We start from the raw sequence: 115343 nt of genomic DNA, 5'->3' as shown, positions 1-115343 counted from the left end.
AAGTATAGGGCACCAAAACTCAACAGGATGTAGGCAACATATAACAGAACGAGGAAGACATATAATGTGTTGTTGTTCCTGGAGAAGGCTATTGCATATATTTTCAAGGTTTTCCGGTTACCCGCTTTTGATGAATAGGCGGAACCCAAATTCATATGCAGTATTTTCCCTAAATCCGGACTGTTTTCCTTAGTTGCTGATATATGGTGTTGATCTTCCCACCAGTCGGGGTGCTGAAATTGATCAATGGGGATATGGTACACCTGTGCATGGTTTGAAATGTTCAGGTTTGCATTGAAGAGTCTTTCGTCAATGCTGTCCACTTCATCATCCACCAATGGTGGAGTATACAGGGAAATACCTATTCTGTCGACATTTTCCCCCAACACCTTTACATCCAATTGATTGTACTTTCTCACATCGATATATCCATCTTCCGTCGGGATGATGTCCAATCCAACATAAGGGCTTTGGAAACCGTCCTTAAGCACAAAATCCAGTTTTATAATGGAGTCGGAAACCTCATAGCCCGTTACCTGTGAATTTCCCCCATTGGGTTCATCCGTATAGTGCTCAATGGAATAATTCCCTGTATTGGGAAAGATGACCTTCTCCCCTATACTGGAAAAATAAACCAATATGCCGATAAGGGCGGCCGTTACCAATGCCAACGGCCAAATGAAATATTTGGACCTGAATATGTTAACGGCTTTGTTTTCCAAATTCCATGAATTGATTTGTTGTTTTTAATGATACTAAAATAAATCATTAATTAAAAAACACACCCTATTCCGGTAGGACACTTTTTTGGTAGGCATCGATTTTGGACGCAAAATACACACTTAACTCTCTGACCAATAACAGGTTTTAAAGTTCCTTGACCACTTTTTCCTAATTTTTTACGGTTATGATTCTTTCAATTCCATAAAACATCCCTTCACATGGGCCTTTTCCGTATTTAAACTTTTAGCAATTTAGGTGGGTTCAAATGAGAAATCGACACCAGAAACCATGCATTTTTAAAGGATTTAAAGGCAATTATGGATTATATTTACAAGGTAAATCAACCTAAAAACAATGAACCGACGTCTGACCGTTTTCCTGTTCCAAAACATCTTTTTCCCTTTGGCCTTAATTGCCCAAGCCCCCGTTCCTTCTTTTGGATACGAGGTATCGGTGCCAAACCCTGATAGCCACGCCTACCATGTTTCCCTAGAGCTAAGGAACTGGCCAACGGATACGGTGGACTTACGGTTGCCCAATTGGATGCCGGGCTATTACCAAATGATGGATTATTACAAGGGCGTACGGAATTTCGAAGTTCTTTCCGGGCAAGCTTTGGACGACTCCAAGCCAATGACATGGACACTGAGTGGTGTGAAGGGACAGAAAATACAAGTGGCATACGATATTTTCACGGATCGCACCTTTGTGGCAAACAGCTATGTGGATGCGGATAGGGCCTATATCATCCCTGTCAACTCCTTTTTGTATGTGGATGGTTATATGAACGTCCCGATAACGGTCACAGTAAAAAAATCGAACGGATGGAGCGATGTGGCCACGGGACTAGAACTTGTATCCGAGAACGCCCAAGAAGCCGTTTTCAAGTCCACTGATTTTGATTCGTTCCTCGATTCCCCACTTTTGATGGGCAATTTAAAGAAGCTCCCTGATTTTGAGGTCAATGGTATCAACCATAGGTTCTGGGGTTATAAGATGGGTGAATTCGATGAGGGAAAGTTGGTAAAAGACCTACAATCCGCAATAAAAGTGGCTTCCGGAATCATCGATCACATTCCTTACAATGAGTATACCTTTATCGGAATTGGTCCCGGACGCGGCGGAATCGAGCATTTGAACAGTTCCACCGTAAGCTTCAATGGCGACCAGTTGCAATCACCTCAGGGGTATCTGGGCATGATAAACTTTTTGTCCCATGAATATTTTCACCACTACAATGTAAAACGCATAAGACCTTTCGAACTTGGTCCATTCGATTATCAAAATGGAAGCAAGACCACCCAATTATGGATCAGTGAGGGACTTACCTCATACTATGCCCGTATCATGGTACGCCGTGCTGGAATCTCCTCGGAATCCGATTTCCTTAAAGGGGTCGCCTCTGGCATCACACAGTTTGAGAACAACCCGGGAAAGGAATACCAATCCCTTATCGAGTCCAGTTTTGAAACCTGGCACGAAGGACCTTTTGGCAAAAGTGGCAAAGACCCCAATAAAAGCATTTCCTATTATGTAAAAGGGCCCGTTGTCGGTCTTTTGATGGACTTTGGAATCAGGGAGGCCACCAATAATGAAAAATCCCTGGATGATGTAATGCGCGAATTATACCATAAATACTACTTGGGATTGGGAAGAGGGTTTACTGATGCCGAGTTCAGGACTGTATGTACCGATATGGCCGGAACCCCTTTGACCGAACTGTTTCAATACATATACACCCCGAAACCCTTGGATTATGACACTTATTTGGGATATGCGGGCTTGAAATTGGTCAAGGAGCAGCAAACCAGATCCTTTAAAGATCGTGATGGAAACCCCATTGAAAAATCGATGGATGCTTACTCCCTTGTGCCCATTGAGAATCCCTCTGCTTCCCAAAAGGCCATTTTGGATTCTTGGATAGGGAGATAGGCCAGCGATTCCATACAGTGTGGTACCTGAGCAACAACATAGATTAAAAAAAGGCGCAGCTTAAATATACCTGATCGCTGCGCCAATTTCCAATTAAACAAACTAAACTAACTACTGTTTTATACCAATCGTAGCCAATATGATTTACCAGTGTTATGGGTCCAAAGGCTGGTAGGGATTTTGATGCTGGGAAACCGGTCTCCCCTTGAATTCCAAAGTCGATGGCGACAGCCTATTGTGGCATTGCATGGGCTGGTACCCGAGTTCATCGGCACATCGTTGCTTAAAAGTCTCACTTTCCACATAAGTGCTATGTGATGGATTGGTAACCACCAAGCTCTTCTTCTCCAAAGGAATCCCATAGTCCATCATCAGACGTGTGGCATTTCGCATATTGGTCGTGGTATGCCTTGCATAGGGCTCTATTATGATGCGTTCCTCAGGCACACCATATTCCTCCATCAGTTCCTTTTTCATTTCCACGGCCTCACAATAAGGTGTCATATAAGGATGTACATGACCGCCCGATACGATGATAAACGGTGCTTTTTTGGCTCGATATTCCTTCATGGCCAACTGTAGGTTTATCTTTCCGGCAATGGAGAGCCTGTCCCTATAGTTTTCGGGACCGCCTCCCAACACCAAGATGGAAGCGTAGTCATAAGCTTCAAAATCAATGGTCTTGATAGCCTGTTTTGCTTTGGCATTCTCATTTTCTTCCAAAGGATCGTAGCGCACGGCCTCGTCCTTATGATTGGCATACAACAGTGATAGAGCCATCTTGAGACTGGGACCGTAGAACACCTCCGTATCAATGTCTTGAACGACTTGCCACCGTAACACGGAAACCGCATATTGATAGCGTCTTGATTTCACATCAAAGGATACCGAATCAATCTTTGGGTACAATGTTTTTTTTCCTGTGCCATATACTTCCAGTACAGTATCCAGTCCCTTAGCACATAGTTCCCAGGCTTTGGACAGGAATTCATCATCGGGATACTTTTCAAAATCAGCATAGTTATTGGATTTTCTCAGCTGTTGTATCAATCCCGTGAACGCTGGATTTGTCTTGGACATCCTTGCCAGACGTTTTCCGATGGATGCTATCGCTTTTTCATTCAACAGGAAAGGGGCCATGACCTCTTCCAAATCCATGTTCTCCGCTTGCAGTCCACTGTTTTGAAACTTATTCAAATACGACTTCAATTCAGTTTCTTCCCTTAAAAGGTGCAACACGGTGGTGTCCTTGGCAAAGGCCGTGAACAGATGATAGTTTTTATCCTGTAAGCGCTGAAGACTTTGGTTGGGGTGTAATGTCTTTTGAGCATGTACCGTGCCTGCGATTGCATGGGTAAGTACATACAGAAAAAGAAGTGTTTTTTTCATGTTCATATGATAAAAAGGGTAGCCCCACATGGAAGCTACCCTTGTTGTTATATCAATTATATATCAATATCCATCGTTCTGGGTCACAAGTCCTTCTTCCACGCTATCGATATACTCTTGTGGAATGGGCCAGTACTCGTTTTTTCCTTCAGTAAAGGCCGCATTGGTCAAGTGGCTCCTTCTGGTTTTTTCAACCTCTAGGTAATCGTCGATAACCTCTTTGGCAATGCCCCATCGCACCAGGTTAAAGAAGCGGTGTCCTTCCATGGCCAACTCCAATCGTGTCTCCAATCGAACCAGTTCCATGGCCTCTTGGGGATCTGTCCAAGGCCCCTCATAAGTGGCGATGTTATAATTGGCTGCATCGGCCGAACCATCAAGGGTCTGCACATACTGTGAGTTTGCGGCACGTTCCCTGATTTGGTTCACTAAACCACGGGCCTCTTCCAAGTTACCCAACTCCACAGCAGCTTCCGCTCTCCACAACAATACTTCCGCATAGCGGATGATGTAATAGTTCAACGCATCCACATAGGGCCAAATGGTAACATGGTACGGGGAATTGGCGGACAGGATTCTCTTTTTGGGACCAAAGGGTCCGTAAGTGGCCAAATCCCTCGCCCAATTGGCTTCGTAAATGATATCCAAATCCTTATATGGAATTCCCGGACGACCGATGGTAATATCCAACCTTGGGTCCACATTGTCCGTTTCGGTAACATCCACATTGTCCTGTACGGGAAGACCGTCAGCATTCGTTTTAAAGGCATTGACCAAGTTCTGTGATGGACGGTGGAAACCGTACTGGGAATAGTAAGGCCCACCAGGTGCGGTCAAACGGTCGCCGATGCTCCCATTGTAGTTATCCGCTTGGCCATCATTTACTGAGTACTGAACCGCAAAGATCACTTCCGGACCGTTGTCGTTCTCTGGCAAAAAGACGGATTGGAAATCATCCATCAAATCATAGTTTCCTCCCATGACCAAAGTGGTAGCATCAAATGCATCCTGCCATTTTTCCTGGAACAAGTAGGTCTTGGCCAAATAGGCCATGGCCGCAAGTCGAGTTGGTCGACCTTGTTCTTCCTGTGTTGCAGGAAGAACATCATAGGCCGCTTGAAAATCGCTCTCAATCCTGCTCCACAGTTCCTCAGAGGTAAACTCGGTATTGGAACGCGCATAATCGTTCACGGTTTCGGCAGCATCATCGATGTACGGGATTTGATTGTAGATTTTCTTCAGCTCAAAATAATAATGTCCCCTAAGAAACCTCAGCTCCGCATTGCGCTGTGTCTTGAGGTCAGCATCAAAATCTTCGGAAAGGGACAAAAGTTTCATGGCCTCATTGGTTCGTTTTACGCCTTCATAGAGTGCCATCCATTTACGTTCCACATCGTAGGTTGTGGGTGTGGTGTTGTAAAGCTCCATCTGGTGAATCTGGTTCTGGTCACCGGTACCTCCCCCACCTTTATAGCAGTCATCAGATACCACATCACCAAAACTCCAGTTGGATGCGGGTGAATTGTAGGCATTACTGGCTCCATCTATTTGACCATTGAGCACACTGTATGCTGAAATTATGGCTTTTTCCACATTGTCGGCCCGTGTCATTTCCTCGGGGGATACTTCCCCGTAGGTCACCTCTTCCAGGTAGTCATCGGAACAGGATCCCACTAGGGTAAGTATTGTGGCCGATCCCATCAAGAATAGTTTTGAACTTATTTTAGCTATATTTTTCATGCTTTTTTTAAAGTTTAAGGTTACATCCAATTACAAAGGTCCTGCTAGGGGGATAGAGTCCCCTATCGATCCCGATATCCAGGTTTCGGTTGCTTCCGGAATAGTTCTGCAATCCCACTTGAGGGTTCATACCGCTATAGTCGGTGATGGTAAACAGGTTACTGGCCTGTGCATAGACCCTTAGACTGACACCTCCTAGCAATTCCGGTTCAAAATTGTACCCCAATTGCATATTGGTCAATCGGACGTAGGAACCGTTCTCCACATAATATGAGGATGGTCTGATGTTGTTGTTGGGATCATCAAGGGACAAACGCGGAATGCTGGACCCTGTATTGGTTTCTGACCATGCATTCAAGAGTACATCTTCCTTATTGTATGCCGCCTGATTGAAAAAGTGGTTTTTGTACTTCGTGAAGTTATAGGTGTCATTCCCGAAACTTCCGTTGAAAAACAATCCCAGGTCAAAATTCTTATAGTTGAACTGTAGGTTAAGCCCCACCATAAGGTCAGGGTGCGGGGAACCGATAAAGGTTCTATCATCGGCATCCACGTCTCCATCCCCATCCACATCCTTGAACCTGATATCGCCCGGGCTGGCGTTGGGCTGCAATCCATAGCTATCAATTTCTGCTTGGCTTTGGAAGAGTCCCTCTGCCACGTGTCCATAAAAAGAGGCTATGGGCTGCCCCACGGCACTTCTGGAAATCTCTTGGTCAAAGTTGACACTGTGCAACGATGAGCTTGGTATGCCCAAGTAATCCGAGGTATTCAATTCGGTGAGTTCATTTTTGGAACCTGTCAGGTTCAATCCGATTTGATACCCCAGCTCTCCTACTTGATCTACGTAGTTGATATCCAATTCAAAACCGGTGTTCTTCATTTTACCGTCGTTTACCCATTGTCCATCATTGGTACCTCCATAGGTCAAGGGCACGGTATTGTACACCAAGATATCATCTGTCTTTTTGATATAGTAGTCCGCGCTAATGTTCAAACGGTCCTGCAACAATCCCAAATCCATACCGAAGGAGGTTTGGGTCGTGGTCTCCCATTTCAAGTCCGCATTGGGGATTCGGGACTGTGTAAGTCCGATGTAAACGGATTCCTGCGCCCCATCGATAGCGTAATTGGAGTTGGCGTTGTTGTTTCTGTAACTGTCCACAGTAGCGTAATTGGAAATCTGTTGGTTACCTGTCTGTCCCCAGCTTCCGCGCAATAAAAGTGATGAGACCGCGCCATCAGGATTGAAGAAGTCCTCCCTATCCATACGCCATCCCAAAGAGAAGGCTGGGAAAGTACCCCAACGATTGTCCTTGTTGAACCTTGAACTACCATCACGTCTCAGCGTAGCGGTTACCAAATACCGTTCATCAAAGTTATAGTTCAATCGTCCAAAGTACGAGTTCAAAGACCATCCTGAAGCATTGCCCGAATTAAGCATGTTCTCCGTACCAAAGCCCAAGTATCTGAAGTTCTCGTCCTCGTACAAAAATTCACTCACCGATGCATTGAAGCCTTCGGCATAATATTCAATGGCTTCCTGTCCCACCAAAACATCAACATTGTGATCACCGAACCTTTTTTTATAGTTTAGCGTATTGGTAAAGGAAAACTGATAATTAAAGTCATTTGAGGTAGACAATGAATTGGTCAGATTAGTGGCAAGAATCTCATCGTAGGTCGGCGAAAAACTTCTGATGTTGTAATTCTGGTAATCCAGACCGAAAGAGGTCTTGAAGGTAAAGTCTGAAATGTAAAGATTGGCATACACATTGCCTAAGGCCTGAATCCTCTTTTGCTTGTTGTCCTTACCTCTGTACAATCTACCCAAAGGGTTTCCGGTGTCATTGATGGGGTTGCCTGCGTACTCACCGTTTATGTCCTTTACCGGAACAATGGAAGGGAACTGCATGGCATCCAAAACAACACTCCCCAATGCCCTATTGGTCTGAACGGATACTTGCTCCTTATAGTTTGCCGTGAAGTTCTCACCAATGGTTAAAAAGTCTCCAATATTATAGGAGGAATTGAAACGGGCCGAATATCTTTCAAACCCAGTGAACTTAATAAGTCCCTCTTGTTTGAAATACCCAAGGGAGAACATATGCTGTCCTTTGGAGTTTCCTTTGGAAAGGGAAAGATTGTAGGACTGTACGGCCGCGGTCTGCATGATTTCGTCAACCCAATCCACATCGGCACTTGGAATGGTCTGGTCGGCATCCAACCATTGTGGTACCACAGGTTGCGCTCCATCCCCATAAATATCATGGGATGGCGTACCCCCATCATTAATGGTCGCCTGCCATAATAGATCGCCATACTCTTGGGCATTGAGCATCGTGGGTAGATTATAGCTCGACTGCAGCCCCGCATAACTATCAAAGGAAACCGTATAGCCACCCTCGGTATCCGAACCTTTCTTTGTGGTTATGATGACCACACCATTGGCCGCCCTTGAACCGTAAATGGAAGCTGAAGCGGCATCCTTCAATACCTGGATTGTTTCAATGTCGGTGGGATTGACCCCATTGAGTCCATTGGATGCGGGAACCCCATCGATGATCACCAAGGGATCGTTACTGTTGATGGTACTGAATCCCCTTACACGTATGGAAGTACCACCTCCAGGGGAATTATCGCTCATGACCTGTACGCCGGGCAAACGGCCATCCAGCATTTCCACGACATTGGCCTTGGGTTGGGTATTGATGTCTTCCGGGGCTATGGATGAAATGGAACCTGTAATGTTCTTTCTTGATTCGGTGCCATACCCAACGACCACGATTTCCTCCAATTGGGAAGCACTTTCCAAAAGGGTCACCGTCACGTTATCCGTCCCAGCTATGTTCACATCTTGCCGCTTATAACCGATATAGGTTACGGACAACACCGTGAAATTGGATGGGATGTCCAGGCTGAAGTTTCCGTCAAAATCGGAAACAGCACCATAATCGGTACCTTCCACAAAGACATTGGCCCCGGGAATGGGGTTGCCGCCCTCATCGATGACTGATCCGGAAATGGTTCGTTGTTCTTGGATGAACTTTACCAAAATGCCTTGTTCGGTTACCCTGAAGTCAACATTGGCCATGTTCTTTAGCGAATCCAGTACTGTATCCAGATTCTCCTTGTTGACATCCAAGCTGATACGCTGCTGTAGGTATTCATTGTTTGCCGCGTAGATGAATCGTTTTCCCGTTTGTTTTTCAATAAGTTCAAAAACCTTTTCCAGGGAAACACTTTTGAGGTTCAGGTTGATGACTTCAAAATTCTGGGAGTTTACCATCATTGTGGTTGTGATGGGAACTTCCCCACCCCTTACCAGTAGGGGCAAGCACAGCAATAGTGCTAAAAAGTTTACTTTTTTCATTTGTTAAAGCGTAGTTTAATTATTGGTTCTCAGTTGTTTTTTTAAAAATTTCACATCATTTCAGTAGAGGGGTCTTTTCATACAGTATCGTTTGTAGGGTTAATATTGTCTGTTCTTTACCACCATGTTCCTAATGGTTTTAAGGGCAATGGCCATATGGTTCTCAACCGTTTTGATGGACACCCCAAGGATTTCCGATATCTCTTTGTACTTGAGTTCGTCCAGCCTGCTCATTTCAAATATTTGACGGGATCTTTTAGGTATGCACTCCAACACTTCCTTGATTCTTTGGGCATACAATTCTCGCTGCTCTTGATCGATGATATCCTGTTCCACACTGGGACTGGACAATTGCTGATCCTCCAGGTTCTGATCCAAGGATTGGTTGATTCCTCGATGCGCCACTGTTTCCAGCATTTTGTTCTTTACCACCACAAAGAGATAGGGCCTTGGATTTCTAACCTCCACGATTCGCTCTTTGGAATCCCATAACTGGATAAACACATCGGAAACCTTTTCCTCCACAATGTCCAGATTGGGTTCAAAGGTCAACCCAAAACGGCACAGGCTTTCGTAATAGCGTTCAAAGACGGCTTCCAAGGCACCTTTGTCCCTCTTCTTGATCCGTTGGAACAATTCCAGATCGCTCATCCGATCAAATTCTTTATGCGCTTTGAAAGTTTTAGTCTTCATGGTTGGGGGTTATTGAAAATTCACGGGGAGACAAAGGGACTATTTTCACATCCGCAATGAACTCCATGGTCTCGATAAAGCGATCCAGATCCTGGTCTTCGAAAGCGCCACTGATTTTTTTATTGGCCGTCAAACTATCGGCAATGACAAATTCCGTCCCATAAAATTGGTTGATCGGGCCCAGGGCCTCTCTCAGCGTCAGATTGTCCAACAAAAGGATATTGTCCTTCCAGGCCGTGGTCTTGGAAACATCAAAATTTCGTTTGACCACCTCACCTGTGGCAATGTTCCACACCAATTCCTCTTTGGGATCCAACCGTATTCTATCTCCTGAATCCTTTAAGGTGACCTGTACCTCGCCACTTTCCAGAGAAACCGCTTTTTTGTCCCCTCTTTCATTGATATTGAACTTGGTACCCAGCACCTGTACGGTAAATCCATCAGACTTGACCCGAAAGGGGCGCCCCTCATCCTTTTTGATATCGAAATAGGCTTCGCCACTGATCCAGACCTCTCGATCTTCCTCGGAAAATGTTTCTGGGTATTTGAGTTCTGAACCGGAATTTACCGTTACCTGAGAACCATCCGGTAAGTTTACTTGGGTACGCTCCCCTTCTGCCGTGATGATATGGTTGGTATACCGTGAATCACTGCTGGGATAGCCCATATATAGGAAAAGCCCCACCAATAATACGGCAGCTATTGGAAGCAACAGTTTATAGCTGTCCTTAAAGAAGTTCGGTTTTTCTTTTTCCGCTGATACTCCCTTGAAAATGCGTTTTGCATTTTTCTCTTTTTGTAAGGGCAGTGAAGGGCTGGGATAGCAATCCCATATCCGTTTATAGTCCTCGTGTTTTTCTCGAAGACTATCTTCGAGCATCAGGCTTATTTCGAACATGGACCGCTCCTGGTCCGTATCCAAATTGCCCGACAGCTTTCGTGCACATTTGATATCCTCTTTGGATATTTTCATATGGTGTTCTTTACCTGTAGGAGGGCCAAAAGGTAGAATTACCCCTAGATCGGAATGTGACCAAAATGCAAAAAGTGAATTAAGTAAAAGTTAACCGAATCAGGCCGTCCCCTAGATCCGCAATGTTATCTTTCTGATTCAGTGCGTCTATGGTTATGAAACATGGCATTGAAAAGGTAATGGAGTAAGTTTTCCAGTTCAAAAAAAGTACTTCCGTCGCAGTGGTCTTCTCTTGGTTTTTAGGATTACTGCCCACCTAGAAACAACTCAATAACCGTTTCTATTTTCAATGAATCCAGTGGCATGTCTTTCAATTCACCAAGAATGAAGCCATTACATGCTGGGATTGGGTGGAGTCATCTATTTTTGTAACAGTCCATAATGAATTGGATTTCATCACTTATTTCATCCTTGATGGATAGGGCATCACTCAATAAATACATTCCGAGTTGTCGGATTTCACATAATACGATTTATAATTTTTGGCTTTTTTGTCAGTACAGCCACACAAATCCAATACTTCTATGGATTTGAAATCGATGGGGGCTGTCTCGGCCTGAATTGAAATATAACCTTCCTTTATGGGTTTGCCCTCTTCATATGCGCTATCAAGATACCCCTCGACCATACCCCCACCAATGGTTGGCTTACTGTATTCCATCACTACTTTGTCGTCCAGGATATGCTGCATCAAGGAATCGCCCAGAACCAAAGCCTCAATGGTTACCCAACCATTACCATGATAGGTCTTTGAAGTGGATGTGACGCAATGGTCCATGATCAATGAATCCTTGATGACCACATTGGTCCCCGGGGTACAGAGGTTCCCATTGGTCCGCTCATGTTCTCCATCGCCCCCGAGCAATTGCATTTCCAAGGAAATGGGAAAATCCTGATCAATCCCCATGGTCTTTGGGTCTTGACTATGAAGCATCAGACCATTGTTCCGGATGGCCCATGCTGGTCCACCGGTCATTTGCTTCCCAACAAAACGGTAGGTTGCTTTCAACCTGTAATGGGAAAACTTCTTTTTATGGAACAAATGGCCAAAGCCACCGTTGAAGCTGTCCTTCTCCTGGTACCTTACACTCAAAAGACTGTCCTGGAACACAAAGGAAGCATTGTGGTTTTCCCCTAAGGGATAGCCCGTGAACTTAGGGGTCCAGTCCTGGTAATTGGATCCATCAAAAAGTGAAATCCATTCTTCCCTATACGGGTCATTCCCCTTAGGGGCACAATTTGAGAAGAAAATAAGGCCCATGATCAAAGGGATACATATCAATGGTTTGACAAAAGTAGAGGTATGGATTGTTGTTGGTTTCATAATAAGGTTAGTTTGTTTTTTGAATTTTCCCGTCCACAGCTATGCAGATGGAACACCAATGCCCAATTTATCCTTTATTTTTTATTCAAAGGAGATTCTCACAACTCTTTTTGGTGTCATTTTTGGATACAGGTGTATTCAATTTTACAAAAAAGGTCAAACCTTATTATATATTGGAAGTTTTGTTGGTTATTTACTGATAAAAAAGTAAGTATTTTGTAATTTTGCCTATACTTATACAAGATTTCCCACAAACCTTTTAACAAGATGTAATACAGTTGGTTACAGGGAAATTTTAAGCTCACTTTCGCTGAACTCCTTTTGTTGGTTCAAATCAAAAAAGAAAAGTGGTCAAAGTGACTTTTTTATTTATACTATTTTGATACAAAGACAAATACTTTCAAATCGACTTAAATCCGACGTAACAGTCACATCTCCAGGAAGAATCAACATGATAGGTGAGCATACCGATTACAACGGCGGTTATGTACTTCCTGCCGCCATTGACAAGACCATTACTTTGAAACTGGGAAAGAACGATTCCGAAAAAAGCTGTAAGGTATATAGTATGGAATATGCCGATATGTTTGAATTTGAATTGGACTGCATCGAACGGACCCATACCGGATGGAAAAACTATGTTCTCGGGGTTCTTCATGAAATGTTGCAGCGTACCGGTAAGCTAAGGGGTTTTGACTGTACCATAGAAAGCCACATCCCCATTGGATCGGGAATGAGTTCCTCGGCCGCACTTGAATGTGGGCTTGCTTTTGGATTGAACGAATTGTTCGACCTCGGTCTGAGCAAATGGGAGATCATCAAACTCTCCCAAAAAGCGGAACATGATTTCGTGGGTACCAAATGTGGTATCATGGACCAATTTGCATCGGTCATGGGAAAGATGAACCATGTGATGTTATTGGATTGCATGACCTTGGATTTTGATTATATCCCAATGGATCTGGCCCCTTACAGGATCTTGTTGTTGAACACCAACGTAGCCCATAATTTGGCGTCCAGCGAATACAATGACCGTAGGGCCCAATGCGAGAAAGGTCTGGCCATCCTCCAGGAACACTTTGGACGGGACATCAGTTTGAGGGACGTTACTCCATCGATGCTAGTTCAGTGTAAGGAAACCATGGGCAAGACCATTTATAATAGGTGCCGTTATGTAATCGAAGAGAACTCAAGAGTACTTCGAGCGGTCAAGGCCTTAAAGGAAAAGGACATTGTACAATTCGGTAGTTTATTGTACGAAACACATCTGGGGTTAAGCCAAAAATATGAGGTGAGTTGTCCAGAACTTGATTTTTTGGTCGATTTTTCAAAAGAAAGAAAGGAAGTGCTCGGGGCACGAATGATGGGGGGAGGATTTGGCGGTTGTACCCTCAACATCATACATGAGGATGCCATAACGGATTTTACCGAAGATATTGGCAAAGCCTACGAAAGTACATTTTCCAGAAAGCTCGATTACTATCAAACCTTGCCCAGTAAAGGCACAGTGGCCTTGAAGGACAAGACTGATTGATAAGTCGGAGCCAAGCTATTATCCTATCGCTCTTAAAAGGCTGGCTTAGTGTTCCAATGGGAGGCTATCGGTTCAATTTATAAGCTTTGACTTCTTTCCCTGAGATACCCATCAACAACTGTTTACCCATTTGGACGGTACTTCTGACATCCCCTTTGATCTGCAGACCGGACAAGGATTGTGGAACATAGGTAAAGTTCCCTTGACCATCCCCTGTAAGAAGCATTCCATAATTGGCATCGAACTTTCCCAAACGGAGCTTAAAAAACTGATTGTTTCCCAACAGTAAGGCATCGAGATGACCATCTTGATCAAAATCATCCACCACGGTTATATACACACAGGAGTATTGGACCTGCTCCGGTAAATCGACCACAGTGTATCCGCCATCAGGGGAACTCAATACCAAAGAGGTCCGCATATGATCAGCGGTCAGTATCTTGGCCTCTTCCAACTCTTCCGGTTCGAAGATATCCTCCATGGTGGCATCGGCAAAACTCTCATAAGTGGTAAATTTAGAGCGCAGATAGGCCAACTGCCCCAAAAGTTCGTTTCTGGTAACATACGGATATTTCTTTCCTTGGATGTAAAAGTTGAGGATGGGATCCACTGAGCCATTTCGATCAAAATCGGCATAGTACAGTTCTGCGGGTTCCTTAATGGAGGCTTTGAGCTGTGAATTCGTTCCAAGGTTGCCCACGATGAAATCGGGCCTACCATCCTCGTTGAAATCGCCCATATCAATGGAATTCCACAATCCTCTGTATGTCTTTTCCAAAAATGATGTTGTTTCGTTCTTCAGCACACCCGACCTATTCATGAAAAACATGATGGGCATCCACTCCCCGACCACAACCAAATCCTCGATCTCATCACGATTCAGGTCCACCCAAATAGCATCTGATACCATGCCCACTGCTTGAAGTTCCGGGGCCAGTCTCTGTGTGGCATCCACAAAATGTCCAGCACCGTCATTTTCCAAGATATAGCTTCTTGGGGTTTCCGGGTATCTTCCGGGCACTACCCTGCCCCCCACGAAAACATCCAGGTCCCCATCACCATCGATATCGGAGACCTCAACAGTTTCGCCATTAGCGTACATTTGGGGCAGACCATCGGCACTTTTGAAAAAATCCCCCTTACCATTGCCCAAGTACAAGCGGTCCTGCAACAAGGGGTCAGCGGCTTGGAAATCATGGTATCCCCCACTGGCCACATACATATCCAGGTGACCATCACGGTTAGCATCAAACACTTGAACAGCACTGTCATGATAGGCAGCATCTTGGGAAAGGGCAGGTACGGAACGTTCCTTGAATTCACCATTGCGCTGTTGTAAATACAAGCGCCCTTTTTCCCCTTTGGCACCTCCTGCGAAAAGATCCTCGATGGAGTCGTTGTTGAAATCCCCCTTGACCATGCACGGGACATTATGGGAAAATTGCGAGACAAGCAATGATTGGCGCTTAAAGTCATTGATGGTCGATGGTTCGTCAACATGATCCACTGGAGCGTCCATCTCACTGAAAAGGGTTGTTGGACTGGAAAGATCCCCACTGCTTTTACGGGCATTCCCTTCATTGAGAACCATCAATTCGTCCACAGGGACTTGAGCTATCGTTTCCTTCTTCCCCCTGTTCCAATGTACCACTATGGAATCAATGGTCTGGTTCTGACCCAATCCAAAATGCAGGACCGGGGAAACGGTGGACAAATATCCTCTGGTGGGCATTTGGAACAAGGTTTGTTTCGAATCACTTTGGTGTACCGTCACCTTGGCTCCTATCCCTTGGGTATTTCCCTGCTCTCCCTCCAGTTTTACCTGTAAGAAATGGGCGTTCTTCCGCTGTACATCGTTTCGGTAGATGGAAGCGGGCTTATTGATGTTGTTGATCACCAGGTCCAAATCCCCGTCATTGTCCAGATCGGCATAGGCGGCCCCATTGCTATTGGCAGGTTCGTCCAACCCATATTGTTCGGTACTGTTGGTATAGCTGTTCTTCCCTGTATGGGTAAAGAGGTAATTACTGAGTTTGGAGGAAGGCATTTCCTTGATAAGCTCCAATACATCCTTGCGCTCAAACCGTCCTTTTGATTTTATTTGACTGTCCATGTAATCTATGAAGTCCAAATTGGTGTAATCGCGTAAATATCCATTGGTCACAAAGAGGTCTTTCCAACCATCATTGTCGTAATCGGCCCAAAGGGCCGCCCAACTCCAATCGGTATTGGATATCCCCGCCAATTGGCCAATTTCACTAAAGCTTCCATTACCGTTGTTCACCTGCAACATATTGCGCATATATTGGTAGTGGAAACCACTGCGAACGTTCAGGTCGAATTTGTCATAATTATCAGGGGAGAGCAATAACTTCTGTCTGCGGTTGTCCTCGGGTAACATATCCAGGGTAAAAATGTCCTGAAGGCCATCATTGTTGATATCCGCTATATCATTGCCCATGGAAAAATGACTGGTATGCCCCAACTGTTGCCTTAGTTCATTGACAAAGGTCCCATCTTTTTGATTGATATAGAGATAATCCGGTACAGCATAATCATTGGAAACATAAAAGTCCGACCAACCATCATTATTGAAATCCCCAATGCCGATTCCCAGACCATAGGTCAGAGCGGAACCACTGATACCTGCCTTGACGGTTATATCCTCAAAACGCCCTTTGTCCTGACGGTACAACCTGATGCCCTGCAAGGGATCATCGATTTCCAGAAACTTTTTGGTATTGGCCACGTTGAGTACCGGCAAGGATTTCGGGTTGTGGTTGAGCAGGACCATATCAAGGTCTCCATCACGGTCATAATCGAAAAAATAACCTTGATTGCTGAATGCACTGCTGTCCAATCCGTATGTTTCGGCCCGTTCCTCAAAGACAGGTGTCCCATCGGGATTGTTCCCCATGTTGATGAACAATTGGTTGGTTCTTTTTTCGGGGGGCAATGCACCGGAATAACAGAGATACAAGTCCATACGGCCATCACCATTGACATCGGCGGCCGTAATACCGGTTTTCCAAGGCCCTGTTCTTCCCCCTACCTTAGCCTCCTGGGTTATGTCCTTGAATTTCATACCACCCAGATTAAGGTAGCATTTGTTCTCCCCCACATTGGAGCTAAAGTACAAATCCATCAATCCATCATTGTTGAGGTCAGCTGTTGCCACGCCACCTCCATTATATAGGTATTCGTACATCAAAACATTCAGGTTTGGGCCTTCCTCAATGGTATTTTGGAAATATACCCCTGAAGTACTCGGGGAAATGGATTGGAAGAGCTTGGGGCCTTCTTCTGTCTTTGATGCCGTGGCATCTTTCCCTGCCTTTTCGTTACAGCCGACAAAAAGGAGGATGAGCAACAATAAACATAGTGGACAATACCTCATTGGATTTGTTTTTGTAAAGAAGTCCTTAAAAAAAAGAGTCCTACCAATCGGGGGCAGGACTCGATAAAAATTAAAACTAACAAACTATAACCGATCGAACAAATTCAAAAACCATATAATCAATATCCAGGGTTTTGAACCAATAGTTCATTACGGTTTATTTCGTCCCTGCTAATGGGCATAAAGTACATTTTATCTTCCCAAGTACGGGTTTCGTTCTCTGTATTGTCCACCACATTGTATGTGTAATCGTAGACTTCGGGATCATATCGATAGGGCACATGTGGTGTGGCCCCTGTTTTCAAGGTGGCCGTTACCTTAATGACCTTAATACCCCTACCGAGGGTTTCTGGAGCTATCAACCATCTACGGGCATCAAAATAACGATGCTCCTCGTAGGCAAGCTCTATTCTACGTTCGTTTCGGTAGAGTTCCACAAGTTCACTGCCGGTTGCCGATATGGCTGGCATTCCCGCCCTATACCTTATCCTGTTCAACCATAGGAGCGCTTCTGCCTCATCATCGGTTTCCAAACAGGCCTCCACATAGTTCAATGCGATCTCCGTATAACGGATAAAGGGCCATGGCACCAATTGGGCATTTGATATATTATCGGGCAAAGATGGATCTGGGTCTATAAACTTCCTTACATAATAACCTGACCTTGAGCCATTCCAATTCTCGATGGACGAACTTCTGGTGTCGACTCCTGGAATCGTTCCTCCAGATCCATCATCGTATGTTCCGGTCTGAATCTGATCGTAAGGATCTATGGAAACCACATCACTTGGTCGAGGCTTCCAATCTGCACCATCATAAAGTATAGTGGCATAGAATCTTGGGTCACGATCGGTGTATGGTGCCGAAGCGTGGTCTGGGTTGTCCCAGTCAAATTTGGAACCATCCATCATTTCATAGTCATCCACCAACTGTTGGATCGGGGTATTGCCCGCCCAGTTGTGGTACCCATTGGGACCATTGTTGATTCCTTGGTGTATCCCTCCCAGTGGCCAATCGTTTTCCACCGTGTACAGTGCACTGTGGGTCCGTTCGAAAAGTATATCGGAATGGGCAGCTGCATCTGCGGCCCCACTTCCTCCACCCATGGAGAGGGCTATATAATTCGCCTCTCCTTCTTCGGGGCTCACAGGTGTTGTCAAATCCAATTTATAGCCTGTTGTAGCATCCAACAATGCTTTTGAGGCCGTTTTTGCGGCATTCCATCTGGAAGTTCTGTCACCTGCGGTGTAGGCTACCAATCCTAGATCGGAATAACTCCCGTGCGCGGAAGATTGGGATGATACTGTAGGACCATCTCTTAGGTCACTGGCAGCATAGAGCAATACCCTTGACTTCAAGCCCATTGCACTGAGGTTCGATGCCCTCCCGGGGGTCTCTCCCTTACCTTCCAACAATGTAATTGCCTGATCGAGATCACTTATGATGAAGTTGATGCATTCTTCATAAGTGCTACGTGCCACCGAATAATCATCATCCAGTCCGTAAGGTTGGTCTATGATCGGGGCACCTCCATAGAACCTAACCACTTGGTGGTAATAATAGGCCCTGAGAAAGTAGGATTCCCCCAACAATCTATCCCTTAAATCCCCATTGTCAAAAGTTGCCTCTGGGAGTTCCGCTATGGCGATGTTCGCTTGTCTGATAGCTGAAAAGAGCTCGTCCCATTGTGGGATAATGTTCGTATTTCCCGTTCCTGTTGGAGAGAGTGTTCCTTCTGTGATCACGTTGATACCCCTTCCCGAATGGGTGAACATGGCCTCATCCGTCAAGGAGGCAAGGCCTTCTTCCTCAAATCCCCCGTAATTCAGATGGGAATATACTCCATAGACAAATGCCTCCGAAAGTGCTCCATCCGCCCAGGTCGCATCCGAGGATACCTTATCCAAAGGTTTGGTCTCCAGATAATCTTCCGAACAGGATATGGGTACAATGGCCATTACAGCCATCAATAGAATATAATGTTTGATATTTTTCATAACAATTAAATTAAAATTTTACTGTAAATCCAGTGTTTATAACCCTAGCTTGTGGATAAAACTGCCCACTGTTCACCGTGGATTCCGGGTCATAAATATCATTTTTCGCCCATGTAAGCACATTATTGGCACTTACATATATGCTAAAGCCTGAAAGTCCAAATGGAGCCAGTAGCTTGTCTGGGAAATTATAGGCCAATTGTATGTTCTTGAGCCTAATGTAATCCTTACTGAAGAGATAGTACGTATTGTTTCCATAACTTCCTCCTGTATAGTAAGTATCCCCTCTTGTCGCCAATCGTGGGTGGACACTACTTGGGTTGTTTATGCTCCAGCGGTTATCATAGGAATACTGTAAATAATTACCGATGTCACCGGATTCTGTCTGAATCGGAAGTGAAGCGCCCGTGGCCCCTTGAAAAAGCACTGCCAATTTAAAGTTCTTGTATTCTGCGTTGAAGGTGGCACCAAAGTTGAATTTGGGCACAATGTTCTCCTCCAATCTTACCTGATCATCGCCATTGATGATCCCATTTCCATCGATATCCTTGAATTTCATATCACCCGGTCTTAGATTGGGTGTTACCTCACTATAGTCCAAAGTGTTGGAAGCTATATCCGCCTCATCCCTGAACACACCATCGTATTCATAGACAAAATAGGCTCCGATAGGTTTACCCTCTTGGCGTTGATATTCCGGGGCTCCTGGAATCTCATCCATAAAGACCACTTCATTCTTGGCATAGCCACCATTGATTCCCACGTCCCATTTGATGCCATCTTCATGACCTCCATAGTAGTTCACGGCAAATTCAAAACCTTTGTTGGCCACTTCCCCTGCGTTCACTGGGGGAAGTTTATCGGATATACCGGATGAACCTGGTGTGGAACCCGTTTCGCGAATCAGGATTTGATCCCTCTTATTATAGAAATATTCCAAACTAACGCTCAAGGAATTATCAAAAAGATAGGTGTCCAAACCTGCATTGAAGTTATTGGCCCGCTCCCAAGTAAAGTTGGGGTTGGCCAGCAATGCCTCTTCCAGAGTGTTCGCCACCGCCCCGTTTATGGGGAACTGATTTGGCGAATAGGTTGACAAATACGCGTATTCCTGCAACGATCCATCAAAGAACACTTGGTCGTTACCCATTTGTCCATAGGATCCTCTCAACTTAAGATAATTAATCGCTTCGACATTAAACCAATCCTCATTGGAAACGTTCCAACCCACCAAGAATCCTGGGAAGAAACCGAACCTGTCATCACCTGGAAAAATATAGGATCCATCATACCTCCATATGAATTCGGCCAGATACTTTTGCTTGTAATCATACTGGACACGGCCATAATAGCCCAAACGGGTTCTATTGAAAGCCCTACCATCAACCTCCTGACCATCGGAACCTCCAAAGAAAAGTTGGTCGATCGAAGAGGAAATGAAATTTCTACTAAAAGCTGAAAAGAATTCATTTTGAAAACGCTCGCGTGTCACGCCGGCCATTACATTGACGGAATGAACATCATTGAAAACACGGTCATAGTTGAGCAAGGCCGTCAGGTTGGTATTGAGGTTATTGGCCGATGACTGTGTCAATCGTGGATCGGTAAAACTAGATCGTACGTTTGCTGTAAGTATGGGCTCCCCCGTATTGATATAGGTTTCCCTATCCAAGGAATACAATTCCCATGGTACTTGCCAAAGTTTCCTTCTTATCTGGCTTTGGTCGATTCCTGCCAATAATGTCAGCTTCAAGCCCTCTACCCATGGCTGTGTGATATCCACCGAGCCAGTAAACTGCAGGTAATCGGTAGGCTGGCTATCATAGCCAGTGGCATTGGTGGTAATAACCACTGGTTGCTGTCCGTTTTCGATATCGGGACCCGGTTCTCCCGTAGGCCAAATAGCGGGGTCTGTCGGACGTCCCCTCATCAACATACGGAAAATGGCACCTGACCCTTCCGTGGGGTAACGCCGATCTTCCTTACGGTAGGCAAAACCCAATTTTGTCTGAATGTAATCTGTTACCTTGATATCGGAATTAATCCTGAAATTGTACTGTTGGTAACGAGTGGATGAGTTCTTATAGTAAGCATCCTGATCAAAATAACCAATGGAAGAAAAGTACTTTACATTCTCTCCCCCTCCCCTTATGGAAAGGTTGTGCCTACTTTGCATGGACCAATCCTTGAATGTTGAATCAAACCAATCTGTATTGGGGTATAGCCAAGGGTCGGAAGCCTGGGCATAGCCCTGTACCGCCTGTGGGGAAAATGATGCGTTCACGGTCTCGTCAGTTGAAGGAATGGTATAACTGCCCGAATTACCAAATGCATTCCAAGCGTCCCCCCATTCCCCAACTGGGATATTACTATTGAAAATAGTGACCTCGTTCATAATGTTGGCATACTCCACAGCACCGGCCATATCAGGCACCTTGGTGGGTTGGGACATACCAAAATCGGCGGTATAGGTCACTTCAGGCTTACCTGCCCTACCTTGTTTTGTCGTAACGATTATGGCTCCATTGGCCGCCCTTGCACCATAAATGGCCGCGGAAGCATCCTTAAGCACCGAGATATTTTCGATATCGTTTCCATTCAATCGTCCAATTCCCCCATCACGATCGGGAATTCCGTCGATCACGATCAAGGGACTGCTGTTCCCCAAGGTATTGGTACCCCTGATACTTATACTGGCGGCATCGCTTCCCGGCTCGCCGCTTGTCTGGATCACCACCAGTCCGGGCAATCGCCCAGAAAGTGAATTGGACACACTGATTGTTGGCGAGGTTTCCAGTACCTCACCTTTAACAGCTGCGACCGCTCCCGTTACCGTTGCTTTTTTCTGGGTACCGTACCCTACGACCACAACTTCATCCAAAGAAGCCAAATCCTCCTGCATCTCCAGGTTCAAGGTGGTTTGGTTGTTCACGGCCACCACTACGGGTTTAAATCCTATAGAGCTAAATCTCAAGGAGGTGGAACCCTGGATTCCAGAAATCGTGTAATTCCCATCAAAATCCGTTATGGTACCCTTTGTTGAGTCGTTCATGTCAACAATCGTGACACCTGGCAGGGGTTGGCCATCCGAAGTGGCCGTTACCGTTCCAGTTACAGTGATACCTTGTGCCTGGGCAGTTGAGAATAATACAACTGCAAAAAACAGGACAAAGGCCAAGAAGATGCGAGGTTTACCCACATACCCCCTGTTCAATGACAAATGGTTGTTCATAAAATGAGTGTTAGTTATTAGTTATGCGCTTATACAAGTAGCCCATTGGCACATAAATCCAGAAAAATTTAAAAAATCTATGATACTCTGTGCTACTGTTGCTAAATTAGTGTTAAATTTGGAATATCAAAAAATTTGTAAGTGTTTTTTTGACAATTCAGTAATTTAGACCAGTTGTCGTTGCGTATTTATCATATGGTAAAAAAGAGCGAGGGCACTATTGCGGGGGAACGGGGTATTTACAAAGTATCTCACACAGTGGACACCCAAATTAAATAGTGATCAAAACATGTTATTGATAAATAGGATTTTGGAGTTACAGGACAGTCATTTACTGTCCAAACATGAGATATTGGTGCAAAGCGTGATAGAGGGCATCGGCGAGGGGGACCTTCTTATCGGGGACAAGCTGCCATCGATCAACAAAATGGTCCATGACGTGGGATATGCCCGAAAGACCATAGTAAGAGCCTACGAAGAGCTGAAGGACAGGGGACTAGTGGAGTCAAAGAACAAGCAAGGTTACTTTGTCATCAGCCAAGAAACCGGGGTCGTACTCAGGGTGGCACTGTTGTTGTTCGCCTTTCAAAGTTTCCAAGAGGATTTCTACAACACCCTGAGAAAGGAGCTTGGAAAAAATTTTCAAGTCGATGTGTTCTTCCACCACAACAACATCTCCATGTTCGAGACCATGATCACCAACATCAGGGGCAAATATGGAATGTATGTGGTAGCCCCGATACAGGACGACTCGATAAAGCCACTATTACAGACCATAGCTCCCAACAAATTGCTATTGGTGGACCGGTATCTCGATCTGGGACCGGAATATTCGTTCATTGCACAGGAGTTTGAAAATGCCACATACAACGCCCTTGAAAGCCTATTGCCCGAGATAAGGCAATATGGGAGAACGGTGCTCTTCTTCGATTCCAAAAACGATTACTCCCCATTGGGCATAAGGAACGCCTATGAAAGGTTTCTGGAAGACCATGGGATGGAAGGCACTATCGAAGAGCAATACACCTCGGAAACACTCGAAAAAAACACCCTTTATTTTATCAAGAACGATTCAATCCTTTGGAAATTCCTGAAGGACTGCTCCAAAGGACATTGCGTGTTGGGAAAGGACATCGGTATCCTGTCCTATGATGACAATGTTCTAAAGGAAATAATCATGGGGGGCATTACCACCATATCCACGGATTTCAAGGAAATGGGCAAAATGGCCGCAAAATATGTCATGGACGGACATGGCGTAAGATCCATTATGCCAACCAACCTAATCAGACGTAATTCCCTCTAATACAAAAAAATGAACAAGCTCAACGGAAAGATGATGAACAAACTGACAATCATATTAATTACCTTGCTGCCCAACTGCATCCTCATCGGTCAGGACAAGATGCCTGAATGGGAAAACCCAGCAATCATTTCAATCAATACGGAGGAACCCCATGCTTCCTTTTATCATTACAACAGCAACTCATTGGAGACCCGACAGGAGGCACTTCCCAATTACAAATCCCTGAATGGGGTCTGGAAATTTCATTGGTCGGCCAAACCCTCGGATAGACCAAAGGGTTTTTATACCGAGGACCATAATGTATCGGATTGGGACGATATCCAAGTTCCTTCCGACTGGCAAATGAAGGGGTATGGATACCCCATTTACACCAATATCGAGTACCCTTTCCCAAAAAACGCACCATTTATCCCCCATGACAATAACCCGGTAGGGAGCTATAAGAGAAAGTTCAACATAGACAAGGATTGGGACGGTAAGCAGGTCCTCATCCATTTTGGAGGTGTCAATTCGGCATTTTACCTATGGATCAACGGACAGAGGGTGGGGTATAGCGAAGGTTCCAAGACACCAGCCGAATTCAATGTCACACCCTATATCAGACATGGGGAAAACGACATTGCCGTGGAGGTCTACCGTTGGTGCGACGGTTCGTATTTGGAGGATCAGGATTTCTGGCGACTGAGCGGTATTGAACGGGACATTACCCTCTATGCCACCAATCCCCTGGGATTTCAGAATATCATCTCCCGAGCCACCTTGGACCATGAGACCTATGCCAAGGGAGAGCTTGAAATCGAAGCTTGGGTAAATACCACTGAGAAATCGACGGATTTAACCCTAGAGGCCACATTACTTGATGGAGTTAGGGAAATCGCCACCTTTGAAAAGACATTTAACACAAGCAAAGGCAGCGTGGATACACTGATCCTGAAAAAAGCAAATCTCGGCATTACCCCATGGTCCTCGGAAAACCCAAAACTGTACCAGCTTGAAATCCGGCTCAAGGACCCTAGCGGCCATCAGTTGGACGGGACCCTATTGAACATTGGTTTCCGTACCAGTGAGATAAAAAACGGACAATTACTGGTCAATGGCCAGCCCATCCTGCTCAAGGGGGTAAATAGACATGAACACGACCCCATCAATGGGCATGTCGTGAGCAAGGAGTCCATGATAAAGGACATCGAAAATTTTAAAAAATACAACATCAATGCCGTCCGTACCTCACATTATCCCAATGACCCACTGTGGTACCAATTATGTGATAAATACGGCATCTATGTCATAGATGAAGCGAACATCGAATCACATGGCTACGGCTATAACAAAGGGGAAACCTTGGCGCAAGACCCACAGTTTGAGAAAATGCACCTGAACCGCATCCAACGAATGGTAAAACGGGACATCAACCACCCCTCCATCATCATATGGTCCATGGGCAATGAAGCCGGGAGCGGAAACAGTTTTGTGACCTCCTACAATTGGGTACATGAATTCGACCCCAATCGACCGGTACACTATGAAAGGGCGGGAAGGGCCAATGACAGCATTCATTACCAAGGAAGGATTACCGACATCATCAGCTGGATGTACCATGACCAAAACGATCTGGATAAAAGGTATTTTGAACTGGATGACCAAAGGCCTTTGGATGAGCAGCGTCCCTTCATCTGGTGTGAATATGGCCATGCCATGGGAAACAGTACGGGAAACTTCAAGGATTATTGGGACTGGGTCCGAAGTCGACCAAGGGCCCAAGGTGGCTTTATTTGGGATTGGATGGACCAAGGTTTGGAACAGATAACACCGGATGGGGAAAAGTACTATGCGTATGGCGGGGATTTTGAACCCAAGGAAGTCCATACCGATGAGAACTTCTGTGCCAATGGACTCATGGCATCCGACATGACCCCACATCCCGGTCTTTTTGAAGTGAAAAAGGTCTATCAGAACATAGGGTTTGCCCAACTTGATGGCGATACCTACGAAATCTTCAACGAGCACTTTTTCACATCGACCGCAACCTATGACTTCAAGGCTGTTTTGATTGAAAATGGGATTGAAGTAGCCTCCAAGATACTTGCCCTTTCCCCTATCGGTCCACAACAAAAACACAGGACATCCATAGACTTTGATTACGATATGGACCCTGGAAAAGAATATTACCTCAATGTGTTGGGCGTCCTGAACCAAGACACCCCTTTGTTGGACAAAGGCGAAGTCCTGGCCTCGGAACAGTTTAAACTACAGGATGGTAGCGTAAGGTTCCATGCCCTCAATGAACCACATAAAATAAAAAGTACCATGAAACAAGGATCTTACACTCTATCTGTTGGGGATTACAGGTATGAATTCAGCGATAGGGGATTTGGCCTGGATGCCATAAAAAAGGAGGGCACAAACCTATTGCTCGAACCGGCAAAAATGACCTTTTGGCGGGCTCCCACGGACAATGATTTCGGTGCGTGGAACTCTTGGGATGCCCCCAAGGATGTGGATTACTTCAGCTATAGAAATGCCGCGGACAAAAAGGAACTCGTCTCATTAGACCATAAAAAAAACAAAGATGGATCCCATACCCTGACCTACCAGTTCCACTACGATGAGCTTCAGGCAACAAACACCATTACATATACCGTCGGCACAAGTGGTGGCCTGACGGTGTCGAGCAGATTGACGGCCGAACATCCTGAAAACCATAAATACATGCCCCGCTATGGAATGATCTTCGTGTTGGACGGCCAATACCAAAATACAGTGTATTACGGCAGGGGACCATGGGAAAATTACACCGATCGAAAAACAGCTTCATTTGTGGGGCTATACAAATCCAAGGTTTCGGATTTTTACGTGCCCTATATAAGGCCCCAGGAAAACGGAAATAGGACCGACGTCCGCCATGTATCGTTTACCAATGAATTGGGGAATGGCCTGAAATTCGTTGCAAAAAACGCCCCCTTTTCCTTTTCGGCACATCACAACCCGATGTCCGATTTTGATTCCGGGACCAATGCCAAGGCTCAACGGCACACCAGTGATATACAACCTAGGGAAGCCATATACCTCCATGTGGATTATGGCCAAACAGGCGTTGGTGGGGATAATAGCTGGAGCATGGACGGATTGGCCAACGACGCCTATAAACTGGATGTTTACAAAGCATCCTTCACTTTTGACATATACCCAAGCCATGTCTTGGAAACCACATCCACAAAACGGGATTGACACAAACAAAACGATAAAAACCAATGATGAAACGAAGACATTTTTTAAAGGACAATTTAATGCTCTCCGGAGCTTTGAGCCTAGGGATACCAAGCGTGTTTGCACACCATACCAATAAGAAAGACCACATGTTCGATTCCCCTCCCACCTTTAACCTCAAGTACGCCCCACACTTGGGGATGTTCAAGGAATCCGCGGGGGAAGACCCCATTGACCAACTCAATTTCATGGCGGATATGGGTTTTACGGCCTTTGAGGACAACAATATGAAGCAACGTCCCGTGGAATTACAGAAAAAGATGGCCGGCACCATGGAAAAAAGAGGTATCTCCATGGGGGTTTTTGTGGCCCATGAAATTTCCTGGGCCAAACCCAATCTTACCAATGGCGATAAGGCGTTGCGTGAAAAATTCCTAAAGGAGATAGAGGAATCCATTGCTGTTGCCAAACGAGTGAACGCCAAATGGATGACCGTGGTGCCAGGCCATGTGGACCTTAGATTGCGCAAAGGGTATCAAACGGCCCATGTGGTGGAATCACTGAAACGCGCAAGTGCACTATTGGAACCCCATGGATTGACGATGGTATTGGAGCCGTTGAACTTCAGGAACCACCCTGGGCTATTCCTTACCGATAGTCCCCAAGCCTATGAAATTTGCAAGGCGGTCGACAGTCCATCCTGTAAAATACTTTTTGACATATACCACCAACAGATCCAGGAAGGCAACCTCATACCAAACATAGATGCCGCTTGGGAAGAGATTGCCTATTTCCAGGTAGGCGACAATCCAGGAAGGAATGAACCCACCACGGGCGAGATAAATTATTTGAATGTATTCAAACATATCCATTCCAAGGGATACCAGGGTATCGTGGGAATGGAACATGGCAATTCCAAAAAGGGCAAAGCAGGCGAGAAAGCTGTAATCGATGCCTACAAAACCAGTGACTCCTTTTGATCTTTAATATGACGAACATGAGAAAAATTGGAATCATCCATGCTCTTTTGGGCACCATCGTGATGGGATATGGGCAAGAAAAGGCATCCGACTATACCCAAGGACTTCCAGGAGTTGATGTTGAACTGGAAATGGTGGCCCTACCCGCTGGTTCATTCCTGATGGGAAGCCCAAGTGATGAGTTGGGAAGAAAAGCCGACGAAGGACCTGTCCGGAACATCGATATGGAAAGGTTTTGGATGTCCAAGTATGAAATAAGCTGGGGCCTGTACAACCTTTTTGTTGAAAGGGCCTTGGACGACATTGAAAATGACAACCGGGCCCAAGAGGTAAATCTGTCGACCGATGCCATATCGGGGGCCACCACCCCCTATGTGGATATGAGCTTGGGCATGGGACGGGACAAAGACTACCCTGCAGTGAACATTACCCAAAGGGCGGCATCCAAATTCTGTGAGTGGCTCTCCGCGGTTACGGGGCATTATTACCGTTTACCGACGGAAGCGGAATGGGAATACGCCGCACGTGCGGGAAGTTCGGGCCCATACCATTTTGGGTCGGAGGTATCACGACTCAAGGACCATGCATGGTTCGACGAAAACAGCGAAGGGACCTACCATAAGGTGGGAATGAAACAACCAAACCCCTGGGGACTTTACGACATCCACGGCAATGTTGCCGAATGGACCTTGGACCAATACCATGAAGATGGGTACAAAGAAGCCAGACTTCCTTTCGAACCTGTGGTACATGAATATCCGATCGCTATCAGGGGTGGTTCCTTCAGGGATGGGCCATTGGAACTGCGAAGTGCCTCTAGACTGGCCTCCAATCCCATCTGGAAAGAAAGGGATCCGCAGTTTCCCAAAAGTAAATGGTGGTTTACCGATGCAGGATTCGTGGGTTTCCGGATCGTTCGCCCAATGACGCCTCCCACACCTGAAAACTATTATGATTATTGGATAAAAGACTAATACTGAAATTTTAAAATCACAACACAATGAAAGACCAATCGAATACCAAGTCAAGAAGGAAGTTCATCAAAAACACCTCTTTGGCCTCTGGTGCATTACTGATGCCGAACCTGGGATCCAACCCCATGGCACATATCTTCAACGAGAAAAAACTGAAAATCGCCTTGGTGGGATGCGGCGGACGTGGGACCGGTGCCGCAAACCAGGCTCTTGAAGCCGATGACCATGTGGAATTGGTCGCCATGGCCGACCTGTTCGAAGATCAATTGAACTCGAGCTATGGCCATTTGTACGAAAAGTACAAGGACACCGGCAAAATCAATGTAAAGGAAAAACATAAATATGTTGGTTTTGATGGCTATCGAAAGGCCATTGACCAAGCCGATGTCGTAATCCTTACCACCCCACCGGGATTCAGGCCCTACCATTTCACATACGCCATTGAGAACGACAAACACGTTTTCATGGAAAAGCCTGTGGCAACCGATGCCCCAGGCATCCGCAAAGTGCTTGAAACAGCGAAGTTGGCCGAGCAGAAGAAACTGAACGTGGTGGTCGGGCTCCAACGACATTACCAAGAAAATTACATCAAGGTCAATTCGCTCATCCAAAATGGCAGCTTGGGAAAAATCGTCTCGGGGCAGGTCTATTGGAACAGTGCGGGTGTATGGGTACGCCCACGGAAACCCGGACAGTCCGAGCTTGAATATCAGATGAGGAACTGGTACTACTTTAATTGGATCTGTGGGGACCATATACTGGAACAGCACATCCATAATATCGATGTGGCCAACTGGTACATCGGGGAATATCCCGTTTCCGCCCAAGGTATGGGAGGACGGATGGTCCGAAAAGGGCCCGACCACGGTGAGATCTTTGACCACCATTTCGTCGAGTTCACCTATCCAAGTGGTGCAGTGATATCCAGTCAATGCCGCCATCAACCCAACACGATGTACAGGGTCGGAGAGGCCTTTCAATTGACCAACGGAAGAGTGGACACCAACGATGCAGGGGTGGCGAAAATCCACGATCTATCCGGGAATGAGATCCAAACCGTGAGCAATTCCATGGGGCACAACCCCTATCAAGAGGAACACAATGCGCTTTTTGCCTCCATTCGTAACAAAGGGGTCATCAACGATGCCTTTAATGGGGCCAAGAGCACAATGACAGCGATAATGGGCCGGATGGCGACCTATAGTGGAAAGGTCATTGACTGGGACCAGGCCCTGGCATCCGATCTTCAGCTGATGCCCGAAGAGGTCAACTGGGATTCACCGACACCGACAAGCCCAGATGCCAATGGCAACTACCCTGTACCGATACCGGGGCAGACCAAGGTTCTTTAGGGTTGGGCCCAATGGTTCCTGAACCCATTTAACCAGCGCATAGAATCACATTGCAAAAGGGCGCATCCTCATCCATGGATGCCAACAAAAAGCCGGAAAACATTGATTTTCCGGCTTTCCTTTTTTCGCTTTATTCCTTTTCTCCTCGATTCGTAAGGACAAAAGGAGCCAGTTGGCTTATTGAATAGGTGTTCCTCTTAATTTTTCAAAGGCCTCATACGTTCTATCCACCTTTTCCTTAGGAGTGGTCTCGAACTCTTTGTCAGTTACTTTGTAATACGTCTGCAAACTATCCAATTTTTTGTGCATCAAGGTTATGATATCTTTATATTCTTCATCGTTGATGGCATTGTGCAATTCCTTTGGGTCCTTCTCCAAATCGTAGAACTCCCATTCATCAATATCATCATAAAAGTGGATGAGCTTGTACCTATCCGTTCGAACCCCGTACTGCCGCTTGACCATATGAAATGCTGGAAAGTCGTAATAATGATAATATACCGCATCCTTAAAATCATCTTGGGTGCCTTCCAAGAGACCTCTGAACGATTCCCCTTGCATATGGGCGGCATATTGCTGTCCTCCTGCCAAATCCAAAAAAGTCGGGGCAAAATCCAAGTTCTGCACTAAAGCGTCTATAGTGGTTCCGGGTTCGATTACACCAGGCAATTGCATCAACAATGGCATTTTCATCGATTCCTCGTACATGAATCGTTTATCGAACCAACCGTGCTCACCCAAATAGAAACCTTGGTCGGAGGTATAGACCACCAAGGTGTTCTCGTCCAAACCTGTCTCCTCTAAATAATCCAAAATACGTCCAATCCCCTCATCAACGGATTTGACGGTGGCCAAATATTCATGCAGATACCGCTGTCCCTTCCATTCAGCCAATTCCTTTCCATGTAGATCAGCTTTGTAAAAGGCATTGTTCTTTGGTAGATAGGCCTCATCCCAAACCCTTCGTTGTTCTGGGGTCATACGTTCAAAATCGGTGGTCCAAGGATTATGGGCCAAATCCGTACTACCATATCCATCGCTCATTTTTAGATCGTGCCCTTCATACATATCCTCGTAAATGGTCTGTTGTTGTTCTGCAGCCGCAGTTTGATTCTCAAATTCCGGAAAATAGGTGTCGGGCAATGGAAAAGTGATGGAATCGTAAACGTTCAAATGACGCAAAGCTGGCATCCAATTTCGGTGTGGAGCTTTATGGTGCACCATCAAATAGAAAGGTTTATGACCATCTTCTCGTTGTTGCAACCACTCCAAACTTTTATCGGTGATCAAGTCCGTGGCATATCCTTCGACCACAGTGGTATCTTCGCCTCGAATGAATTCAGGGTTGTAATAATTACCTTGATCATTGAGAATGTCCCAATAATCGAACCCCGTGGGTTCTCCGTGCAAATGCCATTTACCGACAATAGCAGTCTCGTACCCTAGCTTTTTCAAGTGTTTAGGCAAAGTTGGCTGACTGTTGTCAAACCGTTCGCCGTTCATCCGAAACCCATTGATATGGCTATGCTTTCCTGTTAAAATCACGGCTCTACTGGGGCCGCAAATGGAGTTGGTGCAAAAGTTATTCTGAAAAATGGCACCATTCTTGGCAATCCTATCAATATTCGGGGTCGGAGCCAACTTGCCCAATTCATGAGTATAAGCACTGATTGCCTGAAATGCATGGTCATCCGACATAATAAAGATAATGTTTGGAGGACCTTGAGCAACTTCTTCTTTAGACTTCTCTTTTTGCTTACAAGAAACGATTAAGAGCAATACAAGAAGCGTTAATCCAATGCGCATAGTATAATATTTTATTTCAGGGTGAAGGTTTCGGACAACTCGGCATCCGAATTGGTCCCAACATATACTTCAAAGTCACCAGGTTCCGAAACGAATTCGAGTTGTGCATTGTAGAATTTTAAATCGTCTGCCGAAAGGGTAATCGTAACCTCCTTGCTCTCCCCTTTCTTCAACATGACTTTCTGAAAACCTTTCAATTGACGTTTTGGGGGTGTAATGCTTCTGACCACATCCCGCAGGTACAATTGAACCACTTCTTCACCATCATAATTCCCCGTATTGGTAAGGGTTACCGTGGCGGATACTGTTTCACCCTGATTGAACTCCTTCTTGTCCAATTTAAGATTTGAATACTCAAAAGTGGTATAGCTCAACCCATAACCAAATGGCAATAAAGGTGCGTTTGGCGCATCCAAGTAATTCGACCTGAATTTTTGGAACTCCCCGCTTTCAGGAGCAGGTCTACCTGTAACTTTTGCACTGTGATACACTGGGATCTGCCCCACGTTCACAGGCCATGTAGCTGTTAATTTTCCTGATGGGTTGTAATCGCCAAAAACAACATCGGCAATGGCATTTCCTGCTTCCACACCTGGGTGCCATACTTGCAAGATGGACACGGGCATATCAAATTCATCAGGAATGGTCAAGGGTCTACCGCTCATCAAGACCAAGGCCACAGGTTTGCCTGTTGCCACCAATGCCCTGATCAATTTCTTTTGACTCTCCGGTATGGAAATATCGGTACGACTGGAGGATTCTCCGCTCATTTCTGTGGCTTCGCCGACGACTGCCACTACAACATCAGAAGTTTTGGCCAAATCCACCGCTTCTTGGAGCATGGTTTCCGGGGAACGCTCGTCGATTAGGATTCGTTCTCCCAAAGAATTCACATTCTTGGCAAAATCGGCATCATCAGAAATATTGGCTCCTCTTGCATATTGTATTGTTGCTCCAGAAGCCACATTGTTAAACCCTTCCAAAATTGTCACTGCCAGATTAAAATCCCCTGTGGGCGCCCAAGTTCCGAGCATATTTTCCCTGCTATCCGCCAATGGACCGACCAAGGCGATCTTACCTTCCTTGGCCAACGGAAGTATATTGTTATGGTTTTTGAGCAACACGAAGGAACGGGTCGCCAATTTCCGCGACAACGCCCTATTTCCGTCCGTTAAAATATCCTTTTCAGGGCGTTTGGAGTCCAAGTATTTGTAGGGATCATCAAAAAGTCCAGAAATATATTTGGCTTCCAATACCCTTCGGCAAGCATTGGTAATATCTGCTTCGGTAACTTTGCCTTCCTCCAAGGATTTCCTCAATGTGGTCAGAAAGCCTTCGCCCACCATATCCATATCCAATCCTGCTTTCAAAGCTAAGGCCGAAACTGCTTGAAGATCTCCCAATCCGTGAGGAATCATTTCGTTGAGCGATGTATAATCGGATACCACGAAACCATCAAACCCCCATTGGTCACGAAGCACATCGGTCAACAACCATTTGTTTCCTGTTGCAGGTACACCATCCACATCGTTAAAAGAGCTCATCACACTGGCGGCGCCAGCATCAATAGCCGCTTTGTACGGTTGCATGTATTGGTTGAACATTTTGATTTTGCTCATATCCACCGAGTGGTAATCACGGCCTGCCTCAGCCGCCCCGTATAGCGCAAAATGTTTCACACAGGCCAACATGGTATGTGCCGCGGCCAAATCATCGCCTTGATATCCTTTCACCATGGCTTCGGCAACTTTGGAACCAAGGTATGGGTCCTCTCCGGCCCCTTCGGCAATTCGCCCCCAACGTGGGTCACGAGCAATATCGACCATTGGAGAAAAATTCCAGTTGATACCATCTGCCGTAGCCTCCCTGGCTGCCATTTGTGCAGCTTGTTCCACCATGTCCATATCCCAACTGGACGAAAGGCCCAGCGGAATGGGATAAGTGGTCTTGTACCCATGGATGACATCGGAACCAATGAGCAAAGGAATGCCCAATCGACTTGCTTCTACCGCCAATTCCTGGGCTTTTCTTACCCTATCGGGACCGGCAACACCAAAAAGTCCGCCTACTTGCCCTTCTTTGATCTTGGTTCCTACATTTTCACTCACTACCTCACCCGTTGCCACCCCGCCTCCGGGCGTCAACAGATTTAATTGACCAATTTTTTCATCAATGGTCATTTTTTGCAGCAATTCCTCTACTTCTGGAATTTGCTGCTGGGCATTGGCACTTCCCAAAACGAGGGCCAAAATGGCGAAGAGTGATTTTCTATAGTTCATGATCAGGTTGTTTTCTGTATGCTTTTTATTCTGATGTTTCCTGTGCTGTTTTTTTAGTGTGTGCGAACAACCAAGGCAACAAATCGGGTTCTGCGAATGCTGGGTCCCAGCTATTGTGATTGGCAAAATCGTACATCGTGAACTTTGGATGTACCCCTGCTTTCAACAAGGCCGAGACCATTTCCACGGATTTCAATGGATGTACTACATTGTCTCGGGCTCCATGGAACACCCATAATGGCGTGTTTTTGGCGTAAACTGAAACAGATCCCGGCTCTCCACCACCACAGATGGGTACGGCGGCCGCAAACGTGTTCGGTTTTCTACTCAATAATTCAAATGTTCCCATGCCTCCCATGGAAAGTCCCATCAAATAGACTTGATCGTCCTTGGTATAAGGTTCCGCTATGGTGGTCTCGAGCAAATCCATTACCATTTCCAACGGTTTTGTTGGTCCTTCGCTGTAGGTAAAGTCCAAATTGATGGGATAGGAACTTCTATCCACATCCACACTGGCCCAATAACTTTCCCTAGGGCATTGCGGGAAAATAACAACTGCAGGATATCGTTCTTGTAAATAATCGGTAGCGAACAGTTTGCCACCATTCCATAGTTGTTTTTCGTTGTCGTTTCCACGCTCTCCTGCCCCATGAAGAAAAAGTACTACGGGATAGTTTCCGTCCTCTTTAAAATTCTTGGGATACATAATACGATATCGCAAGGTATCGTTCCCATCAATAAGCATTTTGGCTTCGTATTTTGATTGCCATTGTGCAGCGACCAAATTACAAGCCAAGAACAAAAGAAAAAATGATAATTGTTTTGTCATATTAAAATCCAAGTTTGGTCAAACCAGCTTGAACATCTTCGTTACCCATAAACAAGTTCCAAAGCAAACCAGTCCGATAGTTTTCAATCATGATGATCTGCGGTCCCTGGTCTATGGCCAGATATGCTTCTGCTACCCAATCGTATTCTGGGCTGAAGGCATCGTAAAACCCTGCCGGGCCCAACAAATCATCTCTATTTCTATAAAAGTAATGCATTGCATCCAAAGATTCTTCGGGCGCGTAGGGAATAGAACTGATAGCTGCAGTGGGAGATATGACCCCGGTATCGTTGCTGGGACTATGGGCGTTGTATCCGATGCTTCCATCGTTGTTTCGGGAGTAACTCGCCGTTAATCCCCAACAATCTTCACCATAATCTTGATAAAAATCGGGATTGTCCACGCAGTATTCGTAATTGATCATGGTATGGTTGACATTTACATCCCAGTAATCCACATAATCATCGGAAAGATTTCGAGGGTCCAGCCCTAAATAGGAATAGTGTGCCCAGAACAGGGGTCCACCAAACTGTTCAGAGCCATTGTGCCTAACCAAAAGCGGATAACCGTATTGCGTGTTTGCCGATTGGATTCCTCCACCCGAGGCCCAGCCATTGGAATATACTTCTTTTTCTATACCAAATTCCGGCGAGGCCGCGGCCATCACATACGTAATCAATACCTCATTATAGCCCTTTAGTTGAAGGTTGATATCGAAACCATGATTTGGGCTCCAATGCCAGTACAACACATTTTGGTTTTGGGTATACCAATCCCACTCCACTCCTTTCCAAAGCTCATCTGCCTGTTGGGCCAAAGCCTGCTCAGCATCAGAACCATTTTTAAAGTATTCTTTGATGCAAATAAGTCCTTGTGCCAAAAAAGCGGTTTCCACCAAATCCCCTCCATCATCCAAATCACTAAAGGGAATCACAGCCCCTGTGGAACCATTGATCCAATGCGACCATGCTCCGTGAAAGCGATCGGCATTTTCCAAGAAATCCAAGAGGGTCGTCAACCGTTCGAACCCTTCGGTTCTGGAGATATATCCTCTTTCCATTCCGACCAAAATGGCCATGAGGCCAAATCCCGTGCCTCCGGCAGTTACAACGCCTTCACTATTGCCTGGGTCGTTCGGGTGATATCTTTCCCTTGCCCCACCGGAATCGGCATCGGCAAAATCCCAAAAGTATTTAAAGGTGGTTGCCTGGGTCAGGTCCAATAATTCCTCATCCGTAATTGTTGGTTCCTCATCGTCATCATCATCGGAGCCATTACCGGGAAGTTCCGGTGTTGTGGGTACGTAAGTGTAATCGTCCCCTCCCCCGCAGGATGTAATCAGTGCGGCAAAGAAAACTGGATATAATACTTTTTTAATCATTTGTAAGTTCCATGTTCGGGCTTTCAAAACCCAATTTCATCAAGCCATTTTGTACTTCTTCATTGTCCATGAACAATTTCCAGAATAGGCCACTTCGGTAATTTTCTATCATTACAGGAATTGGTCCTTGGTCAATGGCCAAATACCGTGGCAAATACCAATCATCCTCCAAACTAAAGGCATCGTATGGTCCGTATTTACCTATTAAGCTATCCTGTTCGTTATACATGAACCGTAAAAACTGTTTGCTCTCTTCGGGAGTGTAGGGCATTGAGGAAAGTGCAGCTGTTGGGGATATTACGCCCAAATCTTCTCCTGGGCGGTGTCCGGCATAGCCTTTTATGGAGTAGCTGGAGGTCAAGCCCCAACAATCTTCTCCATAGCCTTCATAATCCTTTGGATTGTCCACAGCATATTTATAATGAATCATTGCATGGTTCTGGTTCAGTTTCCAATAATTACCGAACTGATCTTTTAGCCCTTTTGGGTTCAAACCCAAATAGGAATAATGTGCCCAGAACAGGGGTCCTACGGGTGCATCGCTATGCTCATAATGGTTTAGTTCCGTTTCCAGACCGTAGTAGGTGGTGTCCTTTGCAATCTGTCCGTCCAAGGCCCATCCTTTTTCATAAACCGATTTGTCTATGGAGTGTGTTGGGGATGCCGCCGCCAGAATGTACATAATCAAGGCCTCGTTGTAGCCTCCTACGGGAAAGTTCATTTCCCATTGGTATTCGGGACTCCAATGCCAATACAGTACATCTTCGCCATTTTTGGTGTACCAATCCCATTCTACGCCTTCCCAGAGCTCTTGGATTTTTTCCGCCAATTGCTGTTCACGCTCATTTCCATCTTTAAAATAGGCTTGGACCGTTAACAACCCTTGGACCAAAAAGGCCGTCTCCACTAAATCCCCTCCGTTGTCCTTTTTACTGAACGGGGTCACTTTTCCCGATGGTAACAACCAATGCGGCCATGCTCCATGGAAACGATCTGCTTTTTCCAAAAAGTCCACAATACGCTCGTAGCGCTCCAAAGCTTCCTCGCGGGAGATAAAATCCCTTTCCACTCCTACTAAAATGGCCATAAGGCCAAATCCAGAACCTCCTGTGGTTATAATATCCTTGTCGTGGTTAGGATAAATTCCATCCAAATGGATACGCTCTCTGGCCAATCCTGAAACTGGTTCCGCCCCATCCCAAAAATAGTTGAAGGTTTGGTACTGCACGGAGTCCAATAGAGCCTTGTCGGCATTGGCCAAGCTATCCGTATTTATTTCCGATGTTTTTTTTGCCTCTTCCTTAGTTTTTTGGCCATTGCACCCTATAAGTAGCGCGGCAATGGCCAATGGCAACATAATTAACCTCATATAAACTAAACTAACTAACTCAAATATTGTGAAGTGTTCATTAAAAACACCTTAATTGTTCATGATTTCTTGAATCTCCTCTTGGGTCAATGTCCTATCAAATAAGTATAGGTCATCGATATAACTTAAATCGGACAGGTGGTTCCAACCAATAAAGTTAGGTGCTCCTGAACCTATTGATAGGATGGAACAGTTTTCCCAGCTTATGGTCTTTCCATCCATATCGCCGGTATTGACCACCGGCTCGCCGTTCAAGTATATAAGTGTTTGGGTTTCCGTTACCGTAAACGCCACGTGTACCCACTCATCTACAGTGGCATCGATAACATCCCCATCGTTCCAGACGTCTCCAGCATCGGTACCCAAATGTAATTTGATACGCTGCTCATCGGCGGTACCTTCCCTAATAAGCCTAAAGCCTGCAGAAAGGTCGTTGTCCGTACCGTTCATTGGTGGACTTACCGTTAAAATACCAGCTCTGTCCGGGTCAGCATTGACCTTGTACCAAAAAGCTCCACTGAATTGATTGTTGAATAATCCATCAATCGGGAAAGTGAGATACGAATCCGTAGCACCAGCATAGGCATCGCTGCCTACAGCGCTTTCGCCTGCAAAACCGGGAGCACCTACAACGGTAGCCTCTGCACCAGAGTTATCATCTACATTGGACCCTTCAAAAGGCATATACAATGTGGAACCATAGTTCTGTGGCGTAACCTCTCCGCCGTAAACTTCAGCCACTTCTTCAGGAGAAAGCGATTTGCTATAGAATCTCAGGTCATCGATAATACTGTTGTCGGAAGCATGCCCCCAATAGTCAAAGGTCGGTCCACCTGCACCAATGGTAAAGGTATCACAGCCCGTCCAATCGATCGGTGCCGACATGGCGGACGACAGAACTTCTGCTCCATTGAAATAGATAACATTTTCACTATTTGATATCGTAAAAGTGATATGGACCCATTCGCCTGCATTTACATCGATTACATCACCATCATTCCAACTTTCTCCGGCTCCTGTTCCAACGTTGAGTTTGATGCGCTGTTCGTCTGCACTTCCTTCCCGGAACAATCGGAATCCTTGGAAGCGATCGGCGGCATCATCACCTATGGTGATAATACCCGCCCTATCTGGGCTAGCATCGACTTTGTACCAGAAGGAACCACTGAACTCGGAAGTCATCAATCCTTCTGCTGGATAATTGATATAGGAATCCGCAGCCCCTAAATAAGCCTGATCTCCTACTTGACTTTCATCGGTAAAGCTTGGTGAACCTACTTGGGTTGCCGCTTTACTTCCTATCAAATCAATATAATCCCCATCAAAAGGCATGTAGAAAGATTCTCCATCATATTGAGGAATGTATGGATTGGCGGCATTCATCATGATTTGAACATCGCTCTGCGTCAACGCCTTATCAAAAATTCGGAGTTCGTCCATTGGACTGGCATCGTAGCCATGGTCCCAATAATCAAAGGTTGGACCTCCAGCACCAATATGCAGTTCTTCACACCCCGTCCAATCAATAGGTGCGGGTAAATCTGCGCTCAACATTTCAACCCCATTGAAGTAAATGGTACTCTGGGTCTGGGATATGGAAACTGCAACGTGAACCCACTCACCGGCGGTCACATCAATAACTCCACCATCATTCCAGCTTTCTGCTGCACCAGTACCTACATTTAATTTGATTCGCTGTTCATCGGCATTACCTTCTCGGAACAAACGGAATCCTTGGTTTCTGTCATCAGCATCGTCGCCCACTACCAAAATTCCCGCTCTATCCGGTGTTGGATTTACTTTGTACCAAAATGCTGCACTAAATTCACTGTTTTTCAAACCATCCATGGGGAAAGTGAGGTATGAATCTGCTGCTCCTTGGAAGGCATCGGCTCCCAAAAAGGCATCACCAGCAAAACCTGGATTACCGACTTCTCCGGCTTCTTGGAAACTGATAAAGTCCATATAATCTGCATTGAAGGGCATGTAAAGAACTTCCCCATCAAATTGTGCGCTATAGGGCGCCAGTTTGGCAAAGTTGACCTCCTCGGTCGTAGTTTTGCCCTCGATATCCGTTGCAGCTACGGTAACTGTGTGATCGCCGTTCCCCAATCCTTCGTAAGTCACTTCCTCCAATACAATCCTGTAATCCTTAAAGGAGTTGAACGTGGCTATTTGCGACCCATCCATGGATACAGCAACATTCGATACTTCTATATCATCAGTGACCTCAAAAGTGATATCAATTGAAGTTTCTTCTTCAAAAGGCATCAATTCCACTCCTTCGGTTGGGTAAGTTATCGTAACCTGGGGCGCTGTTTCATCCACCCCGGCATCCACTGCCGTGATGGGATCGATACCCTCGTTACATGAAACCACCAGTAGCCCCAGCAGCATCAATATGGATTTAACTATATGTTTCATCTTTGTAGTTTATTTAGTTAGTGTTAGTCATCGCTACTACCGCCACCCAAGGTTGGGAGTGCATCCACTTGTGCTTGTGGATATGGCAATAGTTCTTTGTCTGCAGTAAAGGTTCGTCCGTCATAGCTCAGTTCGGAATAATTGTCCAAGCGAATCATGTCGTAATAGCGGATTCCCCATTCCATGCCCAATTCGGCAAACTTCTCGTCCATCACATCATCAGAGGAAACTCCAGATATGGATGGCATTCCAGCTCTGCTGCGAACAAGGTTTACCGCCTGGTCTGCCGTCATTCCGGAACCACTGGCTCCACGAGTCAGCGCTTCGGCATACATCAACAGTATTTCTGCGTAGCGCATTACAATCATGTTCTTGCCTCCACCATAGTTATTTCGCTGATCTGTAAGTTGAACGGATGGCAAATAGTGTTTACCACTGGCAAACAATGCTCTAGCGTAGTCATTGATCACATCACCTTCTCGTGTAGTATTGTTAACGAATGAAGGAAGCGTTGCATAATTCGGGTCTGCTTGTAATTCTGTAATTCCCCGGTCCGTCCAAAGTACACTGGTTTCCAAACGTACGGATTCGTCTCTATCCAACATGAACTTGATGAACTTCATGCTTGGCTCATAAAAGCCCCAACCGTCAGAGGCATTCTCCCTGGCCGGTGTCCATCCTTGTGGACCAAACGGAGCGTATAAGTGATAAAAGGTATCTCCCGTACTTGAACCATAATCGGAAAACTGCAGTTCGAACAAACTCTCGTCGCTTAACTCCCCTGGTTTTTTGAACAGACTGTAAAAGTCCGGGTACAATGAGAATTTATTGGAGTTGATGATCTCAGCACAGGCATCCGCCATGCCTTGATAATCCTCCATTTCCATGTGGGCCATCGCTTTGAGTGCATATGCAGTGTAGCGAGTAACTCCGCCTGGGATATCGGTCCTTTCGTTTGGTCTCAAATTGGGCAACAATGGAATGGCTTCATCCATTTGATCGGAGATATATTGCATGATTTCCTGCTTGGTAGCGGTCCCATTGGCTATCTCGGCATCAGGTTGGGTGGATTCAATGATGAACACATCGCTCCAAACCCTAGCCAGGTTAAAATGCAACCATGCCCTCATTACCTTGATTTCAGCAATGTATTGGTCCGCTGTTGCCTTTCCGCTTTCATCTGCGAAATCCTTGAAATTCTCGATCAATTCAATCTCGGTATTCAGTTGTACAATGTCTCCATAGTGTACGTTCCACAAAGAGTTGTACATCCAGTATCCTTGGGCGTATACATAATTATCGGTATCAGCAAAGGGTTGTTGGTCGCCCAAACCACCTGCATTTACATCATCGCCACGAACGGAAAGCAGCAATGGCTCTTCCCATCCCCTTGTGGCAATCACATAGTAGGAACCGATCAATGCCTGAACCATATCCTCGGTCGCCGAATAATCCAGGTCATCAGCATTGAGCTGTCCTTCGATATCTTCAAACTTGTCTGAGCATGATTGGATAGCCAGTATCGCAACCAGGACAAATACTATTCGATATAATAGGTTACTATTCTTCATCTCAATTTTCTTTTATAGTTTAACATTAACACCTATGGTGTAAATCGATGGAACAGGATATGTCTGACGATCCACTCCATCAGAAACTTCTGGATTAAATCCATTGTAGCTGAAAACGGTCAACGGTCTTTCTGCAGTCAATGTGAATTTAAAGTCAGGCATATTGCCTTTGAGTTTATCACCTCGAAGTGTGTAAGCCAGCTGAATGTTCTGTATTCTGAAGAAATCACCATCCTCCACCCAAAAATTACTCAATCTTTGGTTCCAGCTATCTCGTAGTCCTGCCGATGAAGGATACGTATTGCTCGTACCTTCTCCATGCCAACGGTTCTTGGCCAGATCGGCATCCATATTGGTGTCGTTGGTAAAGATGACCTCACCTCGTTTTCTGTTCAATATCTTGTTGCCCGTTTGCCCATAAAAGTTCATGGAAAAACCGAAGTCTTTATAATTCAATCCAATGTTACCACCATAAGTGAACTTGGGAAGGAAAGACCCCAACACCATTCTGTCTTGATCCGTAATGGCCCCATCTCCATCCCTATCATTGAATATGAGATATCCAGGTTGAATATTCTGACCTTCTGCAATAGCACTTTGCGCAACGGGATCGGCATCGATCTGTGCTTGGTTTTGATAAACTCCTGTGGTCTCGTAACCGTAAAACGCATAGAGTGGCTCCCCTACCATAGTTCGCTGTCTGAACTCCGCAGAACCTGAATCAATATAACCACTTTCGTCCTCGATCTCTATGGCCTCATTTTTTACAGTAGTAAAGTTGGCTCCGACCGTATAGGTAAAGTCAGGCGAAATTTCATCGCTCCAGTTCAAGGCCACCTCAATACCAGAGTTACGTATTACCCCTGAGTTTCTCGACACTGTTTGGTTGGCGATTGGGATATACACGGGCATAATGGCATCCTTGGTGTCCCTGATATAGTAATCGGACTCCACAGACAAGCGATTGTTCAAAATATTCATGTTGAATCCAAAGTCCAACTCTTCCACCACTTCCCATGTAAGATCGGTAAAAGTACTGGTTGCGGTAATCCCTGTATAAGGAACATCCCCTAAATCCACAGTTTGATTGGAAATGGTATTTGCCCCGGAGCTTGCCGGCACGTTATCGTTACCCAAACGTCCCCAAGCAGCTCTTAGTTTCAAAAAGTCAAAGAAACCTAAATTTTCCATAAAGGGTTCTTGCGATACGACCCAACCGGCACCAATGGATGGGAAATAACCCCATTGTTCTTTGGTAAATTTGGAAGACCTATCAGCCCTAAATGTCCCCGATAAAAGGTATCTATTTTTAAAGTTATAGGATACCCTTCCAAAATAAGATTGTCCGTAAATCCTACGATTGTTTTCCTCCACATTATTATTAAATGACAAGGGATCAGCAAAATTTAGATACCAAGAGGTTTCATAATTGATACCTGCTATGTCACTACCTGTTGCCTGAAACTGATTGGAGGCTTCATCCCTAAAGGACGTCCCTGCCATTATGGTTACATTGTGATCTTCGGCATAGGTATCCGTATAGGTAAGCAAGTTGTCCCATATTTGGTTGTAGTAGTTGTTCTGACGACGATTAATGGAAGATATCCGCTGATCTCCAAAGCCCATATTGTACGGTAGGTTCACGTAGCGCTCTTCCAAAGCAGAAAAGTCAATATTATAGGTTGTCTTGAAAGTCAGTTTATCCTTGATAATATCTGTTTCCAAGTAAATGTTGGCCAATAGCTTACGAATCTTCAACCTGTTATCGTTGTAATCCATATCTGGAAAAGGGTTCTGGGTTCCCCTGTATCCAAGCGCTTGTGCATTGGCATAGCGCGTTGGTGTCGCCTCTGTATTCAAATCATCAAAAACAGGAAGAATGGGAACAGCAAAATATGCTTTGAACCAAGCTGAGTTTTCCGGTGTTTGCTGTGTGGCGTTACTAAATACGGTATTTACCCCCATTCTAAGGTTATCCATAACGTCCACATCCAGTTTTGAACGGATATTGAATCGTTCATAGTCGTTTTTCATATCCAACAGACCTTCTTGTGAGAAGTAGTTGGTTCCCAAGGAATACGACACATTGTCGGTTCCCCCGGTAACACTTATACTGTGGTTTTGGATAAGTCCATCACGGATGATCTCATCGTACCAATCCGTGTTTACATCAGGTACGTTGGGATTGATTCTACTTCTTCCGTAACGCTGCATTGCGTCGAGGATAAACTGAACGTCAGCATCTGAACCAGATTCAACCGCCATGGTCACGAATTGTTCGGCATTGGCCATCTGTAAAACATTCTGGGCCCGTTGCACCCCTGTATATCCATTATATTCAATGGTGGGTTTTCTGTTTTTACTACCTGACTTGGTCTCAATGATTACTACACCGTTCGCAGCCCTTACCCCATAAATTGCGGAGGAAGATGCATCCTTCAACACGTTCATCGACTTAATGTCGTTGGGGTTCAAAAAGTCAATGTTACTGTAGAACATTCCATCCACCACATACAAAAGACTGGTTGCATCCGAATACGTACCTAGACCACGAATCCTAACAGTCGGTGATGCTCCTGGAGACCCCGGTGTCACAATTTGGACACCAGCAACCTTACCTTGTAAAGCTTGAACTGGGTTTGCAGATGGGGTCTTTTCAATCTGCTCGGCATCAACCGTGACAATGGACCCTGTTAAATCCGCCTTCTTCTGTGTACCATAACCAACAACCACTACCTCATCCAAGGCTTGGGTATCTTCCTGCATGGTAAGATCAACCGTAGTCCTACTATTAATAGGTACGGTTTGCGTTGTAAATCCGACGTAACTGAACATCAAGGTTCCGTCACTCGGAACGTTTTCCAAACGATAGTTTCCATCAAAATCCGTTTGGGTTCCTGTAGTAGTGCCCTGAAGCACTACGCTTGCCCCCGGCAACGGTTGTCCTAGATCATCCAAGACCGTTCCCGAAATCGTTATATTGTTTTGTGCCAAAAGTACAGCCTGAAACAACAAAAACGAGATTAGCAAAAGTTTGCTTTTAATTTTCATAATTGTGCAAAAATAGAGTTAGATTTTTACTAAATTAATAAAGACCAAGGGGTTTAAGAGCTAGGTGGGATACATAAAAAATACATCATCAAAGCAATCGCTGAAAGCCCTTATTTCGCAACGTTTGCAGTAGTCTACACTTGTTTTGATGTAAAAATAATTAACATAGTGATGTAGTATTGATGTAGTGTCAAAATAAGCTTTAGACACTCTTTAACCCCCTTTTCTCCTTCTTAAAAGGTAATCAGGAAATTGGAAAGATTTTCGGAACTGTCCATATCCAGTTTCTTGCGAAGTCGGTATCGATGTATTTCCACCCCCCTGATGGTTATCCCCATGAGCGGGGCTATTTCCTTGGTGGAGAGGTTCATCTTTAGATAAGCGCACAACTTTAAATCCTTTGGGGTCAAAGAGGGATAGGATTTGAGCAATCTTTCAAAGAAATCTTCGTGCAGTTCTTTAAAGTTGACTTCAAAACGCTTCCAATCTTCCGTATCCTCAATGGAATTGTTGAGTTTTTTAACAAATGACCGGTAGCGCTGGGAATTGGAGAATTTATCCTTGTTCATGACCAACATGTTCTTCAGTTCGAGGATCATTTCGTTTTTCCTGGCAATGTTCAAGGTGGTACTGGCCAGTTCATTTTGCTTGAGCCTGACTTCCTTGGCCAATTCCTCTTTTTCGAGTTTTGCCATGCGCTCTTGCTGCTCGTGCCTCATGCGTTCTTCCAATTCCCTATGCTTTCTATCCAGTTTCTTTCTATTGAACCTTCGCACCAAATAAACGGCCAACAAGGCCAAGGCCGCATAGATAAACAAACTCCACCAAGAAAAATACCACGGTGGTGCTATTTGAAAGTTCAGGGTATTGAAATCAGAGACCGTGTTTCCCATTCCCACAGTGGCAACTTTGAGGGTGTATGATCCATAGGGCAGGTTTTGAAAATTGATGAAGCCGTTTTCCGAGTATTGGGAATATTCTTTGGGTCCCTCCAACTCGTAATAGTAATTGGGCGATATATACTCTGGGGAAGCTATCTCTACGGTAATGGACTGGGAATACCGGAATGGGATTTCCAAGGCACCCTGCCTTACCGATCGTTTTACTTTTTGATTCTGCACTACCACAAAGTCGGGTATCGGAATCTCTTGCGCTTCGGAAATACTTTTCAAGCCTGCATCATTGATCTTGGCAAAACCGTCCGTTAATGTGATATAGGATATGCTATCGTTAACCTTGACCACATTCTGCGAGTCAGGGGCCAAACGCTCTCGCATTGGTAGATCGGTTATCATAAGGCTATCCCCCCTCAAGTTGGTATGAATAATGGCTTTTTGTTCCTCATCATCCACAAACCAAAAGTACCTTTCATCAAAGAACAACAATTCCTTGTTGCGATAGTCCTTGAACTCTTCAAAGGCTTCGATTCGATCCCCTATAGGATTATAGCTATACCAATTACCCTCACTGTTCAACACGATTTTATTCTTGATGTTGTAGAGTTGTACATTGTATTCACTCGGAGCACCTTCATGTTCAAATGATTGGATTTCATCCAGTTTATCGTACGTTCCTGATTCAAAATGAATTCTGGAAAACCCTTTGTATGGATGCGCAACCCAAAGCATGTCAGGAGTTTCAAAGCACAATTGCTTCACGGGCGCCCCAAACCCTTCAATTCGTTTTACATCCCATGCACCATTGTCCAACTTTTGGAATTTGACCAGTCCATTGTAGGTTCCTTGGACATAAGTTGATTTTTGGTCGGGAATCTTTATGATTTGATAACCTCCTGCCACTGGACTCAAAAGCTCAAAATTGTCCTTGTTGACTTTATAGGTGCCCGTATTGTGGCCACAAAGGAGATCATCCTCAATGACTTCCAAATCCCATACGTGACCTTGCGACCCTTCCACAAACCTCAGTTCATTGCCCTCAAAATAGAACACCCCGGTATTGCTTCCCAAAAACAAAGTATTATTGAACCAGGCAATATCATAAACCATTCCCAAAGTTCCTGTATAATCCGTATAGTAGGATATTGGATTGTTAAGTCGAACGCGCGCGATTCCGTTGTCCAGACCCAACCATAACTGATTGTTGACGAATAATGAAGAAAGCACTGTATTATTTTGAAGTCCGGACTCCCTGTTCAGTATTCGGTAGCTTTTTGAAGCCGGGTCATAGAGATACATCCCATTTTTTATGGTTCCAAATCCCAATAGTCCTTGCCCCAAAACAGTTATCTTGTTCAATTGATGTTCCTTTAATGCGTTGTTCACTGGTGCAGACCATGGCGAAAGCGTTTGCCCATCATACAAAAAACAACCATGCAGTTTAGTGCCTATCAATAGAACACCATCAAAAATGGCCATATCATTGACGGTTTTTCCCAAAAGCAGGTCTTGATCCGGTAAACGGACCAAGTCTTGGTCTTTTACTTCAAATAAACCCACTGAACCTCCTGCAACAATCAAACGATCTTGGAACTCTATAAAATCGGAGACCACATCGGGCGGATCCACTACAACGATCTCATCATCGGCATAAGCATATATCGCAGAAAAAGACCGGAATAAAACCTTCCCGTCTTTTGATGGAAAAATCTCCCAGAATTCTTCACTGGTAAAGGTGTGGTCTTTGATTAAATGGGTTAGAGAGGTATAGCCCAACTCCCCAAACTCGTTTTTGGTCCAATACCCAAATTCTTCATAAGATCCCGTATAAATTCTATTACCTATACTCTCCACAGAACGGATAATGGTATTGTTGGGCAACTTGTTCAGGGTCCACTTCTCCCCGTTATAGTGAAGCAAACCTTTATTATTGGCCACAAAAAGTTCTCCGCTCGCATTAACGGAAGCATCCCAGTTTTTACTGCCCCCATTATAGTCCAGCAATTGATAGTTTTGTATTGGAGGTGCCAATTGCTGCCCCATTACCGATAAAAAGGTAAAGTAACAAACAAAGGAAAATAGCCTAAGTAACATACCGTATTGTTTGGGTCACAAAGATCTTTCGATTCATTGAATATACAAAACCCCGGTTAAAATGTAGTTTACTTTGGCCCAGTCACAAGTTATTAGGGTTCGAGGTTGCCGTTATACTCAAGAAATTATTCTCTGACGAACGAAAAAATGCATTTTAATATAATTTTTAGAGTCTCATTTGTTTATTCAATCTTTAAGCAATCATCAGGTTAGTGATTGATTACTTGCATTTTACGAGGTAAAAATGGTATTCAAATCACTTTGTATTGCCTACGATTTTATCCTCATACATGGCATCCAATCCCATTTGAACGCAAGTTGCGGCCATAGCACCTGTTTTAGCGTTGGATACGGGCAATGTATTGTTTACGATATTGTCCCTGAAGTCAATCAAGGCCTGCTTACTAGGGTCCTCATGGTCAAACTTCAAGGGTATGCCCCTTCCTTCGTCCCAGTTCAAGGTGGCCCCAGAAACGCCATCCACCTCTCCAATCTCTTTTTGATAACTTTCCTCAGGATAGTACCAAGCCTTGACATAATCCAGGATATAGGTTCCCTTGTCCCCCATTACCTTGACCTTGTAATCGCCCATGGCATTACTGGTAAGACAGGTAAATGATGCCCTTACCCCTTTAGGATAACTGTATATAAGATGGATGTTGTCATAAGTTTCCCTGCCATCTTTCCAATAATCAATGCCTCCTATGCCCATGACCTTTTCGGGCATGGCTCCCATGACCCAATTGGCAAAATCCAACTGATGTGAACAAAGTTCGGCCAAAAGCCCCCCTGAAAACTCCCGGTACATGCGCCAGTTGATCATACGCTCCCATTTTGGGTCCGGGACAGGGCGGCGCCAATTGCCGTTTCGGTTCCATTGGCATTCAAAAGCCGTTATTTTGCCTATTTTACCGTTTTTGATCTCATCAACCACATGGGAGTACAAACGGGAGCTATGGTATTGGTGCCCTGCTTGGAATATACCATCGGATGTGTCGGCCGTCGCCACCAATTCTTCTATCCCCTCATATCCCTTTGCCATGGTCTTTTCACCATACACATGTTTCCCCGCCCTTAGGGCATCAACGACGATTTTGGAGTGTGTGCTGAACGGTGTCGCCACCAAAACGGCATCCACATCCCTGTCCTCCAACATCTTTTTATAATCGGAATAGCCTTTGGCCTTTCCTTTTACTTTTGAAAGTCCCGAACTGAGCCTGAATGGGATGATATCACAACAGGCCACTACCCGCATATTGGGAATCCGGTTGATAAAGGGAATGAGTCCGCCTCCTCGGTCCCCTGTTCCTATGACCCCGATATTAATGGTCTCGTTTGCACTGGGAATGCCGTACCCGAGTACCGTTGGGGCATATAGGGCTGCGGAACCGACCAGACCGCCTTTTACTATAAAGTCGCGTCGCTTCATGTGCTCTTAAAGTTTTGGTTCCCATCCAGGTTCGTACGTTCGTTTCCAAAGCTCCATGGCTTCCCGATCGAATATGCTACCCGTATTTGCATCCACATTGAAGCCTTTATCGATTCGATAGGCTATGTTGGCGTAGTGTGTCAACATTTGAGAGATGGCCCCCACTTCGATATGTGATGTCAAAGCTTCCTTCCCCCTAATGGCGTCAAAGAAATTCACTGCATGTCTTGTTGACAAATCGCCACCGCCACCAAGAGCGGTACCTCCTTCGTTGCCTCCGGATTTATTTTCCTTGATCAGTTCCCCCTTAAGGTCATACAGTTCATATCCGTCACGATCCACCATTACCGAACCTTCGGAGCCGTAAATAAGGGTACCTCTACCCCGACCATATTTGGAGTAACCGTTCCTACTGCTCCCATCCCATTGAATGGTCTTGTCATCGGCAAACGCATAGGTAGCCTCCATGGTGTCGTACATTTCCCATCCGTCATCCACAAACTGGTGTTTCCCAGCGATCACATCCACATATTCCGGATATTTCACATCCAGCGCCCATCGGGCTATATCCAATTCATGCGTTGCATTGTTGCCCATTTCAGCAGTTCCATAATCCCAACCGTACCAATGCCAGTTATAGTCCCAAGTATCATGGGCATAGGCTTTTCTTGGAGCAGGGCCTTGGAACAGTTCCCAGTCCAAGCCCTCTGGCGGTGCAGTCTTCACAGGTACCGGAACCTCCCCCCTTCCGTTGGTATAGAAGGCTATCGCTTTATAGGCCTTGCCGATGATGCCGTTGTGGATATCGTTGATGATTTCGATGCTCTGAGGGGACGACCGTTGCTGATTCCCCATTTGGACCACCTTATCATACTTTTTTTGGAATGCGACCACAATTTCATTTTCATGAGGGTTATGGCTGCATGGTTTTTCAAGGTAGACGTGTTTTCCCGCCTCCATGGCCATACAGGCACCCGGTGTATGCCAATGGTCGGGCGTGGCCATAAAGACCGCATCCACATCCTTGTCCTCCAAGATTTTTCTGATATCCTTTTCCTGTTTGGGTTTATATGCTATTTGTTCAGACACATTTTGTGCTGCCCTTTCCAATTGGCTGTCCCGAACATCACATAGATAGTCCAGACGCACATTGTGCTGTTTCGCCGCAATGGAAGGGATATAAGCACCATAGCGCCTTCCCAAACCCTGAATGGCAACATGAATCCTGTCATTTGCCCCTAAAATATTGTTGTAACTCTTGGCCGTCATGGCATTGATACCACCAGGTAGTCCCATGCCAATGGCTGCGACCGTTGTTTTCTTTATAAAGTCTCTTCGCGCTCCCATAAATCCTTATTTAATCCAATGGTTTTATTTTGATGTTCTTAAAACTTACATGGTCCCCATGGTCCTGTAACAATATATGACCCCTATCGGCCTCCCCGAAATCGGGCCATTTCACATACTTACTCTCGGAGACCAGCTTGCGGTACGCTTCACTTTTTCTCTTGTACTCCAAAACCTTAGTACCATTGAGCCAATGCTCTACATGATTGTCCCTTGAAACGATACGGGCCGTGTTCCATTCCCCAATAGGGTTGATAGGCTTGTTGACATCGGCTTGGATAAGGTCATATAAGGAAGCTACCGTACGGCTGCCCTCATGGTTCCCTAGTTTTGCATCGGGATGCCTTTCATCATCCAAAATTTGATATTCGAGACCTATCGAAGATCCAGGTCCCTTGTTCAGGTCAGTGTCCACATAGTATTTTATACCACTATTGGCTCCTTCTGTCAATTTGAAATCCACTTTGAGCTCAAAATCACCATACAAATCAGTGGTCACAATATCTCCGCCAGCCGCAGACTCCTCGCCCCCAGAAGAAAGAACGGTCAATACACCGTCCTTGATCTCCCAGCCTTTATCCGGAAATTCATCCAGACGGGCACCGCGCCACCCTACGGTGGTCTCGCCATCCCATAACAATTGCCATCCATTTTTTTCCTCATCAATGGTCAGCTGGTTCTTGGTCTCAACCGGGTCCAGGGGCATTTCTTTATTGTATTTTGAAAGACTGTCGGTCAAAATCCTAACATTCTTCCAAGCGATTTCTGTTCCCGCCTTCTGGTCCTTGCCTATGCTGTGCACTTGAAGCGCGATAAAACCACTTGCGGTCTTGTCGTCTATCAAATGGGCTGCGGGCACACCATTGATCCATGTTTGAATCGTATCCCCGATGGCCTCGATGCGATAGTGGTTCCAATCATTTTGTTTGAAGGCCTTTTGTGCTTCAGGATTACCCTCCAAGGTAACGAGCCACCCCCTTCGACCTTCATCATAGATTCCAGCGCTCCATGCCCGGTCCGATGGATCTATCTCTATCTGATAGCCGTGCACCCTTCCATTTTGATAATGCGGAAAGCTATTGCTCCGTATCTGGATCCCCGAGTTCATGGTTGAATCCACTTTGTAATCCAGCTCCAAAATGAAATCATCGTACATTTTATCCGTGGTCAAAAAGGAATTGGGTGTATCATGGACCGTAGATCCCACGATGGCATCCCCTTTTGCCTCATAATTGGCTTCTCCGCCTTTTTGGTTCCATCCGTTGAGGGTTCCATCGGTCAAGTCGACCCATGGTGCATCGTCTTTGGGAGCATCGGCACATGCCCAACACAGTAGTAATGCCAAGGCCCCTAGTTTCAGTTTGTTCATTTTATGTATCATGAGTTAAAAATTATATTTTACAATTCGTTTATAGGCCAAAAATACTTGGTAGCCATAAAGTCAATTCTGGAATATAGGTAATCAGAAAAAGCGCCAATATCATGGCCACGAACAAGGGTAACAGTGGTCTTATCACTTTTTCAATGGATGTTTTTGCCACACCCACCCCAACAAAGAGCACCGAACCCACTGGAGGTGTGCACAGTCCTATGCAAAGGTTCAAGATCATGATGATGCCAAAATGCACCGGGTCTATCCCCAATTTTGTCACGATGGGCAAAAATATCGGGGTAAATATGAGAACGGCCGGGGTAATGTCCATAAAGATGCCCACTATCAACAATATCAAATTTATGATGAGCAATAGGGCGATTTTGTTATCGGTAATGGACAAAAGTCCCGAACTGATATCTTGTGGGATATGCTCAAAGGAAAGCGCCCAGGACATGCTCATGGAGGCCGCTATCAAAAGCATGACGACCGCTGTGGTAGCCGAGGCATTCAAAAATATTTTGGGGAGCTTTTCAATGGTTATCTGCTTGTAGACAAAGCCCAACAATAAACTATAGAGCACGGCGATGGCAGAAGCTTCAGTAGCGGTAAATATGCCCGCTACGATGCCCCCAATGACCAAGACCAATAGGAACAGGCTTGGGACTGCATCAACAAAAGTCTTGAAGACTTGCTTAAAGGAACTTCGCTGTCCGGTGCCATATCCTTTCTTTTTGGCCCAAAACATGGCTACCGCCATCAAGAGCAGCCCAGTAATCAATCCAGGAATGTACCCTGCCAAGAAAAGTGCGGCAATGGATGCCCCTCCACTTGCCAAGGAATATACGATCAAAATGTTACTTGGTGGAATCACCAATCCTGTCGTGGCCGAAGTAATGTTGACCGATACGGCAAACCCCTTGTCATAGCCTTCCTTTTCCATTTCCGGACCGAGGATGCTCCCCATGGCAGAGGCCGAGGCCATGGCCGATCCTGCAATGGCCCCCATGAACATCGCAGATATGATATTGATCAGGGCGAGTCCCCCGGGCAATGCTCCCACCAAGGTCTTGGCAAAAGCTATCAAACGGTGGGCAATCCCCCCATGGTTCATCAGTTCCCCCGACAATATGAAAAATGGAATCGCCAACAGGGCGAAACTATCCAAGCCCGTGGCCATTCGCTGGGATATCGTGGCAAATGCGGGCAACATGGGCATACTTACCAGCAGGGTCAACATGGATGAAATGGCTATGCTCCACGCCACTGGAGTACCAATGGCCAAAAGGCCCACAAAACTGATGATCAAAACGAGTAAGGGTATATATTCCATAAGGTTCAATCCGTTAGTATTTCGACGACTTTATTATAGACCACGATCAGCCCGCTCAAGGGAATCACGATATACACATAGGCCAAGGGCAACCCCAATGCAGGGGAAAGCTGTTTGAGTTCGTATGTGGTATACACCAACCATCCGCCACCTGTCACCATTGCCGCCAGACAGAACAGGATGATAAAACCGGATACCACTCTTTTCATTGATCTTTGGCTTTTGACATTGGCTCGTTTGGCCAGTACATCTATGGCCACATGACCGTTTTTCCCCGAAACGTAGGCCGCTCCCAACAACCCCAACCAAATCATGAGGAAGCGGGCAAGTTCATCGGTAAATGGACTTGGTTCGCCCAAGACATACCTACTGAATACCTGCCAAAGCACGTTCAGCACCATAAGTCCCATCAGTACCACCAGCAAACGGGCCAAAATATTCTCCAATATGCTCTTGAACCCAATCAATTTGCCAATGTTTTTATTTGCTGTATCATGCTGTTCAATGCTTCGTCGTCTTCATATGTGCGATACATTTCCCTTGTCATTTCGATAAACGGTTCCTTATCCGGATATGAAATCCTTACGCCTTTCTCCTGAATTTTTTCCAAAGCTTCGGCCTCCGATTCCGCCCACAATTTCCGCTGATGCTCCAGTGATTTTTTCACCGCTTCACTTATCCAACTCTTTTCCTGCTCTGAAAGCATATCCCAAAATTGAGTACCGACGATCAAGACGTCCGGGGAAAAGGTATGCTCATCCAATGAATAATAGGGACAAACCTCATAGTGCTTGGAAAGATAAAAACTGGGAAGATTGTTCTCCGCTCCGTCCACCACGCCCTGTTGTAGGGATGTGTAGAGCTCCCCCCATGAAATGGGCGTTGGGGAACCTCCGAGGCTTTTGACCATATCCATTGCGGTAATACTTTCCATGACCCGAATCTTGAGCCCCTTTAAATCGTCTGGAGCGGTTACAGGTGCATGCTCGGTATAAAAGCTTCTAAACCCAGCATCGTAATAGCCCAGACCTTTCAATCGAAATTGTTCGGCATTGTCCAACAATGATTGTCCAATAGGACCATCAAGCACCTCAAAAGCATGTTCACGACTCTCAAAAAGATAAGGAAGTCCCAAAATTCTGGTCTTTGGTGCAAAATTCTCTAGGGTGGCAACCGATACTTTGGTCATATCAATACTGCCCAATTGAATCAACTCCAAGATTTCGCGTTCGGTGCCCAATTGTTGATTGGGATAGATCTCGATACGAAGTTTGCCCTGAGAGACACTGTCAAGATCTTCCCCCATTTTCACCATGGCCCTGTGCACGGAGTGGTTGATATCCAGACCGTGTGCCAATCTTATGGTCCTGATGCCTCCGGCCTCTTCGCAACCAAGTGCGAAGAACAACGTGCACAACAAAAGAAAGGCAACGAACTGTTTCATTATTTTTCCCTTCTGATTTTCTCTATCAATTGTAGCGTATCGGCCACTTTTTTCTGAAGCCCTTCAAAATCCTTTCGCTCTAGAACCTCTTTGGAAATCAATTTTGAACCCATGCCCACACAGCTTACCCCTGCCTCGAACCAAGCCCTTAGGTTTGCCTCTTCCGTACTGACCCCTCCCGTGGGCATCACACTTGTCCATGGTTGGGGTCCTTTAATTGCTTTTACAAAACCTGGACCGTAGGTGGACCCGGGGAAAAGCTTGATGAGTTCACAGCCCAATTCTTCCGCCCTATTGATTTCGGTCAACGTACCGCAGCCCGGAGACCAAAGTACTTTCCTGCGATTACAGACCACGGCGATGTCTTCCCTTAAAGAGGGCGTTACCACAAAGTTCGCCCCCATTTGTATATACAATGATGCTGCAGCTGCATCCGTAATGGACCCGACGCCCATAATCATACCTGGAAGTTGTTCCAATGCATATTTGTTCAGCTCCGAGAACACTTCAAAGGCAAAATCGCCACGTGCAGTGAACTCCAACAACCGGGCCCCACCATCATAACATGCGTTGAGCACTTTCTTCCCTATTTCTATATCGGAATGATAGAACAACGGGACCATACCCGTCTCCTGTATCTTACCCATTACTTCCAACCTTGAATATCTTGCCATTTTGCTTTTTTTTATCGTGACACTCTTCCGGAGGCATCGCCTCCCATTAACTTTTCAACTTCTGCAACGGTGGCCAAATTGGCATCCCCTTTTATGGTATGCTTCAAACAGGAGGCCGCTACGGCAAAGTCCAAGGCTTTTTGGTCCTCCCCTGGCCAGTTCATTAAGCCATAGATAAGTCCTCCCATAAAAGAGTCTCCCCCACCTACACGGTCCACGATGTGCGTGATCTGGTATTCCCGGGAGGTGTACATGGTACTTCCATCGTACAGTACACCCGCCCATGTGTTGTGCGAGGCCGACAAGGAGCCACGTAGGGTCGTGATGACCTTTTTGGCATTTGGAAATCTTTTCATCATCTGTTGGCAAACCGATAGAAAAGCATCTGCCTTAACATGTTCTCCCTGCGTGGTAATATCCAGTCCCTCTGGTTTGATACCAAAGTGTTTTTCCGCGTCCTCTTCGTTGCCCAAAACAATATCACAATAGAAAGTAAGTTCTGACATGATCTCCTCTCGCTTGGCATCATCGCAGTATTTCCAAAGCTTGGCACGGTAGTTCAGGTCCGTGGATACAGTAACACCGTGTTCTTTTGCGCTTTTTACCGCTTCGATACAGGCATCTGCCGCTCCTTGGGAGATGGCCGGCGTGATCCCCGTCCAGTGGAACCATTCCACATCCTTGAAGACACTGTCCCAATCCACCATCCCGGGACCTATCTCTGCCATGGCGGAATGTGCCCGATCGTAGACCACTTTGCTCCCACGGCTGACCGCACCGGTCTCCAAAAAATAGATACCCAAGCGGTCCCCGCCATAAATGATATTGTCAGTGCCGACACCACGCTTTCGCATTTCCATCAGGGCACATTCCCCGATATCGTTCTTTGGCAAACGTGTCACAAAGTCCACAGGCACCCCGTAATTGGCAAGGGATACCGCCACATTGGACTCTCCTCCCCCATAGACCACATCAAAACTGTTGGCCTGCGAGAACCGCAGGAAACCCGGAGGCGCCAACCGCAACATAATCTCACCGAAGGTCACTACTTTTTTCATTCCTTTATTTTTGTTTTTAGTCATATCCCAAGTTAAAATAGTCCTTGGCATTTCCATAACAAATGTCCTGTACCAAACCACCTATATATACAAGGTCATTCGGCAAAAGGCCTTTTTTAATGTCATTCCCCAATATATTGCACAACAGTCTCCTGAAGTATTCGTGCCTTGGAAAGGACAGGAAGCTCCGGGAATCCGTGAGCATTCCCACAAAGCAACTGAGCAATCCCATATTGGATATTGTGTCCAGTTGTTTTTCCATACCGTCCAGTTGGTCATTGTACCACCATCCCGAACCCATTTGCATTTTACCTCGCACACTGCCATCATTAAAGTTACCAACCATTGTGGCAAAAACCTCATTAAGGGCGGGATTAAGATTATAAAGGATTGTCTTGCCAAGCTGTCCCGTATTTTCAAGGGTGTTCAAAAACTTGGCAAGGTTTATGGCCTGTGGAAAATCGCCGATTGAATCAAAGCCAGTGTCAGGGCCTAGCTGAGCCAATTTTCTTTTGTTTGTATTACGGAGTGCGCCCAAATGGAATTGCTGCACCCATCCCAGTTCATGGTATTCACGGCAAAGATGGACCAAGGTCTCAAACTTAAAATATTGTATTTCCTCGATTTCCAAAGAATGACCGTTCATCAGCTTCCCAAAGATGGTCTCAATATCATAACTGTTCATCTCAAAATGATACAACAGTTCCAAGCCATGATCGGAAAGGCGACATCCTTGTTCATGAAAAAATGCCATTCGCTGTTTTAGGGCCGTGACCAAATCCTGATAGGTGGTTATTTGGGTCCCGGACACCTCGCTCAACTTTTCCAAATATGTTCGGTAGGCACTGTTGTCCTCTACAGCATATATTTTATCCGGTCTGAAAGTCGGTAGCATTTTTGTCGAAGTGTTCTTATGCGCTGCGCTGCGATGATGTTGCAAATCATCGATGGGATCGTCCGTGGTGCAGATGACCTCAACGTTAAATTGTTGCAATAGCCCTAATGCACTATGGCTCTTCTCTTGTAAGCGTTCTTCTGTATCCCGAAAAATGCGTTCTGCATTTTTCCCGGTAAGCAAATCATCAATGTCAAAATATCGCTGCAACTCCAGATGAGTCCAATGATACAAGGGATTTCTAAGTGTGAAGGGGACAGTCTCCGCCCATTTTTGAAACTTTTCCTTATCCGATGCATTCCCCGTGATATAGGTTTCGTCAATGCCACAAGCCCGCATTGCCCTCCATTTATAGTGGTCATCCGTCAACCAGGCCTCAGTGAGGTTCTTGAACTGGTGTTCATTGGCAACATGTCCGGGCGACAAGTGGTTGTGGTAATCGATGATGGGCATTTCCTTGGCATAACCATGGTACAATTCCTCCGCTTGCTGGGTCTCCAATAAAAAGTTTTCTTTTATAAAGGTCATTGCAGCAAGGTTTTTTCCATACCGTACATGAGTCCCCTTAATTCAGCGAGGCCTCGAAGACGTCCTATTGCTGAATATCCCGGGTTGGTTTTCTTACGGATATCGTCCAACATTTGATGTCCATGGTCTGGTCGCATCGGCATGCGTCGGTTCTTGGTGTTTTTTTGGTTGCGAACAAGCTGCTCTTTTAGCAATTCGTACATTACTCCATACATATCCACATCACCATCCAAATGGTCCGCTTCAAAAAAGTTACCGAGTGTATCCCTTTTTGTACTTCTCAGGTGTACAAAATTGATTTTTTCTGACAACCGACCGGCCATACCTACCAAATCATTGTCCTCCCTTACTCCATAGGAGCCTGTGCAAAAACACAGTCCATTATGGCGACTGTCGTAGGCCGCAAGCAATTTATTGGCGTCCTCTTCCGTACTTACCACTCTTGGGAGACCTAGGATAGGGTATGGGGGGTCATCGGGATGGATTGCCAAAAAAACACCTGACTTTTCCGCGATTGGGCCGATTTCCTTGATAAAATCGTACAGATTGCTTCTAAGCTCCTCTTCACCAATGTCACGGTACATGTTCAAAGCTTCCTGAAACTGTTCCACCGTGTAGCCTTCCTCTGCCCCCGGCAGACCGGCAATGATATTTTGGGCCAAACGCTTCTTGGCTTCGTCATCCATGCTTTCGAATGCTGTTTTGCCCATTTCAATGGTTTCCTTGGCATAGTGGTCTAAGGCTTCTTCACGGTTCAGAATGAATAGTTCAAAAGCTGCAAATTCAATAGCATCAAAACGAAGTGCATGGGAACCATCTGGCATTTCATAGGAAAGATCGGTCCGGGTCCAATCCAGGATGGGCATAAAATTATAACATACCGTGTCAATTCCACATTGACCAAGGTTTTCAATACTCTGTTTGTAATTTGCGATGTATTCCTTATACTTTCCTGTACGCTTTTTAATGTCCTCGTGAACGGGTATGCTCTCCACCACCGACCAGGTAAGACCAATGGCCTCCACTTCTTTTTTTCTTTTGTTGATTTCCGATATGGGCCACACATCACCATTTGGAATGTGGTGCAATGCGGTTACAATACCGGTTGCTCCCGCTTGCCTGATATCGGCAAGGGAAACAGGGTCTTTTGGTCCGTACCATCGCCATGTCTGTTCTAAACCCATTGATATTTAATTATCATCATTTCTATTTTCTTTACACGCCGCTAAAAGCACTGAAGCCTCCATCGATCGGAACTACAATGCCGGTAACGAATTTTGACTGTTCGCTGCTCAGCCACAGGGTCGTTCCCACCAAATCCTCCGGTTCACCAAAACGGCCCATAGGGGTCTGTTCAATTATCGTAGCCCCTCTAGAGGTCAGACCGCCGTCAGGCTCGGTCAATAAACTCCTGTTTTGATCGGTCAGAAAAAAACCAGGGGCCAAGGCATTGACCCGGATATCCACTTTGGAAAAATGGACAGCAAGCCATTGGGTAAAATTCGAAACAGCTGCTTTTGCCCCACTGTAGGCAGGTATTTTCGTAAGTGGTGTAAAGGCATTCATCGAGGAGATGTTCAAAACACTACATCCACTGCGACCTACCATTTCCCTGGAAAAAACCTGCGCAGGCAAAAGAGTCCCTATGAAATTCAAATTGAACACAAATTGAACACCTTCCATATCCAAGTCGAAAAAGGTCTTGAAGTCCTTTGCTGTTTCATTTAGGTCTTCCTTGAGCAAATAGGGGTTGCTGGTCGTTCCCAAAGGATGGTTTCCCCCTGCACCATTGATGAGAATATCACAGGGACCAAACTTTTCCGTTATCTCTTTTTTGGCCTCTTCCAGACTTTCCCGATCAAGTACATCCACTTTAAGGGCCATGGCACTTCCTCCTGCATCATTGATTTTTTTGGAAACAGCTTGGGCCGAATCCATATTCAAATCCATAACGCAGACTTTCGCTCCTTGATCGCCAAAAGCATAGGCCAAGGTACTGCACAAAATGCCACCGCCACCTGTTATTGCGACAACTTTGCCTTTCAATTCTTTATATTTGGGAGTATCCATTGCTAAAATTTTTTCTTTGAAAAAGGTTTGGGATCAGATTAAAATTTATTCTGTGTACTTTTTACATGGTTTTAAATATATAAATTTTACTCGCTCTAGTGAAGAAAAAATCAAAATTTAACCCAAAAAAATGATGACTCAGGAAAAACTCCAGGATATCCAAGTAAAACCAGATTCATTTGAATGTTCGGTCACTGCTGATATAACGGTTTTTGGCTATGTTGATGGCAAACTAAAAGTCCTACTCTTAAAAAGGTCGTTGGGACATTACAAAAACCAATGGCATGTCCCTGGTGGGGTCATGGAAGAGAATGAAACCATTGAGGACTGTGCGGCAAAGGTCCTTTATTCACTGACGGGTTTCAGGGACATACATTTTGAACAGGTAAAGACCTATACCGCCTTGGACAGGCACCCCCTGAAGAGGGTTATTACCGTGTGTTTCTATGCTTTGGTCAAACCCGAGAACCATCCTTTGACCTTAAGGGACAATATTACGAGCATCGATTGGTTCGATGTGAACGATATCCCAGAAAAGCTTGGTTTTGATCATGAAAGGCTGATCAGAGAAGCCTACTCATTTGTACAGAACAATTTAAAACATAAGCTCATCGTTGGCGAACTTCTTCCGAAGGAATTCACTCTGCATGAACTGCAGAACCTATATGAGGACATCTTGGATGTTGAACTGGATAGGAGGAATTTCAGAAAACGTATATTCCAAATGGATGTCTTGGAGAACACCGGAAAAAAAAAGCAAGGGGTCAAGGGAGGTCCGTATCTGTACAGGTTAAAATAATGGTGGGTTGTGTGACAATGTATGTTACCAATATCGACGGTGTGTCTGCACATGAAACCTGTCTCTATTCCAACTCGATTGATACAAATCATAAACAATCTCAGCATGTTTTGTATTGATGACGGTACCGGTACTACTAGATGGACATTTTTTTGTGGTTACTGCCCCCCTTCTATAAAGATTGAAATCTTCCTTGATTAGAGCCTAAATTTGAATCCCACTATTGACAAGTATTCAGTGAAAACAAGACATCCCTGCTCTTAATGGGAAAACAAAAAAGCCAGAAAATATATAATTTTATGGCTTTCAATTAAATATGATACCGTTTATTTCCAAACAATATCATGTTCGTCGGGGTGACAGTTTTAACCAATCCTTTGAAACCCCTTGTATTTCCAAAGTTTTTTCTTGACCATCCAAAAAAGGACACCCTACAGGACATATTCGTGTGAAACCTGATACTTTCTAGCATCAAATTTAAAAGATTAGGTTTAAATGAAAAGAACTACGTACAAATAATATTTGATTTTTGTGCACATCTCCAAAATCTCAAACATGCTCGACTAGACTAGTCTTTATACACCAGGTTTCCCAAATTGATTTCTCCTATTTTTCTAGTCAATTGAGCATCTGAATACAATTCCAATGTGGGGTCAAGAAAATGATAGGTATAATTGGCCCCATAGACAAAAGGGTTGCCTGTATCAAAATCTTTAAAAACAGACCTAACCTTCATTGTAAGCTGTAGCAGTACACTCTTATCATTAATCAATGCTTCGGCCTTATCCGGGCTTATTTTAAAAAGTACATCGCCGTTGATATAATCCACTTGTTCCGTCTTATTGAAAAACGCATGCCCGTACGGTGTTTTGGGAGCAAATTCATTAAAGTACTCAACAGCGGAGATAGCACCAAGAGGTGGTCTTTTAATGGGCAACCGCACCCAAAAACCTCCTTCATCAAAGTCATACTGCCCTTGAAACTTTATGGTATGCACCAGTTGAAAATCTTCAGAACCATCGGCAAAAAAGTCTTCGGCCCATTTTAAAATAATATCTAGGTACTTTTCCACAAAGGCCACATACCTTTCATTTTCCGTAAAATCATCTGCTTGGTGTCCTCCCCATTCCCTTACCACTGCGCTTTTACCGGTTCCGCTCCAATCATTCATGAAATATTCCTTTTTAAGGGCATCGGTTCCCATATCAAAAGCAAATTCCTTCAGTACTTTTTGCGCCAAACTGGATTTGGCCTCCTTTTCAATGATCTTGCCTTTTGTCTGTTGTGTAAGAGCGTCCCTATCCATTGCCTTAAAATGCTCTTTAAGCATATTTATCCGTACCAAGTGTGCAAACCCAGTATACCCCAAACCGGTCAAATTTCTTTTCTCGGCAGCTTCTTTGGAAAGATCTACTTTTTTTGGATTATCCCGCATCATATAAGAATCAATCGCACCAAATCTTGGAAGTTCCTTTATCTTTTGTATCACAATGTCTTTAAAGGCCGGGTCAGGTGATTTGTAGACCAAATACTCGGAATCATCTAATGATATATTGGCGTTTTGTTGTGCGGTATTTTGGTTAATGGTTTTTTTCTCGGTTTGGGTTGTACCACCCGTTTGTGTGCTTGGCCCTTGTTCGGTATCCTTATTCCCATTAAGAATATCATCTACTTTTTTATCCGCTTTTTTTATAATTTTTTCCTCTGCCTGTTTTTTCAGTTTTTTAAAAAACTGACCATTCACTGGCTGTGGCATGGCCATCATCACAACACCCATTATCAGCCATACAACCTCTTTGGAACAATTACATTTCATGTCTCAATCCTTAAATTTAATAGTCCTGATATCCGATTCACCCATTTTTTGACTTAACAGGCCATCCTTGTAAAACTCCATCCTAGTGTCTTCCAGTTCAAATTCCCATGAAATGCGGGTCGGACTCGTAATCTTAGGGGTTACTTTGACCTTAAAAACAACAAACACCGGGGAGCGCTCAATTAAATTAAATGTTTTGGCTGCGGTGGGTCCAACAGGAAGAAAAACCTTCTTTGAGTAATTTTTTAAAGTTTTTTCATTTTCTGAATAGGCCAAAAAATTAGAGTTGTGCAATATAAAGTCCCCACCAATGGAGAATATACTTCTGATCCAATAGCCTTTGTTTTTGAAATCATATTTTTCAGCCACTGCTCCCCTAGCTACGAAATATGCAATTTGGGTCCCATCTTCATAAAATGAATTGCTCCATGCCTGAAGAGTACCATAATGGTTCTTGATAAAGTTTGTATAACTGCGGTTCTGGGAAAACTCATTGTTACGATTACCTCCCCAAGAGGAAACATGTGCCCTCTCCCCAGCGGGATTATAGAAATTGCAGGGGGATTTGGCTTCGGAATCACAAAAGTAATCTTGAAGCTTTTCATCGGATAGGGTTTCCCTAGCTAGAATCAACAAGTGATTTTGGGCAAATTCAGAATTCTTTTTTGCAAGGTCCCCTGCTATGTTCTGATGTTTGGTCAACTTTGATCGGTCCAAATCCTTAAAGGTACTTTCCAAAAATTTCAACTCTATAAGTGCCTCATACGCTTTGTTCATCGTCGGTTCCGTGGTCCCTCTTAAAAAATAAACATCTCCATATCTGGGAAGTCCCTTGTGCGATTGTATAACGACATCCCTAAAATCTTTGGAGGGTGCCTTGAACGTTAGCACATTTTGATCGTTTAAAGCAAGGGGTTCTCTTTTATCAACTGTTTCGCCCTGGGATGTTTTATTGTCCGATGTGGGCCCAGGTTTTTCATCGGGAACCGACGTTTTCTCACCGCTGCCATTCAACAACTCGTCTGTTTTCTCACTGGCTTTTTTTACAATCTTGTTTTCTACGTTCTTTTTTAATTTTTTTAAAAACTGACCTTGGACAGAAATCGGCATAAACAAGCCTAACACAGTCACGATCAAAATGACATTGGTTTTTACAGGTTTCATTTTCATAACTTTTGGATTATCTGGTCTTGGTTACCATGGTATTGATATTGATTTCACCCACTTTTTTTGTAAGTCCGTCATCTGAATAAATCTCGATAACAGGACTGTTGAGGCTAAAAGTGGTCTTGAGTTGATCTGCCCTATAGTTTTCCAAGCCATTGAGGTAACCGGTCACATCAAATACCAAAAAGATTTGTTGGTTCTTTTCAGAGAAGGTTTCAGCCTCTTCGGGCGACATTTTGAACAGTATCGACGAACCGTTAGGGTGCATCAACTTTCTTTCTGATGAATTGGCGGGTTGGAGTCCGTACCACTTTAATAAAAAGCCTTGATTGTAAAACTGATGCGTGTTCAACCAATAGCCTCCGTTCTTAAAATCGTAGGTGCCCAAATTGGTCCGTGTAACATAATATCCCCCCAAGACATTGTTTGAATAAAGCGTTTTTGCCCACTTCCCCACCAACGGAAACTTCTCCTTTACAAAATTGATGTATGCCCTTAATTTTTGAAACTCTGAAGCTCCTCTTCCTCCCCACGATCTAATATTACGCGGTTCGTTATAATACCCATCCTGCTGGAATCCCGAAGCACAATCTTCTTCTTTTGGGTTGCAGAAAAACCGTATGGACTGCTGTTTGTTGCACAAGGCGTTGGCAAGGGCCAGCACATGTTGTTGGGCCGTATGGGATTTAAGGTCTTTTTCGTACATGTTTTGTGTTCGTTCCGTAAAAAAATCCTTGTCCATCACATCGAACATATCCTCTTTGAACCTGATTTTCAAAAGCTCCACAAAGGCGTGCCTACTCGCATTATTGTGACTGAATTGTTTGTCCTTTTCAAAGTACTCATCATCCCTTGAACTTACATAGGTTCCATCTGATTTTAGAAAATACTCATCCTGCACCCCAAAACGGAGTTTACCCTTGTGAGTCTGCAAGGAAAGTGAAATGAAGTCCGCTGTGGGAGGATCAAATACCATTTCCTGTGACTGTCCCCATCCCATAATTTGGAATACCAACACCGTTATAACAAAAAGTACCTGTTTCATACATCAATTTTTAAAAGTGAGATTGGTTAGGGGTAGGGTCCTAAAATGATTTACAAGAGCTTCGTCCGTATAAATTTCCATGTCACTATTTTCATGGGAATAGTTAAAATCAATAGGGTCTGTGGGAGAATCCATCCCCTTATCCGAATGTTGTAATTTTATCTTTTTTACTAGATATAAGCGGTTGATGCCCTCTTTTTTAAAGTGCTCAGCAGTTTGCTCATCCATCGGTAAGAAGAAGTTGATGCTTTTTCCTCGGGCCAATTCGTTCAGAAGCTGATTTTCGTAGTGTTTCACAGGTTCGAAGGTCACTCTTTTCGGCCCACCCTGTTTAAATGGGAAAATATCATTGAGGCTCAAATAATGATGCACCCAGTAGCCTTTTTTATCAAAATCATAATTTCCTCCAATACTTAGGGTAGAAACATGATAAGCACTCAGCTCATCATTTTTAAAAACATCTTGACTCCATTCCAAAAGCGTATTCAAACAAGTATTTACAAAGGTTTTGTAATTCCGCTGTCTTTCAAACTCATTTTTACCTCGATTGACATTCTTGCATTCCTCGTCCAAACACAGATTCGGAGCAACCTGATTGAGCAAAAATCGCTGGAGGTAGGCGGAATTCGATTGTTTTTCTGTAAGATTATTGCTTAAAATGATCAATCGGTCTTTTTCCAAGTCTCCCATAAATGGCTTGAGATATTTTAAGCTTACCAACAAGGAGAAATTGATTCTCCCTGTATTTACCATTTTATTCTTTTTAAGCTGTTCTGGGTTTCGACCACCACCACGAACAGGCCTTACAGCATTGGATCTGGGATTGGCATTTGTACTGCCATTTTGATTGTCATAAGAATCCACAACACCAAACCTGTGCAATCCTTTGTGCCCCTGAATATTTATTGAAACATAATTCTCCGAGGGCGGCTTATAGGTAATCAATTCATCCGTACCAGTTGTCTGTGCAAAACTATGGAACACTGCTGCTACCATAAGAAAAACGCTAAACCCAAATCTTACCATTAACACTGTTTCTTTGATGTTCATTCCCAATTTATGGTTCCGTCCATGGTCAAAATGGTGTCATCATCGGTATTGATTACCGTTGTATTTTCAAAGATGACCTGTTTGGTTTCAAAATTTACACCGAACCCGTCGCCGCATGCAGTAAAAAAGTTTTGGTAGGGCGAGGAACAGGCATGGCGGAACTCCTGACCATTCCTTACTATGGTCATGGATATGGTCTTATCAATATCGGGCGAGCCACCGGTGGAAAAATCGGCTGCCACGATTACAAATCCATTTTGGTCGTTTTCATAAATGAATTCATTATCAACAACAGTAATGTTCTCAGATAGCAGAATTACCGATTTATCTGTCCCCGAAAGGGCAACATTGGCTACTTCAATATTACCAACGGTTAATGAAGTACCCAGCTCCGAAGTTTCCTCCCCGGATAATTGTATGGTTCCCTGTACTTCGTTTAATGTTCCGTTTTCAGGTTCGCTACCATCATCGGGGCCGCAACCAACAAAGAAAAATAACATAGAACAGGACAGAAAAAGCATGGTGGTGTATTTCATAAAGTTAATGGTTATGCCGTATAGCAATCTCTAAACTATGAATTCCTTTATCCCTGTGCCATGGCCAATTATTATACGTATGTTTATTCAACATTACCGTAGCTAATCTTTCTTTATCCGTAAACCATGGCAGAACAACCCATTAATGGTTCAAATGGCTTAAATTTGGGGTTCACTAACCTCAGAACATGCTGCGACCGATCAAAAAAACCTGTTTTTCCCTTCTCATTATATTTTTACCCTTATACGGAATTTCACAAGAGGTACAGCTTGACTCCCTGAGAAATGAATTGGAGGGACATACTTTACAAGATACCATAAGAGCCGGACTGCTTATTGAAATAGCTGGGGAGATGACCTATTCCAGTCCCAATGAGGCGTTTCCTTATGTTAAGGAAGCTATTGCTATTTCAGAAAAAACAAATTGGATCAAGGGCGAAGCTCTGGCCCACCGTCAAAAAGGAAACCTCTATTATGTTTTGGGAGACAATCTCAATGCATTGGATGCGTATCAAAAAGCCTTGGTTTTGAGCCAAAAGATGGTCAACAAACAACTAGAGTCAAGTCTATTGGGCAATATTGGTAATATCCACGCTGATTTAAAGGAATATGACAAGGCCTTGACAAATTATCGCGCCTATTTGTCAACGGCACAATCACTGAACAACAGACCAGATGAAATCAAAGCACTTTCGAATATTGCCATTGTGTATAACGACACCGAAAATTTTGAAGAAGGTGTTTCCTATTTGGAGAAGGCCCTTGCATTGGCCAAACTGGAAGAGAACAATCTGTTTATAGCAGCGATTACCAATAACTTGGCCTTGGCCTACAAAAAGCTGGGACAGAACGAAAAAGCGCTTGCACACTATCAAGAAGCAGCAGACCTCGCCCAGCAGATTGGGAACAAGTATATTGAGGCCTCCGCATTGAACAGTATTGGAAAAATCAATGTATTGCTCAACAACTATGGAATGGCAGAAACAAATGCCCGTCAAGCCCTTTCGCTTTCCAAGGAGATTGGTGCTGTGGAATGGGAATCCGATTCGTGGGAAGTGTTGAGCCAGGTATTCGAGCACAACGGAAATATGGCCGAAGCCCTTGACGCCTACAAAGAACATGTGCAACTCAGGGACAGTGTTTTGAATGAGGAAAAGAGATCTGAATTGACCCGAAAGGAAATGCAGTTTCAAATGGAGCGCCAACAAGCGGTCGCCCAAGAGGAAATAAAGAGACAGGAATTGGTGAAAAATGGGTATTTGTTGGGGGCGATACTCTTGGCATTGATCTCTATTTTAGGATATTTTTTGTACAAGCGCAGACGCGATGCACTGGAAAAAAGAAAAGTGGCCGAATTCAATGCAAAGGTGGCAGAGACCGAGCTCAAAGCCCTGCGCTCCCAAATGAACCCCCATTTTATTTTTAATTCTCTCAATTCCATTAGCGATTTTATCTCCAAAAACGATATACAACAGGCCGATGATTATTTGGTCAAGTTCTCCAAACTCACACGATCTATCCTTGAAAACTCGGAAAAAAAATGGATTACCTTGGAGGAAGATCTGGAGTTGATGGAACTGTACATGCAGATAGAGGCCCTTCGGTTGGAAAACAAGCTCGACTACCACATATCGATTGATGAAAGCGTCGAACCAGAAAACACACTGGTACCCCCGCTCTTATTGCAACCATTTATAGAAAACAGTATTTGGCACGGGATTGCCCCAAAACAAGGAGATGGGCAAATCGACCTCATGATAAAAAAAGATGATAACATGTTGGAGTACGTTGTGGAGGACAATGGAGTCGGAAGATCGGCAACCAATACAAAGGCCAAAAGGAAAGGTTCGTTTGGTGTAAAAATTACCAGCAATCGAATAGATATCATCAACCATTTAAAGAATACCAATGGATCTATTAATTTGTTGGACAAAACGGAAGGGCTTCGTGTAGAGATAAGGCTTCCTTTGGAACTTCAATTTTAAAAACACTATGTTAAAGGCTATTATCGTCGATGATGAGCAACACTGTATCAACCGTTTGGACGGACTGTTACAGGACGAAGGGTATGATATTGAAGTTATGGCCCGCTGCAAAACCATTGATGAGGCCCAACGTAAAATCACTGATTCATCCCCCGATATTGTTTTTTTGGATGTGCAACTTGGGAACAATACAGGTTTTGACCTGCTATCTCAACTGGACACATTCGATTTTGAAGTGATATTTACCACCTCTTTTGACAATTACGCCCTAAAGGCATTTAAGTTCTCAGCCTTGGATTATCTCTTAAAACCAATTGACAAAATTGATTTGGCCAGTGCGTTACAAAAGTTAAGGGAACAAAGAAACCTAAAAGAAACTTCCAAAAAGATTGATATTCTATTCCATAATTTTAAAGAAGGAAACGAATCATCAAAAAGAATTGCAATTCCTACCTTGGACGGATTTGCCATGGTAGATACAAACGACATTATTAGATTTCAATCGGACGTGAATTATACGCACATCCACACACTTTCCAACAAAAAGATTACGGCCTCCAAAACCTTAAAGTATTTTGAAGGTATTCTGGAAAGCAATACTTTTTTTAGAGTGCACAAGTCCCATCTTGTCAATCTATCATTAGTAGAGCACTATATCAAAGGGAAAGGAGGTCATATTATATTGACCGATGGCTCCAAAATTGAGGTTGCCGTTAGACGTAAAGAAGAGCTTATGAAAAAACTTAATCCTGGTCTTGAATCCTGATTTTCTTTTTTACATTCTACCCAAATCCTTACCTCTACTGCAAAAATTGGGCATAGTATACACCCCAAACGAAAAAAATATAGCATTGGTAAATTACCAATATGCCACTATCCAAATTCATTTAAAGTAAAATAAAAAGGGTTCAAATCTCTGAAGGGATTAGAACCAAAACTCTGGATCTGAATAATTACAGTAGGTTTGGAGATATTGGATAAAAACTGGACACCCTATAGGACATCCCCGCGTGATTTTTGGACTTTCAGGTTTAAAAATAAAGAATTAAGACCATATGTTATCAAAAAATACCATTTGCACTAAACCTATAATAGTGATAAGTACGCTATCGGTTTACCGATAAAGTGAGTTTCATCACAATTGTGTTCTTTCACTTTCTCTTTTATGAAATCTTGTAGATGAAAGGCAATGGACCCTATAAAATACAATGGATGCCGCTGTATCTCAAATTGATAGGGGCCCAACACATAATCAAAGACCTTTTCTAATCCATCTGCTATCATTGATTGAAAGAACCGGTGCTCATGATTCTCAATCATGAACCTTGCAAAACTGGCTAGGTAGGAACTCGGGTTCTCCCCATTGTAGAGTTCTTGTAGTATGACTTTATCATTAAGCTTATACCTATTCTCAAATTTTCCCATCAAATCAGGGGGCATATAACCATAAGCATAACTCCGTAATAGCTCTCTTCCAAAGTAATTTCCGCTCCCCAAATCCATTATCTGATATCCTAGGTCAGGCAATCGTTTATGAATATTTGTTCCATCAAAAAAACAACTATTCGCCCCAGTACCCAAAATACATACCACACCAGGCACACCTTTGGTACATTTTACGGCCATTCCCAAATCATCCTCTATTCTGACCTCAGCCTGTTTAAAAAATTGGTGGAAGATTCGAGTCAATCTTTGTTGTGATTCTTCATTTTTCCCTCCCGCACAATAGAACTCCACCTTTAAGATTTCATATGGCACATCAGTCTTCAGCTCTTTTAAGACCAACTCAATATCATCATCAGAATGAATTATAGGATTGATTCCATTTGTTCTTTTTTCAATCACTGTGGACCCAGCCTTATCATAAACCTGCCAATCACATTTGGTGGAACCACTGTCTGCAATCAATACCATATCCAAAAGTTTATCCTGTAAAGAAATCATATCTCACAAAGGCCTCCATGGCAGCATAACTGGCCAGACCAAGGGACTGGTACCTTTGTGCAGTTTCTTTGTTTCTGTCCTCTGCACGCACCCAAAACTCCCTTAAATCTTCTCCTTGAAACATTACACCGTCCTTTTGTGTCTGATGGAAAAATATGGCCTTTCGTTTTCTAAGGACTTGTGCGGGGCTCATGGGTACTGCCATTTCGATTTCATGGGTATCCCACTCGTGCCAAGCCCCTCGGTAGAGCCACACCCAGCAATCTTTCATATAGGGGCTGGATTTTAGGGAATCCAATGAAGCGAACAAGGCTTCCAAACACACCCGGTGGGTTCCATGGGGGTCCGCCAAGTCTCCCGCAGCATAGATCTGATGGGGCTTGATTTCCTCAATAATAGTATTCATTATGGCAATATCCTCCTTCTCCAGCGGTTTCTTTTTTATTGTTCCTGTTTCGTAAAAAGGAAGGTCTAAAAAATGTACTTGGCCATCAGGTATGCCAAGATAACGCGTAGCAGCAATACTTTCTGCCCTCCGGATTTTGCCTTTGAGTCGTCGAACAAGTTTGGAGTCGAAATCTCCTTCCGTTTTTTCTCGGATTTCCTCTAGCACCTGATTAAATGTCCCGGTCGGCTCCATACTATTGGCCACTTCCGCTGCTTTAACAGCCTCATGGTCCGCTACAGCGATATTACCGGAAGTTTGATACACCACATGAACCTCATGACCTTGGGAGACCAATCTATCGAATGTTCCTCCCATGGATATCACATCGTCATCAGGGTGTGGACTGAATATTATAACTCGCTTTCTTGCAGGTTCCGCACGTTCGGGACGATTGGTATCGTCTGCATTTGGTTTGCCACCTGGCCAACCCGTAATGGTATGTTGCAAACGGTTGAAAGTCCTAATATTAATCTCATAGGAGGACTGCTCCGAACTCAATAAATCGGACATTCCCATATCATTATAGTCCTTATCGGTCAATTGTAGAACGGGCTTGTCCTTTTTTTGACTGAGCCAGACCACAGCCTTATGTGTCAAATCCCGAGTCCACTCACAATTTTGGACCAACCAGGGAGTGTCGATACGGGTCAACTGGGACGCAGCCTCTTTATCCAGCACAAAAGTGGTGTTCGCATGTTCCTGCAAGTAGGTGGCTGGAACTTCCGAACTGACATCCCCTTCGATGGTTTTCCGAATAACCGAAGCCTTGTTTTGACCCCATGCCAACAATACAATGCGATTCGCCTTTTTAATGGTTCTTATCCCCATGGTTATGGCCTTACGGGGGACATTCTCAAGCCCTTTGAAAGAGGATGCTGCATCGATACGGGTAACATAATCCAAGGTAATATCCCGAGTGGCAGAATTATAATGGGAACCCGGTTCGTTGAACCCTATATGCCCGGTCCTACCAATACCCAACAATTGAAAGTCCAACCCTCCAGCTTCTTCAATCTTTCTTTCATATTCCTTACAATATTCCTGCGCCTCTTGGAAAGAGATCATACCATCGGGAATATGTATGTTTTCACTCGCTATATCAATATGATCGAACAGGTGTTGGTGCATAAAGTAATGATAACTCTGTATATTGGAACGTTCCATAGGGTGGTATTCATCAAGATTGAACGTGACCACATTCTTGAAGCTAAGCCCTTCTTCTCGATGCATGCGCACCAATTCCTCATATACACGTATGGGTGATGATCCAGTGGCAAGTCCCAAAACGCATTTTTGATCCTTATTCGCTTTTTCCCGAATTAAATTTGATATTTCGCTGGCAACCTGTAATGATCCCTGTTTAGAGTCTTGGAAGATGACATTATGCACCTTTTCATATCTAGTAGCCTCAAACTGGCCTGCAGGCTCATATTGTATTGATTGAATATCTGTTTTCATTTTTATAAAAATTATTAAAGGATTATTCTATTATCTCTTCTATTTTTTTCCATGTAAATACTAAGCAAACAGCCGATAATACTGCAAGAAATGTCAATGTGCTCGCCAATAACCACTCCCCATAAATCCAATGGCCCACAGCGAATAAGCTGGCATAAATCAGCATCGTTCCTAAAAGCATCGCCAATACCCCACTGGGAACGCTCCATTTTTCACCACTCTTCAAGTTAACCCCCTCTGTCCTGCCCTGCTGCACTATTTTCTCCCATCCAGGTCCTCCAGGCCTAATCTTTTCACAGAATCCATAAAGCACCTCTCTGTGTTCCGGCCTGGTAATGTAAGTTACTAACAACCAAGCCAATGTTGTAGTAAAGACCACTGAAGGATACTCCGACCAACTTGGTAAAAGGCCATCATTAACGGAAAATAAATAATCTCCCAAAGGGGTCAACTTCAAGGCTAGGGAAAGTATCCCTGAAGCAAACATGGCAGTAATCTCGCTCCAAGCATTGATTCGCCACCAAAACCACCTAAGGATAAAGATCAAACCGGTCCCAGCTCCAAAAACGAGTAATATCTCGAAAAGCTGTAGTGCATTTTGAAGCAAAAGTGCCAATGCGGCACTCAGAACCATCAAAGCTACCGTGGATATTCTCCCAACAGCCACCAATCGTTTTTCCGAAGCCTTTGGATGAATCCTTTCTTTGTAAAAATCATATACAATATACGAAGAACCCCAATTTAATTGTGTAGATATAGTAGACATATAAGCTGCCACCAATGAAGTGAGTACAAGACCCAAAAGTCCAGTGGGCAACTTGGTCAACATCGCCGAATATGCTAGGTCGTGCCCTAGTTTATCATCGGATATAATAGGAAATGCCTGTTTCAAACTATCTAGATTGGGAAACACAACGATAGAGGCAAGTGCAACCAATATCCATGGCCATGGTCTAACGGCATAGTGCATGATATTGAAGAAAAAGGTAGCTGCAATGGCATGCTTCCCGTTTTTGGCACTAAGCATTCTTTGTGCTATGTATCCCCCACCCCCGGGTTCGGATCCCGGGTACCATGAGCTCCACCACTGTACGGCCAAAGGAATAATAATCAATGTGACCAGTGCTTTAGTATCATCCAACTCTGGTATCATTTTCAGTTTATCCTTGACATCCGGATTGGACAACAGCCGTTCCAAGCCCCCTACTTCAGGGATATTTACCAAATAACAGGCTGCTCCTATGGTTCCGCCCATTGCCACAAAAAAGAGAATAAAGTCCGTATACACAACCCCCTTGAAACCACCGATCGCACTGAAGACAACGGTTACCAAGCCTGCAATCAGAACTGTTTGCCATGGCTCAAGACCCAGCATGATACCCCCGATCTTGATAGCAGCAAGGGTCACTGCGGACATGGTAATCACATTAAAAATTACCCCAAGATAAATGGCCCTGAACCCCCTCAAAAATCTGGCTGGGGCCCCACCGTACCTAAGTTCATAAAATTCTAAATCGGTATTGACATTAGATCTTCTCCATAACCTTGCATAAATGAAGACGGTCAAAAGACCGGTCAAGAGAAAAGCCCACCAGACCCAATTACCTGCCACCCCGTTGTTTCGTACAATATCCGTTACCAAATTAGGTGTATCCGTGGAAAAGGTGGTTGCCACCATGGAAATTCCCAGTAACCACCAAGGCATGGACCTTCCTGATAAAAAGAATTCCGAACTATTCTTTCCAGAACTCTTGGATACATAGAACCCAATGCCTAGGGTAATAGCAAAAAATGTAACGATAATGGCATAATCCAATAGTCGTAGTGTTATCATAATTATATTTTAGTTAGGTAGAATTGCCGTTATTTCACTCTCATTTGAAGAGAAAGGCAGGGGTATCCCTGCCCATCTTCATCAACTAACTCCAATAATTCAACCTTTATGGTTAATTATTTCTTTTACCTTTCAAAACTTTATCAAAGAGAATGTCGCCAAAATGGGTAAATGGTCTGAAGCCCTCTCATCCTTTAGTAACCGGGCACTTTTTATCTCCCATTCATTCCGAGGGTAAGCCATGAGATAATCAATTTTTGTATTGGGCTTATTTGCTGGATAAGTGAATGCCCTTGCATCCATCGATAAGTTCCAGTCCCTTACCAACTGTTGCATTCCTTTACTTTCCATAATTTGATTAAAGTCACCGGCCATTATAGTGGGCTTCCCATCCGTGAACTTTTTATTTACATATCTTATTTGAGATAGATTCAATTCCTTATTGGAATAATCAAGGTGCACGTTCACAATCCTTATTTTGCCCATACCATTGATTTCAACAATCGTTTCCAAAGCTATCCGTGGCTCGGCAACACCATCATTGGGTAAGGAATGAACCCTTACCTCGAGAATGGGATACTTGGACAGGATGGCCAAACCATATTCCCCTCCGTCAAAAGAAATGGCTTTTCCAAAAAAGGAGTGAAAATCTGTAATATTGGCCAATTCCAAAGTCACATCTTTGACTTGTGACCTATGCGTTCTATAATCCACCTCTTGCAAACAAACAATTTCGGGTTGGGCTTCCCTGATTTGATTTCCAATTTTCAACAAATCAAAAGTTCCATCTGTTCCATAGCCTGCATGAATATTAAAAGACATTACGCTTACAGATTGATTTGTTTGGTTGTTTTGGGCCAATGACTGTTGTAGCCCAATAAAAACCGCCCACAACCAAATCATTCCAATTGGTTTCATCATTCCATCAAATCTTTGGGATACCATTTCTTACTTTAAATCCTTGATTCTTATATTTCGAAACCACAATACGGAACCGTGACCCAAAAAACCTATATGCCCTCTGTTCCTCTTAAGCCCTGGGTGTCCCTGACCGTCCGCTGTACCGCTTTCAGAGGCTTTTTTAATGTCGGTATCAAGAATGACTTGATTGTTGAGCGTGATTTTGACATGATTCCCCTTTACCATGACTTCTTGGGAGTTCCACTCGCCAACCGGATTTAAAAACCCTCTTTTCGCGGCTGCAATTCCATAAACTGAACCATGATACTGATAGGGCTTTAAATTGGCATAGATGGGTGCTGTGTTGTCCAGAATCTGCAGCTCTTTTCCAACATAGGCCGCGTCGCCCTCCAAAGGCGCATGAATACCAAGACCATTGTTGGCTCCTGGAGTCAATTTAAATTCAAATCGAAAAATAAAATCAGAATATTCATTGGCGGTATATAAATTTCCATGACCTCCTTGCTTGGGCTGAACCATCAACTCATTGTTTTGAACCAAATAATCCGTCTTGTTCCCAATCCAATGGTCCAGGTCCCTTCCATTAAAAAGGGATTGAAATCCATCTTTTTGTTCTTTGGAGCTTAAAAGCTCATTTCCGGATTGTATTTCACGAACATAAACATTCCTAAATCCCAAATCTTCCCCATGAGCTTGAAGTTCGATGGCCTCTTTCGTGAAAATGGCCCTGTCTCTATCCCAATAATTTTCCAAAACAACATTGTCGGTAACCAATTTTCCATTTAAATGAACAGTGACGCGCTCTCCGACCATCTTAATCCGGAATGTATTCCACTCGTTTATGGGATTATCGGCAACTGCCAAAGGCTTACTGGTATTTTTTTGGTTATTGTACAATCCTCCACTGCCGACTTCTGCTCCTACATCGGTTCGTGCCGTGTCCCAAATCTGGACTTGGGGGGTTCCTCTCAGGTAAATACCGCTATCTCCACCATGGGTGATTTTCCAATCCACCAGCATCTCAAAATCCCCATAATCTTTTATGGTACAGATGTTATTGTAGCCTTCCCCTTGAAAGCCAATCACACCATCCTTTACAAACCAATCCTCCTGCATTTGGGCATTTGCTTTATCCTGGGCTTTTTTCAGGGCACTTTTGGACATCTTATTTCTTTTGATGGGATTTTCGACCAAACCTTCCCAACCAGTCAGGTCCTTACCATTGAATATGGATACAAACCCCTTTTCATTCGGCATTTTATCCAAAAATTCCTGTACGTCAATTCTTAGGTATTGACTATCTGGGCCAGATAAGTTTGTCATACTTTTTGATACGGCCTCTCGGACCACCTCCCCACTTAAGCCATTGTTGGCACCTGGTGTTGGCAAGGCAATCTTGATCAAAGCATTGGATGCCACAGTGCTTAAGTCTGCATCATCCAAATAATCAGAAACAAAGACCAAGGACAGGAATGTCTTCGCTGATTGAGCTGCTTGTATCACTTGCTTCTTCTCTGCCAAGGTGCTACTGTAAGGCATCAACTTTCGTATCAATAACAGTTTTTGATCATCGGGTTGGTCGGAAGTAGCAACTTTTTGCAAATATTGACGAAAAGCCAAATCCCTGATATCTCTATTTGAATCGATTATGGTATTGAACAAATAATGCAAACTCTCATTGCCTTCCCATGTCGAAAGTGCCTGTATTGCCGCCTTTTTTTCTTTACTGTTACCTGATTGCAATTGCTCCGATATAAGGGTCAATGCCTTTCTGTCTCCTAGCGCGGGAAGTATCGGAATCAATTTGGATTTATCTTCAAAATCCGCAAACGTATCATAAATGGTCAAAGAACTTTCCTTATTAGTGGTGCTAAGAACTTTTACAATTGCCTGCTGCGCATATTTGATGTTGGCCTCATCTTCCGTCAGAGAGACCATTTCCATCAAGTTGGATAAATTCTTTTCCGTCGAAACGGATGGCATTGCCTTGTAAATGGCTTTTTGCAAATCGGGATTTGCTTTATCCAATAACCCTGCAATTGCTTCAAATTGGTTTGTGGCATTTCGGTCGGCTAACACATTTACCAATACACCCTTGGCTTTCTGGTTTTCGATTCCATATAATTTTTCTGCTATTAGCGGCCCATCGTCAGCACCTACAATTTTCAGCAATGTGTTTTGAATGGTTGTAAAAGTTGCATCAGTATTGCCCCCTTTCAGTTCATTGAAAATCAGAGGCAAGGCTCTCTCCTTTTTTTGAAAAGCTAAAGCTCGAATCCCTGCCAACTTTAAGCTTTCATTGTCAGATTCGATGGCCTTGACAATGCACTTATCCATTACTTCAGATTCTGGACGCTCTCGCAGCATTTCCAAAAGCTGTATTTTTCCACTATCCTCGATTTTCCTGTATTGCCTTGCCCATTTCAACACCTCCATAGATGTAAGGTTCTGCCCTGCTGCCTTTAGCACGCTTCCCCTATAGGCCGCATCATGATACTTTGCCTCTTTCAAAAGAGTCTTTGTTGCATTTTCCCCAATGGAAGAGGTTAGCATATTGATACCTGCCGCTCTATAACTTAACTGGTTATCCTCAGTACAGTTCTTCAACAATGACTTGGCTATTCGCTCTCCCAAGGACAAATTCCCCTGTTCGACTAGTCTATTGCCATAGTGGATATAGGCAATAATGGCCCTATTATCGTCCAATCGATATTCCTCGCTTTCAACTGCTTTGAAAAGAATGTCGTACGAACCAGGCTTTGCTATTTCTGCCAATGCCATCAGCGTTTTTTGCTTTAGAAAACCATCGGTCATTGGTTCGGACACCACTTCCACCAAGGTTTTTGATGCAGGAGCATACTGCATACGTCCCAATGATTCGATAAATGCCGCCTTCCTTATACCTTCGGCTGATTTGGTTGCAGTATGAATCGCTTCTGCCGATCTCTGAGTTCCTATAGAGGTCAAAGTGGCCAAAACAGGTTTGTACAGTTCGTCATCTGAGAGATATTTACCCAATGTTTCGACACTTGCATCTGTTCCACAAAATGCCAAACGGTCGATAAAAAATGTTTTCACCTCTTTATGTTGTGCCTCCTCCAAAGCACTTAATAATGTTTTCTCGACAGTATCCGTTCGATATTTACCTGCATATACCGCCAAACTATGAACAGCATACCTTGCTTGGGTATCGTCACCTGTTCCCAAAGGGACAATACGTTCATGGAATTTCTGAATCCCTTCGGTTCCCAAATCCAGCATTTCTTGCATAAGTCTATCCGAATGCTCCAAATCCTCAGTCGGGAACTGGGCCAATATATCCACTACTTTGGTATCCAGAGTCCGGTTGATCTGTCCCGTGGAAATTTGAAGGGCAAAGAGCAAAAAGAGCGTTGATATGATGTATTGTATTCTTTTCATTTTTTCGTGGTTTTTTGACCAATTGAACATTACCTAGTTCGATTCGTTCTCGAATGGCAACATACTTTCCATTGGTCTATACTTTTATTGTTCTATTTGGAAATTAAAGTGAATCATCAATTGGCCCATGAGGTTCGCATGGGTTGGTCCAATAACCTATTGGCTTCTGGGTCGTTCACAAACTCTTGTTTAACTGGGTCAAAGTCGAGGTTCCTGCCTAGTCGCAATGCAACGACCCCCATATTGACAATAGTCGCCGAGCGGTGTCCGTTCTCTTCATTCAGTGCAAATTTTTGACGTGTTTTAACCGATTCCGAGAATGAAGTGATTTGTTCCTCGGGGTCAGGAAGGGTATTGATCAAACTTTCGATATTAGGAATAGTGGATTTGAATCCATTGTATATCTTGCCGTCAGGACCTTCGATATAGGCTGCGTTCTTGTCACGGTTTTCTCCGTCCAATATAATTTGGCAACCATCTGCATAAGTATACGTTATCCTTCTCCAAGTTCCTATGGCATCGTAATGCTGTTGCGGGGCATCCACCTCAACCTTAACAGGACTGGTATGATCCTTGCCCAAAAAGTATTGAACGGGATCAATATAGTGTTGGCCCATATCGCCCAATCCTCCGCCATCATAGTCCCAATATCCTCTAAAAGTAGAATGGACCCTATGTGGGTTGTAGGGTTTTTCCGGAGCTGGTCCCAGCCACATGTTATAGTCCAACTGCTCTGGAACGGATTGCGGTGCCAAATTCTCCTTTCCTACCCAATAAAACTTCCAATTAAAGCCGGTAACTCCACTTATAGTCACCTTCAATGGCCATCCGAGCGCACCGCTATCGACTACTTTTTTAAGCTTTCTCACGGGTGTTCCCATCCCGTAGAAGTTATCCTTGAAGCGAAACCAAGTATTCAACCTAAACATTTTTCCATGGACCTTCATTGCTTCAACCACACGTTTCCCCTCGCCAATGGTTCTGGTCATTGGTTTTTCACACCAAACATCCTTACCTGCCTCGGCGGCCATAATGGACATGAGACCGTGCCAGTGTGGAGGAGTGGCAATATGCACAATATCAATATCCGGTCTTTCCAATACCTCCCTGAAATCCCGGTACCCCTTTACATTGCCGTCAACTTTCTTGAGCGTATCGGCTAAGTGTTTTCCATCGGCATCACAAATGGCCAACAATTTGGTTCCTTCATAATTTAAATGCCCCTGGCCCATACCGCCTACACCTATTACCGCTTTGGTAAGTTGGTCGCTGGGAGGGATAAAGTTCGGTCCCCCCAATACATGTCTTGGGATGATACTTATCCCGGTAGCTGCTATCAAGGATTTTTTAACAAATCCCCTTCTGCTGTTCATTTCTTTTTTCATTTGGTATGCTTTGATTTGATTATTTCATACAATCTCATTGAACAATGATGCTGCAAATAAAAAAGCAGGGGCATAAAAAAAGGGGTACTAAATGGGGTAATGGATTAAAAAAATGTGGTTTTTCAGGATTTTATATCCAAAAGGGAGGGTAAGTAAACCATTATTGGGAGGATATCATTTCCTCGAAAGAAACTTCGTAGGCTTCTCCGTAGAGTTTTTCATATTGTTTTTTGAAATTATGACAAGCTTGATGGGCCAGACTAAGTTTACCTTGCTCAATAAGAACACTGAGTTTTATCTGTAATGCATGTTCATTAAGGTCATCATATAGGCAAATTACTTCGGCTAAATCAAGCATTATGTCCGTATGGGTCTTAATAATCGGATTTTTGCTGATTTGGATAAATTGCTCCACAATCCGGTTGCTAAACTTTTCAATAAATGGGTCCAACCATGGAGCACTGGTATTGGCAAATAGTCTTCCTTTCTTAACAATGGGAATCAATTTTCGAAGTTCAGTTCCCAGTTGCTTGTCCGAATAATTATCGCTCTCCAAAAATTTTAGGTATTGCATTGCCGTGGTATAGTCCGAGTAACACTTTTCATCCATTTGCAAAACCCAGTGCTTATCCTTGAAAAGCAGCTCAAGACTAGGACATGTGTCCAACAACTGTCTTAAGTTTTGGATTGTTGTACCTCTTGTGTTTTTTGCATTTGCCACACTTTTACCTGGCCATAACAATTCGGTAAGACGTTTGGTATCTATGCCCTTCTTACTTCCCTGACCATGTAAAAAGATAATCATGAACAGCTTTTTTTGAAGTGGGGACAGTTTTTTTGCAATATCCAACCCCTGTATATCCATGATCTGTAAAGGACCGAAGCACAGTATTTGTACTGAATGTTCATCATTTTCCTCTGGAACTTTTGGCAAGACAATGCTTTGCGTTGCTTTTACCTCATTCGTTTCCGATTTTCTTCTCCAATATTTAAACACACCATAACCGCCACCAAGCAAGACAAGGAATATCACAATATACTTCAGGAAGGAAGTGTCCTTGTTCAAGGTTTTTGTTTGATTATAATGCGTCTTGATTTCCGAATCATTCAACTCGCGCTCCCATATTTTAATCTCCCGGATGTAGCCTTCAAAAAATTCTTCCCACAGATTACTTGCTATAAGTATGTTATAATCTGATGTTTCATATTCAGAAATCAGTTTCACGCTATCGGTCCGTTCTCCATTGATATAGAAAAAAAGTGTGTTCCCCATTTTGGAATGTACCAATGCTACATGGGACCATTCATTTAATGCTATCGGTGAAGAAGTTGATACATAATCCTTGACACCTGCCATTGTGAAGGTTAAAAATCCATCGTGGATCTTGAACACAAAATTGTCCCCCTTCCCAAGGATGCTATTGTTCTGACCCAATTGGGTGGGTTTAACCCAAGCACTAATGGTAAAATTTCCCTTTAAAGCTGATTTACTGGATATTCCCACGTCAATATAGGCTCCATTTTCAAAATAACTAACCTTTCCAAATAGCGAATCCTTCCGTGCACCAACATCATTTGAAATTAGTCCCTTCGAATTTTTCGCCATTAAATCGATAACCCCATCCTTAAATTCAAAATGATGGGAAAGTCCATATTCAGCATCCAAAGGGAAACCAACAAATTCCTTTTGGTTATTAAGGTTTTCTGGGCTTGTATAGATAATGTCAGGTGAAAAATGAAATCCAGGTTTGTAGGGAACCAATATGGGTAGAGCCAAGGTATCTTGAACTGGATAGCTAAAATGTCCTCCTACCTGAGTATCTCCAAAATCCTTAAAAATGACCCCATCCAACAATCCTTTTTCCGTTTGTACAATCCCAAATACTTTTGGATTGGTGTTTAGTTGCCGTACCAAACTGTGAAGATGTTCAAAAGGTGCTTCAGTTTTGATGAAATTGGGCATTCTTCCCAGGTTCTTCCAAATCCCACGTAGTTTTAAAAACGTAGGGGTGCTCCCATGGTCAACATCTATGCTCAAAAGTTCCTTATCACTTGATTTTTTTAAAACATCAATGTTACCAATTGAATCGAGTTCCACCGTATCCATATCCGAATCAGCCAGCCAGATCAGTGAAAGTTTTTTTGGAACCTGTGTGAATGCCCTCTCTTGTCCTATTATTACCAATTGGTTTCGATAATTGGAATATTGGTTTAAAAAAACTGAGTTCTTTTCCCTATTTCCTGAAGGAACTACGGCCCATGGAACATTCTCGGACAATGTCTGGAACATCATCGAATCCAAGCTTATCTTCTCAAGGTCTATTAAGATATGGGAGGTTGTGCGAAGCTGATGTTTTTCGCTTTCTGAAAGCGATGAATATTTTTGAGGATACACGGATTCAATCCCGACAAAAAGCATCCAAAAAAAATACATGCACCAAATGGGGGTATGTTTCAACTGGCTTGGGAAATTGTACGCTATAAAGCTCTCGGGCATAGTAGCACAATAAATAAATTCTTATGGTCGACCTCTAGTTTTTCAACACTTGAACAATATTAGTCATAAAAAAGATTTTTCACTACTTAAACAAATGCAATTGGCACCCCTATCTTTGAAAAGGTATTGGTTTGAATCGAATGGACTTATGCCCTAATCAATCATCTTGTTTTCTTTCAATTCCCGTCCCCTCCAATGTTGTTCGATTTCCTCAAGGGTTTTTCCTTTGGTCTCAGGTATCATTCCATGGAAGAAAACCGTTGCTACAAAGCAAAACCCTGCAAAAACGAAAAATCCTGCATTCATTCCAATGACCGAAACAAACCAAGGAAACAAAAACGCTGTCCCGAAATTAGCGCCCCAATTTGCAAAAGTTACTATGGACATGGCACGCCCTCTTATTCGGGTAGGATAGATTTCTCCCAACAATACCCAGATGACGGCATTAATGGAAAATGCCAGACTAGCCATATAGACACACAGCATTACCACAATCCAGATACTGGAAATGGATGGTACTGAAAAAAGCACACCGATCACTACCAAGGATAAACAAACGGATAACATGCCCCATATCAGTAACGGTCTGCGTCCCCAGCTATCTATTTTCCATAGGGCCAAGGCTGTAAAAACAAGATTGATGAGACCAATGGCCACTTGAAACTTCAAAGCCCCGTCAAAATTCAGACCAGCATCTCGAAGTATGTCAGGGCCGTAATACACAATGATGTTCACTCCGGTGAACTGCCCAAATACCGAAAGTCCCAACCCTGCGATCAAGGCTTTTTTGAAACCGGGCTTGGCCAGCTCTTTTAATGAACCACCTTTCTGGGACAAGGCCTCAAGTATGTTCTTCAATTCAGCATTTGCCGATAGCTTTCCATTTACTCTCTCCAAAATTCTTGTCGACCTCTCTATATATCCTTCCTTGATCAGCCATCTGGGGCTTTCAGGAATTGTCCACAACAACAGAAAAAACAAAAGAGCAGGTACCATTTCAGTTCCGAACATGGCCCTCCAGACTTCTGAAACCATAATCTTGTACATGGTTCCTGAACCACCAAAACCATTTGGATTGGCATGAGCATGGTTTAATACTCCCCAGTTTGAGAAGTAGGCCAACAATATTCCGATTACGATCGACATTTGGTACAAGGCCACAAGACGTCCCCTTATTTTGGCAGGGGAAAACTCGGAAATATAGAGAGGGGCCAAGACCGAGGCAATTCCAATTCCCAAGCCGCCAATAAGCCTTGCAACTATCAACAAATCGAATGAAGATGGCAAAGTAGAGCCCAATGCGGAAAAAAAGAAAAGTACCGCGGAAACAATAAGTATGGACCTGCGTCCATATTTATCCCCAAGGGAACCTGAAACCAAGGAACCGATAATCGCTCCGATTAACGCGGAGCTTCCAAACCAACCTACTTCAATTTTATCCAACTCGAACTGAGCCTCGACCATACCGACAGTTCCTGAAATCACAGCAGTATCGAAGCCAAACAATACGCCTCCCAGTGAAGCCACCATACAGACCTTTGCCACTAAAAAAGGACTTCTTGTTGACACTACTTTTGCCTTACTGTTTAAATCAGTCATTTTCTTCAGCTGATTTGATGGTAAGTTCCAATAATTGATGGCACCTGAACAGTATCCTAGGTATATGGAAAAATCCTTTCCATCCATTGGCTTTTGTTGACCAAACTGGACTTCCTTCCCGATTTAAATAACCATACCATTCACCATGTTCCTTGTCTGGAAAACGGGTAAAAGTATATTCATGTACCTTATAGTACCATACTTTGATATCTTCCCTTCCAGTATGAAGCCACGCCAGTAACAAAGCATACAATGCCTCCCCATGGGGCCACCATAGTTTCAGGTCGGCTTCCAGTTCATGGGTTGGGGTCCAATCTATATTGGTCAGGTAACGAATACCTCCAAATTCTTTGTCCCACCCATGTTCCAATGATGCTAAAATAATTTCAATTGCTTCATTGATCCAATTTTCCTCCTTACGCTCGATACCAATCTCAATCATCATCCATGCGCTCTCAATGGCATGTCCCGGATGGAAAAGACGACCTTCGGGAATGTCCAACATTTTGGAACCGTCCATTCCCACATTTTCCAATAAATAACCTTCATCTGATTTCCAATGCCTATTCAATATGGATTCGATGGATAAGGTAATGTCATCATCAAAACGTTTCAAGGGCCAAATATCCTTGAACACCTTTGCCACGGTAATCCGGCACATATCATGGGAATGTAAATGGAATTCCCTGTTGAGCGGATAGCCCAACATGGGTGTATCCGATGGCTTTCCCAATCTCGACGCTAAGAAATCATACATCTTGAATGCACGGTCTTTTAAGTCTTCATCCTTGCTTAGGGCTGCATATTCAGCCAATGCTATAGCCCCGAAAACTTCAGTGTACAAACTCAGTACCGAGGAAATGGGCTTTCCGACGCTGTTTAACCTAAAGTGCATTTTTCCATTCTCTCCAAATGCATTCGCCAGCATAAAGTCCAATCCATGTTCAGCGATGTCCTTCCATTGCTCCCTTTTTTCAAACCTATTGTATAAATGACTGAACATCCATACTTGTCTGCCCGTCATCCACATATCCTTATCTTCAGAATAGGGTGTGCCATCCTGAGCCAGGCGGGTATGATACCCTCCATTCTTTTTATCAACGGAATGGGTTTCCCACCAAGGAACAAGATCATCAAAGAGTGCTGAACGATACACCTCTTTCAATTGATGCAAGCTTTCTAATATGTCGTTTTTGATTTCCAAGCTCATTTTTCTTTTGTTTGGTTGCTTTATTTTATTGATGTTCGATTGGCAGCATTTCTTTCTTCAATGCATCATAATGGTTGTTGATTTCAGAATTCTTGGTCAAGTCCCAAATGGATGTATCCAACTCACGTAGGGACAGTATGGTCGTAATCCAACCTTGTGTCCATCCACTTTCTATGGCCCATGCACCCCAGCCGGCATCCGCATTGGACCCCCAATGTTCAAACCTTTCAAAATCGAAGGCCCTCATCCATCCTCCATGAAGCTCTGGATGTTCTGGAGATCTGACCTGTATTCTACAGAGAAACTCGGATAGTCGATCTACTGATTTCTTGATACGTGGGTCCTTGAGTGTGTACCAAGCCTCGTGCAGACCTACCAGTGCAAAATTGGTGGTATAGAGCAAATCGCTGACGGCGTCCCCGTTCTTTGCAATTAAAGATGCTTCATGCAGACCATAGTCATCATTACTTTTAGAAGGTGGGAAAACTCCTTTTTCAATGCTTCCCAACTCCTCTCTTATGGCTCCGCTCTCATCCTGAAGCTCCAGTAATCCGTCCAAGGCCGTATAGAGCATATTTCTGTTTTCTTCCGTATTCTCAACACGTACCAACCACGCAAGTGGCAACAGGATTCTGGCCTTTTCCTGTGCCAGTCCGTTCATCCATTTCCATTCATGGGGATAGCCTTCCATAGTGGTCTTTATCGCCTTTTTGGTTCTTTCCAAAAAAATGGGGTCTCCTGTTTTGTCATAGGCCCAAAGAAAGCAGGCCCAGAGATAGGCTTCCATATGCGGAGATAGATTGACCACTTTGCCATTATGATAGTATTGCCAGCCGTTTTCCTGTAATTGGGGCAAATCAATCCTGTCCCCTCTGAAACCATTCACACCTGTGGTCCGGTGTAATGCGAGCAACATGCGCATTAATGTTTCACCCTGTTCGGTATTTCCGGTAATCGCAGCAGTGATGACGGCTCCCAGAAACAAACGGGCATTGTCGTCCCCATAATTGGCCTTATACCAGGCATAGCTGGAAATACCCCAAGGCACAAGTCCATAGGCTCCATGGTTCGGATTATCGTACTCCCCTTTCAGCGCAGATGATTTTTTCAGATAAAATTCCAAAAGGTTATTGGCTATTTCGTAGTTATCTTCCTTACCAAGCACCTTTCCCGATGTGGCAAATGCCCCGGCAACCTCCCCCGTACAATCGCCCCTGAGGACAACCCCGATGGGTTGATTTCCCTTTTCATCAATTCTGGAAAAAATACATTCGAATACTCCATTGCTGCCATCTCCCTCAGGAATTGTATCGTTCCAGTTGATGAATTTGGTCTTTATTTCCTTAATAGGGGCATTCCCAAGAATGTCGTTATAATCTGTGGGTACGAGCATTTTGGCATTTTGAAACCATTCAACCCCCTTCTCAACACTTTTTTTTTGATAATCGAGGGGTAATTTCTCGTTTCGGGCATATGTGGTCTGTATTTTGGGCTTCCACTCCAATTTTTCAATTACTGTTGCATCGACCAATAAAAACTGAAGGATACCCTTCCATAGAGCCTGCCATTCAACTTGTGGGGCGTATCTTCCTTTAATGAAATTGCTCAGCCCTGTTGTCGATACCAATCCATCATAATCGTCCAATTGGAACAATAGTGGTTTATTTGCTTTGGGAGTTCCATAAATAGCGCTATCCAGACCAGCAACCCTAGCCGCAACGATATGGGCATTGGAAGCTTGGGTCGGAATATAGGTCAGACCATTAACGGACAATATATCAAGGCTATCTGGCTGGCCTCCAAAAAAAGAGGAATTGACCACAGCACGTTCATACTTTGGTACTTCATTTATAGGTTGGGTTGCCACCCCTGGAAGTTTATCTGTAAACTCGATATAAAATCGGCTTTTCTTCTCTTCCAATAGTTTGAAAAAATTACCGGGAACCTTCAGACGTTCGTTTGGATAATTGTCTGCTAAAATAAGTGATGGTTCTCCATGACCAACGCCACGCATCAATTGCTCTAGGTTATTATAGCGAACCACTTCCAAATGTTCCAATTTTTGCATGACTCCGTAAAGGTCGTTGCTTTCATTGCAGTACACATGTATCTTTTGCGGTGCCGCATTATGGACAAATAGGATATAAACAATGGCCAGAGGCCCTAAGAACATAAGTGTTTTCAGAACTGATTTCATTACGTAAGGTGGTTGTGGTTATAGAAGATTTACAGAACACAGTGTGGTTGTTGGGAGTCCCTAAAAGACGGGAATAGCCATAAAACAATCCATGATTTAGTTTGTGGCCTTCCGATTTTCTGGAAGGCCACAACTAGACCGCTTTTTAATAAGCGTAATGGCTAGTACCCTGGGTTTTGCTCCAGGTTTGGGTTCAAGGTAAGCTGATCTACAGGCAATGGTGCCAAGTAATTTTTTGAAGGATCAAAGCCTACTTCCCCTTCACCGAAGGTTTGTAATAAAGGAGAAATGTAGCCATCAACATTTTCTATCCGTGGGGATACTTCATCAACATCGTATGCGGGCTCAAAAGGTCGGTCTCTCCATTGTTCCAATTTGGACCCAAGTCGGGGGGCTCGAATCAAATCCGTGGCTGCCCAGCGGTACAAATCATCTCTCCTAAACCCTTCAAAGGCCAATTCCACTCTTCTCTCCCTTCTGATCTCGTTCATAAGGGGAGACAAATCAGGGAAATTCCAATTGGGGTCGGAAAACCCAACACTCGCATTGAGATGGGGAACTCCCGCCCTATCCCTTAGCAAATTGATGGTCCTATCCAACACAGCCTGCGTACAGGTACCCAATTCTTCGTGTGCTTCGGCAGCAATCAATAATGCCTCTGCGTATCTGAACAAAGGAACTGCATTGGAGGTATTATTTCCCGAAGCATCTTCTGTAGCTATAAATGGACTAAGCCACTTATATATTTGATACCCCGTAGTATTGGGCCATGGATTCAATGTTAAAAAAGGCAGTTCGTATGTATCCACTACTCCATCGGATATCTTGATTGGCATTCCTGGTGTGGATATGGTCATTTTCATACGAGGATCCCTATTCGTGGTAACATCCTCCAATGTTTCGTCTCCCATATATTGTGGACTTACACCAATGGGCAGTCCATCACTACAGAGATAGGAATCCACCAAGGATTTAGAGATACCGTGTCCATTTGGCCCACCAGATGTTCTGATCTGCTGACCCCAATAGATCAAATCCAAATCAGCACTATACTCTCTTGCCAACAACACTTCTGATATACTTGATATTTCATTACTGGGCGTCGAAAACAACCTCCAATAACTGAAACCTTCGGGAATTTCAGGGTGTGAAAAATCATTGTACAAGGTATACCCATCTTCCATAACTTCTTCCGCAGCATCTCTGGCTTGAGTGAAAAACCTGTTAACGTCCCTACCATCTCCCTCAAAGGGGGTTCCTGCGTGATACTTTTCCCAAGTTCCTTCAAAAAGGGCCACCCTGGCCTTAAAAAGCAGTGCTACATCCTTATGGATACGTCCTTCTTGGGTTTGTGATTTTATGGGAAGCTTTTCAATGGAGCGATCCAATACGGAGAGTATGGAATCCGCAACGATGGACCTTGACAAACGCCCATCAAAAAGTTCCGGGGAATCCACATCCAATGTAGTTGATAACCAAGGTAAATCTCCAAACCTTTTCATTAAATCAAAATAAAAGAAAGCCTTAAAGAACAGGATTTCCCCTGTATATTTATCTTGATCTGATTGCGGGGCTTCAGATACAGTGATATTATCCAAGAAAAAATTGACATTACGGATGTTACCCCATCCCCAACCTCCTCCTGAAGCTGGAATCGTCTGTGTTCCAAACGCCAATGGATAAGAGGTAAAAGATGCAGGCACATCATTATCTGAGGCAGCATCGGACTCCCAAGCCCATGCAGCCATGGTTCCCGGTAAGGAAGTATAAAACTGGTTGGCGTACATTTCCATCTCATTGGCAGAGAATGTAATACCCTGATCGGTAATAGTATCCTTCGGAATAGTGGTCAATTCATCTTCGCATGATAGCATCGCAATAAATAGTACGGCCATCATTATGACTAGTGTATGTTTTTTCATGATCTTGTCCAATTTTAAAATTCAATATTTACACCCATGGTAATTGTTCTAAACAACGGGTAGGATTTACCCGGACCATAGTTTCCATGAAGTCTTTCTGGGTCAAAGTTCTCATCAATGGGCGAAAAAGTAAGTAAGTTTTCTCCGCTCACATATACCCGTAGCCTATTAAAGCCCAAAGGATCCAAAACTGAATTCGGGAGGGAGTAGCCCAATTGAAGGTTTTTTAACCGTGCATAGGAAGCATCTTGTAAAAATCTGGTTTGTCGTTGTTGGTTTTTACTGATTTCGCCCGTTGCATAGGGTCTTGAAAAATAGGCGTCCGTATTTTCGGGTGACCAATAATCCATTGTGGTTTCGAACACCTGTTGCGTCCAAGAACCGGTAAGTCCAAAAAACGGTATGTCACCGAGCCAAACCTCTCTTTTGGCTATACCTTGCCAGAACATATTGAAATCGAATCCTTTCCATTCGAATCTGGTTGTAAATCCAAAGGCATAACGGGGAGTGGTATTCCCTATCCTTCTTAAATCCCCTGGATCTTCAACAGTGTTTTCCCCTTGGGAAATAACACCGTCTCCGTTTAGATCAGTGTATTCAATATCTCCAAGATTCCAATTTCCGCCATAGATGTACGTCGTCTGGTCGGCCATATTATTCAATTGCTCATCAGTTTGGATAATACCGGCTGTGGTATATCCCCATATTTCGCCGATTTCCTTACCTGGGTAATAGCCCCAAATATTGTTGGTCGGGCTATTGTATCTGGTAACTTTGGAAAAGTTATCCGATAGATTGAATTGGAGCGAGTAATTGAACTCCTCATTGATCACATCGTTCCAGCCCAAGGTCAACTCAAATCCCTTGGTTACCATATCGGCATTATTGGTTACCGGGACACCCACTCCTAAAACAGAGGGCAAAGCTTCTGCTGGACCGACCATATCCAAAGTCTTTCTTTCAAACCAATCAAAACTCAGACTCAAACGATTCTTCAGCATGGCTACATCCAAACCAAAATCCAATGTGTTTGCGGTTGCCCAGGTCAAATTATTGCTGACCAATCCCGGTGCGGTCATATAATTGGGTCGCTCCCCATCAATAATATATCCCAGATTGGTACGAATGGGGACTTGGGCATAAAAAAGGTAATTTGAAATCTGTTGATTCCCTAACTCCCCATAGGACGCCCTTAGCTTAAGAGAGTTGATTTCCTCAACCTTGAAAAAGTTCTCCTTGGCAATGTTCCAACCTGCGGATACCGATGGGAAAAATCCCCATTGGTTTCCAACTGGAAATTTTGACGTTCCATCGTATCTTGCATTTGCCTCGAACAAATATTTTCCTTTATAGTTGTAATTCACACGTCCAAAAAAACCAATATTGACCCACTCATCAATGGAATCGGATGTTTGTCGAATGCCGGTACCCGTATTTAAGGAAGGTATGGCATCCGTAACCAAATTGGGAACATAACCCGATATTGCATTACGGGTATAATCTTCTCGCTGCCCTCCCAGCAAAATATTGAAATAATGTCCACCGATGGTTTTATCGTAGGAAGAAAACAACTCCAAACTTTCATAATCCCTTGATGCATTCGTCTTACTAACGGAATTGACCGATTGAATATCGTATGGGTTCCCATCCGTGTCATGAGCTTGTAAAATAGCTTGATGGGCATTGGCTTCCGTCATCAATTTGGAATACGAGTACCTCGCCGTGGTTTTCCAATCTTTTATGGGTTCAAATTCCAAGGTTCCCATCAATTTCAATTCGTCCTCTCTTGTTTTACGCCTTGAACCTTCAAAATATTGGATTTCGGAAGTCCACAAAGGATATCCATTGGGATCGTACAACGGCCAATGTGGCGGCCTTGTGTATGCGATATGGAACAAATCCCCTGTTTGGGCCGAATAATCATAAGGTTCATTGGTAAAGCCCCGGTTATATAAGGTTTGGAACTTAAATTTGAGTTTCTCGTTCAAATCCGTATTGATATTGGCCAAAAGATTGTACCGTTTATAGTTATCTTGCCCCATCTCAAAAATCCCATCTTGATCCAGATAGCCCAAGGAAATACGATAATCCGTGTTGTCCGAACCACCACTTACTGCAAAATCGTGTTTTTGGCTTACCATGGAATCACTGTAATACGCATCAAAATAATCTACATTGGCATTACCCAGTCCATAACTCCATCGTGAAGGGTCGCCCGGTTCAGGGACCGTGGTTGGAATACTTCCTGGATCGGAAAGGTATTGCCGGATTCTATCCATCTGATCTGGACCAAAAATCGGGTTCATCCCCGAATTGGCCGCAGCTGCATTCATCGTTTCCGCATGAAGTAAAGAATTCACAGTTTTTGGAAAAACAGTCTGTGCGTTGTTCGAAACCGAACTATTGATGCTTACGGTGGTTTGTTTTCTAGATCCTTTTTTGGTCGTAACCAAAATAACCCCAAAGGTTGCTCGCGCGCCATAAATCGCAGCGGAAGCCGCATCCTTCAATACCGAAATGCTCTCGATATCAACAGGATTGAGAAGGTTCAAATCACCTTGCACACCATCTATGAGGACCAGCGGTGCGGCACCCCCATTGATATCGCCAAGTCCCCTAATCTGAAAAGTGGAACCTTGACCGATTCTTCCCGGTGAACCAGGATTTGTTGTTACACTAAGGTTGGCAACGGTACCCTGTAAGGCTTGACCTGCATTTTGGACAGCCCTGTTTTCTAGGACAACACTTGAAGTCTCACCAACAGCTCCCGTCAAGTTTTCCTTCTTCTGTACGCCATATCCGACAACGACAACCTCATCCAGTCTACTGGTATTTTCTTCCATGGTCACTTCAACTACATCGGTGGTCACTTCAATACGCTGTGTTATCATTCCCATATAGGAAAACACAAGTACGTTACCTTCTTCCGCTTCTATGGAATAATTGCCATCAAAATCGGTCTGTGTTCCATTGGTGGTTCCATCCACCAAAACATTGACCCCTGGCAATGGGTTTCCGTCAATGTCCTTGACAGATCCCGAAACCATTTGTTGGTAATTATTGGTTACCGTATTTTTTTTCGGTCTTTGTTCATCCGCCCTAGGCAAGGAACGTTTAAGTATAATCTGTTTCTTGAAAACCTCATAGGTTATGGGGGTTTTCGAGAAGAGTTCTTCCAAAATTTTGAAAATGCGTTTGTTTTTTACATTGATGGAGACCTTCTTGGCATATTCAATTTCGTTATCGTTGTACAAAAATTTGAATTGCGTATTGGACTCTATTTCTCTCAACACTTTTTCAACACTGACATTCTCTAAATGCAAAGTGATTTTGGTGTTCTGGGCATAAGAACTTGCCTGAACCTGAAAAAGGGTAATGATAAAAAGATAGACTGTCAGTTTCATTTTAAGGTCTAACTTCAAGTATAAGGGGGGCATGCCCCTTAACATCGAAAGGATTTTCATATCTTTGTTCTGTATTAAGATGATTTAACATTTGGTTTAAATCACTCTTTTATCCAATCGGGGAATGTGTCCGCATTTTCCGATTTTTTTCTTCTAGAGTGATGGTTATTTATATTCAAAAGTTCATTTCATTGGCAGATCGTTTTTTTTGATTAGTAAATATTGATTTGATTGTTTTCAATATCATAGTCAAAGCCGTAATTTCTCTTGAACGACTCCAGTATATCCACCATTGATTCTATTTTGACATCAAAGGCCGCCGTGAAAGTTTCTTCTCCAAGCTCTACGTTGTTATTTGTGATTGACACATTGTAGCATCTTGCCAATTTCTTGATGATGTCTTTAAATTTCATGTGACTGAACACCATCCTTCCCTTAGTCCATGCGGTATAGATATCCGTATCCACTTCTTTGACGGAAATATTTTCTTTCACTTTGTTCCAAGCCCCCATAAATCCGGGCTCCAACAGGGTATAACCTTCCTTGTTTTTTTTCTGTGAACTTTGGCTTTTATACAGCCCAACGGAGCCTTCCAGTAAAACGGTATTTATAAATGCGTCCTCAGGGTAGGAAGAGACCACGAATTGGGTCCCCAGCACTTGGACACCTAGATTACCCGAGTTCACCACAAACGGTTGTCCCTTATTCTTTTGGACATCAAAAAAAGCCTCTCCCTCCATAAAAACCTCCCTGCTTTTATCCTTGATGAACCGCACAGGATATTTCAAGGAAGTCCCTGCATTTAAATGCACCCGGGTCCCATCGGACAAGACAAGTTGAAATGTTTTACCATAAGGAACGGTCAACTTATGATACTCCATTGACTTCTTATCACCATCTAAACCATTAGACTGTTCTTTACCCTGGGTATAATCAAGTTGATCGAATTTTTGCACCCCCACGATGTTTCCTTTACTGTTCTTAAACTGTCTATTATCGGATTTTGACAGCTTTTCAACAGCACCGTTTTCAAGTTCCAGGGTAATCGATTCTTGTTCGGGCAATGACCCAGTCCCCTCCTTCGTAAAATCTCCGATTGAAAAAAAGTAGGTACAGACAGCAACACCGATAAAAACAGCGGCAACTTTGACCATTATTTTTAGATGTCTAAGCTTTGAATCCGCAACTGTATTTGCTCTTAACCTTTCCCATTCCCTTGCGTGCGTTTCATCCACCTCCTTTTTCAAACGACTTCTCTCAAGCCAATGGCTGGGTTCTGCCAATTTTTGCATGATGTATTCCCGCTCATCTTGATTCAGCTCCTCTGAGGTATCAACCTCATCAATCCTTTCTCGAAGTAGGATTGTTCTGGCAAGTTTTTTAGCCAGTTCGATAAGTTTGCCGAAATCTCTTAACATATTTTGATTATTACTGTCTTTATTTTAAAGACGATATTACAGGTATATGGGGTTAAATGTTTTTCTTTTTTTATGACAAAAAGATATGGGCCACAATAGCTATGTGCTCCCGAAGTTGGAAACGAAGCCTGCGATAGGCTATTTTTTTCTGTGCTTTCACAGTATTCAAGGTTATCTTTAATTCATTGGCTATTTCCCCATTTTTATAGCCCAACAAACTTAATTTTATGATTTTTTTGCATCTCAAAGGCAAGGTGTTTACTGCATCGTCAACCAAGCGTGCGGTTTCTTGCAAAAGAAGCTCACTTGAGAAAAAAGAAGCGGTTTCCATACTTTGTATCGCCTCTATCGATAAATCACATTTCGATTTATATCGTTTGCTTTTCAACACGTCCAACGATCTATTCTTTACCGCCGTGTACAAATAGGATTTAACTGTATTCTGACTTTTGAAAACCGTTTTTTGGTTCCAAACCTTAATGAAGATTTCCTGCACGACATCCTTTGCCATATCAAGATCGTTCAAATAGCGATTGCAAAACAAACAAAGTGCAACATGATGTGTATCAAAAAGAACTTTGTATTCCTTCGGGGTTAGGCGGTATGTTTTATTGGCTTTCAGTTTTAAGAGGTTTATCGACCGTGCGTTAAAATTGTTCAAGCTGACCCTTGTTTTTGTCGGATTTACATAAAATTGGAAAGAGTTAAACAATCCTTTATCCATGATAAATCCAATACAAGGTTAATATGCCACTACATTTTGTAACAGAACCGGTTGCAACAAAAAAATAGGGCAATCAAAGACTGCCCTATTTCAAACTAACTAAACGACTCAACATTATGTACGTAAACAATTACAGTACTTGATAATTTCAGCATAATATTATGTTGGACTCCACTCATAACATTACTAAGACGACCATAAGTTGAAATAGGGTTAAAAGTTTTTAAATAATTTATATCAGAGTACGCCGTGAAGCGTTTATCGATGTCTGAATCTGTTCTTGAACATTTAATGCCCACCAAATCTTTAGCATGAAAGAATTCAATGAAATCCAGGATAGTCTGTTTCCCTTCATCATCTGTCAGGGTATATTCAAAGGCTCCCTTTTTCTTGGATAAAAGTGAATCCTTTGCATTGTTCGGCGTTTTAACAAATTGACAGGGACTAGCCTTAAATTCGTTGGTTACCAATGAACTTAAGATGAGCAAACAAAACGTAATCAATGGGAACAGGAAGCGGGGGTTGGGCATAGGGTAAAATCATTGTTTTTCCAAACAACAAGTTAACATACCTCATCTTCAATAAAAATACGTACCCCACCACAATTTTTACGCAGGGGTACTTATCAGTGTTTTATAAAATCGTTATCAAAGGGACAATATCAAATCCTTATACTTTGAAATCCATGAAGCCCATTGATCTCCATCACCCAATTCCAGTTTTTGGATGATATTGCTTCTATGCTTCTGAACAGTTCGCAAAGAGATCAACAGTTCCTCAGCAATTCCCTTGGAGGTTTTTGACTGTGCCACCATCCTAAGAATGGTACGCTCTGAAGAAGAAAGTAGCTTTAGTTTTTGCAGCTGTGGATTAATGGCTGTTTCCACCATATGTTCAAAGGTTTTGCTGAAGTAAGTCTCCCCTGCACTTACCCTTAAGATACACCTTTCTATTTCAGAAAAAGGTTCTTCTTTAAGCAAATAACCACTGATCCCCAATTGTTGTGCCCTATAAACAAGCCCTTCCTCTTTGTGGGAAGTAAGCAAGATAAAACGGGTAGAACAGTCTGCGCCCCTTGCCTTTGTTATGACCTCAATTCCGGAAAGCATGGGCATTTGAATATCCAAAATAGCTATATCGGGCCGCAAGCTCAATAGTCGTTCCAACGCCTCCAAGCCATTGGTTGACCGAGCAATTACGTTGTATCCTTTGGATTCGAGCTCATCGACCAATCCTTTCAACAACAAGGGATGATCATCGGCCACCAATATGGTATGTGTATTATGCATTTGTAATGGGGATATTAGCGTTAATGGAAGTTCCTCTTTTCTTCGCGGTCCGGATTTGAACCTCCCCTCCCATCATCTGGATTCTCTTTTCCATGGTTTTGAGCCCTAGGCCTTGACCCTTATTCCCTTCTTCAATGTCAAAACCTATTCCGTTGTCCGCAATCCGTAATTTGACACAATCTGTCCTTTTTACAATCTCAATCAACACTTCAGTGGCCTGAGAATGTTTTACCAAATTGGTCATGGCCTCTTGTACAAACCTATAAAGGTTGACATTTTGTTCCTTGTCAAAGCAATGGTCTATCTTATCCATTTCCAAGGTAAAAATAACATTGTACTTCTCATCAAAGGTATAAATTAGCTGTTGGACAGCACCAGTGATTCCCAAGTTGGCCAATGCTGGGGGAAGAAGACCTTTAGCCACCATTCTGACCTCCTCCAATGTATCCTGGGAGAGTTTCAACAGTTCTGTTTGACTGGTATCCCTGGCTTTTTTTGACATTACTGTTAGTTGTTGCCCTACGCCATCGTGTAATTCCCTTGCGATATATTCCCTTTCCCTTTCTTGTTGCCACAACAAATCTTGTGAATATTTTTCGGTCAGTTCCTGCTCTTTCTGGGCAAACCTGCGAATACGGTACAACCATAAAAAACCTGACCCTCCAACAAGTATCACGCCACCAAAGACCAACCAATAAGTCTTCTCTTTGTTTTGGGCGTCCAGTATTTTAATATCCTGTTTTTGTTTTGCAATCTCCATATCCTTCTTTTCCGTTTCCAGCTGTGCCTGAATGAAGGCAAATCTTCGCCGAGAAGTCACGTTGTTCACGGAGTCTTTCATCTTGGCATAATTTTTAAAATGCAAAAGGGATTGCGGTAAATCGTTCATTTTCTCATAAATAGTCGCCAATAAAAGCTCTGACCGCATAATATTTTGTGCTTCCAAGGTTCCTTTTACTCCATTAAGAGCATTATGGGCGTATCTTTCTGCCAAATCAAATTGATTGTTGGCCAATGCATTCCAACTCATGGCCAAATGATAATACGTTCCTAAAAAAGGATTGTTGACATGGGGGCCTATCTTGGAAACCAATTCTCGTTTGTACAAGTTCGAACTGTCCTTTATCCCGTTCCTGGCATAAACGGAAACTGCATAGGAAAGAGTCAAAATATCAACAATGCCCTGAACAGCGGATTCATGCTTCCGCTCTTTTAGCGCCATTCGTATTTGATGAAGTTCTTCGGTCAAATCATTTTTACGATTTGCTTCATTACAGGCTGCCAAACGTGCCATGGTAACCACCTGATACTCCTTTATGGCTGTTCCCTTTTCAAACACCTCTTGGCGGGCTTTTTCAGCTCTATCATACAATCCATTTTTACCATAGAGTTGTGCCAAACCGTTCTGCGCCCACAGATACATCAATGTATCGTTTTGATGGATGAATATCTTTTTGGATTTTTCAAAATAGGCAACACTCTTGGAGATTTCGTTGACCTTGTCACTATTTTCGCCTGCTTTCAAATAAGCATAACCAAATTCATATAAAGAGGAATCCTTTCGCTTTTCCATAAATGTGATTCCCTTATCCAATATGTCCAAGGATTTTTTATAATACTGCATAAAGGTCGCCGCCTCTGCACAAGTAATATAAAACAATGGTATTTGCTTTTCATCAGAATTATGGTGCACATAAGGCTGATAATCCTCCAATATCGAATATGCCTTGGAATGATTAATGGATTTATAAATGTAATACGTTCCCAAGGCATTTGTAAACGTCAAAGCTTCCTCCCATCGCTTTTGGGCCAATGAGGAATCCCTATACTGAAGAACAAGATTGGCCACCTCATCATTGTCCATGTTTTTTTGTTCTATAAGTTCAAGCAAATAGTTCACTTTCCCTTCATATGCCAAGATTGAATCCAATGTGTCCGTAATCTTGCCGTTGTCATCAAAAGATTGGGAACGACATATTCCAGAGGTCAAACAAAAAATTAAAATCAGTATGGATATGGGGCATTTATACACAGCTATAAAAATACCACTAATACATAAACTTTCATGAGTGGACAGTCAAATATCTTACCCTGCTCATCTTGATGGTTTAGACGTATTCATTCAGGATGTCAAGTGGTCTTATTTTATATTTGAAATAAAATCATACCTCAAAAAAAATTCATGTGTGCCACCGGTATATGGGCGGATTCCCGATACTGGGACTTCGTAAGCATATCCCAACATCAACCTTTTGCCTATCATAAAGCTTCCCAAACCACCAATGGCATCATAACTATTGAAACGATAATTGGCCCCTAACATAAATCGCTCATAAAATCTGATATTGGCCCCGACATCAATGGAAATCGGTGCACCATCCGTAAGAATGAACATGGAAGTTGGCTTCAATACAATAGAATTGGCAAGGGGAAAGTCGTATCCAGCCGTAAAATATAAATTAGGTGTATCCGTGACTCTATAGGATGCATCAGCATTACCTATATAATCAACACTGAACATTTGAGGCACTGATACTGCCATATACCAACGTTTTCCATACAGAAAGCTTCCTACTCCCACATTTGGAGACCAACTATCGGAATACGAACTGAAATAAGGATCCGTTTGTACATCCGGGCTGTTCAATAGTGCCGGACTCAAGGAATAATGGGTAAAACCGGCCTTTATCCCAAAAGCTAGGCGAGTAACACTACCTACCTGCAGCGTATAGGAAAAATCACCATAGAGGTAATCAAATTTTTCCTCACCCAAACCATCACTAACAAGCGAAAGCCCCAGCCCTACCTTTTCATTGCGTAAAGGGGTATGTGCTGAAAACACCTTTGTTGATGGTGCCCCCTCAAAACCACTCCATTGGGAACGGTGCATCAAAATGGCCGAAAAGCTCTTTGTACTACCTGCAAATGCAGGGTTGATACTAACGGGGTTGTACAAGTACTGTGTGAACTGTGGTGCCTGCTGGGCCATAGCATTGCAGTGGTACACAACCACAACAACCATCAACAATAGAAACTTCTTCATCTTAATCTTTTATTTTGTGCCTATGTAGATACTGCCCTTAATGGGTGCCATGTTGGTGTCAGAGACCTGTATCACATAGAAATAGGTTCCCGAGGACAATCTTCCTTGGTTATTGCCCTTTGTGGCACTCCAATCGTTTTGATAATCATCCGACTTGTAAACCTGCTGTCCCCAACGATCAAATACCATCACTGAAATTTTATTTCCATAGGTATCCGAACCTCCTACAATGAAATAATCATTTTGTCCATCACCATTGGGTGTGAGTACCTTGGAGACCTCTACCTTAGATGTCCTATCCGTTCTACAACCATCTTCCACCTCTACTTCCACAACAACTTGATTGGTACACATTCCTGCTTGCTCGGTATATGTAAAAGTATACGTCCCGACCTCCATGGTCGATGGGTCGATTACAGAACGATTTAAGCTGACCGAACCACTTTGGGATTCCCAGATTCCATCTCCTGCTTCCCCTTCGATTTTTTCGTAGAGGTCCAAATAGGTTTCGGTAATGCATACGGCAATGTTATCATCTGTGTTTATCTGTGTTGGCAATACTGTGATGTTTTGCTCAACACGCTCTTCATTGCCCTTGGAATCGGAAGCTATCCAGAAACGTTCGATATGATACCCTTCTCCTGAGATGGTCTCATTTTGACCATATTCAATTTGAACCTCCATATCACAGTTATCCTCAAAAACCGGATTTGGGATTTCAGGTACTTCATTGCAATACACTGTAAGTTCCATATCCAGTTCCGAAATCAATTCGGGAGCTGTAAAATCCTCTATAATCACATTCTGTGTTTGCGTACTGGTATTCCCAGCTTCATCTTCAAACCTCCATGTGACCACCGTGGCACCCTGCTGTATGATGGGTAGAACCGCATCATGGGAAACGGTTACCACACCGATGCAATTATCTGTGGCCGTTGGGTACGTTAGACTGCTGACCTCACATTCATCGGTAATATCCGATAAACTCGCCTGATCGGGAACCGGTGCCTCTGTATCTGTTATGACCACATTCTGCGTTTGCGTAGTGAAGTTCCCGGATTCATCTTCAAAATTCCATGTGACCACCGTGGTGCCTTGCTGTGTAATGGGGAAAACAGCATCGTGCGAAACAGTTACCGCACCACTGCAATTATCCGTGGCCGTTGGGTACGTTAGACTGCTTACCTCACATTCATCGGTAATATCCGGTAAACTCGCCTGATCGGGAACCGGTGCCTCTGTATCTGTTATGACCACATTCTGCGTTTGCGTAGTGAAGTTCCCGGATCCATCTTCGTAGGTCCATGTGACCACCGTAGTGCCCTGCTGTGTAATGGGCAAAACAGCATCATGCGAAACAGTTACCGTACCACTGCAATTATCCGTGGCTGTTGGGACCGTTAGACTGCTGACCTCACATTCATCGGTAATATCCGATAAACTCGCCTGATCGGGAGCTGGTGCCACCGTATCTTCTATAATCACATTCTGTGTTTGTGTACTGCTATTACCAGCTTCATCTTCATAAGTCCATGTGACCACCGTGGTGCCCTGCTGTGTGATGGGCAGAACAGCATCATGGGAAACGGTTACCGCGCCGCTGCAATTATCCGTGGCCGTTGGGGCCGTTAAACTGGTTACCTCACATTCATCCGTAATATCCAGTAAACTTGCTTGATCGGGAACTGGTGCATTTGTATCCGCAACGACCACATTTTGTGTTTGTGTGGAAGTATTGCCGTTCTCATCTTCATAAGTCCACGTAATCACGGTTGTCCCTTGGACAGCGATCGGAAAGATTGCATCGTTTGTTACTGTTACTGTTCCTCCACAACTATCAGTAGCGGTTGGGGCCGTTACATCAGACACCAACACTTCGCACTCCTCAGTAATATCTGGCAATGTCGCCAAATCGGCTACAGGAGCTGTAATGTCCTCTACAGTAACCATTGCGGTGCATTGTGCACTCACTCCATTATCGGCCGTTACGGTCAATGTGACTTGATTGGTTCCTAGGTTTGAACAATCAAATTCAGTAACATCAAGTGCTAGTGTTATTCCATTATCCTCATCATAAGAGCCGTTGTTGATTTCCTCCGGATTTATAATTACCCTACCGTTTGAATCGAGGGTAACCGTGATATCCTGGCAAATGGCCACGGGTGCCTTGTCTTGTAACTCATAGGCGCCCATATCAACAGTACCTCCATTGGCATAGTCGTAAATGCGCTCATTTCCAGCCAAATCGACTACGGCTTCGGGTGCCCCTAACGATACCACAAAATTATTGTTCCCGGCATTAATGGCTGGACTAGTGGCCTTCACGCTATAGTCATGTCCCGCCACATCTTCAAACTCCGGATCTACCGCCAGATTGCGACTTTGCATCACATCCCCAGAAACCGTTCCATTATATGCCAATGAACTATACATGCGTCCATATCCTGCAACTAGATTGATATGTCCATTTGTTCCCGTATTATTGGAAAGTATGGAGTTCGCCACCAACAAGGTCCCATCGCTTAAATGGATACCACCCCCAGCGGCAGCTGTATTATCGCTCAGGGTGGAATTTATAATTTCAACTTCACCGGATTCACAGGATACAGCACCTCCAGCAGTAGTCGCTTCATTATTATATAACAAACAACTGATCAATTGGGTATCGCCGGTAAAACTGATTATGGCGCCCCCCACACCATTGACACCATCACCAAAGGCAACATTATCGTGCAATATGCTATTCTTTAACATAAAGCTGGCGTCTTGATTGATATAAAGCCCACCACCTGTCCGGCCAATGGCCACTGGACTATTGTCCGAAGAATCATCCGCATAGGAATACTGGACAATGACTCCATCTATAGTCACATTGGGTTGTAAGACGATCAAAATGGTATGGCTATCCCCGGCATCCGCCACTGCATTCCCATTGATATCCCCACTTAAGATGGTCGAAGCCACGTTCCAATTCCGTTGAGTCGGTAAAGTTTCATTTCCGGTAAAGCCTCCCAAAAGGGTAACGCCTTCGGGAATGACAAAGGAATCGTATTCTGATGTTCCCGGTTTGTAGGTACCTTGGGTCACCCATATCTCCGTTAACCCACAATTAGCGGAGAGAGCAAGTGCATCCTGTAAATCGGTATATGCATCGTTCCACGAGGTTCCATTGTTTGCCCCCGCGGCCTGTTCATCCACATAAATAATACCTGAACTGCGTTCGTAGGAATCCACTACAGTAACCGTGGCTGTGGCCGAAGCCGAATTATACCCGTCATTGACCGTTAAGGTAACCGTGTGCGTTCCCACATCGGCACAGGTAAAATCGGTTTTGCTCAATGTTCTGGTAAAGGTGGTATAGCAACCATTGGCATCAATACTGTTGTCATCTATATCTTCAGGCCTTAGGGTTGCGCGCCCATTGGCACCCAGATAAATGGTCGCCGATTTCGTATTTACAATAGGTGGCGTATCCTTGCTGATTTGATACACGTAATTATAGGTGGCCGTATTCCCATATTGGTCGGTTACCTCAATGGGCACCGAAACATTGGTCCCAATATCGGCACAGGTTGCAGTGCGGGTACTGGCCACAGCGGTATAGCTGTCACAATTATCGGAAATAGTAAAGGGTCCTTGCGGAGTTAGTACCACCGAAGTATTATGCCCCATTTCAATAAAATTGGTCATCGAGAGCATAAAGGGAGGGGTATTGTCCACTACGGTCACATTGGCCGTACAGGTAGCCCCATTGCCCCTACCATCAAGAACCGTTAGGGTAACCGGGACAGTACCAACGTCATCACAGGTAAAGGTGGTTTGTGATAGGGACATGGATGCAACATAGACATCATCATAAGACCCTGCATCAATATCGGCAGCTGTTATGGTAACGGTACCATCGGCCATTAAGGGGTTTTCCGGGTCGAGTGACACTGTAATATCCCTACATACTGCCACAGGAGGTTGCTCATCATAAATGACCCTGTATTGGATATAACCCGTTACGGGACTACTAGTCGTTCCTCCTTCTGTTCTTACCACATTAATGGCATCGGTGAAAGTAAATGACTCTCCACCGCCACCGCCACGCTCCAAATCACCGCCGCCGCCGCCATAATAACCGCCGCCGCCGCCGCCCGCTGCTCCTTTACTTAAAACCTGATTTGAGCACTCCGCTTCTATGTAAACATGTGGATAAAATATCGACCCGGCACCTCCACCGGCCCAGCCCGCACCACCTCGATTGACATCCCTAATTGTTATTTTTACACATCTAGGATCAAATAACCCTCCCGAACAATCTCCAGTGTATAAATCAGTAGGTGGATGATATCCCCCTGCACCTCCTTGACTTGGCGGATTTCCCATAATTTCTCTTACGAAAGGGGTATTAGACTCAAAAGCATTATCGCGACTACCTCCACCTCCTGAAAACACATAGTAAGTACCCTCTATACTATTAACAAGACCAACTATTCCTCCACCTCCTGCTCCATAGGAAAGTGTTCTAACTATTGAACCAGGCTGCCCGCATGAATTTTTCCCACTTCTGGCAATCCCTCCACCATACCCATGGGAAACCATTGCTTCAATGGCCGCTCCACCACCGCCACCAGCAGCAACGGCGATGGGACTTGTAGGTTGCCCATAGGGAGCTACTGCCGTAGCCCCACCGCCCCCGCCACTGGCAGCAACATCATGAACATCGGATTCTCCGCGAGATCCTATATAAAATTGGAGTCGGTCCCCTGCATTTTCACTGGTAACGGGCAGGGTAAACTTTACGGTCCCCCCTTCTCCTCCTTGTCCTATTTTCTGTGCCACCAAACCTTGCCAAGTGGCACGTCCACCATCACCTCCTTTAAGGATGAACTCTACGGCTACCGCCCCGTCTTCCAATGTTGGCAAATAACCGTCCATGGTGGCCCGGGTACGTGAATGACCTCCCCCTTCGTAGGGCAATGGAGTCCATACGGTATTGGTCAACGTCCCAACTTCCGTATGGGGTCGATTTACGGTTTGTCCGAACAGGCTCGTTGAACATAAAACAAATAAGATTAGGGCAATCGGTAGGGATTGAAACTTTGATTTGGGCATGTGAAAAAGTCTTTATGCTTTCACGCCGCAAGTTAAATCGATGCGAAATCAAATAAAATACGCACCCACATACATAATTTACGTAGAGGTACGTATGTCTCATGAATATCCATGGACCAATTAGCCCGTTTCTGACCAAGTATAGTTTTTAGCAATGTCATCCCCGTTGTGACACTGAACGTTTAAAACTTCCATAGCTATTCTTGGGCAATGGTTCAAATCCTGACCCGATTTGAACCTAGTGATTCTAAATCCTCATTTTAAGGTCGAATTGCATTCTTAATAAAATTATCCTTGTTCCAAGACTTTCATCAATTCATGGTTCAAATACAATTTTTCCTTTCCAACTTTTATAGATTTCAGAAAACCTTGCTCTTCCAATTCCATCAAATAGTTTCCAACTGTTTTAGGAGTACCCAAACCTATATCAATAAGGTTTTGGCGCTTGGTATAAGGTAACTTGAACAAGACTTCGACCAAATCCTTTGAATAGACTTTTGGTAATTGTTCCTTTATTTTAAGTCCAGTGGTTTCCATCAGGGCAACAATGGATTCCAAGCGACTGAGTCCTAGAATAGATGTTTGCTCGATCATATCAAGCATATATAATATATAGTCTGTCCAATTATTTTTTTCCGTTACATTTCTTAAATGCTGATAGTACAATTTCTTGCGCTTGATAATGTAGTCACTTAAGAACAATGCTGGTATATCTAAAAGTTGCTCCAATTTTAATTGCAGTAACAATAAAATCCTACCCGTTCTCCCATTGCCATCCGAGAATGGATGAATTGCTTCGAATTGATAATGGGATATGGCCATTTTAATCAAGGGATCTATCTTATCATACTGATTTATAAACTTTTCAAGATCGGCCATTTTTCCACGTATGATATCCTCGCCAGTAGGTGGTGTATAGATAATATCCCCTTTTGTATTTGATAGGGTCGTACCTTTTGAAGTTCGTATTCCAGAAGTATTTTGTTTGATACATTGAACAATTTCAACACATAAGTTAGTCGTGATAAAGGGTTTATCCTCAAGCCTTTTCAGCCCAAGCCAAATAGCTTCTTTATATTTAATGACCTCTTTTGTCGCCGGATTGTCAAATTTTTTATCTGCAACAACCGCCTTATACAAATCGTCATTTGTTGTAATGATATTTTCAATTTCAGAACTTGCTTTGGCTTCTTGAAGATGCAAGCTATCCAAAACCAAGCTTGGGTTTGGCAAATTCCTAATGGCTCCATTCAATTGTGCCAAGGCCCTACTTGCAGTTATGGTCTTAGAAAGGATGACTTTAGTTTCCAAATCTTCCTTAGGTGGAAGTGGAGGCAAATTGTTGAACGGTTTTGTTTTATCGAAAGAAACCATATACAGGTAAAAATTACTCTTGAATCAATTACAAGGGTAAAAATAATCATTTTTTACACTTGTTTAAACTATTGAGGTAATTTTTACCCGTGTTTGAAATTCAAAATCACCTCCCAATGACCTCCTCCCGTTAAACCGGACCTTTTAAACCAGGAAATTATCAGGCACCGTTTTATTGAACTTTCACTCTTAAACGAGTCCACTGGTTTGTTAAAGTTCATTTTCCCGTACTAAATAAATAGTTTACATTCTACCCTTTATTTGAACTTTCAGGTTATGGTTTTTGGATATGTAAGGGAGGGAATCATTGGAAAAAGTTAGGACCTACAATTGGATTCCTTCCCGTAGTTATCTGAATTCATATAATGTTGTGACCAATTCACTGAATATCAAATTTTAATCTGTTAAACTGTAAACCTTCGATCTGGAAAAAGCGCTTTAATATTTTGATTGGCCATTTTATTAAATTCCTTAGAACTAAGATTATTTTTAAGCCCTAATAGTAATTTGTCCACAACTGGTCTTGGGGCGAAAAATGCATCCGACCCAAACAATATATGATCTTTTGCTATTTTATCCGTTAGCCTTAGTACATCGGAATCTACATTTAATGCGGTATCAAACCACATCTGCTTTATATAGGATGAAATGCTTTTTTCAACCATGGCCCAACGATCTTTGACTTTATTGGATACAGGCATGGCTTCACGTACATGTTCCATTCTTGGAAAAGTAAACTCAACCCTCGAATGTAAATAGGGTAAAGTCCCACCCATGTGTGAAAAGATGAACTGCACATTGGGACAGCGTTCCATGGTAGCACTATAAATTAAGTTTGTTGCAGCCCTTGTGGTATTAAAAGTAAATTCCGTAATGAAATCAATGGGGACAAACTCAGGTCGTTTAATTGAGCTTGCAGGTGAACTGGGGTGAACATAAACCACGGCCTTATATTGCTGCAGAACATCCATAAGTTCGTCAAAACAAGAATCCCCTAAAAATGATTCTTCGTAGTTGGAAAGTAGCCCAATACCGTCCAATTTCAGAACATCCAAAGCATATTTCACTTCTTCGATACTTGCCGCTACATCTGGCATGGGCAAGACGGCAAATGCACCGAAACGATCAGGATATTGTTGTTTGGCACTGGCCATGAACTCATTGGTTTTTCTGGCCAATGTTTTTGCCTTTTCTGGCGAATGAACATATACTTCTCGAAGAGCAGGCTCTGAAATTGACATGAAAGCTGTTTCAATGTGCAGTGAATCCATAAAATCAAGACTCATTCCAACGTTCCATGGGTCAATGGATTTTCCACCCGAATGTGTGATTCCAATTTCGGCCAATCCTTCCCTGTATACATCTGGTATGATATGATGGTGGACATCTATCAAGGGGGTATAATTTGTTTTTGACATATCTAAGATTTAATGAATGTCAAAAGTATAAGGTGGTCTTGATTTAAAAATTGACAAATGATAAAAAAGCATTAGACTTTGCTTTTAATGCGACTTAAACTTTCTTGGGTAATACCAAGATAACTGGCCAACACTTTATTGGACAATCTCGCAATCATTTGAGGTCTTTGACTAATTAATGCATCATATCGTTCTTTGGCCGTCATACTTTGAAAAGCTTCAATACGACCATAATGTAGGGTAAATGCCTGCTCAATGCGATTTATGTAAAATGCACGCCAAGCAGGTACAGTTTCATTTAACTTTCTAACATTGATATAGGACAGTTCGTATAAAATACCCTCTTCCAATGCCTGAATGCTCTCTGAAGAAGGCGTCTGATTTATAAAACTATCAAAACTGGTTGCGAATTCATTTTCAAATGCAATTCGTCTTGTGGATTCCTGATTCCCATCATCCGAAAAAACCCGAATTACGCCCTTATCTACCAAATACACTTTTCTGGCCACATTGCCAGCTAGTAACAAAAATTCACTTTTTTGAATATCCACTTTTTCAAATGCATTCAACAAAATTTTTATTTGCTCATTCTCTAGCCGATACTGTTCATTTAAAAGTTCTAGAAATTTTTCCATAAATTAAGATTCTGGAAAATAAAAATACAATGAATAAAATATCCCTTTATTAAGATGTGTAAACAAAGTAGTTTACTCCATTTTTAAATCCAGTTAAATATGCTTTTAGTTTTTTCAGTATAAAATCTCAAATCGAGTTATCCTCCAGATAGGCCAGAAATTTGTCTTTGTGTTGTTCAGAAATCGTAATCTGCGTGTTGTTGATCAATATAAGTCCACGTTCCACTTCTTCTATATAAGGCAAGGCTACAATAAAAGACCGGTTCACCCTCATAAACCTATCGGAAGGTAAATCGGCTTCCAATGACTTTAGGGTCATTAAACTTAAAATTGGACTTGGATTATCCTTTACAACGATTTTCACATAATCCTTCAGGCCTTCAAAGTAAAGTATCTTATTCAACTCCAACTTTAAGTGTTTATATCCTGATTTGACAAATAGAAAATCTTTATCCGAGCTTGCTGTAACCTTTTGCAGTTCTGTGTTGGATGGTTGTATGCGATCAAAGGCCTTTTGTGCCCCTATAAGGAATTCACCATAATTGAACGGTTTAAGCAAATAATCCACCGCATCCACCTTGAAACCTTCAAGGGCATACCTATCAAAGGCCGTAGTAAAGATAACATTTGTTTTCCCCTTGACAATTTTGGATAGTTCCATACCACTTAAATCGGGCATTTGTATATCAAGGAACAATAGATTTACAGGATTGCTATCGAAAAACTCCAATGCTTCCACAGCATTGGAAAAAGAATTCTTTAGTTCAAGGAACGGGGTTTTAGCGATATAACCCTCAATCAATCTAAGTGCCATTGGCTCGTCATCCACCGCTATACAGGTCAATTTGCTTTTTTCCATGGATTATCCTTTTAATGGAGTTTCAACCTTAACATGATAATATCCAGAGCTGATTTCATGATCAAAACTGTGTTCGTTTGGATATAAGAGTTCCAAACGCTCCTGTAAGTTACGTAATCCGATTCCAGACCCACTATGATCTGTATGTGTTTTGGGAAAATCGGTATTCCATCCCTTAAAAACAATTCTATCTCCATGCATTGCAATATCAAAAGCGATACAACTTTCTTCCTGGGCCGAAACACCATGTTTAAACGCATTTTCGATCAAGGATATAAATAGCAAAGGGGGGACTTTTATATTATCATCCAATTTGGGGAAGTTGTAGGTCACCTTGGTCTTTTCCGTAAGTCTGAGTTTACTCAACTCAATATACTTTTCCATAAAGTCCAATTCCATCTTCAAAGGAACCTCCTCGGTTCTGGTATCGTACAATAGATAACGCATAAGCTTGCTCAAGCTGTGGATAGTTGATTTCGCCTCCTCTGGTGAGATGTCCACCAAAGCATATATATTGTTCAAAGAATTAAAGAAAAAATGGGGCTGCAATTGGTAGTGCAAATGCTGTAGATCGGATTTGAGCTGTTGGTGGGCCGCCTCTTTTTTCTCGGCCTCGGATTTGTTCAAACGTTCCATGGTCCTCAGGGATACGGCCCATACAATCGGAACCAAAAATGACAGCGCCTGCACATAGTAAACCATGGTTCGCGGAGGACCCTTCCCATCATCCATTTGTGGTCTCGGAAAAAAAAGTTCGGTAAACCATTCCCGAAACCCAATCATAACAACTACCAAGAGTATATTTATGACGATAAATACAATTATTCTTTTTTGAAAGAAAAGTTTATCTGCAAAAAAAACATAGTTCAAATAAAAGGTTACCATGTATAAAAACAACGGTATCCAAGAAAAGGCCACTACATGTTTAAATGCCTGATCTGTATCGTAGCTCAAAAGATATGGGAAACTAAACAAGACCACCCATACCATTAGATGGATGAAAATTTTACGCCATATGTTATTCAATACTCCCATACCAAGCAAGGTTTATTCGTATCTCAATGCAGTTATCGGGTCCAAAGCCGAGGCTTTTCGGGCAGGATACCATCCAAAAAAGATACCTGTTACGGCACAAACCGCAAAGGATACAATTACGGAATAGGAAGTTATGATAGTTGGCCAGCCCAAGAATCCCTTAATAAATAAGGTGGCGCTAAAACCTAATATTACTCCTATAATTCCCCCTGATACACTGATTAAAATCGCCTCGATCAAAAACTGCAACAATATATCGGCTCCCTTGGCTCCTACAGACATACGGAGTCCAATTTCGCGGGTACGTTCTTTTACTGAAACATACATAATATTCATAATCCCGATACCACCGATCAATAACGAAATACTAGCGATGGCCACCAATAAAACAGTCAACATCTCGCTGGTAGAACTAAATGTAGAAATCAATTCATCCATAGAAAACACATTGAAATCATCATCCTCATTACCACTTATATCGCGTTGTTTGCGCAATATAGTGGATATTTCGTCAACCGCACCTTGGGCATCTTCCTCACTTATGGCCGAAGCTACAATGGTTTGAATGTAGTCAATGGCCAAAATACGTTTTTGAACCGTGGTGTAAGGTGCCAAAATCACATCATCTTGATCTTGACCAAAATTACTCTCCCCCTTTTCAGAAAGCACCCCAATAATTTTGAATGGAATGCTGTTGAATCGTATCATTTTTCCAATCGGATCTTCCCCATTGGTAAACAGATTTTCAGCAACGGTTTGCCCAATTACAGCCACCTTGGCTGCAGAACGCACCTCAGCATTGGTGAACATACTCCCATCTTGTAAATCCCAAATCTTAATATCCAAGTATTCTGGATTCACCCCATAAATGGAAGTTGGCCAGTTGTTGGCTCCATTAATGGATTGGCCACTACCGCTCACTTGTGGGGTTACGTAGGCCAAAAGAGACGCTTCCTCCTTTAACGCTTCATAATCTTTTAATTTCAAAGATTGCATTTCACTAGGATTCATTCGCACGCCGCCACGCATATCGGCACCTGGTCTGATGTTGATCATATTGGATCCCATGCTCGAAATTTCGTCCCGAATGCTCTGTTTAGATCCCTCCCCAATGGCCAGCATGGCAATTACCGAAGCCACACCGATTATGATACCCAACATCGTGAGCAGTGTTCGCATTTTGTTCAGGACAATGGCCTTTAATGCGATTTTGATAAGATTTAATATCCTTGTTTTCATTCGTGGTCTTCTTTAGGTAATGCTGCCAATTCTCTTGCTGCATCGTTAATGTCGGTATTGATATCATCCTTGATGATATGCCCATCTTTCAAAATCACGGTCCTTCCACTGAATTCGGCAATATCGGGTTCGTGGGTCACAAAAGCGATGGTTTTCCCTTTTCTGTTCAGTTCCTGGAACAGCGACATAATTTCATAGGAGGTTCGGGTATCCAAGTTTCCTGTGGCCTCATCCGCTAATATGATGACTGGATCGTTCACCAAGGAACGTGCAATGGCTACCCTTTGCTGTTGTCCACCCGAAAGCTGGGCAGGGGTATGATCCAAACGTTCTCCCAAACCCACCATTTCCAATGCTGCAACGGCTCTACGATGTCTTTCTTCGGAAGAAATCTTATTATTATAGATTAAGGGTAGTTCCACATTTTCAATCGCGGTTGTCCTTGGTAATAGATTGTAGGCCTGAAAGATGAATCCAATTTTCTCGTTTCGGATGGTGGCCAGTTCGTTTCTGTTCAAACTGTTCACAGGCACGCCGTCAATGTGATAAGATCCTGAGGATGGGCTATCCAAACAGCCCAAAATGTTGAGCATGGTACTTTTTCCCGACCCACTGGACCCCATGATGGTCACAAATTCTCCTTCGTGAATATCCAAGGACACTCCTTTAAGGGCGTGTACAATCTCATCCCCCATTCGGAATTCCCGTTTTAGGTCGTCTATTTTAATTATTGTTTTTGCCATGATACCCTAATTCTCTTTTTTCTTGTCGTTGTTTCGTCCTGGTGGTTTTGGCATAAACGGACTTCCAGAACTAGCCTCTTCATCTGCCTCTGCATTACTTATTTCTTTTAAGCTATACACCAATTCATCGCCTTCCGACAGACCTTCTACAACTTGCACATTAACTCCGTCACTGGCACCTAATTTGATTTCTTTAGGCTGAATGCCAGATGAAGTCTTGCTCCAAACAACCGTAACATTATCACTGGGTGGTTTTGGCCTATCGGATGGTGGCGTCATGGCCAAATCCTGTTGCTCATAATATTTCATCAACAGATCCATATTGGGTTGAAAATTGACCGCTTTGGCCTCGATGGTCAACACATCTTTCAACTCCAAGGTATAAATGGAAATGGTCGCTGTAAGTCCTGGTTTTAATTTCAATTCTGGGTTTTCTGCCTCAATAACCACGGTATAGGTTACAACGTTTGATTCCACCGTTGGGTCCAAACGTACTTGGGTTACAGTGCCGATAAATGTTTCACCTTGGTAGGCATCAACAGTAAATCCAACGCGTTGTCCTTCCACAACACCACCTATATCAGCCTCATCCACATCAGCTTCAACCTGCATTTTTTTCAAATCTTTAGCGATGGTAAACAATGTTGGTGTCTCAAAACTTGCAGCAACGGTCTGTCCTTCATCAATTTCGCGGGAAAGCACTACTCCATCAATGGGAGAATAAATATCTGCATATCCTAAATTGGTCTTGGCTTCGGTCAAGTTGGAACTGGACTGCACCACCGTACTTTTGGATTTGTTCAAATTGTACAAGGCTTCATCATAATCTGCCGTACTGATCACTTTATTTTCAAAAAGTACTTTCTGACGGTCGTAAATCTTTTGGTAATAATCCTTTTCGTTTACCGCATTGTTATAGGTTGCCTGTGCCTGAAGTAAGGCTGCCTTTAAATTGGTCTTATCCAATTCGGCCAATAACTGCCCTTTTTTCACTTCACTGTTAAAGTCCACATATATTTTTTCCACTTCCCCTGATACCTGGGTACCTACCTCAACTTCATTCAAGGGTTCAACAGTTCCCGTAGCGGTGACCATGGTGGTTACTTTACCTTTTTGGGCCTTAAGGGTTTCAGCTTTTACTCCGGACTGTGCTTTGCCCGACAACATGCTATACCCTATCACTGCTACCAAAATAACTCCAGCGATTATAGCTATGGATTTAAATTTTTTGTTTTTCATCTTGTTAAAGTTTTATTTCGTTTCCTTGGTAAAAATCGAGCAGTTCGTTATACAGTATGCCCAAGTATTTTGCTTGTAAATAATTCAATTGTGCGTTGGTCAAGGTATTTTGGCTAATAACCAAATCCGTGGTGCTCAACGCATTGAGTTCGTATTTTCGTTGTGCCAATTTGTAGGACTCCTCGGCGGCATCACTGGCTGCTTTGGATGCTTCAATTTGTTCTTGTGCTGATTGGGCATTTTGCCAAGCGGTCTCTATTTTTTGATAGAGTTCTTTTTTAGCGGCCTGCAATTGTAGCTTAGATTGTTCAATTCCGATTTTGGCCGTTGCTACCTGTGCCTTGTTTTGGTATCTTGAAAAAATGGGAACGGTAAAGGACATCCCCACTCTTTGGTTGAAGTTTACATCCAACTGATCGGTGAATGTAAGATCATTGGTGCTGGTATAGCCCGAACCAACACTTCCAGTGAGGGATAAGGTGGGAAGAAAACCTCCTTTAGCGATATCCAGATCCTTTTCATTGATGGTGGTATTCAATTCGGATGCTTTTATTTCGGGCATTTTACCAATGGCATTTTGGTACACCATCATTTTATTGGGAACGGATTGTCCCTCCAATATTGGATTTTCCAAAGGTTCAATCTCCAAATCGACCATGGGATCCAACTCCAACAATTGTTTGAGTACAATAATTTGTTGGGCATAGCTGTTTTTCGCAGTAATCAGATTGGTTTTGTTGGTAGCTGCTTGGGAAAGGGCATCGGTGTAATCGATCATGGCAATGGTTCCAGCATCCAAACGGGCTTTGGCTCTTTCCACTTCTTGCTCTGATGCGGCCAAGTTGTTCTGGGCTACTTCAATACTTTCCTTGTTGTACAAGATTTGAAGGTAGGCCTCCAAAATACTAAGCGTGATATTGTTTTTGGCTTCTTCCACATACAACTCGTTTTGCTCCACCATCAAACGGTTTTGCTTCACTGCATTGTTCAATTGGTTTCCATTGTAAAGGGTTACCGAAGTGCTCAACCCTAAATTGGTGGATTTTATTTGTTGGGAAACAAAATCACTGGTAATGGGGTCGATCGAGGAACCCCAAGAAAAATTTTGGGATGCACTACTGCTTAAATTTGGGAGTTTTGCGTATTTGGATTGGGTAAGGTTCACTTCTGCCCCATCTTTATCCAAAGCCACTTGCTTTACATCTATACTGTTTTCCAACGCATAGGAAATACAATCTTGCAACGACCACACTTGTTTGGTGGCCAAGGAGTCCATTTCTTGAGCACTTATTTGAAAGCTCAAAAAGAAAATAACCGCTATTGCCTGAATCTTCATTGTTATACATTTTGAAACAAAATTCCAATAAAGAAGAAGGCGCTGGAGAACCAATAGACGTTTGCCTAAAAGGAATCTACCAAATCAAGAATTTTCTCGATTTCCTTGGATGATTCCAAATCCATGTAACCATGGCGGCAATACCCAATAACTTAAACCATGTTATTCAGGGAGTGGGGACTACAATCCCAATATGGGAAAAAAGGTGGCCCTATAGCTTTCCCCGATGGGAATTCGTACATCGTGGACAACTATTCTGTTTCGTTGTACGGACTTTATACAACTTAAGTTGACCACAAATGATTTATGGACTCGAAAAAATTGATTGGATGGCAGCTTATTGAGCATTTCCTTAAAGCTCATCAAGGTCAAAATAGCTTTATTGGTCCCCTTGATATGAATTTTTAAATAGTCCTTCAACCCTTGGATGTATTCTATATCATCGAGGTTGATCTTAACACTTTCATATTCAGCCTTAACAAAAATAAAGCCCTGAGATGTAGAACTTGCATCTCCATTGGATGGAAATACATTATGATAGGTGTTCGCTTCGGCAGGTACAGTTTTATTGGATATAGCTTCCTTTGCCCTTGAAACTGCTTTGATAAAGCGATGATATGGGATTGGTTTTACCAAATAGTCTATCGCATTGAGCTCAAAACCATCCACAGCATATTGTGAATAGGCCGTTGTGAATATAAATAACGGATGGTTGTCCAATGAAGAAATAAAATCAATACCATTGATCTGGGGCATTTCGATATCACAAAAGATTAGGTCTATTTGTTTTTCCTTGATGATGGAAATCGCTTCCAAAGGATTTGTATAGGTACCCACTACCTGAACAATATCCATTTTTCTGCAATAATTGCAAAAAACGGGCATAGTATACCACCTGCGGCGGATTAAACTGAGCCACCCGCGGCGGACCAAAGTGAGCATAGTGGGGCGGATGAAAGTGAGCCACTAAAAAGATCGATTCTATTTGAGTGTTGCGATGGTTTCTTTTGTAAAAAAGACCATGGCGAACAAACAGATAGATATGCGAAAGGCAAAAAGGATTTACAAATTGTACGGCGAGGGGGCCAGCAAGCGACGGATCAGCAAGGAACTTGGCATCTCCCGCAACACGGTGGCCAAGTACATCGAGTTCTTCAAGTGCTACAGGCTGACGCCCTACGAGGTCTCGGAGATGACCCTGGAGGAGATCCACAGGCTCTTCAAGGCGGACCAAAAGCCCAAGAGCGAACAGCTGAGGACCTTAGAGCGGTACTTCCC

The 115343-nt window shown here is 43.6% G+C and carries 74 protein-coding genes (1 of these 74 running past the window's edge); 11 read left to right on the top strand and 63 right to left on the bottom strand.

Annotated features, from left to right (window positions below):
* Positions 1 to 722 carry the 5' portion of a helix-turn-helix domain-containing protein gene (locus tag EO132_RS12340; RefSeq protein WP_127138149.1) on the bottom strand. The gene continues 406 nt to the left of window position 1, outside the view, so only the first 722 of its 1128 coding nucleotides appear in the window; the start codon lies at positions 720 to 722; the stop codon falls past the left edge of the window.
* 355 nt (positions 723 to 1077) lie between these two features.
* On the opposite strand from EO132_RS12340, the gene EO132_RS12335 reads away from it, so the two are divergent.
* Positions 1078 to 2655, top strand: a complete 1578-nt coding sequence (locus EO132_RS12335) for a M61 family metallopeptidase (protein ID WP_127138148.1) — start codon at positions 1078 to 1080, stop codon at positions 2653 to 2655.
* Positions 2656 to 2808: 153 nt separating this feature from the next.
* On the opposite strand, the gene EO132_RS12330 is transcribed toward EO132_RS12335, so the two are convergent.
* From EO132_RS12330 to EO132_RS12305, 6 genes are all read right to left on the bottom strand, one after another.
* On the bottom strand, positions 2809 to 4044 hold the full coding sequence (locus tag EO132_RS12330; RefSeq protein WP_164732341.1) for a YdcF family protein: 1236 nt from the start codon (positions 4042 to 4044) through the stop codon (positions 2809 to 2811).
* Positions 4045 to 4107: 63 nt separating this feature from the next.
* Positions 4108 to 5784: a RagB/SusD family nutrient uptake outer membrane protein gene (locus EO132_RS12325; RefSeq protein WP_127138146.1), complete on the bottom strand. Its 1677-nt coding sequence runs from the start codon at positions 5782 to 5784 to the stop codon at positions 4108 to 4110.
* 7 nt (positions 5785 to 5791) lie between these two features.
* A complete protein-coding gene (locus EO132_RS12320) occupies positions 5792 to 9157 on the bottom strand; it encodes a SusC/RagA family TonB-linked outer membrane protein (RefSeq protein ID WP_127138145.1) in 3366 nt (1121 codons plus the stop codon).
* A 99-nt stretch (positions 9158 to 9256) separates the two neighbouring features.
* Complete coding sequence (locus EO132_RS12315) at positions 9257 to 9850, bottom strand: RNA polymerase sigma-70 factor (RefSeq protein WP_235856450.1); 594 nt, start codon at positions 9848 to 9850, stop codon at positions 9257 to 9259.
* The gene (locus EO132_RS12310) at positions 9840 to 10823 is read right to left on the bottom strand and encodes a FecR family protein (RefSeq protein WP_127138144.1); all 984 of its coding nucleotides are present in this window, start codon (positions 10821 to 10823) and stop codon (positions 9840 to 9842) included. Before EO132_RS12310 ends, EO132_RS12315 begins: the two co-directional genes overlap by 11 nt.
* A gap of 430 nt (positions 10824 to 11253) precedes the next feature.
* Positions 11254 to 12147, bottom strand: a complete 894-nt coding sequence (locus EO132_RS12305; RefSeq protein ID WP_127138143.1) for a 3-keto-disaccharide hydrolase — start codon at positions 12145 to 12147, stop codon at positions 11254 to 11256.
* A gap of 379 nt (positions 12148 to 12526) precedes the next feature.
* On the opposite strand from EO132_RS12305, the gene galK reads away from it, so the two are divergent.
* Complete coding sequence (gene galK / locus EO132_RS12300) at positions 12527 to 13681, top strand: galactokinase (protein WP_127138142.1); 1155 nt, start codon at positions 12527 to 12529, stop codon at positions 13679 to 13681.
* A gap of 64 nt (positions 13682 to 13745) precedes the next feature.
* Here galK and EO132_RS12295 read toward each other — a convergent pair whose 3' ends face one another.
* The 3 genes from EO132_RS12295 to EO132_RS12285 form a co-directional block, all read right to left on the bottom strand.
* On the bottom strand, positions 13746 to 17078 hold the full coding sequence (locus EO132_RS12295) for a VCBS repeat-containing protein (RefSeq protein WP_127138141.1): 3333 nt from the start codon (positions 17076 to 17078) through the stop codon (positions 13746 to 13748).
* 119 nt (positions 17079 to 17197) lie between these two features.
* Positions 17198 to 19075 (bottom strand): RagB/SusD family nutrient uptake outer membrane protein, encoded by a 1878-nt coding sequence (locus tag EO132_RS12290; protein WP_127138140.1) that lies wholly within the window; start codon positions 19073 to 19075, stop codon positions 17198 to 17200.
* 10 nt (positions 19076 to 19085) lie between these two features.
* Positions 19086 to 22307 carry a SusC/RagA family TonB-linked outer membrane protein gene (locus EO132_RS12285; RefSeq protein WP_127138139.1) on the bottom strand — a complete coding sequence of 1074 codons (3222 nt, stop codon included), beginning with the start codon at positions 22305 to 22307 and terminating at the stop codon, positions 19086 to 19088.
* Between the two features lie 289 nt (positions 22308 to 22596).
* Between EO132_RS12285 and EO132_RS12280 the strand changes: the two genes are divergently transcribed.
* The 5 genes from EO132_RS12280 to EO132_RS12260 are packed head-to-tail and all read left to right on the top strand — an operon-like array spanning position 22597 to position 30126.
* A complete protein-coding gene (locus tag EO132_RS12280) occupies positions 22597 to 23613 on the top strand; it encodes a GntR family transcriptional regulator (RefSeq protein ID WP_127138138.1) in 1017 nt (338 codons plus the stop codon).
* 9 nt (positions 23614 to 23622) lie between these two features.
* On the top strand, positions 23623 to 26841 hold the full coding sequence (locus EO132_RS12275) for a glycoside hydrolase family 2 TIM barrel-domain containing protein (RefSeq protein ID WP_127138137.1): 3219 nt from the start codon (positions 23623 to 23625) through the stop codon (positions 26839 to 26841).
* 26 nt (positions 26842 to 26867) lie between these two features.
* Positions 26868 to 27800 carry a hydroxypyruvate isomerase family protein gene (locus EO132_RS12270; protein WP_127138173.1) on the top strand — a complete coding sequence of 311 codons (933 nt, stop codon included), beginning with the start codon at positions 26868 to 26870 and terminating at the stop codon, positions 27798 to 27800.
* A gap of 17 nt (positions 27801 to 27817) precedes the next feature.
* Entirely contained in the window at positions 27818 to 28774 is a 957-nt protein-coding gene (locus tag EO132_RS12265; protein ID WP_127138136.1) for a formylglycine-generating enzyme family protein, read from the top strand.
* Positions 28775 to 28800: 26 nt separating this feature from the next.
* Positions 28801 to 30126: a Gfo/Idh/MocA family protein gene (locus tag EO132_RS12260; RefSeq protein WP_127138135.1), complete on the top strand. Its 1326-nt coding sequence runs from the start codon at positions 28801 to 28803 to the stop codon at positions 30124 to 30126.
* 177 nt (positions 30127 to 30303) lie between these two features.
* On the opposite strand, the gene EO132_RS12255 is transcribed toward EO132_RS12260, so the two are convergent.
* The 20 genes from EO132_RS12255 to EO132_RS12160 form a co-directional block, all read right to left on the bottom strand.
* Positions 30304 to 31932, bottom strand: coding sequence for a sulfatase family protein (locus tag EO132_RS12255; RefSeq protein ID WP_127138134.1), 1629 nt, complete (start codon positions 31930 to 31932; stop codon positions 30304 to 30306).
* An 11-nt stretch (positions 31933 to 31943) separates the two neighbouring features.
* A complete protein-coding gene (gene bglX / locus EO132_RS12250) occupies positions 31944 to 34211 on the bottom strand; it encodes a beta-glucosidase BglX (RefSeq protein WP_127138133.1) in 2268 nt (755 codons plus the stop codon).
* A 25-nt stretch (positions 34212 to 34236) separates the two neighbouring features.
* Positions 34237 to 35040, bottom strand: coding sequence for a carboxylesterase family protein (locus EO132_RS12245; RefSeq protein WP_127138132.1), 804 nt, complete (start codon positions 35038 to 35040; stop codon positions 34237 to 34239).
* Position 35041: 1 nt separating this feature from the next.
* Positions 35042 to 36421, bottom strand: coding sequence for a glucoamylase family protein (locus EO132_RS12240; RefSeq protein WP_127138131.1), 1380 nt, complete (start codon positions 36419 to 36421; stop codon positions 35042 to 35044).
* Positions 36414 to 37790, bottom strand: a complete 1377-nt coding sequence (locus EO132_RS12235) for a glucoamylase family protein (RefSeq protein WP_127138130.1) — start codon at positions 37788 to 37790, stop codon at positions 36414 to 36416. Before EO132_RS12235 ends, EO132_RS12240 begins: the two co-directional genes overlap by 8 nt.
* Before the next feature lie 51 nt (positions 37791 to 37841).
* Positions 37842 to 40214: a LamG-like jellyroll fold domain-containing protein gene (locus EO132_RS12230; protein WP_127138129.1), complete on the bottom strand. Its 2373-nt coding sequence runs from the start codon at positions 40212 to 40214 to the stop codon at positions 37842 to 37844.
* 23 nt (positions 40215 to 40237) lie between these two features.
* Complete coding sequence (locus tag EO132_RS12225; protein ID WP_127138128.1) at positions 40238 to 41785, bottom strand: RagB/SusD family nutrient uptake outer membrane protein; 1548 nt, start codon at positions 41783 to 41785, stop codon at positions 40238 to 40240.
* 12 nt (positions 41786 to 41797) lie between these two features.
* A complete protein-coding gene (locus EO132_RS12220) occupies positions 41798 to 44836 on the bottom strand; it encodes a SusC/RagA family TonB-linked outer membrane protein (RefSeq protein ID WP_127138127.1) in 3039 nt (1012 codons plus the stop codon).
* 233 nt (positions 44837 to 45069) lie between these two features.
* Positions 45070 to 47826, bottom strand: a complete 2757-nt coding sequence (locus tag EO132_RS12215) for a helix-turn-helix and ligand-binding sensor domain-containing protein (RefSeq protein WP_127138126.1) — start codon at positions 47824 to 47826, stop codon at positions 45070 to 45072.
* Positions 47827 to 48082: 256 nt separating this feature from the next.
* A complete protein-coding gene (locus EO132_RS12210) occupies positions 48083 to 49255 on the bottom strand; it encodes a Gfo/Idh/MocA family protein (protein ID WP_127138125.1) in 1173 nt (390 codons plus the stop codon).
* A gap of 6 nt (positions 49256 to 49261) precedes the next feature.
* Positions 49262 to 50602 (bottom strand): Gfo/Idh/MocA family protein, encoded by a 1341-nt coding sequence (locus EO132_RS12205; RefSeq protein WP_127138124.1) that lies wholly within the window; start codon positions 50600 to 50602, stop codon positions 49262 to 49264.
* A gap of 10 nt (positions 50603 to 50612) precedes the next feature.
* Entirely contained in the window at positions 50613 to 51971 is a 1359-nt protein-coding gene (locus tag EO132_RS12200) for a 3-keto-disaccharide hydrolase (protein ID WP_127138172.1), read from the bottom strand.
* A gap of 40 nt (positions 51972 to 52011) precedes the next feature.
* A complete protein-coding gene (locus EO132_RS12195) occupies positions 52012 to 53307 on the bottom strand; it encodes a TRAP transporter large permease (RefSeq protein ID WP_127138123.1) in 1296 nt (431 codons plus the stop codon).
* 5 nt (positions 53308 to 53312) lie between these two features.
* Entirely contained in the window at positions 53313 to 53774 is a 462-nt protein-coding gene (locus EO132_RS12190) for a TRAP transporter small permease (RefSeq protein WP_313781232.1), read from the bottom strand.
* Complete coding sequence (locus tag EO132_RS12185; RefSeq protein WP_127138122.1) at positions 53771 to 54751, bottom strand: TRAP transporter substrate-binding protein; 981 nt, start codon at positions 54749 to 54751, stop codon at positions 53771 to 53773. The genes EO132_RS12190 and EO132_RS12185 overlap by 4 nt, the downstream gene beginning before the upstream one ends.
* Entirely contained in the window at positions 54751 to 55425 is a 675-nt protein-coding gene (locus tag EO132_RS12180; protein WP_127138121.1) for a bifunctional 4-hydroxy-2-oxoglutarate aldolase/2-dehydro-3-deoxy-phosphogluconate aldolase, read from the bottom strand. The genes EO132_RS12185 and EO132_RS12180 overlap by 1 nt, the downstream gene beginning before the upstream one ends.
* A gap of 11 nt (positions 55426 to 55436) precedes the next feature.
* The gene (locus tag EO132_RS12175) at positions 55437 to 56483 is read right to left on the bottom strand and encodes a sugar kinase (protein ID WP_127138120.1); all 1047 of its coding nucleotides are present in this window, start codon (positions 56481 to 56483) and stop codon (positions 55437 to 55439) included.
* A gap of 16 nt (positions 56484 to 56499) precedes the next feature.
* Positions 56500 to 57906: a glucuronate isomerase gene (uxaC, locus tag EO132_RS12170; RefSeq protein WP_127138119.1), complete on the bottom strand. Its 1407-nt coding sequence runs from the start codon at positions 57904 to 57906 to the stop codon at positions 56500 to 56502.
* Positions 57903 to 59090: a mannonate dehydratase gene (gene uxuA / locus EO132_RS12165; RefSeq protein WP_127138118.1), complete on the bottom strand. Its 1188-nt coding sequence runs from the start codon at positions 59088 to 59090 to the stop codon at positions 57903 to 57905. The genes uxaC and uxuA overlap by 4 nt, the downstream gene beginning before the upstream one ends.
* 31 nt (positions 59091 to 59121) lie before the next feature.
* A complete protein-coding gene (locus tag EO132_RS12160; RefSeq protein ID WP_127138117.1) occupies positions 59122 to 59976 on the bottom strand; it encodes an SDR family oxidoreductase in 855 nt (284 codons plus the stop codon).
* 130 nt (positions 59977 to 60106) lie between these two features.
* Between EO132_RS12160 and EO132_RS12155 the strand changes: the two genes are divergently transcribed.
* Positions 60107 to 60775: an NUDIX hydrolase gene (locus EO132_RS12155; RefSeq protein ID WP_127138116.1), complete on the top strand. Its 669-nt coding sequence runs from the start codon at positions 60107 to 60109 to the stop codon at positions 60773 to 60775.
* A 568-nt stretch (positions 60776 to 61343) separates the two neighbouring features.
* On the opposite strand, the gene EO132_RS12150 is transcribed toward EO132_RS12155, so the two are convergent.
* Genes EO132_RS12150 through EO132_RS12130 form a run of 5 tightly spaced genes read right to left on the bottom strand, consistent with a single transcriptional unit; the run spans position 61344 to position 66389 of the window.
* Entirely contained in the window at positions 61344 to 62591 is a 1248-nt protein-coding gene (locus EO132_RS12150; RefSeq protein ID WP_127138115.1) for a hypothetical protein, read from the bottom strand.
* 3 nt (positions 62592 to 62594) lie between these two features.
* Positions 62595 to 63755, bottom strand: coding sequence for a hypothetical protein (locus EO132_RS12145; protein WP_127138114.1), 1161 nt, complete (start codon positions 63753 to 63755; stop codon positions 62595 to 62597).
* Positions 63756 to 63771: 16 nt separating this feature from the next.
* Entirely contained in the window at positions 63772 to 64803 is a 1032-nt protein-coding gene (locus EO132_RS12140) for a hypothetical protein (RefSeq protein WP_127138113.1), read from the bottom strand.
* 3 nt (positions 64804 to 64806) lie between these two features.
* The gene (locus EO132_RS12135) at positions 64807 to 65853 is read right to left on the bottom strand and encodes a hypothetical protein (protein ID WP_127138112.1); all 1047 of its coding nucleotides are present in this window, start codon (positions 65851 to 65853) and stop codon (positions 64807 to 64809) included.
* Positions 65850 to 66389, bottom strand: coding sequence for a hypothetical protein (locus EO132_RS12130; RefSeq protein WP_127138111.1), 540 nt, complete (start codon positions 66387 to 66389; stop codon positions 65850 to 65852). Before EO132_RS12130 ends, EO132_RS12135 begins: the two co-directional genes overlap by 4 nt.
* Positions 66390 to 66577: 188 nt before the next feature.
* Between EO132_RS12130 and EO132_RS12125 the strand changes: the two genes are divergently transcribed.
* Both EO132_RS12125 and EO132_RS12120 read left to right on the top strand, forming a co-directional pair.
* Positions 66578 to 68374, top strand: a complete 1797-nt coding sequence (locus EO132_RS12125; RefSeq protein ID WP_127138110.1) for a tetratricopeptide repeat-containing sensor histidine kinase — start codon at positions 66578 to 66580, stop codon at positions 68372 to 68374.
* 7 nt (positions 68375 to 68381) lie between these two features.
* The gene (locus EO132_RS12120) at positions 68382 to 69140 is read left to right on the top strand and encodes a LytR/AlgR family response regulator transcription factor (RefSeq protein WP_127138109.1); all 759 of its coding nucleotides are present in this window, start codon (positions 68382 to 68384) and stop codon (positions 69138 to 69140) included.
* A gap of 320 nt (positions 69141 to 69460) precedes the next feature.
* Here EO132_RS12120 and EO132_RS12115 read toward each other — a convergent pair whose 3' ends face one another.
* The 28 genes from EO132_RS12115 to EO132_RS11980 form a co-directional block, all read right to left on the bottom strand.
* On the bottom strand, positions 69461 to 70288 hold the full coding sequence (locus tag EO132_RS12115) for an N-acetylglucosamine kinase (RefSeq protein WP_127138108.1): 828 nt from the start codon (positions 70286 to 70288) through the stop codon (positions 69461 to 69463).
* 10 nt (positions 70289 to 70298) lie between these two features.
* The gene (gene nagB, locus EO132_RS12110) at positions 70299 to 72224 is read right to left on the bottom strand and encodes a glucosamine-6-phosphate deaminase (RefSeq protein ID WP_417935892.1); all 1926 of its coding nucleotides are present in this window, start codon (positions 72222 to 72224) and stop codon (positions 70299 to 70301) included.
* A 22-nt stretch (positions 72225 to 72246) separates the two neighbouring features.
* Positions 72247 to 74058 carry a sodium:solute symporter family protein gene (locus tag EO132_RS12105; RefSeq protein WP_127138106.1) on the bottom strand — a complete coding sequence of 604 codons (1812 nt, stop codon included), beginning with the start codon at positions 74056 to 74058 and terminating at the stop codon, positions 72247 to 72249.
* A gap of 132 nt (positions 74059 to 74190) precedes the next feature.
* Positions 74191 to 74880, bottom strand: coding sequence for an endonuclease/exonuclease/phosphatase family protein (locus EO132_RS12100; protein WP_164732340.1), 690 nt, complete (start codon positions 74878 to 74880; stop codon positions 74191 to 74193).
* Between the two features lie 126 nt (positions 74881 to 75006).
* On the bottom strand, positions 75007 to 78399 hold the full coding sequence (locus EO132_RS12095) for a DUF1080 domain-containing protein (RefSeq protein WP_164732339.1): 3393 nt from the start codon (positions 78397 to 78399) through the stop codon (positions 75007 to 75009).
* 116 nt (positions 78400 to 78515) lie between these two features.
* Positions 78516 to 79784 (bottom strand): Gfo/Idh/MocA family oxidoreductase, encoded by a 1269-nt coding sequence (locus EO132_RS12090; RefSeq protein ID WP_127138103.1) that lies wholly within the window; start codon positions 79782 to 79784, stop codon positions 78516 to 78518.
* A gap of 160 nt (positions 79785 to 79944) precedes the next feature.
* A complete protein-coding gene (locus EO132_RS12085) occupies positions 79945 to 82281 on the bottom strand; it encodes a LamG domain-containing protein (RefSeq protein WP_127138102.1) in 2337 nt (778 codons plus the stop codon).
* Positions 82282 to 82434: 153 nt separating this feature from the next.
* Complete coding sequence (locus EO132_RS12080) at positions 82435 to 83880, bottom strand: sugar porter family MFS transporter (RefSeq protein WP_164732338.1); 1446 nt, start codon at positions 83878 to 83880, stop codon at positions 82435 to 82437.
* On the bottom strand, positions 83873 to 85090 hold the full coding sequence (locus EO132_RS12075) for an AGE family epimerase/isomerase (RefSeq protein ID WP_127138100.1): 1218 nt from the start codon (positions 85088 to 85090) through the stop codon (positions 83873 to 83875). Before EO132_RS12075 ends, EO132_RS12080 begins: the two co-directional genes overlap by 8 nt.
* 25 nt (positions 85091 to 85115) lie before the next feature.
* A complete protein-coding gene (locus EO132_RS12070) occupies positions 85116 to 87287 on the bottom strand; it encodes a hypothetical protein (protein WP_127138099.1) in 2172 nt (723 codons plus the stop codon).
* 161 nt (positions 87288 to 87448) lie between these two features.
* Complete coding sequence (locus tag EO132_RS12065; protein ID WP_127138098.1) at positions 87449 to 89209, bottom strand: RagB/SusD family nutrient uptake outer membrane protein; 1761 nt, start codon at positions 89207 to 89209, stop codon at positions 87449 to 87451.
* A 14-nt stretch (positions 89210 to 89223) separates the two neighbouring features.
* Positions 89224 to 92613 (bottom strand): TonB-dependent receptor, encoded by a 3390-nt coding sequence (locus EO132_RS12060; RefSeq protein ID WP_164732337.1) that lies wholly within the window; start codon positions 92611 to 92613, stop codon positions 89224 to 89226.
* A gap of 212 nt (positions 92614 to 92825) precedes the next feature.
* The gene (locus tag EO132_RS12055; protein WP_127138096.1) at positions 92826 to 94031 is read right to left on the bottom strand and encodes a FecR family protein; all 1206 of its coding nucleotides are present in this window, start codon (positions 94029 to 94031) and stop codon (positions 92826 to 92828) included.
* Positions 94032 to 94101: 70 nt separating this feature from the next.
* Complete coding sequence (locus EO132_RS12050) at positions 94102 to 94755, bottom strand: RNA polymerase sigma-70 factor (protein ID WP_417935891.1); 654 nt, start codon at positions 94753 to 94755, stop codon at positions 94102 to 94104.
* A 647-nt stretch (positions 94756 to 95402) separates the two neighbouring features.
* Entirely contained in the window at positions 95403 to 96044 is a 642-nt protein-coding gene (locus tag EO132_RS12045; RefSeq protein ID WP_127138094.1) for a response regulator transcription factor, read from the bottom strand.
* Positions 96037 to 98034: a sensor histidine kinase gene (locus EO132_RS12040; RefSeq protein ID WP_127138093.1), complete on the bottom strand. Its 1998-nt coding sequence runs from the start codon at positions 98032 to 98034 to the stop codon at positions 96037 to 96039. Before EO132_RS12040 ends, EO132_RS12045 begins: the two co-directional genes overlap by 8 nt.
* Positions 98035 to 98184: 150 nt before the next feature.
* Positions 98185 to 99087 (bottom strand): PorP/SprF family type IX secretion system membrane protein, encoded by a 903-nt coding sequence (locus EO132_RS12035; RefSeq protein ID WP_127138092.1) that lies wholly within the window; start codon positions 99085 to 99087, stop codon positions 98185 to 98187.
* Positions 99088 to 99096: 9 nt separating this feature from the next.
* Positions 99097 to 104187, bottom strand: coding sequence for a gliding motility-associated C-terminal domain-containing protein (locus EO132_RS12030; protein WP_127138091.1), 5091 nt, complete (start codon positions 104185 to 104187; stop codon positions 99097 to 99099).
* 288 nt (positions 104188 to 104475) lie between these two features.
* On the bottom strand, positions 104476 to 105525 hold the full coding sequence (locus EO132_RS12025) for a Fic family protein (RefSeq protein ID WP_235856448.1): 1050 nt from the start codon (positions 105523 to 105525) through the stop codon (positions 104476 to 104478).
* A gap of 440 nt (positions 105526 to 105965) precedes the next feature.
* Positions 105966 to 106979 carry an amidohydrolase family protein gene (locus EO132_RS12020; RefSeq protein WP_127138089.1) on the bottom strand — a complete coding sequence of 338 codons (1014 nt, stop codon included), beginning with the start codon at positions 106977 to 106979 and terminating at the stop codon, positions 105966 to 105968.
* Positions 106980 to 107050: 71 nt separating this feature from the next.
* Positions 107051 to 107614, bottom strand: coding sequence for a Crp/Fnr family transcriptional regulator (locus EO132_RS12015; RefSeq protein ID WP_127138088.1), 564 nt, complete (start codon positions 107612 to 107614; stop codon positions 107051 to 107053).
* Between the two features lie 127 nt (positions 107615 to 107741).
* Positions 107742 to 108473 (bottom strand): LytR/AlgR family response regulator transcription factor, encoded by a 732-nt coding sequence (locus tag EO132_RS12010; protein ID WP_127138087.1) that lies wholly within the window; start codon positions 108471 to 108473, stop codon positions 107742 to 107744.
* A 3-nt stretch (positions 108474 to 108476) separates the two neighbouring features.
* Complete coding sequence (locus tag EO132_RS12005) at positions 108477 to 109508, bottom strand: sensor histidine kinase (protein WP_235856447.1); 1032 nt, start codon at positions 109506 to 109508, stop codon at positions 108477 to 108479.
* Between the two features lie 12 nt (positions 109509 to 109520).
* On the bottom strand, positions 109521 to 110747 hold the full coding sequence (locus EO132_RS12000; RefSeq protein ID WP_127138086.1) for an ABC transporter permease: 1227 nt from the start codon (positions 110745 to 110747) through the stop codon (positions 109521 to 109523).
* Positions 110744 to 111490 (bottom strand): ABC transporter ATP-binding protein, encoded by a 747-nt coding sequence (locus EO132_RS11995; protein WP_127138085.1) that lies wholly within the window; start codon positions 111488 to 111490, stop codon positions 110744 to 110746. Before EO132_RS11995 ends, EO132_RS12000 begins: the two co-directional genes overlap by 4 nt.
* A 6-nt stretch (positions 111491 to 111496) precedes the next feature.
* Positions 111497 to 112729 carry an efflux RND transporter periplasmic adaptor subunit gene (locus EO132_RS11990; RefSeq protein WP_127138084.1) on the bottom strand — a complete coding sequence of 411 codons (1233 nt, stop codon included), beginning with the start codon at positions 112727 to 112729 and terminating at the stop codon, positions 111497 to 111499.
* A 4-nt stretch (positions 112730 to 112733) separates the two neighbouring features.
* Positions 112734 to 114065, bottom strand: coding sequence for a TolC family protein (locus EO132_RS11985; RefSeq protein ID WP_127138083.1), 1332 nt, complete (start codon positions 114063 to 114065; stop codon positions 112734 to 112736).
* Positions 114066 to 114245: 180 nt separating this feature from the next.
* Positions 114246 to 114920, bottom strand: a complete 675-nt coding sequence (locus EO132_RS11980) for a LytR/AlgR family response regulator transcription factor (protein ID WP_235856446.1) — start codon at positions 114918 to 114920, stop codon at positions 114246 to 114248.
* Between the two features lie 166 nt (positions 114921 to 115086).
* On the opposite strand from EO132_RS11980, the gene EO132_RS11975 reads away from it, so the two are divergent.
* A partial coding sequence (locus tag EO132_RS11975) for a helix-turn-helix domain-containing protein (protein ID WP_164732267.1) occupies positions 115087 to 115343 on the top strand: 257 nt, incomplete at its 3' end.

It is taken from the genome of Flagellimonas oceanensis (assembly GCF_003992595.1).
In the GTDB taxonomy this organism is placed as follows: Bacteria; Bacteroidota; Bacteroidia; order Flavobacteriales; family Flavobacteriaceae; genus Flagellimonas; species Flagellimonas oceanensis.
The sequence above is the reverse complement of the archived record's forward strand: the minus strand, read 5'-3'. Positions and strand labels throughout refer to the sequence as shown.

Excerpts from the sequence above, each read along its gene's own strand:
- EO132_RS12335 (WP_127138148.1), top strand. The coding sequence starts at position 1,078 with ATGAACCGACGTCTGACCGTTTTCCTGTTCCAAAACATCTTTTTCCCT.
- EO132_RS12330 (WP_164732341.1), bottom strand. The coding sequence starts at position 4,044 with ATGAAAAAAACACTTCTTTTTCTGTATGTACTTACCCATGCAATCGCA.
- EO132_RS12325 (WP_127138146.1), bottom strand. The coding sequence starts at position 5,784 with ATGAAAAATATAGCTAAAATAAGTTCAAAACTATTCTTGATGGGATCG.
- EO132_RS12320 (WP_127138145.1), bottom strand. The coding sequence starts at position 9,157 with ATGAAAAAAGTAAACTTTTTAGCACTATTGCTGTGCTTGCCCCTACTG.
- EO132_RS12315 (WP_235856450.1), bottom strand. The coding sequence starts at position 9,850 with ATGAAGACTAAAACTTTCAAAGCGCATAAAGAATTTGATCGGATGAGC.
- EO132_RS12310 (WP_127138144.1), bottom strand. The coding sequence starts at position 10,823 with ATGAAAATATCCAAAGAGGATATCAAATGTGCACGAAAGCTGTCGGGC.
- EO132_RS12305 (WP_127138143.1), bottom strand. The coding sequence starts at position 12,147 with ATGAAACCAACAACAATCCATACCTCTACTTTTGTCAAACCATTGATA.
- EO132_RS12295 (WP_127138141.1), bottom strand. The coding sequence starts at position 17,078 with ATGAGGTATTGTCCACTATGTTTATTGTTGCTCATCCTCCTTTTTGTC.
- EO132_RS12290 (WP_127138140.1), bottom strand. The coding sequence starts at position 19,075 with ATGAAAAATATCAAACATTATATTCTATTGATGGCTGTAATGGCCATT.
- EO132_RS12285 (WP_127138139.1), bottom strand. The coding sequence starts at position 22,307 with ATGAACAACCATTTGTCATTGAACAGGGGGTATGTGGGTAAACCTCGC.
- EO132_RS12280 (WP_127138138.1), top strand. The coding sequence starts at position 22,597 with ATGTTATTGATAAATAGGATTTTGGAGTTACAGGACAGTCATTTACTG.
- EO132_RS12275 (WP_127138137.1), top strand. The coding sequence starts at position 23,623 with ATGAACAAGCTCAACGGAAAGATGATGAACAAACTGACAATCATATTA.
- EO132_RS12270 (WP_127138173.1), top strand. The coding sequence starts at position 26,868 with ATGAAACGAAGACATTTTTTAAAGGACAATTTAATGCTCTCCGGAGCT.
- EO132_RS12265 (WP_127138136.1), top strand. The coding sequence starts at position 27,818 with ATGAGAAAAATTGGAATCATCCATGCTCTTTTGGGCACCATCGTGATG.
- EO132_RS12260 (WP_127138135.1), top strand. The coding sequence starts at position 28,801 with ATGAAAGACCAATCGAATACCAAGTCAAGAAGGAAGTTCATCAAAAAC.
- EO132_RS12255 (WP_127138134.1), bottom strand. The coding sequence starts at position 31,932 with ATGCGCATTGGATTAACGCTTCTTGTATTGCTCTTAATCGTTTCTTGT.
- bglX (WP_127138133.1), bottom strand. The coding sequence starts at position 34,211 with ATGAACTATAGAAAATCACTCTTCGCCATTTTGGCCCTCGTTTTGGGA.
- EO132_RS12245 (WP_127138132.1), bottom strand. The coding sequence starts at position 35,040 with ATGACAAAACAATTATCATTTTTTCTTTTGTTCTTGGCTTGTAATTTG.
- EO132_RS12240 (WP_127138131.1), bottom strand. The coding sequence starts at position 36,421 with ATGATTAAAAAAGTATTATATCCAGTTTTCTTTGCCGCACTGATTACA.
- EO132_RS12235 (WP_127138130.1), bottom strand. The coding sequence starts at position 37,790 with ATGAGGTTAATTATGTTGCCATTGGCCATTGCCGCGCTACTTATAGGG.
- EO132_RS12230 (WP_127138129.1), bottom strand. The coding sequence starts at position 40,214 with ATGAAACATATAGTTAAATCCATATTGATGCTGCTGGGGCTACTGGTG.
- EO132_RS12225 (WP_127138128.1), bottom strand. The coding sequence starts at position 41,785 with ATGAAGAATAGTAACCTATTATATCGAATAGTATTTGTCCTGGTTGCG.
- EO132_RS12220 (WP_127138127.1), bottom strand. The coding sequence starts at position 44,836 with ATGAAAATTAAAAGCAAACTTTTGCTAATCTCGTTTTTGTTGTTTCAG.
- EO132_RS12215 (WP_127138126.1), bottom strand. The coding sequence starts at position 47,826 with ATGTTACTTAGGCTATTTTCCTTTGTTTGTTACTTTACCTTTTTATCG.
- EO132_RS12210 (WP_127138125.1), bottom strand. The coding sequence starts at position 49,255 with ATGAAGCGACGCGACTTTATAGTAAAAGGCGGTCTGGTCGGTTCCGCA.
- EO132_RS12205 (WP_127138124.1), bottom strand. The coding sequence starts at position 50,602 with ATGGGAGCGCGAAGAGACTTTATAAAGAAAACAACGGTCGCAGCCATT.
- EO132_RS12200 (WP_127138172.1), bottom strand. The coding sequence starts at position 51,971 with ATGAACAAACTGAAACTAGGGGCCTTGGCATTACTACTGTGTTGGGCA.
- EO132_RS12195 (WP_127138123.1), bottom strand. The coding sequence starts at position 53,307 with ATGGAATATATACCCTTACTCGTTTTGATCATCAGTTTTGTGGGCCTT.
- EO132_RS12185 (WP_127138122.1), bottom strand. The coding sequence starts at position 54,751 with ATGAAACAGTTCGTTGCCTTTCTTTTGTTGTGCACGTTGTTCTTCGCA.
- EO132_RS12180 (WP_127138121.1), bottom strand. The coding sequence starts at position 55,425 with ATGGCAAGATATTCAAGGTTGGAAGTAATGGGTAAGATACAGGAGACG.
- EO132_RS12175 (WP_127138120.1), bottom strand. The coding sequence starts at position 56,483 with ATGAAAAAAGTAGTGACCTTCGGTGAGATTATGTTGCGGTTGGCGCCT.
- uxaC (WP_127138119.1), bottom strand. The coding sequence starts at position 57,906 with ATGACCTTTATAAAAGAAAACTTTTTATTGGAGACCCAGCAAGCGGAG.
- uxuA (WP_127138118.1), bottom strand. The coding sequence starts at position 59,090 with ATGGGTTTAGAACAGACATGGCGATGGTACGGACCAAAAGACCCTGTT.
- EO132_RS12160 (WP_127138117.1), bottom strand. The coding sequence starts at position 59,976 with ATGGATACTCCCAAATATAAAGAATTGAAAGGCAAAGTTGTCGCAATA.
- EO132_RS12155 (WP_127138116.1), top strand. The coding sequence starts at position 60,107 with ATGATGACTCAGGAAAAACTCCAGGATATCCAAGTAAAACCAGATTCA.
- EO132_RS12150 (WP_127138115.1), bottom strand. The coding sequence starts at position 62,591 with ATGAAATGTAATTGTTCCAAAGAGGTTGTATGGCTGATAATGGGTGTT.
- EO132_RS12145 (WP_127138114.1), bottom strand. The coding sequence starts at position 63,755 with ATGAAACCTGTAAAAACCAATGTCATTTTGATCGTGACTGTGTTAGGC.
- EO132_RS12140 (WP_127138113.1), bottom strand. The coding sequence starts at position 64,803 with ATGAAACAGGTACTTTTTGTTATAACGGTGTTGGTATTCCAAATTATG.
- EO132_RS12135 (WP_127138112.1), bottom strand. The coding sequence starts at position 65,853 with ATGAACATCAAAGAAACAGTGTTAATGGTAAGATTTGGGTTTAGCGTT.
- EO132_RS12130 (WP_127138111.1), bottom strand. The coding sequence starts at position 66,389 with ATGAAATACACCACCATGCTTTTTCTGTCCTGTTCTATGTTATTTTTC.
- EO132_RS12125 (WP_127138110.1), top strand. The coding sequence starts at position 66,578 with ATGCTGCGACCGATCAAAAAAACCTGTTTTTCCCTTCTCATTATATTT.
- EO132_RS12120 (WP_127138109.1), top strand. The coding sequence starts at position 68,382 with ATGTTAAAGGCTATTATCGTCGATGATGAGCAACACTGTATCAACCGT.
- EO132_RS12115 (WP_127138108.1), bottom strand. The coding sequence starts at position 70,288 with ATGGTATTGATTGCAGACAGTGGTTCCACCAAATGTGATTGGCAGGTT.
- nagB (WP_417935892.1), bottom strand. The coding sequence starts at position 72,224 with ATGAAAACAGATATTCAATCAATACAATATGAGCCTGCAGGCCAGTTT.
- EO132_RS12105 (WP_127138106.1), bottom strand. The coding sequence starts at position 74,058 with ATGATAACACTACGACTATTGGATTATGCCATTATCGTTACATTTTTT.
- EO132_RS12100 (WP_164732340.1), bottom strand. The coding sequence starts at position 74,880 with ATGTCTTTTAATATTCATGCAGGCTATGGAACAGATGGAACTTTTGAT.
- EO132_RS12095 (WP_164732339.1), bottom strand. The coding sequence starts at position 78,399 with ATGAAAAGAATACAATACATCATATCAACGCTCTTTTTGCTCTTTGCC.
- EO132_RS12090 (WP_127138103.1), bottom strand. The coding sequence starts at position 79,784 with ATGAAAAAAGAAATGAACAGCAGAAGGGGATTTGTTAAAAAATCCTTG.
- EO132_RS12085 (WP_127138102.1), bottom strand. The coding sequence starts at position 82,281 with ATGCCCGAGAGCTTTATAGCGTACAATTTCCCAAGCCAGTTGAAACAT.
- EO132_RS12080 (WP_164732338.1), bottom strand. The coding sequence starts at position 83,880 with ATGACTGATTTAAACAGTAAGGCAAAAGTAGTGTCAACAAGAAGTCCT.
- EO132_RS12075 (WP_127138100.1), bottom strand. The coding sequence starts at position 85,090 with ATGAGCTTGGAAATCAAAAACGACATATTAGAAAGCTTGCATCAATTG.
- EO132_RS12070 (WP_127138099.1), bottom strand. The coding sequence starts at position 87,287 with ATGAAATCAGTTCTGAAAACACTTATGTTCTTAGGGCCTCTGGCCATT.
- EO132_RS12065 (WP_127138098.1), bottom strand. The coding sequence starts at position 89,209 with ATGAAAAAACATACACTAGTCATAATGATGGCCGTACTATTTATTGCG.
- EO132_RS12060 (WP_164732337.1), bottom strand. The coding sequence starts at position 92,613 with ATGAAACTGACAGTCTATCTTTTTATCATTACCCTTTTTCAGGTTCAG.
- EO132_RS12055 (WP_127138096.1), bottom strand. The coding sequence starts at position 94,031 with ATGTTAAGAGATTTCGGCAAACTTATCGAACTGGCTAAAAAACTTGCC.
- EO132_RS12050 (WP_417935891.1), bottom strand. The coding sequence starts at position 94,755 with ATGGATAAAGGATTGTTTAACTCTTTCCAATTTTATGTAAATCCGACA.
- EO132_RS12045 (WP_127138094.1), bottom strand. The coding sequence starts at position 96,044 with ATGCATAATACACATACCATATTGGTGGCCGATGATCATCCCTTGTTG.
- EO132_RS12035 (WP_127138092.1), bottom strand. The coding sequence starts at position 99,087 with ATGAAGAAGTTTCTATTGTTGATGGTTGTTGTGGTTGTGTACCACTGC.
- EO132_RS12030 (WP_127138091.1), bottom strand. The coding sequence starts at position 104,187 with ATGCCCAAATCAAAGTTTCAATCCCTACCGATTGCCCTAATCTTATTT.
- EO132_RS12020 (WP_127138089.1), bottom strand. The coding sequence starts at position 106,979 with ATGTCAAAAACAAATTATACCCCCTTGATAGATGTCCACCATCATATC.
- EO132_RS12015 (WP_127138088.1), bottom strand. The coding sequence starts at position 107,614 with ATGGAAAAATTTCTAGAACTTTTAAATGAACAGTATCGGCTAGAGAAT.
- EO132_RS12010 (WP_127138087.1), bottom strand. The coding sequence starts at position 108,473 with ATGGAAAAAAGCAAATTGACCTGTATAGCGGTGGATGACGAGCCAATG.
- EO132_RS12005 (WP_235856447.1), bottom strand. The coding sequence starts at position 109,508 with ATGGGAGTATTGAATAACATATGGCGTAAAATTTTCATCCATCTAATG.
- EO132_RS12000 (WP_127138086.1), bottom strand. The coding sequence starts at position 110,747 with ATGAAAACAAGGATATTAAATCTTATCAAAATCGCATTAAAGGCCATT.
- EO132_RS11995 (WP_127138085.1), bottom strand. The coding sequence starts at position 111,490 with ATGGCAAAAACAATAATTAAAATAGACGACCTAAAACGGGAATTCCGA.
- EO132_RS11990 (WP_127138084.1), bottom strand. The coding sequence starts at position 112,729 with ATGAAAAACAAAAAATTTAAATCCATAGCTATAATCGCTGGAGTTATT.
- EO132_RS11985 (WP_127138083.1), bottom strand. The coding sequence starts at position 114,065 with ATGAAGATTCAGGCAATAGCGGTTATTTTCTTTTTGAGCTTTCAAATA.
- EO132_RS11980 (WP_235856446.1), bottom strand. The coding sequence starts at position 114,920 with ATGGATATTGTTCAGGTAGTGGGTACCTATACAAATCCTTTGGAAGCG.